Origin of the sequence: Ochrobactrum sp. S1502_03 (assembly GCF_044435015.1) — a bacterium.
Taxonomy (GTDB): domain Bacteria; phylum Pseudomonadota; class Alphaproteobacteria; order Rhizobiales; family Rhizobiaceae; genus Brucella; species Brucella chromiisoli.
Map to the genome: position 1 here is coordinate 1 of NZ_JAYEXN010000007.1, position 115,343 is coordinate 115,343.

Genomic DNA, 115,343 nt, shown 5'->3' on the forward strand with positions numbered 1-115,343 from the left:
ACCGCCGTCTTCATGTTGTCGTAAATGCCGCGACCAGGTACGCCGCCAAACACCCGGAAGCCGTGCCAATGGGCATCGAAGAGCATCTCGTGTGTCTGGAGCAGATACGCCCGCACAAGAAACGCCCGGCTGTGCGATAACTTCATGTGCGCCACCTGCAGCTTCACGCGTTCCCCGCCGATCACGGCATAGTCCTCACTCCAATCGAATTGGAATGCTTCGCCTGGCCGGAAAGACAGCGGAACGAATATGCCTCGTCCAGTTGTCTGCTGCTCGCGTTGTCGCTCCGCTCGCCAATCACGAGCGAAGGCGGCAACCCGGCCATAGGAACCGGTGAAGCCGAGAACAACCAGATCGGCATGAAGTTGCTTCAGCGTTCGCCGCTGCTTGCGTGATTTGTTCGCCTCGGTTCTAAGCCAACTCGACAGTTTATCCGCAAAAGGATCCAGCTTGCTTGGTCGCTCTGCAACCGTAAATGTCGGCTCAATCGTTCCCGCGTTCAGATATTTGGTGATCGTGTTGCGTGAAAGACCGGTACGCCGGCTGATCTCCCGTATCGATTTCCTCTCGCGCAGTGCCATACGGCGGATGATGTTTAAAAGTCCCATGTGGATCACTCCGTTGCTCCCATCGCTCATAGCGGGGGAGTAGGTTCACATGGCTCAATTCTCGATGGAAATTAGTCGCCCAACCGGCTCAGTTCCGCGTGAAAACCAACAGTGGGACACCTAAACCCACCTCCTCCGGGCTTTCAGGAGACTTTTCAAGTCTTCTCGACCGCACCACTCTCTTCCTGAGAAAATTTGATTTGCGCCTGATTGGCAGCAACGATTTATCTTCAAAGACAAAATGAAAAGCCCGCTTGAAGCGGGCTTTTCTTATAAATTATCGCTATGTTCGCCCAGTTTCGGCGAACGTCTGTCGAGTTTTAACTCAGCATCCGAGAATCGGATCGGCGTGCGCAGCCCCGGGATACCATCTGGATCGATTCTCATCTGACGCGCGATAAATTGCGGGTCGGAAAACACATCCTCAACCGTGTTGATCGGCCCGGCGGGCACACCTGTTTTGGCAAGCGCTGACAGAAGATCATCCCGTAGCCATTGCTTCGTACGCTCTTCCAACAAAGCCGTCAGAGCATCGCGATTGGCAACGCGCAGCGAATTGGTGACAAATCGGGAATCACTCGCCAGTTCGCCAACTCCAAGCAGAGCCGTCAGCTTTGCAAACTGACCATCATTGCCGCAGGCGATAATGAAATAGCCATCCGATACAGGCAGCGTTTGATAAGGCGCGATATTGGGATGCGCATTACCCATACGCTTGGGCGAAATGCCGGATGCCAGATAGTTCATGCCCTGATTGGCAAGAACCGCTGTCATACAATCAAACAGCGCCATATCGATATGCTGGCCCCTGCCCGTGCGCTCACGCATGATGAGCGCCGACTGGATAGCGATGACACTATAAAGCCCCGTAAAGATGTCTGCGAAAGCCACACCAATCTTCTGCGGTTGCCCGTCCGGCTCACCGGTCAGGTCCATGATACCGCCCATGCCCTGGATCATGAAATCATAACCCGCACGCTCTGCATAAGGCCCGGTGTGGCCAAACCCCGTGATTGAGCAATAGATCAGGCGTGGATTGATCGCTTTCAGGCTTTCATAATCGAGACCGTATTTATCAAGACCGCCGAGCTTGAAATTCTCAATCACCACATCAGCATCGGCAACGAGCTTACGCACAAGTGCCCTGCCCTCTTCGGTGCGAAAATCAGCGATGATCGACTGTTTGCCACGATTGCAGGCGTGGAAATAGGCGGCCGACTTTTCGCCTTCAACCTCGATAAAGGGCGGCCCCCATGTGCGGGTATCGTCACCTTCAGGGCTTTCGACCTTAATAACATCCGCACCGAGGTCGGACAGTGTCTGTCCGACCCATGGACCGGCCAGAATGCGGGCCAGCTCAATGACTTTCAGACCCGCAAGCGGTGTATTCTGCATTTCTCAAAACCTTTCCGGTGATCAGAAAAAGGCCTGAATGCCGGTCTGCGCACGCCCGAGAATCAGCGCATGAACATCATGCGTGCCTTCATAGGTGTTGACGGTTTCAAGATTTTGCGCGTGGCGCATGACGTGATACTCGATCTGAATACCGTTGCCGCCATGCATGTCACGCGCCTGCCGTGCAATATCGAGCGCCTTGCCGCAATTGTTGCGCTTGACGATAGAAATCATTTCAGGCGCCATTTTGCCTTCGTCAAACAGACGACCAACGCGTAAAGAGGCCTGCAAGCCAAGCGTGATTTCAGTCTGCATATCGGCGAGCTTCTTCTGATAAAGCTGCGTGCCAGCCAGCGGCTTGTCGAACTGTTTGCGATCAAGACCATACTGACGGGCGCGGAACCAGCAATCCTCTGCCGCACCCAGCACACCCCATGAAATGCCATAGCGCGCACGGTTGAGACAGCCGAACGGACCCTTGAGGCCTGACACATTCGGCAGCAATGCATCTTCCGATACTTCCACACCATCCATGACGATTTCGCCAGTGATCGAAGCGCGCAGCGAAAGCTTGCCGCCAATCTTCGGCGCAGAAAGACCCTTCATGCCCTTTTCAAGCACAAAGCCACGGATCGCACCGTCGTGCGCTGTTGACTTGGCCCAGACTACGAACACGTCAGCAATCGGCGAATTGGAAATCCACATTTTGGAACCGCTGATGCGATAGCCGCCATCGATCTTGTCGGCGCGAGTTTTCATGCCCGCAGGATCGGAACCCGCATCAGGCTCAGTGAGACCAAAGCAGCCGATCAATTCGCCGGAAACCAGACCCGGCAGATATTTCTTACGCTGCTCATCTGAGCCATAAGCATAGATCGGATACATGACGAGCGACGACTGAACACTCATCATCGAACGATAGCCGGAATCGATGCGCTCGACTTCACGCGCCACCAGACCATAGGAAACATAACCGGCATTGGCTGCGCCGTATTCTTCGGGAAGCGTTACGCCAAGAAGACCAGCCTGCCCCATAAGGCGGAACAGGTCCGGATCGGTCGTTTCATCCAGATAGGCTTTTTCAATGCGTGGCAGTAGAACATCGCTTGCAAAAGCCTGCGCCGAGTCGCGGATCATCCGCTCGTCTTCGGTCAGCTGCTCATCAAGCAGAAACGGATCTTCCCAGTTAAATGCGGCACGCGACATGAATGGTCTCCTCAGATTTGGTTGGAGAGACTATGGCGCAGCCTATTTCGACATGCAATTTACGTTTACTCATCGATCTATTCCATTTAGTAATAGATCATGATTTCGCTATCGAGACGCCTGCTTCCTTCAACAAGCGCGCTTGCTGCCTTTGATGCAGTGGCGCGGCATGAAAGCTTTTCGAGTGCTGCGGAAGAGCTGTCTCTGACGCAAGGCGCAGTCAGTCGTCAGATCGCTCTGCTGGAAGAACAGCTTGGCGCCGCTCTGTTTGAGCGCACCAGCCGCCACGTTATGCTGACCGATGCCGGGCGCGCTTATCTTCATGCGATCAGCCCTGCCCTTGCCGCCATTCGTGCGGCGTCATTGCAGGTCATGTCGCAAATGCGTGGAACGACGCTTAATCTCGCATTCCTGCCGACATTTGGCACCCGCTGGCTGATCCCACGGATTCCCCGTTTTGTGGCGCAATATCCGGATATTATTCTGAATTTTGCCACCCGTATTGGCCAGTTCGACTTTGAACGTGAGGGCCTTGATGCGGCAATCCATATTGGCCAACCAGACTGGCCCAATGCCGATTGCACATTTTTAATGGAAGAAACGGTTGCGCCTGTGTGCAGCCCGGCTTTTCTGAAACAGCATCCCGTCAATTCGCCTGCGGACCTGTTACGCCTGCCGCTTTTCAACATGGCATCACGCCCCGGCGCATGGAACCACTGGTTTAAAAGCCTCGACATTGCTGCACCTGTAGCAAGCGGAATGCGCTTTGAGCAGTTCTCGAATGTCTCTCAGGCTTGTGTCGCGGGTCTTGGGATTGCGCTTATGCCGCTGTTTCTGATCAGTGCCGAAATTGAAAACGGGCAGCTTGTCGTGGCCTATCAGCACACCGTCAAAAGCCCGAGCAGCTATTACTTTGTAACACCGCAGGCGCGCGCAAACACGCCTGCCGTTAAAGCCTTTCGCGACTGGCTTCTCACCGAGATCAATCGCGAGTTTGATCCTCACGCCATCGAATTGCTGACAATCTCATAAGAACGAAGACGCTTCTGATGGTCATAGATCATGCCTGTGACCATCAGTTCGTCAGCGCCGGTGCGTTTAGCAAATTCGCGAATCCCCTTGTCGACGGTTTCAGGGCCACCCACAACACGACATGACAGCATCTGGCGCACCAGTGCTTGTGCTGAGGGATCAAGTTGCTCCAGATACCCCGCGACAGGTGCTGGCAGCTTGCCCGGACGACCGCTGCGCAAATTCACAAATGCCTGTAATTGCGATGTGAACAGATAATGTGCTTCTTCATCCGTATCCGCCGCAATGACATTCAGCCCAAGCATGACATAAGGCTTTTGCAGATATTCAGATGGCTCAAACCGTTCGCGATAAAGCTCGACGGCGCGCTCCATGTCAGCCGGTGCAAAATGGGAGGCGAAGCTATAAGGCAGCCCCAGCATAGCAGCCAATTGCGCACCAAACAGGCTGGAGCCGAGAATCCAGACAGGAACATTCAGCCCCGCGCCCGGCACTGCCTGTACGCGCTGCCCCGGATCGGCTGGCTTGAAATAATTGAGAAGCTCCACGACATCGCGTGGAAAATCATTGGCGCTGCTTTCCAGATTGCGGCGAAGTGCATGCGCAGTCATCTGATCGGTGCCCGGCGCACGACCAAGCCCCAGATCGATACGCCCCGGAAACAGCGAGGCCAGCGTACCAAATTGTTCTGCGATCACCAGTGGCGAATGGTTCGGCAGCATGATTCCACCCGCACCAACGCGGATGGTGGATGTGCCCGCTGCCACGTGGCCAATCACAACGGAGGTTGCAGCACTGGCAATGCCCGGCATGTTGTGATGCTCGGCCAGCCAATAGCGCGTAAAGCCCAATTTCTCGGCCTGCTGGGCCAGTTCGAGCGTGTTGCGCAGAGACTGCCCTGCATTACTGCCTTCAGGGACGGGTGAAAGATCAAGGACGGATAAAGGTATCATGCTTGCTCATATGGTGTGTAACAGCCGGGATGCAACTTCATCCCAAGAAAAAGGGCGGCCCACATGTGACCGCCCTCAATCCGATTATTCAATACAAGTTTCAGTGATGGGCTGCCGCCGCAGCCTCCTTGCTATCTTCCGACGACGGCACGAATTCGCCTTCAACGTCCTTCTTGGCAATAAATGTATAGAACATTGGCACCACGAACAGCGTGAAGACCGTACCGATTGTGATACCGGTGAAGATCACCAGCCCCATCGAGTAACGCGCGGCCGCACCCGCACCACTTGCCATAATCAGCGGCACAACGCCGAGCGCCATGGCAGCCGTGGTCATCAGAATCGGCCGAAGACGCGTTTCAGCAGAGAGGATGATGGCCTCACGACGCGAATGACCATGCAAGCGACGTTGCTGATTGGCGAACTCCACCATCAGAATGCCGTGCTTGGTTATCAGCCCGACAAGTGTGATGAGACCGACCTGTGTGTAGATGTTGAGCGTTCCAAGGCCAAGGTTCAATGGCACAATCGCACCGAAGATCGAAAGCGGTACTGACATCATGATGATGAACGGATCGCGGAAGCTTTCGAACTGCGCCGCAAGCACCAGATAGATCACGATAACGGCAAGGCCAAAAGCGATGAGGATCGTATTGCCCTGCTCGACTTCCAGTCGTGACTGACCGGAATAGTCGAGGAAAAATCCTTCCGGCATCTTCGAGCGAGCCAGATCAACAAGCGTCTGCAGGCCCTGACCTGTCGTGACACTAGGCATTGGCAGAGCGGAAATGGTAGCGGAATTGAGCTGATTAAACTGCTCAATAGCGGCAGGCGATGCATTTTGCTTGATTTCAATAACCGACGACAACGGAATCATTGCGCCGGAAACACTGCGAACAAAGAATTCGCCGAGCTTTTCCGGGGTCGAGCGATAGGCATCCGGCACCTGCGTGATGATGTCATAGCTATTGGAATCGCGGTCGAACTTGGCAATCGATGCACCGCCGGTCAGAAGACCAAGCGTCGAACCAATATCGCTAACCTGAACGCCAAGCGTTGCAGCGCGATCACGATCAATGGTGATCGTGGTCTGCGGCGCATTATAGGACATCGAGTTCTGGACGATGATGAACTGGCCTGTTGCCTGAGCTTCGTTCTTGATTTCTTCAGCCAGTTCAAAGACCTGACTGGATGGGCCAGTTGATTGAAGCGCAATCGAAATCGGCAAGCCACCGCCAGCACCGGGCAGAGACGGAGGCGCAAAAATAAATGCGTCAACGCCCGCAACCTTGGTCAATCTTGCGGTCAGATCTTCCTGAATTTGCTTTTGCGAACGCGTGCGTTGGGACCAGTCTTTAAGAACCCAGAGCGCAATACCCGATGTTGTTCCGCCATCCATACCAACGATCTGGAAGCGTGTATCCAGTTCCGGCAGATCTTTGGTCAGGCTGTCAATCTGTTCTGCATAGAGGTTGGTATAGGCAGAGGTCGCATATTGCGGAGCCTGGAACATCGAGAACAAAGCGCCGGAATCTTCTTCAGGAGCAAGTTCCGTCGAGGTGTTCACGAAAAGGAAGCCTGTGAGCCCCACCAGAGCAATAACGATCATCAATGTAATCGGACGATAATTAAGCGACCCGGATACCATCCCATGATACCACTTTTCGAGCTTCTTAAAATTCTCGTCGATGATTTTCTGGAACCGGGACGGTTCACCGTGTTTGAGCATACGGGCGCACATCATCGGTGAAATCGTCAGAGCAGCAATACCGGAAATGATAACCGCGCCGGCCAGCGTGAAAGCAAACTCTCTGAACAGCGAACCAGTCAGACCACCGGTAAATCCAAGCGGTGCAAACACCGCGGCCAGCGTAATCGTCATCGCGATAATCGAACCGGTAATTTCCTTCATGCCCTTGAAGGCGGCATCCATCGGACGCAATCCCTCTTCGATATGGCGGTGAATGTTTTCAAGCACCACGATCGCGTCATCGACCACAAGACCAATCGCCAGAACCATCGCAAGCAGCGACAGAAGATTGATCGAGAACCCGAGAACATAGAGAAAGAAGCATACGCCAATCAGCGAAATAGGGATCGTGACAATGGGAATAAGAACCGAGCGGAACGACCCAAGGAAAATGATAATGACCAGAATAACGATCGCGACAGCTTCACCAATGGTGGTGAAAACTTCATTGATGGAAGAGCTGATCTGCTCGGTCGCGTCATAGACGAGATCAAGTGTCATGCCCTCCGGCAGAGATGCTTGAATGGCCGGCAGTTCTTTCTTGAAAGCCGTTGCAACATCAATCGGGTTCGCAGACGGTGTCGGGTAAATTGCTAGGAACGTACCGGCCGAACCGTTGAACGAAACAATCGTATCTGTACTTTTCGCAGCAAGCTCAACTTTCGCCACATCGCGCAGACGCACAATCTGATCGCCGGTTGATTTAATCGGCATTGCGCCAAAAGCTTCCGGTGTCTGCAAGGTCGATTCAAGCGTAATCGATGATGCAACATACTCGTTTTTTGTCTGTCCAGGCGCAGACAGGAAGTTCGACGCTTTAATCGCCGCCAGTACTTCAGCCGCCGTAACCTGACGCGCGGCAAGCTGGATCGGATCAATCCAGACGCGCATCGAATAGACCTGACCACCCAGAATATCAGCCTTCGCCACACCCTGAACGGTGGAGATACGCGGCTGCATGACGCGCTGCAAATATTCAGTGATCTGTTCGCTGGTCATATTGGGGTTCTGCGCAGCCAAATACATGGTTGCGAAGCTCTGCCCCGTTCCCTTGACGATCACGGGATCATCAGATTCAGTCGGCAGATTGCCGCGAACCTGATTAACCTTGGCAATCACTTCCGTGAGTGCCGCATCGGGATTAGCGCCCAGTTTCATCTGAACCGTCACCGTGCTCGACGATGGACGGCTGGATGATGTGACGTAATCAATGTTTTCAGTCGTCGCCACCGACTCTGCAATTGGAGAGGTGATGAAACCCTGAATAAGCTCAGCGCTTGCCCCCGCATAAGCGGTCGATATGGTAATAACTGTCTCATCGACTTTCGGATATTCGCGCACAGAAAGCTGCGCGATACCCTGAAGGCCGAGAAGAATGATCATAAGAGCGACCACGGTAGCAAGTACGGGTCGCCGGATGAAAATATCGGAAAAACTCATCTTGCTCGCCTATTACTTGTCAGCCGCTGGGATCGGATTGACCGTGTTGTCAATCGTTACGGGCGTTCCCGCTGAAAGCCGGTTCTGGCCTGCTGTAATCACGATGTCGCCAGCCTTGAGGCCATCCGTGATCTCAACCACACCACCATAACTCCGGCCGATTTTTACGAAAACCTGCTGGGCAACCAGCTTTTTAGCATCACCTTCAGGCGCTTTTTCGCCCTCTTTTGGCTGTGCCGGACGAACAGCATAGACATAGTCGCCATACAGGCTGCGAATGACAGCAGTCTGTGGCAGCGCCAGCACATTGTCTTCCTTTGGCAGTTCAACACGAACCTGAACAAACTGACCTGGTGTCAGACGAGGTTCGTCATTCTGAACTTCCGCACGCACAGAAACCAGGCGGCTCGCAGGATCGATCTTGGGATCGATACCAACGATCTTGCCATTATAATTGAGCTGTTCCATGCTTGGACCAACCTGCACGGGTTGGCCGAGCCTAAGCTCAGGCAACGACTGTTCCGGCACCGTGAAATCGATGCGCATCTTGTCGGTTTCCTGCAAGGTCCCGATTACGGTGCCCGGTGTCAGATACTGACCGATATCAACCTTCGCAATACCAATAACACCCGTAAACGGTGCTGTTACCGTCTTCTGATCAAGTACAGCCTGCATCTTTGCAACAGCGGCCTTTTTGGCACTCGCCGCAGCTGCCGTCGTATCAACGTCGGAAACCGCACCTACACCGCGCGTGCGCAAGGTTTCAGCACGCTTCAGATTCTGGTCTGCAAGCACGGCCTCGGCCTTCGCAGCAACAAGGTCCGCAGTCTCGATGCTGTTTTCGAGTTGGAGAAGGACCGTCCCCTTTTTTACTTCCTGGTTGGCTTTAAAGTCGATTTTATCGACAATGCCACTAACCTGAACCGTCAGGTCAACACCATTGATTGCATTGGCCGACCCAATCGCTTCGATGCCCGGCGTCCATGTCGTCGGCTCCAGCGTGATCGTGGAAACCGTCTTGGCCGGCTGCTGCATATTGGCGAAGAAGTCCTTAATCGCCTGTGTCCTGAACAGGTTAAAACCGACGAGCCCTCCCACGACGATCACGAGGAAAATAATTGCCAGAATAAGGCGTTTGATCATTGCGGAAGCACTCCAGGGTGTCATTGGCGCGCGTCCTATTTGTTGCTCACAATTTGGTCGCACGTATTTTACTTGAATAACTGTCGAAAATAACTGTACCGTCTGGACGGTATTGTCAACTATTGAACTGTCAGGAGACCACTGGAATTGCATACCAAGAATAAGGTCTCTTCGCGAGAGCGCATTTTGCGCGCAGCAGTGGAACTCGCCCAAGAGGTCGGCCCAGCCCATCTCTCTCTCGACGCGGTTGCCGCTCGCGCGGGCCTCTCAAAGGGCGGATTGCTCTATTCGTTTCCAACAAAAGCAAAATTGCTTGAGGGTGTGGTCGAAGAATATATGAGAGAACACGAACGGGCGATGGAGGTTCAGGAAACCCTTCAACGCGGCGATAAAAATCGGGTTGTACGCGCCTTTTTTGATGTTTTTCGTCTTCAGGCAGATGATGAGCCGCCAGCCAGCGGCATCCTTGCTGCCCTCGTCGAAAATCCGGATTTCATGATCCCGGTCAGGCGTTACCACCGAGCCTTGTTGGATCGAATGTTGAAAGATGCAACCGATAATGATCTTGTTTTAATTACTTATCTGGCGCTGACAGGCTTAGAATGCGGGCGCTTGCTCGACTGCGACATTGTGAACGACGAAGAACGCCATTCCGTCATCTGCCGCTTGGAAAAGCTGCTCGAAGCCGGGTAACTTATTGATTTAACATACATACAAAAAACGCGCCTATGAGGCGCGTTTTTTGTTAAATTAAAGAGCGGGTATATCGCCCCTCTCCCATCCGGCTGTCGTTTCAGCTGCAAAATCTTCAAAACGACCTTCCGCAATCGCTGCACGAATACCCTGCATAAGATACTGGTAATAGGCCAGATTGTTCCATGTGAGAAGCATTCCACCCAGTGCTTCACCCGATTTGACCAAATGATGCAGATAGGCGCGGCTGTAATCGCGTGTTGCCGGGCAGTTTGATTCAGGATCAAGCGGACGATGATCATCGGCATGACGCGCATTGCGCAGGTTCACCTTGCCAAAGCGCGTGAACGCCAGACCGTGACGCCCGGCGCGTGTCGGCATCACGCAATCAAACATGTCGATCCCGCGGGCAACGGATTTCAGAATATCATCCGGCGTGCCGACGCCCATCAGATAGCGTGGCTTTTCTGTTGGCAGGATCGGGCAAACTACTTCGAGCATGTCGAGCATGACGTTCTGAGGCTCACCAACGGCCAGACCACCAACGGAATAGCCCTTGAGGTCCATCGCTTTCAGTGCTTCCGCCGAGCGCTCACGCAGGCGCGCATTGTCACCGCCCTGCACGATGCCGAACATCGCTTTCCCTGGCTGCGTGCCAAATGCCACCTTGCAACGCTCAGCCCACCGCAGCGACAGTTCCATCGCGCGTTCTGTGTTGCTTTCCGGTGATGGCAGCGCCACGCACTCATCGAGCTGCATCTGAATATCGCTGTCGAGCAGCCCCTGAATTTCGATGGAGCGCTCCGGCGTCATTTCATATGGCTTGCCGTCGATATGCGAGCGGAAGGTCACGCCATTTTCATTAAGCTTACGCAACTGTGCGAGCGACATGACCTGAAACCCGCCGGAATCGGTCAGAATTGGGCCTTTCCAGCCGCCAAATTCATGCAGGCCGCCAAGACGGGCCACGCGTTCGGCACCCGGACGCAGCATCAGATGATAGGTATTGCCGAGGATAATATCCGCGCCCAAATCCTTCACCTGATCCATATACATGGCCTTGACGGTTCCGGCTGTGCCAACCGGCATGAAGGCAGGCGTACGTACCACGCCGCGCGGCATGGAGATTTCGCCCTGACGGGCTGCGCCATCACGCGCAAGCACTTTGAATTCAAAATTTTCGCTGGTCATGGCGTGTCTCTAATGAATTATGCCGGAAAAGGAAACAGGTTCATGCACGTTCTAAAAGGGAAGAGTCCCCGTAGGAATAGAAACGATAGCCTGTGTCGATGGCGCGCTTATAAGCTTCATGCATGGTTTCAAAACCGCTGAAGGCCGAAACAAGCATGAAGAGCGTCGAGCGCGGCAGATGAAAATTGGTCATCAGCAGATCGACTGCCCGGAACTTGTAGCCCGGTGTGATGAAAATATCCGTCGGCCCGGCCCATGGGCGAATGATGCCATCTTCACCGGCAGCACTCTCAATAAGACGCAGCGATGTTGTACCAACACAGATCACCCGGCCACCGCGGGCATGAACGGCATTGAGCGCATCGGCAGTCTCCTGCGAAACATAACCGATCTCGGAATGCATCTTGTGGTCCGTCGTATCGTCGGCTTTGACCGGCAGAAATGTGCCCGCCCCGACATGCAGCGTCACGAAATGCTCTTCGATGCCACGCTCGCGGATTTTTTTGAGCAGCTCTGGTGTGAAATGCAGCCCGGCAGTCGGTGCAGCGACAGCGCCTTCTTCGCGCGCGTAAACAGTCTGATAATCGCTGCGGTCGCGCTCGTCTTCAGAGCGCTTGGATGCGATATAGGGCGGCAAAGGAATATGGCCAACGGAAGCAATGGCTTCATCGAGCATGGCACCCGAAAGGTCAAACACCAGCAGCACCTCCCCCGCATCTCCCTTTTCGGCAACGGTCGCGTCGAGAGTTCCAAGGGAACAGCTTGAACCGGAATGACCGAAACGGATGCGATCGCCTTCTTTCACGCGCTTGGCCGGGCGCAGAAATGCTTTCCAGCGATCCGGGCCGGTACGCATGTGAAGCGTCGCACTCACCTGCGAAATATTGCCATCGCGCTCACGCATCCCTTCAAGCTGTGCGGGAATGACTTTTGTATCGTTGAAAACCAGTGCATCACCCGGCTGCAACAGATCAGGCAATTCAAATACCTGTCGATCTTCGAATGGCTGGCCGGGACGCACACGCAACAGCTTGGCGTGATCGCGCGGCTCGGCTGGACGCAGAGCAATACTCTCTTCCGGTAAATCGAAATCGAAAAGATCAACACGCATCATAAACCTCGGCAAAGCAAGAGCGGCCCCGGCAAAACCGGAGCCGCTATATTTCTATAGAAATGACAGAATTAGATGTCGGAAGCGATGCGTGCTGTGACGATCACGTCTGGATCAGTAACAGGTTCGCCACGCTTGATCTTGTCAACATTGTCCATGCCTTCGATAACCTGACCCCATACGGAGTACTGACGGTCAAGCCATGGAGCATCGGTAAAGCAGATAAAGAACTGCGAGTTAGCCGAATTCGGGTTCTGCGAACGAGCCATCGAAGCTGTACCGCGCTTGTGCTGGGTGTTCGAAAATTCAGCCTTGAGGTCAGGCTTATCCGAACCGCCCATGCCAGCGCGTGCGCCGTTGAAATGCGCACCACCCGTCTTGCCGAACTTCACGTCGCCGGTCTGCGCCATAAAGCCGTCGATTACACGGTGGAATACAACGCCGTCATATGCGCCTTCGCGTGCCAGTTCCTTGATGCGTTCGACATGGCCGGGAGCCAGATCAGGGAAGAGTTCGAGAACGACATTGCCCTTGGTGGTTTCAAGAACGAGCGTGTTTTCCGGGTCTTTATAAGCCATCGGGCCTCTCCTATTGAGCGTATCCCCCCAAATTTGATTGGTTTTTGGGACAGGGATACGCGTTGAATTTAAAACTTATTTCTTTTCGATTGTGGCTTTGATGATTTTGTCAGGGTTTTCAACCGAGCCATTGTCGGATTCACTTCCCTTTTTGATCTTATCAACCACATCCATGCCACTGACAACCTTGCCAACCACAGTGTACTGGCCGTTCAGGAAGGCGCCGTCATTGAACATAATGAAGAATTGCGAGTTGGCCGAATTTGGATCCTGGCTGCGTGCCATGCCAACCGTGCCACGCACAAAAGGCTCCTTGGAGAATTCGGCTGGAATGTTTGGCAATTCAGAGCCACCAGTACCCACACGCGATGCATTGAAACCCTTGTCGACATTACCAAACTTCACATCGCCGGTCTGAGCCATGAAGCCCGGAATCACGCGGTGGAAAGCAACGCCATCATAAGCGCCTTCCTTTACCAGCTTCTCAATCTGAGCAACGTGTTTTGGTGCAAGCTTTGGTTCAAGCTCAATTGCAACATTACCATCTTTAAGCTGCAAATTAAGCGTGTCCGCTGCCAAGGCAGCCCCGTGAGATAACGCAACAATGCTGGCTGCGGCGAACGCCGAACGAATAAATGACATAACCGAGAAACTCCCTGAATCAGGATTTGAATTTTGCTTCCAGTGCTTTAGCGACAGCAACCGGAACGAAGGGCTTTATGTCGCCTCCCATTGAGGCAATCTGGCGAACCAATGTGGCAGTAATTGTGCGCACAGCAGGATCGGCTGGCAGAAAGACAGTCTGCAATTCCGGTGCCATTGTCCCATTCATGCCTGCCATCTGCATTTCATAATCAAGATCGGTGCCATCGCGCAGGCCGCGCACCATGAGCTTTGCGCCATGCTTGCGCGCCGCATCAATCACCAGTGCATCGAATGAAATTACCGACACACGCTTTGCATCAGCGCCAAGCAATTCGCTGGAGCTTGCGTTAATAAGCGCAACACGCTCCTCAAAGCTGAAAAGCGGTTTTTTACCCGGATGTACGCCGATAGCAACAATAACCTGATCGGCAAGACGGAGCGCGCCTTTCAGGACATCCATATGGCCATTGGTGATCGGGTCGAATGAACCCGCATAAATCGCGATCGTCATTTCTACCAGCTAGCCTTTTCTCATCAGATTTTCAACAACAACCACAATTGGAAAGAAATCAGAAACCAAGAAAACAAATTGAATGAGCAATGAAGCACGATTTCACGACAAGTTCACAACCGATTTACCATCATGAGCGCACCTTTGCTGCAACCTTTTTGCTTCTCAAGCGTATCTATAATGAAAGGATACCGCGATGATGATATTTCTTCTGGCATTATCCATGATGGTAGCAATGGCTGCATCGGCGATTGTTTTGCTTCTGGAAGAGAATGAAGCAAAGCGCCAACGCATACGTCCCGCCGCTTTTAATCTAAACGCCGTGCGTAAATTGAGTTCGCGTTAAATAAAGTTTCAAAGATCGTCAGTGCCCTCCAGTCCTGACATCTCAAAAAGGCCGATGGCTTCCGCCACCGGCCTTTTCATTTGGATCACAGAGCGCGCTGACACTTGCGTATCAGCGCATTTTTTTACTCTTCGCCACCGGCTGCAGGTGCATCACCTTCAACCGCGATTTCATCAATCTCGGCAGCGCCATTCTCTTCATCGCTTTCCGTTTCCGAAATGCGCTCAACCGAGACGACCTTTTCGCCGTCAGCCGTATTGAAGATCGTGACACCCTTGGTCGAACGTCCAGCGATACGAATGCCGCCGACCGGCACACGGATCAGCTGACCGCCGTCTGAAACCAGCAAGATCTGATCGCTGGCCTCGACCGGGAACAGAGCAACCAGCTTGCCGATTTCATCGGTTTTCGACGTATCGGTTGCGCGAATACCCTTACCACCACGGCCGGAAACGCGGAACTCATAAGACGAAGACCGCTTACCATAACCATACTCACTAACGGTAAGAACGGTCTGCTCACGCGCCTTCAGTTCCTGATAGCGTTCGTCGTTAAGCTCGGTTTCATTTTCGACGTCTTCACCGACAACAACAATATCATCGGCATCGTCCGCACCCTGCGCACGGCGTTCCGCAATCGAACGCTTGAGGTAAGCTGCACGTTCGGCAGCATCCGCATCAACGTGATGCAGAATAGCCATCGAGATGACCTTATCGCCTTCTGCCAGATTGATACCGCGCACGCCAATCGAGTTACGACCAGCAAAGACGCGCACATCAGTGACAGGGAAGCGAATGCACTGGCCACCAGCACAGGTCAGAAGAACGTCATCGAATTCCGTACAGGTATCAACCGAGAGGATTTCATCGCCCTCTTCTTCGAGCTTCATCGCGATCTTACCGTTGCGGTTGACCTGAACGAAGTCGCTGAGCTTGTTACGGCGAACCGTACCACGCGTGGTCGAGAACATGACGTCGAGGTTTGCCCAGGATTCCTCATCCTCCGGCAGCGGCATGATCGTGGTGATGCGCTCGCCCTGCTGCAACGGCAACATGTTGATGAGCGCCTTGCCACGCGACTGCGGATTGCCGACCGGCAGACGCCAGACTTTTTCCTTGTAGACGATACCGCGCGAGGAGAAGAACAGAACCGGCGTATGCGTATTGGCGACGAACAGACGGGTTACGAAATCCTCGTCCTTGGTGGCCATACCGGAGCGGCCCTTGCCGCCACGGCGCTGTGCACGATAAGTGGCCAGCGGCACACGCTTGATATAACCGGCATGGCTGACAGTCACGACCATATCTTCGCGAGCGATCAGGTCTTCATCGTCCATTTCGGCGCCACCAAGACCAAACTCGGTACGGCGCGGCGTGGCAAACTCGTCGCGAACAGCAATCATCTCTTCCTTGACGATTGTCATAACGCGAATGCGCGAGCTGAGAATATCCAGATAATCGCGAATTTCTTCGCCAATCTTGTTCAGCTCATCCGCCACTTCTTCGCGACCGAGCGCTGTCAGGCGCTGCAGGCGAAGATCAAGAATAGCACGCGCCTGCTCTTCCGAGAGGTTATAGGTGTTATCCTCATTGATCCTGTGACGCGGATCATCGATCAAACGAATCAGCGGCGCCACATCAGCAGCAGGCCAGCGACGCTCCATCAACTGCTCACGCGCGGTTGCCGGATCCGGCGCACGACGAATGAGAGCAATGATTTCGTCAATATTGGCAACTGCGATTGCCAGACCAACCAACACATGCGCGCGATCACGCGCTTTGTTGAGCAGGAACTTGGTGCGGCGCGTTACCACTTCTTCGCGGAACGCCACGAAAGCGCGCAGCATATCGAGAAGATTAAGCTGTTCAGGCTTGCCGCCATTCAGCGCCACCATGTTGCAGCCGAAAGAGGTTTGCAGCGGTGTGTAGCGGTAAAGCTGGTTGAGCACGACATCCGCAACAGCATCACGCTTGAGCTCGACCACAACGCGATAACCATCGCGGTCCGATTCATCGCGCAGATCAGAAATGCCCTCGATACGCTTGTCGCGTACCAGTTCGGCCATTTTCTCGATCATCGATGCTTTGTTCACCTGATAGGGAACTTCAGTGATGATGATCGCTTCACGATCACCACGCATCGGTTCAATCGCCACGCGACCACGCATGATGACCGAGCCACGACCCGTCGTATAGGCAGAATTGATGCCAGCACGTCCAAGGATAATACCACCGGTCGGAAAATCCGGGCCGGGAATAATTTCCATGATTTCTTCCAGCTCAATGGCTGGATTTTCAATCAGCGCAACGCAACCATCAATGACTTCGCCCAGATTATGCGGCGGAATGTTGGTTGCCATACCAACCGCAATGCCGCCCGAACCATTGACAAGCAGGTTCGGAAAGCGGGCTGGCAGAACCATTGGTTCCCGCTCACGGCCATCATAGTTGTCCTGAAAATCAACCGTATCCTTGTCGATATCCGACAGAAGGGATTCAGTGACCTTCTCCAGACGGCATTCGGTATAACGCATCGCCGCTGGCGGATCGCCATCGATGGAACCGAAGTTGCCCTGGCCGTCCACGAGTGGATCGCGCAAGGAGAAGTCCTGCGCCATACGCACCAAGGCGTCATAAATAGAAGCGTCACCATGCGGATGGTACTTACCCATCACTTCACCGATCACACCTGCCGACTTTCGGTAGGGGCGATTGTAAGCGAGGTTCATCTCGTTCATGGCATGGAGAATACGACGATGCACTGGTTTCAAGCCATCGCGCACGTCAGGCAGGGCGCGGCTCACGATAACGCTCATTGCGTAATCGAGATAGGAGCGCTGCATCTCCTCAATAATGGAAATCGGTTCGATACCTGTAGGGCCGCTCGGGCCGCCATTCATATCTTCGGAACCGGGTGGAGGCGTTAGATCTGACACTATTCAGATATCTTTCTCAACAGAATCGATAAAGTCACTTTATAGAGCAAAATGGTGCAAAACGCCAATTTCGAGGCCAATTCGAGCAGCTAATTTCGCCCATCTTATCAAGCACTTGAAAGATATTCACATAAACATCGCGTAATGATGTTGCCTGAGCGTGTGCTTTACATCGACCGCGCGGCTTTGATCAGCTACACTCTGCTTCACAAATCAGGCAAAAAATATCAAAAAAAGAGGCGCGTTTAGCATGGGGTTCTACGATACGGTTTTCAGCGCCTTCGTCACCCTGCTTGTCACAATCGATCCGCCCGGTCTGGCTCCTTTGTTTCTTGCATTGACACCCGGCATGGATCGCAACCATCGCGGACAGGTTGCGCTGCGCGCATCCATCATCGGCTTTGGGGTAATGGCGCTGTTTGCAATTGCTGGCGCGCAGATACTCGGCATGTTCGGCATCAGTATCGGCGCTTTTCGCGTCGCAGGCGGTCTGCTTCTGTTCTGGATCGCCTTCGAAATGATTTTCGAAAAGCGAACCGAGCGCAAGGAAAAGAGCGCCGAAGTTGCCATCACCAAGGATCATATCCGCAATATCGCAGCCTTCCCGCTTGCCATACCACTGATAGCCGGTCCGGGTGCAATTTCCGCCATTGTTCTGACGTCCGATTCGTTCACTGGACCGGCAGAACACGCCGTTCTGCTACTGGTCATATTTACCTGCCTGCTCATTACATATCTGGTGCTGTTGCTTGCAGAACGCGTTGACCGCTTCCTCGGAGAAACGGGCCGCTCAATCCTGACGCGCCTGCTAGGCGTCATATTGGCAGCCCTTGCCGTGCAATTCGTTGCAGATGGCGTCAGGTCGCTGATCACAGGATAAGCACATATCCCTCGCCGACACTTCGTTTTCCCTTTAGGCTGCCGATCTGAATTCAATCAGAACCGGAACCGCTCTAAGTGTGCGAGGAAGGCTTCGATGGATGTCGCCACTGCTCCAGAATTATCGATCATCACAACGTCGTCAGCCTGATGATCGAAGCGCACTTCACGCGCCAAACGCTTTTCGATCTGTGCCCGTGTTTCTCGCCCACGTGCTGCCAGTCGCTCAGCCAATACGGACGATTGTGCAGTTATCAGCACGATGGAACGTGATTGATACTGTCTGCGAATATCCGTCAGAACCCGACGCGAAACATTGGCGATAACAACCGCGCCTTCCGCAAGTTTGGTATCCAGCGAACGCGGCAGACCATAGCTCAAACCATGCGCCTGCCATTGAAGCGCATAAGCACCCTCGTCTGCCGCTTTGCGAAAAGCTTCCTCGTCCAGACTGTCGTGATCTTCAGTGCCCGGCATTTGTGGTCGGGTGATAACGCGCCGCACAAAATGAAACCGCGGATCATCTTTCAGTATCTCACGCGCCGCGTCCATAATCGTATCTTTACCGGCACCACTGGGACCGACAACAGCAACAAAACACCCGTTAAGAGTATGATCCGCCCGCATCACAACACACGCGCCCAACAGAAAATCACATCGGAAAAAATAATGCCCAGCGAATGGGGATGCAGCAGATCAGCTCTTCCGCCAAAAGCCATTTCACTTCGTTCATCCAGTCCGATCGCAAAAGTCATCTGTCTACGGCGCATTTTATGGAAATAATCAACGAGACGATAACAGATAATAATAAGCTAAAACAGCAGCTTATATTATTCTTTTTATCAATCAATCCAACTAAAAAAGCGGGCGCTTGTGACGCCCGCTTTTTTATCAGAATGGAATTTCATCATCAAGGTCGCGCGCGAAACCGCCGCCGCTGCCACCACCCTGATTGGATGGGCCGGACGATCCAAAATCGCTTCCGCCGCCGGAATAATCCGACATCTGGTTGCGATTACCACCGCCGCCGAACGACCGCCCCTCGCCACCACCTTCGCCGCGGCTATCAAGCATCTGAAGTTCGCCCCGGAATTTCTGCAACACGATTTCAGTCGAGTAACGATCATTACCGTTCTGATCCTGCCACTTACGCGTCTGCAGCGCGCCCTCGATATAAACCTTGGACCCCTTCTTCAAATACTGCTCTGCCACCTTGGCAAGATTTTCATTGAAGATGACAACACTATGCCACTCGGTACGTTCCTTGCGCTCACCGGACTGACGGTCGCGCCAGCTTTCCGACGTCGCAATACGCAGATTGGCGATCTGATCGCCTGAATTAAGGCGGCGGATTTCTGGATCAGCACCAAGATTGCCGATCAGAATGACTTTGTTGACGCTACCAGCCATTGAAAACTTACTCCGGATCTCTCGCATCCACCCATCCAGCGCGCTTCTCAGCCCTGCCAAACGGCGTCTACTTTTAAAGAATGGTCAAATACCAAAAGGTATTGGCCTAAAATTCAACTATCACCTTACAGCAGCCACTTCCACCGCGCTCATGCTCGCGCGGCGAATTCCGGCAATGTCCACAGAAGTTTATGTTCTTGTTTTGTTCAATTTACAAGCTTGAAATGGATTTTAATGCAGATTTTATACATGGAGAGATAAAGCATGTTGCGGAAAAGTGAGGTCCAACGTCGCGGGGAAATTCGTTCACCGGCCTGATTTCCATTCCCCCTACGATCCGAGAACGGCATGTGTAAAACAAGAAGAAAAAGCAAGCGTATTGGATTCGATTAAACGCGACACGCTATAGAAACCGGAAAATCTTCGCAGAGTTAAGCCCTGCCGCTCACTGTTTCTTAGGCGCGCAGGGCTTGGGGTTGAGCTAAGCTCTTATATCGACAGTAATTCGCCGATAAATTTATTCGGAAATCTGAGCGACGATGCCAGATTGCCGCGCATTTTTTAAATTTTCTGCAACTACCTGTCTCAATCAAAAATGCATCATTCCTTGCAAATGAAGCAGTTAAGACTGCAAGTAATTGTGCTCTCATCATGATGAAAGCTATGCAACGTCGTCAGGTGGACTCATGCTCCTATCTCCCTATTACGTTTACTCAGCCAGTCAGACCTCTTGTCGACATCGTTTCAATTCTGCGATGTCCCTCCATCCGGCGAGCAAATATAGTTTGCTCCTGTCAGGAGTAACAGTCAACGCTCTTGCGTTCACATTTCGTATCGCCTATCAGATGACTGGTTGTTCGATCTTTGTTCCGGCGTTAGAACCCGGAAAGCGACTGAACAGCCCCTTTCCTTTGAAAGGGTTCATCCCCATATTGTGGAGCGGCGCACCATAAATTTTTCGGCGCCAGCCACTCTACGACATGACGAAACAGGCAGGACGCGGAATGAGCGATCAGAAATTCATTTCCATACGTGGCGCGCGTGAACACAATCTGAAAAATGTCGATCTTGATCTGCCACGCGACAAGCTGATCGTGATGACCGGCCTTTCAGGCTCCGGCAAATCATCGCTGGCTTTCGATACGATCTACGCGGAAGGCCAGCGTCGCTATGTCGAAAGCCTTTCAGCCTATGCGCGCCAGTTCCTTGAAATGATGCAGAAGCCGGATGTTGATCAGATCGATGGTCTATCCCCGGCCATTTCCATCGAACAGAAGACAACGAGCCGCAATCCGCGTTCAACTGTCGGCACCGTCACCGAAATCTACGATTACATGCGCCTGCTCTTCGCGCGCGTGGGCGTGCCTTATTCGCCTGCGACCGGCCTGCCGATTGAAAGCCAGACTGTCAGCCAGATGGTTGATCGGGTTCTGGCGTTGGAAGAAGGCACCCGTCTTTATATCCTGGCGCCTATCGTTCGTGGGCGTAAAGGCGAATACAAAAAGGAATTGGCCGAGCTTCAGAAGAAGGGTTTTCAGCGCGTGAAGGTCGATGGCACCTTTTACGAAATTGCTGACGTTCCAGCCCTCGACAAGAAATACAAGCACGATATTGATGTGGTTGTGGACCGCGTTGTGGTGCGCCCTGATCTCGGAACCCGCCTCGCCGACAGCCTTGAAACCTGCCTCAAACTGGCAGAAGGTTTGGCAATCGCAGAATTCGCCGACAAACCATTGCTGGCCGAGGATACATCTGCCGGTGGTAGCGCCAACAAATCGGCAAATGAAACGCATGAACGCGTTATGTTTTCGGAAAAATTTGCCTGTCCGGTGTCCGGTTTCACCATTCCCGAAATCGAACCGCGCCTGTTCTCATTCAACAATCCCTTTGGTGCATGCCCGACCTGTGACGGTCTTGGCACGCAACAGGCGATTGACCCGAACCTGATCATTCCCGATCATTCCGCCTCTCTGAAAGATGGAGCCGTTGCGCCATGGGCCCGTTCGTCTTCACCTTATTACAATCAGACGCTGGAAGCGCTCGGCAAAGCCTATGGCTTCAAGCTGAGTGCCAAATGGTCCGATCTTTCCGATGAAGCGCAGACTGCCATTCTCTATGGCACCAAGGGCAAGGAAATCACCTTCCAGTATGATGATGGCCTGCGCGCCTATCAGACCACCAAGGCTTTTGAGGGTGTGATCCCCAATCTCGAACGCCGCTGGAAAGAAACCGATTCGGCATGGTCGCGTGAGGAAATCGAGCGCTTCATGTCTTCAACGCCCTGCCCGGCTTGTAAAGGCTTTCGCCTGAAGCCGGAAGCGCTGGCCGTCAAAGTTGGCATGAAACACATTGGTGAAATCACCGGCATGTCGATCCGCAATGCCGATGCATGGTTTCGTGATATTGATGGCAGCTTCAATGACAAGCAGCGCGAAATTGCAGCCCGTATCTTGAAGGAAATCCGCGAGCGTCTGGAATTCCTCAATGATGTCGGCCTCGACTATCTGACGCTTGCGCGCAACTCCGGCACACTTTCGGGCGGTGAAAGTCAACGTATTCGCCTCGCTTCTCAGATCGGCTCCGGTCTGACCGGCGTGCTTTACGTGCTTGATGAACCATCCATCGGCCTTCATCAGCGCGACAATGCCCGTCTTCTCGACACGCTTCGTCACTTACGCGATCTCGGCAATACCGTGATCGTCGTCGAGCATGATGAAGATGCGATCCTGACAGCCGATTATGTGGTCGATATTGGCCCGGCGGCTGGTGTTCATGGTGGCAAGATCATCGCGCAGGGCACGCCGAAAGACGTCATGTCCAACCCGAACTCGCTAACCGGCAAATATTTGTCGGGTGCGATGGAGGTGGCAGTTCCGGCTGAGCGCCGCAAACTGACCAAGAACAAGCGCATCCGGGTTGTCGGCGCACGCGGCAACAATCTGAAAAATGTTTCGGCGGATATTCCACTTGGCACATTCACCGCTGTAACCGGGGTGTCTGGCGGCGGTAAATCCACCTTCCTGATCGAAACGCTGTTCAAGGCTGCCTCGCGTCGCATCATGGGCTCACGCGAACATCCGGCGGAACATGACCGTATAGAAGGCCTCGAATTCCTCGATAAAGTCATCGACATTGATCAGTCACCGATTGGCCGCACACCACGTTCCAATCCGGCAACCTATACCGGCGCTTTCACACCGATCCGTGACTGGTTCGCAGGTCTGCCGGAGGCCAAAGCCCGTGGTTATCAGCCCGGACGCTTCTCCTTCAACGTGAAAGGTGGTCGTTGTGAAGCCTGTCAGGGCGATGGCGTCATTAAGATCGAGATGCACTTCCTGCCGGATGTTTACGTCACCTGTGACGTCTGCCACGGCAAACGCTACAATCGTGAAACTCTGGAAGTACAGTTCAAAGGCAAGTCGATTGCCGATGTTCTCGATATGACAGTTGAAGAAGGCGCTGAATTCTTCACAGCCGTTCCAGCTGTGCGCGACAAGCTTGAGACGCTCGTTAAAGTGGGACTTGGTTATGTAAAAGTAGGCCAGCAGGCCACAACCCTTTCTGGCGGTGAAGCGCAGCGCGTGAAACTCGCCAAGGAACTTTCACGCAAAGCCACCGGGCGAACGCTCTATATTCTGGATGAACCGACAACCGGCCTGCACTTTCATGATGTGGCAAAACTTCTCGAAGTGCTGCATGAACTGGTTGAACAGGGCAATACAGTTGTGGTCATTGAGCACAATCTCGAAGTCATCAAGACTGCCGACTGGGTTATCGATCTTGGTCCGGAAGGCGGCGATGGCGGCGGTGAGATTGTCGCTGTTGGGCGCCCCGAAGACATCGTGAAGGAAAAGCGCTCTTACACAGGCCAATTCCTCAAGGAACTGCTGGAGCGCCGTCCGGGGCGCAAAGCAGAAGCTGCTGAATGAATGAAAAAGGCGGGTTTTTAAACCCGCCTTTTTCATGCACTCTATTCAACAAATCCCACAATCGGCCCATATCCGCCATGCCATGAGATGTCATTTCTTCCCATGGCAGGATTATAAATTCCAGCACCGCCGCCGCCGTCGAGGAACAGCGCATTCGGACATTTCAGCCCGTCACGAAACAGCGATGCGAAATCATAGAAATTCACCGCATCTTCGCTAATTGCGAAGCGAATGCTCTCATCATCACAAACACCAACACCGCTTCTGCGGGTCCGGTCCGTCGAGTCTTTGATCAAAATCGGGTTGAGCTTGTTCTCAATGACCAGCATCGGTCCGGACTGCGTCGCAAAGCGCGCCTGCGGTCGGCGCTTTAGAAATCGCTCGGTTGAAACAATACCGGCGCTGTCTTTATCAAAATAGAAAATGCCATTGGGCTTTTTATAGAAGTTTGGAACCGGGCCAGACGCACGCTGAGGCGCTTTTGTATCGGCAGCAACCAGTTCCTGCCCGTCCTCGACATAAAGCCCCATCGGCGAGAAATCGGTCTGATACATTCCTGCATTAAACGCGAATGACAGCGTCTTGCCTTGCGCAGCCACCGCATCTGCAATTTTCGAGAAATTGCGATACGGCTCACCCTCTGCGCCCTTCCAAAACAGACGCAGGTTTTCTTTGGCCTTCACCGTACAGATAATGAATTTTGTATCCTGAAAGACCTGCTCATCACAGGTGTCCGCCTGTGCCGGTTGCATACCGAAAAGCAGCCCCGCGAAACCGAGGGTCGGAAGTGCCACACTCATTTTATAAAATCGCATCGCAAAACCTCCCCTTATAAAGCAAAAAAGCCCGGTTAAACCGGGCCTTCTCGTATAACTGAGCGCGATCATGCCGCGTCAGTTTACTGGATTAGCCGTTAACGGCATCCTTCAGGCCCTTACCAGCCGAGAACTTCGGCACGTTGCGGGCAGGAATAGCAACTTCCATACCAGTCGAAGGGTTGCGGCCAGTCGACGCTGCGCGATGCGATACGGAGAAAACGCCGAAGCCAGGCAGACGTACTTCTTCGCCAGCCTTGAGTGCACCGGTTACAGCTGCGAGAACTGCGTCAACGGCAGTTCCTGCGTCGGCTTTAGTCAAACCGCCCTTTTCCGCTACTGCGGCGACCAATTCGTTCTTGTTCATAGGCATTTCCTTTCTTTATCTACCGGAACGAATAACGCGACCGGATTGCGTGCAGTTTATTCAAATCGGTTGACAAACCAAGCCTGTCAACACGAAAAAACCCCGGAAACCCGGGGTTAAACACAGAAATGCCGGGCTTTTAGCCCGGCATTGTTAGCTTATTAGGCACAGACAATGATTAATGTGCTGTCGAAACACCTGCTTCGTCGTCCACCGGAGCGGATGCGACAGGCGTTTCTGGCTCTGTCCATTCGATCGGCTGCGGCTCCCGAACCAGTGCATGTTTCAGCACTTCGCCGACTCGCGACACTGGAACGATCTCAAGATTATTCTTCACATTGTCCGGAATATCCGCCAGATCCTTGGCGTTTTCTTCCGGGATCAGAACCTTCTTGATGCCGCCACGCAATGCAGCAAGCAGCTTTTCCTTCAACCCACCAATAGGCAGCACACGGCCACGCAGCGTCACTTCGCCAGTCATTGCAATGTCCTTGCGAACCGGAATACCGGTCAGAACAGAGACGATTGCCGTAACCATAGCGATACCAGCCGATGGACCATCCTTAGGCGTTGCGCCTTCCGGCACGTGCACGTGGATGTCACGCTTGTCGAACAGCGGAGGCTCAATGCCGAAATCAACTGCGCGCGAGCGAACATACGATGCCGCCGCAGAAATCGATTCCTTCATCACATCACGGAGGTTACCCGTAACGGTCATGCGGCCCTTACCGGGCATCATGACGCCTTCGATGGTCAGCAATTCGCCGCCCACTTCAGTCCATGCAAGACCTGTGACAACGCCAACCTGATCTTCGCCTTCGGCCTGACCATATCGGAAACGCTCGACACCGAGATAATCGGAGAGATTCTTGTCGGTGATCTTCACCGACTTCTTCTTCGATTTGAGAATCTCAGTCACGGCCTTACGCGCCAAGGTCATCATTTCACGTTCAAGGCTACGAACACCGGCTTCACGCGTGTAAAGACGGATAACGTTGCGCAGCGCATCGTCTGTGACCGAAAACTCCTTCGGCTGCAGCGCATGATCCTTGATGGCCTTTGGCAGCAGGTGCCGCTTGGCAATCTCGAGCTTTTCATCTTCGGTGTAACCGGCAATACGGATGACTTCCATACGGTCCAGAAGCGGACCCGGAATGTTCAGCGTATTGGCAGTCGTCACGAACATGACGTTCGACAGATCATATTCAACCTCAAGGTAGTGATCCATGAAGGTTGAGTTCTGTTCCGGGTCCAGCACCTCAAGCATTGCCGAAGATGGATCACCACGGAAATCCTGGCCCATCTTGTCGATTTCATCGAGCAGGAAGAGCGGGTTGGACTTCTTCGCCTTCTTCATCGACTGGATGACCTTGCCGGGCATCGAACCGATGTAAGTGCGGCGGTGACCACGGATTTCAGCCTCGTCACGCACGCCACCAAGCGACATACGGACATATTCACGACCGGTTGCCTTGGCAATCGAACGGGCAAGCGAAGTCTTACCAACGCCGGGAGGTCCAACGAGGCAGAGGATCGGGCCTTTGATTTTGGTCGAGCGAGCCTGCACGGCCAGATATTCGACAATGCGCTCCTTGACCTTGTCGAGACCGAAATGCTCGTCATCAAGCACTTCCTCGGCAAAGTTCAGGTCCTGCTTGACTTTGGACTTCTTGCCCCAAGGAATAGACAGCAGCCAGTCGAGATAGTTGCGAACAACAGTCGCTTCCGCTGACATCGGACTCATGCTGCGCAGCTTCTTCAGCTCAGCCTGTGCCTTTTCGCGCGCTTCCTTGGAAAGCTTGGTCTTGTTGATACGTTCTTCGAGTTCAGCCGCTTCATCGCGGCCGTCCTCGCCATCACCAAGCTCCTTCTGGATCGCCTTCATCTGCTCGTTGAGGTAATATTCGCGCTGGGTCTTTTCCATCTGGCGCTTGACGCGGCCACGGATGCGCTTTTCAACCTGAAGAACAGAAATTTCAGATTCCATGAAGGCAAGCGCCTTCTCAAGACGCTCACGCACCGAGAGAATCGACAGCATTTCCTGCTTTTCAGGAATCTTGATTGCGAGATGCGAAGCAACCGTATCAGCGAGCTTGGAATAGTCGTCGATCTGGCTTGCAGCGCCAACCACTTCCGGCGAAATCTTCTTGTTCAGCTTCACGTAGTTTTCGAAATCGGAAACCACTGAACGGGCCAGAGCCTCAACCTCAACAGCGTCTTCTTCCGGCTCAGGCAGAGCAGTTGCGTAAGCTTCGTGATAATCCTCACGATCGGTAAACTTGGAAACCTTGGCGCGCGCGGTGCCTTCGACGAGAACCTTAACGGTACCGTCTGGCAGCTTGAGAAGCTGCAGCACATTGGCGATCGTGCCGATCTCATAAATTGCATCCGGTGCCGGATCGTCGTCCGCCGCATTCTTCTGCGTTGCAAGCAAAATCTGCTTATCAACGCCCATCACCTCTTCAAGTGCCTTGATCGACTTTTCGCGTCCAACAAACAGCGGAACGATCATATGCGGGAAAACTACGATATCGCGCAACGGCAGGACGGCATACAGCCCGTCTTCACCATTCGCTCCAGAACCACCCAAAGGAGTCTTCTGTTCAATACCCGTCATTGTAAGTCCTTTCTCAGGTCATTCGACCCGATTGCCACTGGTTATGGCCCCTTTCATAATGAGGCAGTCCATGACCAGTGCTTCGGTCCATAATTGGAGTGTCGAACTCCCAAATTCAAGCTGATTCCAGGGCAGCTTTCATAGAATCGTCATTTATCCTGCGCTGTCACGGAGATTTGTACAATAACAAGCTTTTCCAGTATTCAGCATTTGCCAGGAGATAAACAAAAAAAGGCCGCTTGCGCGGCCTTTTTTCCAAAAGTCCGGCAAATCGTCAAGCCGACGCATTGCCCTTTTCTTCCTGACGCTCAGCGTAGATATAAAGCGGACGAGCGCTTCCATCCACAACATCACCGGAAATGACCACTTCCTGCACGCCTTCCAGCGTTGGAAGCTCAAACATGGTGTCGAGCAGGATCTTTTCCATGATCGAGCGCAGACCACGTGCACCGGTCTTGCGTTCAACAGCCTTATTGGCAATTGCGCGCAAAGCATCGTCGTGGAAGCTCAGTTCAACATTTTCCATGTCGAACAGCCGCTGATACTGCTTCACGAGCGCATTCTTCGGCTCGGTCAGGATCTGTACCAGTGCATCAACATCCAGATCTTCCAGTGTCGCGATTACCGGCAAACGACCAACGAACTCCGGAATAAGACCGAACTTCAGCAGATCTTCCGGTTCCAGCTCTTTAAACACATCACCAATGCGGCGGTCGTCAACCGACTTCACAGTTGCGCTAAAGCCAATCGAAGTCTTCTCACCGCGCGCCGAGATGATTTTGTCGAGACCGGCAAAAGCACCGCCACAGATGAACAAAATATTTGTCGTGTCCACCTGCAGGAATTCCTGCTGTGGATGCTTGCGACCACCCTGCGGTGGAACAGAAGCAACAGTGCCTTCCATGATCTTCAAAAGCGCTTGCTGAACACCTTCGCCCGATACATCACGGGTGATCGAAGGATTATCAGACTTGCGGCTGATTTTGTCGACTTCATCGATATAAACAATGCCGCGCTGCGCGCGTTCAACATTATAATCGGCCGACTGAAGCAGCTTCAGGATAATGTTTTCAACATCCTCACCGACATAACCGGCTTCTGTCAGCGTCGTTGCATCCGCCATGGTAAACGGTACATCAATGATGCGTGCGAGTGTCTGGGCAAGGTAGGTCTTGCCGCAACCCGTTGGGCCGACCAACAGAATGTTCGACTTCGCAAGCTCGATGTCGTTGCTCTTGCTCTGATGTGCAAGACGCTTGTAGTGATTGTGTACCGCAACCGAGAGAACACGCTTGGCGTCTTTCTGGCCGATGACGTAATCGTCAAGAACGTCCTTGATTTCCTGTGGCGTAGGCACGCCTTCACGCGACTTCACCATTGAGGTTTTATTTTCCTCGCGGATGATGTCCATGCAAAGTTCGACGCACTCGTCACAAATAAATACGGTCGGGCCTGCAATCAGCTTACGAACTTCATGCTGGCTTTTGCCACAGAAAGAGCAATAAAGCGTATTCTTTGAATCGCCGCCGCTGTTGCTGACTTTGCTCATTGCAGTTTCCTTTCAATAAACCGAAACGAACAACAACCTCATCGCGTGTTCATTTCGATCGTTTTTTCCGGTTCGGATCCATGAGGGTAAGCAAAACGCCGCTCCCTTCAGGCTCCATCAGCAGCTTTTACGCACTGCTTGTCATTTTGGATCCCAGTCACCGCAGGCTTTCCGACCGAGTAAGCCTTTGATGGAGACTTTTGCAGAACCTCAGGCGGGGAACAAATGAAAAATCATGTTCCCCATAGAGATTCGGCACAATCTGATCAATTTTAGCGCCCTGAACCCCAACAGATGCTTAACACCATGCGTTATCCTTCACGTAGGACCACGAAATAAGCCCCTTTTGTGGCAAAGCGCGCTAAAATACGAAGAGGCAGACTATCTGCCTCCCCAAATTACTTGGTTTCTTCGGCGCTCACTTCGCGCGATTCGATCACTTTATCGATCAAACCAAATTCCAGAGCTTCCTGCGCTGTCATAAAGTGATCACGGTCAAGCGTGCGTTCGATCGTCTCATAATCACGACCAGTATGCTTGACGTAAGTTTCGTTGAGGCGACGCTTCATCTTGATGATGTCCTGCGCATGGCGCTCAATATCAGACGCCTGCCCCTGGAAACCACCCGATGGCTGGTGAACCATGATACGGGCATTTGGAAGCGCATAACGCTGGCCGGTGGCACCAGCTGTCAGCAACAGCGAGCCCATAGAGGCTGCCTGCCCCATACAAAGCGTGGACACTGGCGGCTTGATGAACTGCATCGTGTCATAAATCGCCATGCCGGAGGTCACAACACCGCCGGGCGAATTGATGTACATGTTGATTTCTTTCTTCGGATTTTCCGATTCAAGAAACAGCAACTGCGCACAGATCAGCATCGACATTCCATCTTCGACGGGACCGTTGACGAAGATGATGCGTTCTTTCAACAAGCGCGAAAAGATATCATAGGCCCGCTCGCCACGGTTGGTCTGCTCGACAACCATCGGCACGAGGTTCATGACGGTTTCAATAGGATCTCTCATTATGGGCCTCTGGATAGTGTATGACGAATATGAATCGTATGGATGTTCCATACATAGGGCTTTGCAACCCTGTTCCGCAAGATGCCGATCAATCCCAGTCCGAATCCTGAGGGACAGGCTTAATGCCGCGTTTCTCATCCAGCATTTTTCGTGCTGTTTCTGTAAGGCGGGCCTGAATACGAACAGAGCCATCTTCCAGATCTTCGCGCTTTACATCGCTGCCATGCTGGTAAATCCAGTCAAGAATGCGAAGCTCGGATGGAGAAAGCACAACATCGACAGTTCCAAGCGCCCCTGCAATGCGGGTCTCAATCAAGGAAAGCAACCTGTCAACGCCTTCCCCCGTCCACGCTGAAAGCGGGATCGGACGCCCCTCCTCGCTGCCGGCGGCAGCCAAGCGAAGTGCTGCCTCACGACCCGCTTCATCCAGATTATCGATCTTGTTCCAGATCTGGATCACGCGCTTATGATCATGCGGCTCGACATCGAGCCCGGCGAGAATACTTTCAACGTCCTCAGCCTGTGCTGCATTGTCGGGATCGGAAATGTCACGCACATGCAGGATCAGATCAGCCTCGACAACCTCTTCAAGCGTTGCCCGGAATGCGGCAACGAGATGGTGCGGAAGATTTGAAATAAAACCGACTGTATCGGACAGGATAACCGTCTCACCGTGCGGCAAACGAATGCGACGCAATGTCGGGTCGAGCGTAGCAAACAGCATATCTTCGGCCAGCACGTCAGCGCCGGTCATACGGTTGAACAGCGTTGATTTGCCCGCATTGGTATAGCCAACGAGCGCCACCACCGGATGCGGAACCTTGCGACGCTTCTGCCGATGCAGCGTCCGTGTACGCACAACCGTCTCAAGCTCGCGCTTGATCTTCAGAATCTTATCCTGAAGCATACGCCTGTCGGCTTCGATCTGCGTTTCACCCGGACCGCCAAGGAAGCCGCCACCACCGCGCTGACGCTCAAGGTGGGTCCAGCTTCTGACCAGACGGCCCTTCTGATAGTTCAGATGCGCAAGTTCGACTTGCAACGCACCTTCCTTGGTGCGTGCTCTCTCACCGAAGATTTCAAGGATAAGGCCGGTCCGGTCGATAACCTTGACGTTCCACTCTTTTTCAAGATTGCGCTGCTGCACCGGCGTCAAAGCATGATCGACAATGACAAGTCCGATCGACTTCTCTTCAATGATTTCGGCGATTGCCTCAACCTTACCCGTCCCCAGAAGGGTCGCAGGACGCGGTTGATTGACGATCACACTCTCGGCATGGGCTATTTCGAGATTAATCGCACGTGCAAGACCGACGGCTTCCTCCAGCCGTGCTTCATTGGAGCGCTGAAACTGTGGTCGCTCACCTTCGTCACTTGCCGTGCTTGTTGTGTGTCGTTCGGGTAATATGGGAACGATAACCGCTGCTCTGGTCGGCTCTGGTTCAGACAAACCAAATCCCTTATTTTCATCGGCAGGCGAAACGTTCTTATCCTTGAATTTCGACAAATATACTTACTCCGGGATACGGAAAATAACTATCCATACAGATAGGTATCCGTATTAGCGGTTTCAAATAGAAGACGCCCCGGCATAATATTGGTCAGCATAAAACTGACCAATATTGAACTGATATGCGTCAGGCTTCTTCGCCTTCGAACATCTGCACAGGCTGGCTTGGCATGATGGTCGAGATTGCATGCTTATAGACAAGCTGCGAGTGTCCATCGCGGCGCAGCAATACGCAGAAATTGTCAAAAGACGTCACGATACCCGTGAGTTTCACGCCATTGATAAGGAAGATGGTCAGTGAAATTTTCTGCTTGCGTACAGAATTGAGAAAAAGGTCTTGAAGATTTTGCGATCGTTCAGCCATTGTTTTTATTCCTTTAATCGATCAGCAGTCAGTTCGCTAAATGCCAGACGAACATGCGCGCAAATATAAATCAAGCTCCCGGATCGCGCTAAACCAGTCACTAATCGCAATTGCTGTGGAAAGACAACTGCTTCGCTCTTAAGCTTCGGTTAACAGGATGGGAATCTTTGCGCAACCGCCAAATTTAAAACCTGATATGCAAATCCTTGCAGGTACGAATAAGCAGCCCCTATTTCGGATGATCTGAAAGCGGACCACCCAGCAATGGCTTCACGCGATCAATCGCCCACATATAGAAGCTTCCCGGTTGCATTGAGACAACTTCTTTATGCTTCTTGTGAATGTGAAATCCAATGAAATCAGGGTGTTTCGTGGGTTCCAGCCCATAAGCCGGATCGTAAATCCGCGTCGCTTCCTTGCCCACCCAATAATAGAAATTCTCCTGAGGAGCGGCGTTTCTGAAGATACCGTATTTGCGTGCTAGCCGTGATATGCCGTCATTTCCGAAAATCGTAATCCCGATGGCGGCAGGCGTTACGTCCTTACCAATGAGACGATAGTATAATGGCCGCAACTTCCCACGCCGCAATCCAAGCCAGCGCGGTAATGGATAGCTTGCCGCCACATAGGCTTCGAATTCACGGATAATCGGATGATCATGCGGCAGGTAAAGCGCAGAAACTCCAACGCGGAAACGATTCTCGCGAGCGAGATAGGGTTTCGATGGATCAGGATGAAACTGCTTGAGCAGATACACATCCGTATCGAGCCACACACCCTGCTTATGCTTCATCAGCATGATGCGAAAAATATCGCTGAACTGAACGATAGTCGTTCGGCTTCGTAAACTCGGATAGCCCGGATCAAGTCGCTTAAACACCACCTCAGGTAGAATTTTGCTGGCATCATGCAGCTCGACGCCTACGGGTACATTCTCAATCGGCGCATATGAAAACAGTTTCACACGCTGGCCAGTCATCACCATTGATGCGAGACAGATGCGATCGACATCGCGCAGACGCGGCCCATACCAGAACGTACAAATATCCATTAAAGCCACCGGCCAATAAATTTAGGCATCTATTGGAGCCTAAATCAGAAGAATTCAAGACTAACACGGAACATTTGCTCAACATGCTTGATAGCATCAGCAGAGGCAAAAATCACAACGCGGTCTTTAGGCTTTATGCGGACGTCACCATTCGGTTGAATAACCAGCCCATCGCGATAGATCGCCCCGATACGCAGCCCCTCAGGTAAATCAAGATCACGAAGAGGGCTACCTACCAGCGAAGACGTCTCAAGTGCTTCTGCTTCGATAATTTCGGCCATATCACGATAGACACTATAAACCGCACGGATGCGCCCGCGTCGCACATGCTGCAATATCTTTGATACCGTCACCGCCTTGGGATTGATATAGGCATCTATCCCCACCATGTGGGTGAAGTCCTGATAGGCAACCGTGTTGATCAGCGCCATATTCGCCTTGCAACCGAGGCGCTTCGCCATAATGCTGGAAAGAATATTGACCTGATCCTGATTGGTCAGTGCCACGAACAGATCGGCATCCTCAATATCAGCTTCCTGCAAAAGCGCCTGATCGAGCGCGCTGCCATGCAAAACCATTGTACGGCTAAGCTGATCAGCAATCGTAAAGGCACGCTCATGCTCACTTTCGATCATCTTGATGCGTGTCTGCCATTTACGCTCTTCAATGGCCTTGGCAACATAAAGACCGATATTGCCACCCCCGGCAATGACAATCCGATGTGCTTCCGGCTTTTCATGCCCAAACAAAGAGAGCGTTCTGCGCACCTGCTCGCGCGTTGTGACAACATAGGCCAGATCACCGGCGTGAAGCTGATCGGTCGAACGGGGAATGAACAGACTGCCATTGCGCACAACACCAACCACAGTCGCAGCCAGATCAGGAAACAGGTCTGATAACTGTTTGAGCGGCGTATTGATAACTGGACATTCTTCTAGGCATTCTATTGCAAGACCGATGATCTTATCATCCGCGAATCGCAGCACGTCAGTCGCGCCCTGCAAGGCAATACGCCGCAGAACCACTTCACCAACTTCAAGCTCCGGCGAGATAATCACATCGATCGGCAGGTTTTCGCGCAAAAACAGATCCTGATACTCAGCCTTGAGATAGGATTGCGCACGAATACGAGCGATCTTGGTTGGCACGTTGAAAACCGAATGCGCCACCTGACAAGCCACCATGTTGACTTCGTCAGATAATGTTACCGCAATGATCATATCGGCTTCATTGGCACCGGCTGCGGCAAGAACATCCGGCTGTGAGCCATGACCAACAAAGCCACGCACATCCAGCGTATCGCGCACAATCTCAATGTGGCGCGCAGACGTATCGATAACCGAGACGTCATTTTCTTCAGCAGCAAGACGTTCAGCAATACCATAGCCGACCTGCCCCGCTCCGCACACGATTACCCGCATGATAGCCCCGCCTGTTTACCGTTATACGCCAAGCGACTTGAGCTTGCGATGCAATGCCGAGCGCTCCATGCCAACAAATTCCGCCGTGCGTGAAATATTGCCGCCAAAGCGATTGATCTGCGCAATAAGATATTCCTTCTCGAAACGCTCGCGCGCTTCCCGCAAGGGCAAAGCCATAATGTGCTGATCGGATTCTGTTGGCGCGCGTGGCAGCGTATCACCAATTTCCGCAGGCAGAAGATCGGCTGTAATAGGCGCTTCCGGATCATCGCCACGCGCCAAAATCATCAGACGTTCAACATTGTTGCGTAACTGACGAATATTACCCGGCCAGCTATGCGCCTGCAAAACAGCCATCGCATCAGAGCCGATCTTGCGCGGTTTGATGCCTGCCTGTTCCGCAATCTGCGTCATGAAATATTCGACCAGAGAAGGAATATCCTCTCGACGCGACGCGAGGGGCGGAACATGTACGGGCACCACAGAGAGACGATGAAACAGGTCTTCGCGGAATGTACCTTCAGCAATCATGCCTTCAAGGTTCTGTGCTGTGGAGGAAATGATACGAACATCAACCTTCACGCGCTTGGTTCCGCCAACACGCTCAAACTGCTGATCGACAAGAACACGCAAAATCTTATTTTGCGTTTCACGCGGCATATCCGCGATTTCATCGAGATAGAGAATACCGCCATGCGCTTCTTCCAGCGCACCGACCTTACGCTCACCACCGTCCATTTCGGTGCCGAAAAGCTCAATTTCCATACGTTCCGGCGTAATGGTTGCAGCATTAACGGTCACGAACGGGCCATTGGCGCGACTCGATTGCGCATGAATAGCGCGCGCAGCAAGTTCTTTCCCTGCGCCCGAAGGGCCGGTAATCATGATGCGGCTATTGGTTGGCGCAACGCGCTCAATGGTCTGACGCAACTGGTTGATCGCAAGCGACGCGCCAATGAGCTCCATGCTGTTGCCGCTACGCTTACGCAGGCTGGAAACTTCGCGCTTCAGCTTCGATGTTTCGAGTGCACGTTCGGCAACCAGAATAAGACGGTCGGCCTTGAACGGCTTTTCGATAAAGTCATAAGCGCCGCGACGGATCGCCGACACAGCCGTTTCAATATTGCCGTGACCGGAAATCATCACAACAGGCAGATCAGGGTGTTGCTTCTTGATTTCATCAAGCAGCGCAAGCCCGTCGAGACGGCTTCCCTGCAACCAGATATCCAGAAACACCAGTCGCGGCACACGATCATCAATTGCCGCAAGCGCACTATCAGCATCAAAGGCCGTGCGGGTTTCATGACCTTCATCGCTCAGAATACCGGCAACGAGTTCCCGAATATCCGCTTCGTCATCAACTACAAGAATATCGGCTGCCATATTAGATCACCTGTCCAATTATCTCGTTTCCATGACTTCCCTCTTCCGAACCGGACGAACCAGTGGAAACTTCAGGGAAAATCATCCGTATCATTGCGCCACGACCTTCGTAAAAATCTGCTGGCGCATCATGCAATTCCAGATGTCCGCCGTGGTCTTCCACGATCTTGCGAACAATAGCGAGACCGAGGCCGGTGCCTTTCTCTCGCGTTGTCATATAAGGCTCCAAAAGCTTCTGACGATCATCACGCGGCAAACCTTTGCCATTGTCGATGACATCAACGATGAGCTGTCCATCCGCCTTTTTCGAGCGAACGAGGATATGCCCCTCACCGCGCTCTTCCTTTGGCACGGCGTCAATTGCCTCGCTGGCATTCTTGATAACATTGCCGAATGCTTGGCCAATCAATCGGCTATCAAAAGAACCAATCAGCTTTTCAGAACCATAGTCATTGGTGAATTTTATGTCCTGACGGCTTACCTCGATAAGGAATGATGCCTCGCGCAAAGCCTCGCGCATGTCCATGGCCTTCATTTCAGGCTTCGGCATCCGCGCAAAAGACGAGAACTCATCCACCATGCGACCAATATCACCGACCTGCCGAATGATCGTATCCGTACACTGATCAAAGACTTCACGATCTTCGACAATCACCTTACCATAGCGACGGCGAATACGTTCTGCCGAAAGCTGGATCGGGGTGAGCGGATTTTTGATCTCATGGGCAATTCGACGTGCGACGTCTGCCCATGCAGAAGACCGCTGCGCCTGAACAAGATCCGTAATGTCATCGACGGTCACGACATAGGAATGATCGTCGGAATCTGCATCTTCAACCGTCACCTGCACATTATAGGTGCGTGCAACACCGTTACGGGTCATACTGACCTGCTCACGATGAACCGTACGCCCCGTTGTGCGCGCAACTTCAAAGGCCTGCCCGATTTCGGGCGCGATGCTACTCAGGCTCTTGCCGATGGCATCCTCTGAGCTGACACCAAACATATGCTCGGCAGAGCGGTTGAGGATAGAAATCGAGCCATCCGACTCAATGCCGATAACGCCCGCTGTCACACCAGAAAGCACAGCTTCCGAGAAGCGACGGCGCTCATCAATCTGATCTTTGGCAGACAAGAGTTCATTGCGCTGGCTTTTGAGTTCAGCAACCATGTTGTTGAACGTGCCAGACAGCGCGCCAACGTCACCGTCTGAAGAACGCACGGGCACAGAGCTATCAAGATTGCCGGCAGCCACATCGTCAGCAGCACCGATCAACAACCGGATCGGGCGAACAAGACGGTCGGCAACAGCAATACCAGTCCATATCGCTGACAACAGAACAATGAGCGTCAGACCGAAATAAAGCAGCGCAAAAGCGATCTGCGTTGGAATGCGGTTGGCATCCATCTCCTGATAGCGCGCAGTGTTCGCTTCCATCAGGCGCATGGCTTCAAGAATCTGCTGATCAACCGAGCGCACCGTATAAAGGTAAAGATCTGGAATCTCGCGCATTTTGATAACTGCGCCAACAAAATTACTGTTGCCCGGAGGGATGATCACCGGCTTGCCGTCTACAGCCGTCTTCAAAGCATCTTCGGTTGGTGCTGGAAGGCGTGCTTCAACACCAGTCTCGCTTTTAACAACGACATCCCCATCTTCACGCACCAAAAACGCACCCAGCAGCCCCCGGCCACCCGCTTGCAGGGTCATATATCGAATGAAACCACCTCTATCGAGACTATAGAGTGTGCGTTGCGCATCCAGTTCCTGCAACATTGAAAATGATGTGCTTTGCAGGTTGAGCGCCGTTTCACGAATATAGGCCGTCGTCAGACTCTGCGACGAACTGACAATGTCACGCGTATTGGTATCAAACCAGCGGTCGAGACCGAGATTGAGTGTGACCGATGCAACAATTGCCACCACAATTGCGGGAATTGCCGCAATCAACGAGAACAGCGCCACAATACGGACGTGAAGTCTTGAAGCGGCTTTTCCCAACCTGCGTGCCGAGATGATCCGGTAGATTTCTCGGCAAATCAGCAGGATGAGAAATACAATCAGCGCAACATTAACAATCACCAGCGCAAGCGTCACTGCACGATCCGGCGTGATTGGCGTAATGCCGATCAGGATGGCAAAAGAAATAGACGCTGTGATCAGCGCCAGGACAACGGTGATGATACCAGGCAGCGCAAGAAGTCTGCGCCCCTCACCGCTACGCGATGATTGCTCCGCTTTGTCCATTTCCGTGGTCAGATTCGCTGTGTTCATGTTAACCATGTTACCCAATAGCGTTGCATCTATGCAACGCATTGTGGCGAAAATGCAACGATTGTTTACAGGTTAATAGCATTTCCAGCAAAACTGCGACGCGGCCTTATGCTGGATAATGCACAAACACCAAACAAGAGCGCCGATCTGATAAATCAGATCAAAAGGCGCACTGATCAAATTTCGCGAAATTATCGTGCGTTCACCAACGGCGGCTTATTGCTTGGCGCCGCGATAGATGTTGACGCCAAGTTCTCTGATTTTCTTGCGCAACGTATTGCGATTAAGCCCGAGAATCTCAGCCGCTTTGATCTGGTTGCCGCGCGTTGCCGTAAGACATGCAAGAATCAGCGGGTATTCCAGTTCGGCAAGCACACGATGATAAAGCCCTGGCGGCGGCAGATCCGCACCAAATGATGCGAAGTAGCGTTGCATATTCTGCTCCACCACCTGCGAGATGGTTATGTTTTCCAGATCACCCGAAACAACTGCCGGGGCATCCGGCTTGGCAAGCTCAGACTTAAGCTCGGCTTCAATGATTTCGGGAGATATTTCATCCTGCGGATAAAGCGCGGCGAGCCTGCGCACCAGGTTTTCGAGCTCACGCACATTACCCGGCCAAGGATAACGGCGCATCATATCAAAGCCTGCCGCGGTGATACGCTTTTCTGGCAACCCTTCTTCCGCTGCCCGCTTAAAGAAATGGCGCACGAGATCGGGCACATCTTCGCTGCGCTCACGAAGTGGTGGCAGGCGCAAAGGCACAACATTCAGACGATAATAGAGATCTTCACGGAAAAGCCCCTGCGCGATGAGCTGGCGCAAATCCTTGTTGGTTGCAGCCACGATCCGCACATCGGTCTTGATCGGTGTGCGGCCACCAACCGTCATATATTCGCCCTGCTGTAGCACGCGTAGCAGACGCGTCTGCGCTTCCATCGGCATGTCGCCAATTTCGTCAAGAAACAGTGTGCCGCCATTGGCCTGCTCAAAACGACCGCTGGAGCGGTTTTGCGCCCCGGTAAAGGCACCTTTTTCATGGCCAAACAGTTCAGATTCGATCAGATCGCGCGGAATTGCAGCCATATTAATAGCCACAAATGGCCCTTTGCGACGGCGACCATATTCATGAAGCGCGCGCGCTACCAGTTCCTTGCCCGTACCCGACTCACCTGTCACCATCATGGTGAGATCTGTCTGCATCATGCGCGCCAAGACGCGATAGATTTCCTGCATTGCAGGCGAGCGACCGACCAGTGGCATATGTTCCGACTGCTCATCAGGAACAACCGCAACAGGCTTATGCTTTGGCTCGGAAAGCGCGCGCCCAACAATATTGATCAGTTCCGTCAGATCGAAAGGCTTTGGCAGATATTCATACGCCCCCGCTTCCGAAGCGCGGATCGCAGTCATAAATGTATTCTGCGCGCTCATCACCACAATCGGCAGATCAGGGCGCATTTTCTTGATGCGCGGCAACAGATCAAAGGCATTTTCATCCGGCATATTGACGTCTGTAATCACCAGATCGCCATCGCCAGCCGCGACCCAGCGCCAGAGCGAGGCCGCATTGGACGTAACCCGAACATCAAAACCTGCGCGCGACAATGCCTGATTTAGCACTGTACGAATTGCAGCATCGTCGTCTGCGACGAGTATCGTTCCTGTCGGACGTCCGGCTATCATGCTTTGTCTCCTGTCTTTGCAGACATATTATCGGCAGAACTTTTCCACTGCGGCATAAGAATACGGAATGTGGTGCGCGATGGATGGCTGTCGCATTCAATCACCCCGCCATGATCGCCAATGATTTTGGCAACCAGCGCCAATCCAAGCCCCGATCCATTGGTCTTGGTCGTCACAAACGGATCAAACAGATGCGGCAGCATATCCTCTGGCACGCCCGGACCATTATCCTGCACGCAGAACTCCAGGGGCAAAGCCACCCGATCACTCGCACCCGGCACTTGCAGGCGAATCCCCGGACGATACGCTGTCGAGAGCGTAATTTCCGCACCTTCGCTATCACCCAGTGCCTCCGCAGCATTTTTCACCAAATTGAGAAATACCTGCACCAGCTGGTCGCGATTGGCGTAAACTGGCGGCAATGACGGGTCATATTCCTCAATAAAACGGATATGCCGCGCAAAACCGTTGCGCGCCAATGTCTTCACATGGTCCAGCACCGAATAAATATTGACCGCCGTGCGTTCGATTGGACGTTCGTCGGAAAACACTTCCATGCGATCGACAAGCTTCACAATACGATCCGTTTCGTCGGTAATCAGTCGAGCCAGCGGGCGATCTTCATCGCCAACAACCTGTTCAAGCAATTGCGCTGCGCCACGAATGCCAGAAAGTGGATTCTTGATCTCGTGCGCCAGCATGGAAGCAAGGCCTGTCACCGACCGTGCAGCGCCCCGATGGGTCATCTGGCGGTCGATTTTCTCCGCCATGGTCTTTTCTTTAAACAGAATAACCACTGCCCCCGGCGTTTCGATAACCGGCGCAACATAAAGATCGACAATACGTTCGGCACCCAGTTTGGGCGATGAAATATCGACGCGATATTCATTGACCGGCACTTGCGCTGTGCGCACCTGATCCACCAGAGCCAGCAAAGGGCTCCCGAAAGGCAAAAAGGATTCGAGACGATTGCGCGCCAAAATGGAAGAGCCTGAGCGGAAAAACTGTTCCGCATCCATATTCGCATAGACAATATGATTGTCGGCACCGACCATAATCACAGGCTGATTGATCGCATCCAGAATGATTGCTGGAATACCGTTCATGTCTCCTCGACCACCCATCATGCGACCTTTCTGTCTGCTTCATGCAGAAAAACGCGGGAAAGCGCCGCGATAACCGCTTGAGGATCAGTGAGCGTCATGATTTCAGCCTTATCTGCGTGAGAGAATGCTTCACCCGCATGAGGTTCCAGATACCAACCAAGATGTTTTCTTGAATGGCGAATGCCGGTCTTGCTGCCATAATGGTCGAGCATATCTTCGTAATGTCTTATAATATAAGAAAGAATCTCTTGATCTGATCGCGGTGCAAAGTCGCTGCCCGCAATCAATCCCGCAAGCCATGGCTGGCCATAAGACGCACGCCCGATCATCACCGCATCAGCACCCGAACGGCGCTGCAATTCTTCCGCATCTTCCAATGATGACACATCGCCATTGGCAACCAGTGGGATCTTCACGACATCGCGCACCGCATGAATGGCATCCCAGTCGGCTTTGCCTTCATAGAACTGGCAGCGCGTACGCCCATGCACTGTCACCATCATAACGCCCGCATCCTCGGCGCGCTTTGCAAGTTCCGGCGCATTGATGCTGTTTTCGTCCCAGCCAAGACGCATTTTGAGCGTAACCGGCACTTTCACAGCATTCACGGTTGCCTCAACCAAGGTCATCGCATGGTCCAGATCGCGCATCAGCGCAGAACCGGAATAGCCACCCGTTACCTTTTTGGCAGGGCACCCCATATTGATGTCGATAATATCAGCGCCCTCGCCTTCAGCGATCTTGGCTGCCTCGCCCATCCAATGCGCTTCACGACCAGCAAGCTGCACCACATGCGTGCCAAGCCCCTCACCGGAGAGACGCAACAGGCTTTCCTTATGACGATTGCAGAGTTCAGCGCTTGCAACCATTTCCGAAACAACCATTCCCGCACCGGCTTCGGCGGCACGTTTTCGAAATGGAAGATCAGAAACGCCGGACATAGGCGCCAGAAATATGCGGTTTGGAACAACCACATTGCCTATGCTTAAAGGCTGACCGAGAGGAGTGATCAAGATATGCTCATTTGGTGTGCATGATGCAATTAGCACACACTTTAATCATTTGACGTGTTGAACGCAAGGAAAAGCGCATGCTCATGCGGATAAATCCATTGCGGTGTGGCAATTATTTGCGCAAGGCATTATTCGGCATTGAACGAGATGAATCTTTTGGCAGAGGCGAGCGAGATTTCACGGGCAGCAGCAGTGATCGTAGCCGCAGGACGCGGCGAACGGGCAGGACAAAGCATCGAAGGGCCGAAACAATATCGGCGCATCGGCGGCGAAGCCGTGCTTTCGCGCACACTGCGGGTTTTTGCGCAATGCTCTGCGATTGAGGAGATCATCGTGGTCATTCATGCCGATGATCGCAATCTCTATGAAAATGCCATCACCGGGCACTATTCAAACGTGCGTGTCGTCATTGGCGGCCCAACGCGACAGGAATCAACACGGCTTGGATTGCTGGCACTGAAAAACGATGCACCGCACTATGTGCTTATTCACGATGGTGTGCGCCCCTTCATCAACCAGAGTTTTCTTGAAGGCATATTCGGCACGCTGACACCAACAGAAGGCGTATTGCCAGCACTTGCTGTATCCGACACGCTGAAACAATCGGCCAGTGATGGAACCGTTAAAACAACAGTTCCACGAGCTGGTCTTTTTTCCGCGCAAACCCCGCAGGCTTTTCCTTTTGCGCCAATCCTTGATGCGCATGAAAAGGCATATCTTAGCGGCCGCTCAGACTTTACCGATGATGCATCCATTGCAGAGGCTTTTGGCCTGCCCGTGCGCATCATTGAAGGTTCCCCCGACAATACAAAACTGACATGGGCCAAAGATATTGAAATGGCCGATAAACGTTTGAGGCAAGGTATGACTTCATTTCCAGATATTCGCACCGGCAATGGCTATGATGTTCACAGCTTTGAACCCGGCGATCATGTCACGCTTTGCGGCGTGGCCATTCCGCATAACAGGAAACTGAATGGTCATTCGGACGCCGATGTGGCTCTGCATGCCCTGACTGATGCGCTTCTTGCCACACGCGGCGCAGGCGACATCGGCACGCACTTCCCGCCATCCGATCCGCAATGGAAAGGTGCCGCATCGCACATCTTCGTTGAATATGCGGTCAAGATCGTGCGTGAAGCGGGTGGCCGCATTGCCAATGCCGATGTGACGATCATCGCAGAAGAACCAAAGATCGGCCCCCACCGCCCCGCAATGATGGAATCCATGGCCAACATGCTTGGAATTTCGCAGGATCGTGTATCTGTCAAAGCAACCACCAACGAGAAGATGGGCTTTGTTGGCCGTGGCGAAGGCATTGCCGCTATTGTAACAGCAACTGTGATTTATCCCGGCGAGGTGCCAGAATGACGCTTATTGCGGAAGCTCAAGCCACCGACGTACTCAATGCTTGTCGCAAACACGGCATTATGATTGCGACAGCTGAATCCTGCACCGGCGGGCTGATCGCGGCAGCACTCACCGATATTGCCGGTTCGTCCGATGTGGTGGATCGCGGCTTTGTCACCTATTCCAATGAAGCCAAGAATGAAATGATCGGCGTTCCGATGGAATTGATCAATCGTTTGGGCGCGGTTTCAAAAGAAGTGGCAATCGCCATGGCGGAAGGAGCGCTTCACAACTCCCGCGCAGGCATCAGCATTGCTGTGACAGGCATTGCCGGTCCGGGCGGCGGATCAACTGAAAAGCCAGTCGGCCTCGTGCATATTGCCAGCGCACGCAAAGGCTTTGCCACGTTGCATAAAGAATGCCGCTTTGGTGAAAAATCGCGCGAAGATATTCGTCACGAAACAGTGCTGTCCGCGCTGGGACTGGTTTTAGAAGCGCTTAATTCTTAAGCGTAAATCGCATCGGCGCGCTTCTCAAAGGCTTCCGAAAACTTGCGGAACGCCAGATCGAACATTGACCCCATCAAAAGCCCAAGCGTGCGGCTTTTGAACTCATAATCGATGAAGAACTCGACATCGCATTCCGAACCGTTCCCAACCGGTTTAAAAGTCCAGCGATTGTCGAGATAGCGGAACGGACCATCGACATATTTCACGTCGATGACGTTTTCTTCAGGCTTCAAAAGCACCTGGCTGGTGAACGTCTCGCGGATCAGCTTATAGCCCACCGTCATATCGGCAATCAGAAGCGTCTTGCCGTCTTTCTCTTTACGAGAACGAACGGACAAAGCCTCACACATCGGCAAAAATTGCGGATATTTTTCCACGTCCGAAACCAGGGCAAACATTTCGTCTGCCCTGTGATGAACGCGTCTGACGTTGGTGAATTGCGGCATGCGAATTTAAGCCTGTACTGCAACCTGCGCTTCGCGCGCAGCCTTGAGCTTCGCGAAATCATCACCGGCATGGTGTGATGAACGCGTCAGCGGGCTGGACGCTACCAGCAGGAAGCCCTTGGTACGGCCAATCGTTTCAAAAGACTTGAATTCGTCTGGCGTGACGAAGCGGATCACCGGATGGTGCTTGCGGGTTGGCTGCAGATACTGACCGATGGTCATAAAATCCACGTCAGCCGAACGAAGATCATCCATAAGCTGCAAGATTTCGTTCCGCTCTTCGCCAAGACCGACCATGATCCCGGATTTTGTGAAGATTGTCGGATCGAGTTCCTTCACGCGCTGCAACAGACGGATCGAATGGAAATAACGAGCGCCCGGACGAACCTTGAGATATTTCGACGGAACCGTTTCCAGATTGTGATTGAACACATCGGGGCGGGCCTTGACCACGATTTCAAGCGCGCCTTCCTTGCGAAGAAAGTCAGGTGTGAGAATTTCAATCGTGGTCTTCGGTGTTGCCTCGCGGATCGCGCGAATGACATCGGCAAAATGCTGCGCGCCACCATCGGCCAGATCATCACGATCAACAGAAGTGATCACAACGTGGGTAAGGCCCATCTGCTTGATGGCTCGTGCTACACTTTCCGGCTCATTCGGATCGAGAGCCTTCGGAATGCCGGTTGAAACATTACAGAACGCACAGGCGCGCGTGCAGATTTCACCCATAATCATAAAGGTTGCGTGCTTCTTTTCCCAGCACTCGCCAATATTCGGGCAACCGGCTTCTTCGCAAACGGTCACAAGCTTGTTCGAACGAACAATCTCACGCGTTTCATTATAACCGCGTGAAACAGGAGCCTTAACGCGGATCCATTCCGGCTTTTTCAGGATTTCATTGTCCGGACGATGTGCCTTCTCCGGATGACGAAGACGTCTCTGGTTCACCGTGTCGAGAACTGTAACCATGCTGTTTCCTGCCTATCCGAAGCTATCACAAATCTGAAACGCTTCTAAATTGGGTCCGGTTCGTAATCTCTGGCTTCTACCCTGTCAACTTGGCACGCCCGGAGACATCGTCAATATACTGCGGCTTACCGTCTCGCCGCCATTCCTAATGCTCTGAACACCAGTGCCCAGATCAGGCCAAACAGAAGTCCGCCAAATCCGAGTGCAAAGGCCAGTGTCCAGACGCCGTACCAGCCAGCAATCGCCATTCCATTGACCGATATGGTGTTTCCTCCGATCAGGCTCAAGCTCCCGACAGCAAAGCCAAGCGCAAGACCACCAACGGTACACCATTTAATCATGGGCCATGCGGCGCGCCGCCATGGCCCTCCATTATCAATCAGCGGAATGTGACCACCTCTTCGTTATGCGTTCAGCACACGCCCATAGGCATCCAGAACGCTTTCTTTCATCATTTCAGAAAGGGTTGGATGCGGGAAGACCGAATGCATCAGCTCTTCTTCCGTGGTTTCAAGGTTCATCGCAACGACAAAGCCCTGAATAAGTTCGGTCACTTCCGCGCCAACCATGTGCGCGCCAAGCAGCTGCCCGGTTTTCTTATCAAAAATCGTCTTGACCAGCCCCTGATCTTCACCCAGCGCAATGGCCTTACCATTTGCCGAGAAGGAATAACGACCGACACGAATGTCAAAGCCCTGTTCCTTGGCCTTGGCTTCCGTCAGACCAACCGATGCAACCTGCGGATTGCAATAGATGCAGCCCGGGATCATCAGCTTATCAAGCGAATGAACATTCGGCAGGCCGGCAATCTTTTCAATGCAAATCACACCTTCATGCTCAGCCTTGTGAGCGAGCATCGGAGGACCGGCAACGTCACCAATCGCGTAAATGCCTTCGACATTGGTCTTGCCATAGCCATCAATGACGACGCAACCACGATCTGTCTTCACGCCAAGCGCTTCAAGACCGAGATTTTCAATGTTGCCCTGAACGCCCACAGCTGAAATCAGACGATCAACGGTGAGCTTTTCAACCTTGCCGTCCTTGGTTTCAATGTGAGCGGTCACGGAATCCGTGCCCTTCTCGACCTTGGTCACTTTGGCTTCGGTGATGATCTTGAGACCAAGCTTTTCCAGACGCTTGCGCGCGAAGGTGGAAATTTCCACATCTTCAACTGGCATAATGTTTGGCATCAATTCAACAACCGTCACATCAACGCCCATGGCATTGTAGAAAGATGCAAATTCAATGCCGATAGCACCGGACCCCATCACCACCATCGACTTTGGCAGCGCCTGCGGCACCATCGCTTCAAAATAGGTCCAGATCAGCTTGCCATCCGGCTCAATGCCCGGCAGCGAACGAGGACGTGCGCCGGTTGCAACAATCACGTGCTTGGCCTTGTAGCTGCCCTCGCCCAGCACGCCCTTTGGCACCGGATTTTGCGGCTGCATCCGCTGCTTCGATGATTTACCGACCGAAATCTCTGCTGGCGTGTTGCCGGAAGCACCCTTAACGAGCTTGGCTTCGCCCCAGATCACGTCGATCTTGTTCTTCTTCATCAGATAGGCAACGCCACCATTCAGACGCGCCGACACGCCACGCGAACGCGCAACAACTGCATTCACATCAGCGCTGATCGAGCCTTCAAGCTTGAGGCCGTAATCCTTGGCATGTTCACCCAGATGCAGCACTTCCGCCGAACGCAACAGCGCCTTGGTTGGAATACAACCCCAGTTGAGGCAAATTCCACCCAGATGTTCGCGCTCGACAATCGCGGTCTTAAGACCAAGCTGCGCTGCGCGGATAGCCGTGACATAACCGCCCGGTCCCGATCCAATGATAATAACGTCGTAGATGTCGGCCATTTTATCCTGCCTTTGATCTATCAGAAAACGGGAAGCGGCATCATACGCATATTCTTAGCGGTGCGCATTCCCGGATCGCCGACCTCTGTCGGCTTACAAATAAGCAAACGCCGCATGTCAGACAACACGCGGCGTTCAATCATATCAGACCAGCATACCCATCGGGTTTTCGATGTGACGCTTGAAGGCCTGTGCAAGTTCAGCAGCCAGAGCGCCATCAACCGCACGGTGATCGGTGGAAAGGGTGACGGACATAACCGTCGCAACCTTGATTTCACCGTTCTTGACCACTGCGCGCTGTTCACCGGCACCAATTGCGAAGATCGTCGCATGTGGTGGGTTGATGATCGCGGCAAAGTCCTTCACGCCGAACATGCCGAGGTTGGACACAGAGGTCGAACCACCCTGATATTCATCAGGCTTGAGCTTGCGATCACGCGCACGCTTGGCAAGGTCTTTCATCTCATTGGAGATGGCAGACAGCGTCTTCGATTCTGACTGACGCACGATTGGCGTAATCAGACCGCCTGGAATGGACACAGCAACACCGACATCCGCACGCTTGTGCTTGATCATGCCGCCTTCGGTCCATGAGACGTTGGCTTCAGGAATATCACGCAGTGCAAGAGCAACAGCCTTGATCACCAGATCATTGACAGAAAGCTTGTAGGCCGGAACCTCGCCCTTTTCTGTCTTGATAAGCGGCGCAGCCGAATTGATCTGCGAACGCAGAGCCAGAAGCGCATCGAGTTCGCAATCGATGGTCAGATAGAAATGCGGAACAGTCTGCTTCGATTCGACCAGACGGCGGGCAATAGTCTTGCGCATACCGTCATGAGGAACAATTTCGTATGTGCCTTCTTCAAAGAGCTTGAGGATGGCATCATCCGACTGAGGCTTTGGAGCCGATGCCGCTCCCTGTGGTGCGGCCGATGCAGCTTTCGTGCCGCCGGACTTGATTGCAGCTTCAACGTCACGCTGAACAACACGGCCATGAGGACCAGTGCCTTTTACAGCCGCAACATCAACGCCTGCATCCTTGGCGATGCGACGAGCAAGCGGGGACGCGAAAACGCGCTCACCCTTGTTTTCTACCGGTGCAGCCGCTGGCGCGTCAGCTTTTGCAGGAGCCGAAGCTGCCGCAGGCGCAGCTTCCTTCTTCGGCTCTTCCTTAGGCGTTTCGGCCTTTGGTGCAGGAGCAGAATCGCCGCCTTTCGCAGCTTCAGCAACATCCTCGCCGTCTTCGGCGAGAATTGCGATCAGCGCGTTGACCTTCACGCCCTGCGTACCCGCAGGAACGACCAGCTTGGCAACAGTGCCTTCATCGACAGCTTCGACTTCCATCGTCGCCTTGTCGGTTTCGATCTCGGCGATCACATCGCCGGACGTTACCTTGTCGCCTTCCTTGACCAGCCACTTGGAAAGATTGCCTTCTTCCATGGTTGGCGAAAGCGCTGGCATGGTGATCTTAATCGGCATGTCCAGTACCTCCTCAGGCGGTGTAGGTCACGGTTTTCACCGCTTCCACCACTTCTGCTACAGTTGGCAGAGCCAGCTTTTCGAGATTTGCCGCATATGGCATCGGAACGTCCTTGCCAGCAATCGTCAGGATTGGCGCATCGAGATAATCGAAAGCTTCCTGCATGACGCGGGTGGCAATTTCCGTACCAACGGAAGACTGCGGGAAGCCCTCTTCAACGGTGACGAGACGACCGGTCTTCTTGACCGATTCAACAACCGTTGGAATATCCATTGGACGGATGGTGCGCAGATCAATGACTTCAACGTCAATACCCTGTGCAGCCAGTTCGTCAGCAGCCTTGACCGCATAGGTCATGCCGATGCCGAACGAAACGATGGTCGCGTCCTTGCCCTGCTTATGAATGCGGGCCTTGCCGATTGGCAGCACGAAATCATCCAGCTTCGGTACATCGAAATGATGACCGTAGAGAATTTCGTTTTCAAGGAAGATGACCGGATTTGGATCACGGATTGCAGCCTTGAGAAGACCCTTCGCATCAGCCGCCGAATAAGGCATGACGACCTTGAGGCCCGGAATCTGGCTGTACCATGCGGCATAGCACTGGGAGTGCTGTGCACCAACGCGCGCAGCAGCGCCCGAAGGGCCACGGAACACCATTGGTGCGCCCATCTGACCACCCGACATATAGAGCGTCTTGGCAGCCGAATTGATGATCTGGTCAATCGCCTGCATGGCGAAGTTGAAGGTCATAAATTCGACGATTGGCTTCAAGCCAGCCATAGCAGCACCGACACCGATACCAGCAAAGCCATGCTCAGTGATCGGGGTATCGACAACGCGGCGTGGGCCGAATTCGTCAAGAAGACCCTGCGTAATCTTGTAGGCGCCCTGATATTCAGCGACTTCTTCACCCATGATGAAGACATCGTCGTCACGACGCATTTCTTCGGCCATGGCATCGCGCAGTGCTTCACGCACCGTCATCGAAACCATTTCTGTACCGGCTGGAATATCTGGATCAGATGCAACTTCAACCTTTGGAGCAGCAGGCACGCTATCGGCTTTCTTTTCTTCAGCCTTTGGCGCTTCTTTTGCTTCTTCCTTCGGTGCCTCTGCTTTTGCAGCAGGTGCGGAACCGATGTCGGAGGCGCTTTCACCCTCACCGAGCAGAATAGCAATCGGCGTATTAACCTTCACGCCTTCCGTGCCTTCTTCGATGAGAATCTTGCCGATTGTGCCTTCATCAACAGCTTCGACTTCCATCGTTGCCTTGTCGGTTTCGATTTCGGCAATCACATCACCGGATGTAACTTTGTCGCCTTCCTTTTTCACCCATTTGGAAAGCTTGCCTTCTTCCATGGTTGGAGAAAGGGCGGGCATGAGAATTTCTACGGGCATGTCAACACCTTTCCCGAATTAGAGCAGAATATCCGTGTAGAGCTCGGAAACATCCGGCTCTGGATCGTTTTGAGCGAATTCGGCAGAATCAGCCACGATGTCGCGGACTTCTTTGTCGATTTCTTTCAGCTCTTCTTCAGTGGCCCAGTTCTTTTCGATCAGGCGCTGTTTAACCTGTTCAATCGGATCGTGCTCGGAACGCATCTTCTGCACTTCATCCTTCGAGCGATACTTCGCAGGATCGGACATTGAGTGACCGCGATAACGATAGGTTTCCATTTCAAGGATCAGCGGACCCTTGCCAGCACGTGCCCATTCAGCAGCCGCTTCCGCAGCAGCAGCAACGGCGCGAACATCCATACCGTCAACCTTGATGCCCGGAACGTTGAACGAAACACCGCGCTTTGAGAAATCCGTTTCAGCGGATGAACGCGAAACTGACGTACCCATTGCATAGCGGTTGTTTTCGATCACGTAGATCACCGGAAGCTTCCACAGCGATGCCATGTTGAACGCTTCATAGACCTGGCCCTGATTGGCAGCGCCATCACCGAAATAGGTAACCGAGATATTGTCATTGCCGCGATACTTATTCGCAAAGGCAAGACCTGTTCCAAGAGGAACCTGAGCACCAACGATACCGTGGCCGCCGTAAAAGCCCTTTTCCTTGGAGAACATGTGCATGGAGCCGCCCTTGCCCTTGGAGTAACCCCCACGGCGGCCGGTGAGCTCTGCCATAACGCCACGCGCTTCCATGCCAGTTGCCAGCATATGACCATGGTCACGATAGGAGGTGATAATCTGATCACCTTCCTTAAGTGCTGTCTGCATACCGACGACGACAGCTTCCTGACCAATATAAAGGTGACAGAAGCCACCAATGAAACCCATACCGTAAAGCTGACCGGCCTTTTCTTCGAAACGGCGAATCAACAGCATTTCGCGGTAGGCGTTCAGTTCCTGCTCTTTATTGAAATCAGCCGGTGCTGGTGTCTTGGGAACATTCCCAAAAGACGCCTGCGATTTTCCAGCCGACGCTTTATTAGCCTTCGGTGCCATATCTCGCTCCCTATAGCATGCACCCAAAACCAGCATCGATTTTGAAAGCAACATGCGTCGATTCAAATTATCAGAGCCCTTTCACGCACACAAAGGACGCGCGGCGCTCTACGATTGTCGTTCTATTGTGACGTTATACGGGCAATTTACAAGATACAATATGCACGTAGAGCATAGCTGCTATGCCGCCAAGCCCTTAAAAACATATCACAAAAAGACAATTAACTGGATTTCAGTTAATTTGATCGATCTTCCCGAGAAATGATAATTGTCATTTCATCAGCGTGGGAGAGATTAAGCGCTCTGCGTGCCTGCTCGTCAAGCATGTCCTTTTCAATCGTCCCATCACGAAGAAGCGTGACTCGCTTTTCAAGCGCAGCTCTATCGGCAGTCACCTTTTCAAGCTGCTGCGTCAGAAGGCTTTTCTGTTGTTCGAGCTGAATACGAGAATAGAGACCAAATTCGCCATGATAGGCGTGAAAACCGAAATAGCTCAGAAACGCAGCCGTCAAAACGGGCAGCACAAATCGGCCGCGAATAGATTTACGTTTCTGCTTGGTCCACATTTCGGCTTCCTTCCCGGACGCTCACGACGGTTTTGATTCTGAATTAAAGCCGTCTATCCGATTTCCACTATGAAGCATTATTTTGCTTAACAGAGCTTTACCATCCAAAGGATGACGAGCCATCCAGGTGCATTTTTTCAAAGGGGCGGCTTCAGCGTGCAAGCACGGCCACCACAATTCGACATCAATCCAATTCAGTTTAACGCTGACATTAAATCATCACCTTAAGTAAGAAACAACTTAAATATTAATCATAAATTGCCAATATATTTTATCAGAATTTAAGAAATCGAAAATCGACATAGGGAATTAAATAAGGCAAATATCTTTAACTTAAATGATAAGAGTGATATTTTAACAATTAAAAACAAATATAGAATAATTGTTATTTTATACTCAGATATAGGAAGAAAAAATGGTAACCGAAAAATTGGTAAAGCGCCTTGCATGCATCATCATGGCTCTGTTCCCCGCCTTATGGGGTTTATTCAGCTTTCTGAACAACACCGCCGATTTTTCGGGCACTGCTCAGAATGCCGTTGCGCCGCTCTTATCCATGGCCGACACTTATGGAAATCCGGCTCTGACCTGGCGCTCGATTACCGCCGGTTGGGCACCCTATGTTGGCCTTGCCGGTATTACCGCAATGGAAACACTTGCAGGAATTCTGGCAATGATCGGCGTTCTCAAGATGGGAACAAACCTTGGTAAAGACTATGCAGCTTTCGCCAGAGGCAAAGCATGGGCGATGCTGGGAGCTTTGTGCGCAATCGCAGTTTGGGGCCTTGGCTTTATGGTCGTTGCGGGTGATTGGTTTATGGCATGGCAAGCCAAGGAAAACCCGCTCAACACGCAATTGGGTGCCCTGCTCTATTGTCTTCCCTGCATGATGGCTGTGGTGGTGATGATGCTCCACAAAGAAGAGGCCTAAGGACAGGACAAACAAAAACGGCGGCACATAAGCCGCCGTTTTTTATTAAAGAGAGATCCTTAGAGGAACTTCAGTGCGCTACGGCCTGCATAACGCGCCTGCTTGCCAAGTTCTTCTTCGATGCGGATAAGCTGATTGTACTTTGCAGTACGATCAGAACGCGCCAGCGAACCAGTCTTGATCTGACCGCAGTTGGTTGCGACGGCAAGATCAGCGATGGTCGAATCTTCTGTTTCACCCGAACGGTGCGACATAACCGAGGTGTAACCGGCCTTGTGCGCGGTTTCGACAGCATCCAGCGTTTCGCTCAGCGAACCGATCTGGTTCACCTTCACGAGGATCGAGTTGGCAACGCCCATCTTGATACCATCACGCAGACGAGCGGAGTTGGTTACGAAAAGATCGTCACCAACGAGCTGGCACTTCTTGCCGATCAGGTCGGTGAGGTATTTCCAGCCTTCCCAGTCGTCTTCTGCCATACCGTCTTCAATCGATACGATTGGATAATCGGCAGCAAGCTTGGCAAGATATTCTGCCTGAGCCTTTGGATCGCGGGTCTTGTTTTCACCTTCATAGACGTAGTTGCCGTCCTTGAAGAATTCGGTCGCAGCACAATCGAGACCGATAGCAATATCTTCACCCGGCTTGAAGCCAGCCTTTTCAATCGACTCAACCACGAAATCGAGAGCAGCTTCTGCACTCAACAGATTTGGAGCAAAACCACCTTCATCACCAACATTGGTGTTGTGACCGGCATCTTTCAGACGCTTCTTGAGCGTGTGGAAAACTTCCGCACCATAACGAACAGCTTCGCGAAGCGATGGAGCGCCAACCGGCAGGATCATGAATTCCTGAAAGTCGATCGGATTGTCAGCATGTGCACCGCCATTGATGATGTTCATCATCGGAACAGGCAGGACATGGGCGTTGGCACCACCAACATAACGATAAAGCGGCAGGCCTGTTGACTGTGCAGCAGCCTTGGCAACGGCAAGCGAAACGCCGAGAATTGCGTTTGCACCCAGATTGCCCTTGTTTGGCGAACCATCAAGATCAATCAGCGTCTGATCAACCAGCAGCTGGTTTTCAGCGTCAATACCAGCAACAGCGTCAAAAATCTTACCATTGACGGCTTCAACAGCCTTTTCGACACCCTTGCCAAGATAACGGCTGCCACCGTCACGCAGTTCAACGGCTTCGTGTGCGCCTGTCGATGCGCCTGATGGCACCGCTGCGCGGCCAAAAGCACCATCTTCGAGTACGACGTCTACTTCGACGGTCGGGTTACCACGGCTGTCGAGGATTTCGCGACCAACGATGTCGATGATTGCAGTCATAGGGGCAAGTCCTTCCCTGTAGATAGCCTCGTTTCGTTCGAGGCACATTGAAGAAATTCGATGTGAGACTTCATTACAGAATTAAAAGGCGGAGGAAAATCCCCCGCCTGTGAATTCCTGATGAATTTTTAAATCGATTTAGCAATTCTGTCGAAAGCCATGAGCTTTTCGAGAAGTGCGGACATTTTATCGATCGGCACCATATTTGGACCGTCTGAAGGCGCATGATCCGGGTCCTCGTGTGTCTCAATGAAGACACCCGCGACACCCACTGCAACCGCAGCACTTGCAAGTGTTTGAACAAACTCGCGCTGACCGCCGGAAGAGCCGCCCTGCCCACCCGGCTGCTGTACCGAATGAGTCGCGTCAAAAATCACTGGTGAACCAAAGCCAGCCATGATCGGCAGCGCGCGCATGTCGGAAACAAGCGTATTATAGCCAAAAGATACGCCGCGTTCGGTCGCCATAACATTCGGATTGCCATTCTCGGTGATCTTGGCGAGCACGTTCTTCATGTCCCAGGGCGCCAGAAACTGGCCCTTTTTCACATTGATCACGCGGCCCGTCTTGGCAGCCGCAACCAGAAGATCAGTCTGGCGGCAAAGGAATGCTGGAATCTGTAGGACATCGACAACTTCAGCAACAGTCGCGCATTGCTCTTCGGTGTGGATGTCAGTCAAAACGGGAAAACCGAACTCTTTCTTGAGATCGGCAAAAACTTCGAGCGCCTTTTCCAGACCAATGCCGCGCTGCGCGCTGAGCGATGTGCGGTTCGCTTTATCGAAGCTCGACTTATAAACGAGCCCCATGCCAAGCTTTTGGGTAATCTCCACCAAACGTCCGGCCATATCGAAGGCATGTTCACGACTTTCCATCTGGCAAGGCCCGGCTATCAAAGCGAGTGGCGCAGTGTTGGAGAACGTAACATTGCCGATTTTGACAGTAGGATTAGCGGTCGTCATGATTGGGAACCTTCAATTACAGATGCCTGAAAGGCACTTATCTGGCGTGCAAATCTTACAAAAACAAGACGCACAAATGAAATGCGCCCCCGAAGGGGCGCAAAAGCTTTAAACCAGTCTTCCCTGTTCCATCGCGGCTGCGATGAAAGAGGAAAAGAGTGGATGCGGCTCAAACGGACGTGACTTCAGTTCCGGATGGTACTGAACGCCGATGAACCAAGGATGATCCGCATATTCAACCGTTTCCGGGAGAACACCATCTGGCGACATGCCTGAGAAGACCAGACCGCTTGCTTCCAGACGGTCCTTATAGTCAACGTTCACTTCATAGCGGTGACGATGACGTTCGGAAATTTCGGTCGTACCGTAGATTTCGGCAATACGCGTTCCAGCCTTGAGTATGGAATCATATGCGCCAAGACGCATCGTGCCGCCAAGATCACCAGACTTCGTGCGCTTTTCAAGCATATTGCCCTTGAGCCACTCAGTCATCAGACCAACAACAGGTTCCTTGGTCGGGCCAAACTCAGTCGAAGACGCATCTTCGATTCCTGCAAGGTTACGCGCAGCTTCGAGACATGCCATCTGCATACCAAAGCAAATGCCGAAATAAGGGACCTTGTGCTCGCGTGCAAATTTGGCAGCAAGGATCTTGCCTTCCGCACCACGCTCACCAAAGCCACCCGGCACCAGAATGCCGTGGACTTTTTCAAGGTACGGCGATGGGTCTTCGCTTTCAAAGACTTCCGCTTCGATCCAGTCGAGATTGACCTTCACCTTATTGGCAATGCCGCCATGCTGAAGCGCTTCGATCAGCGACTTATAAGCATCCTTGAGTTCGGTATATTTGCCGACCACGGCAATAGTCACTTCGCCTTCAGGATTGTGCAGAAGATGGGAAATTTCTTCCCAGCGTTCCATACGTGGCTTCGGAGCCGGTTCGATGCCGAATGCCGCCAGCACTTCATTGTCGAGACCTTCCTTATGATAAGCAATCGGCACATCATAAATCGTCGAGACGTCGAGCGCCTGAATAACCGCGCTTTCACGCACATTACAGAACAGCGAAAGCTTGCGGCGTTCAGAAGCCGGAATCTCACGATCCGCACGCACCAGAAGAATATCCGGCGCAATACCAATCGAACGCAGTTCCTTGACCGAATGCTGCGTCGGCTTGGTCTTGAGTTCACCTGCCGCTGGAATGTACGGCATCAAGGTCAGGTGGATATAGACCGCGCTGCCACGCGGCAGTTCGTTGCCAAGCTGACGAATGGCTTCAAGGAACGGCATGGCTTCAATATCGCCAACCGTGCCGCCGATTTCGCACAGCACGAAATCATAATCGTCATTGCCTTCGAGAATGAAGTTTTTGATTTCATCCGTGACGTGAGGAATGACCTGAACCGTCGCACCGAGATAATCGCCGCGGCGTTCCTTTTCGATGATATTGCGGTAAATGCGACCGGTGGTAATGTTATCCCGCTGATTGGCGGGACGACCGGTAAACCGCTCGTAATGACCCAGATCAAGATCTGTTTCCGCACCATCGTCAGTCACAAACACCTCACCATGCTGGTAAGGCGACATCGTGCCGGGATCGACGTTCAGATAAGGGTCGAGTTTACGGATACGCACGCGGTAACCACGTGCCTGAAGGAGTGCAGCCAATGCTGCTGCGGCAATGCCTTTTCCGAGGGAAGAAACCACGCCGCCTGTGATGAATACATATCGCGCCATGGGCTTATGTCGTTAGACCCTTCTTGCTGATTCCGCCACTAAAAAAAGTGCGACCAGCGCTTTTTCCATCAAAATCACATCCGATCGGCCTCCCATATGGGAAAACCGGATGCTTTCACCAAGCTCAATTCTTCTCACACGATGTAGCATTCAATGTTACACGCGCACGAAAAAAGGCCGGGAAATTCCCGGCCTTTCGGGTATTTTAAACCAATATCAGAGAACGACGACTTTTGCGCCCATCCCGACTCGATCATAAAGATCCATGACATCTTCATTGGTCATGCGGAAGCAACCGTTTGAAGCCGGGCTACCGATGGTCCATGGCTGCGTTGTGCCGTGGATACGGATATAGGTATCCTTGTTACCCTGAAACAGGTACATCGCGCGCGAACCAAGCGGATTGCCCGGACCACCATCCATGCCATTCTTGTAACGGCCATATTGCGAAGGATTACGCTCGATCATTTCCTTGGTGGGAATCCAGCGTGGCCATTCGCGCTTGGCGTTAACAGTTGCGGTTCCCTTAAACTCAAGACCGACTTTACCCACAGCAATGCCATAGCGGCGCGCAGTGCCTGAGCTCTCGACGAGATAAAGAAAATACTTCGAAGGGTCGATAACGATCGTACCCGGCTCATAACCGGAGAATGATACGGTCTGCGCCTTATAACGCGGATCAACATTATAGCGATTCAGCCCTACCTTCTTGGCAGCACCAGCATTCGAAGCGCTTTTCTTTTTATTCTTTGCAGGCTTTGCTTTGGTATCGCTGGCCATTGCGACCTGCTGAACATTGCCTGCCGCAGCAGCATCAAGCTCGGCTTCAGCGCCGGCAGCACCAGCTGCAAAGCCCGGAGTGGCAAATCCAATGCAAAGGCTTGCAATGCCCGCCATTAAAATAAAACGTGAAGACATGATCTGTTCCCGAAAACCCAAGCAATGCGGAAAGTGCCTGCCGCACTATCGCGCCCAGGCTTTAGCCCTGCATACTGTAAAGAGCGTCACTACTCAATTAACAGCATCGTGAGTTCATCACGATTCAGAGCACTCTATTGCCTGCTTGCAACACTTTCGGAATGTGCACTCTAACTGCGCGTATCTTATCCAATAAAAAAAGCCGGCCCTGACGGACCGGCTTTCAAATTTTTATATTTCAAACCGCTTACTGCGAATTTGGAACCTGTGGAGCCTGTGGCTGTGTGGTTTCAGGCTGCGCAGGCGCAGGCGTTTGTGTCTCATTGGTCTGCGAAGATTCGCCGCCAAGCTGATTCAGAATGCCGCCGCCTGTATTCGTTCCGCCTGCGGGCTGAGTCTGCGTTCCCGTCGCAGGAATACGATCAAGAATATCAGTCGGACGCTCACCGTAACGAGCCATAATGCCCAGAGCGAGGGAAGTCGCAAAAAAGCCAATCGCCAGAATAGCGGTTGTGCGGGTCAGGGCATTGGCCGCGCCCCGCGCTGTCATAAAGCCCGAACCACCGCCGATGCCAAGGCCACCGCCTTCGGAACGCTGGATGAGCACAACGCCAACAAGCGCCAGAACGATCAACAGATGAATGACAATGACAATGGTCTGCATAGGTTAGGTCTTTATATCTCTGAACTAATGCAGCCACGGGAAACAACCCCGCAGCGCTGTGATACAAATAGATAGAGCGGCTCTTTACACGCTATTGCGTGATAATCCAAGCCCTACATCCTCAATAGATTGTGTTGCACGCCTTACAAATTACGATAGGCTTCGCATATGGCTAGGAAGTCCGAAGCTTTCAAGCTCGCACCACCGACAAGCGCGCCATCCACATCAGCGACGCCCAGCAATTCCGGCGCATTGCCCGGCTTGACCGAACCACCATAAAGCAAACGCAAATGTGCGCCATTCGCACCAAAACGTTCAATGAGCTTTTCGCGCATAAATGCGTGTGCTGTGCGGACATCCTGCACGGTTGGCGTGAGTCCTGTACCAATCGCCCATACTGGCTCATAAGCAATGATCGTGTTTTCAGCATGAACACCATCGGGGAGTGAAACTGCCAACTGGCTGCCAATCACTTCAAGGGTTTGATCTGCTTTACGCTGATCTGCCGTTTCACCGACACAGACGATAGCGACGAGTCCCGCACTCCATGCGGCTTCTGCTTTGCTGCGAACCAGTTCATTCGCTTCACGGTGATCAGTCCGACGCTCGGAGTGACCAAGGATAACATGACTTGCGCCCGCTTCTTTCAACATCAGCGCCGAAACATCCCCTGTATGCGCGCCGGAGGTTTTCTGATGGCAATCCTGTCCGCCCAGTGCAACCGTTTCGCCTTCCAACGTGTCAGCAGCGCGCGACAACAATGTCGCAGGAACACAAATGACAGCATCAAGCTTACGGCCAAGATCTGAACTCAAACCGGCCGCAATTGCGCGGAGTTCTGTCAGAGATTCTCCCGTACCGTTCATTTTCCAATTGCCAGCAACCAGCGGGCGGATTCCCGGAGTCATGTCATTCTCCTCGCCTTTAATGACGTTGAACTGCTCAATAGCCTTACAGCAGCGCAAATTTTTGCCACTGACTAAGCGTATTCGTCGTTCATTGCAATGTTCTTAGTGCTCAAAACCTAATCAGAACTTGCATCTGGGGCTGGCTTGAGGTTATCCCCTGTGACGGCTTTTTATCTTTCGCCAGGCTTTATTTTGTTCTTAAAGGGTTTCCAATGCTCGACAGTATGCGTGATGCCGCCAGATCATGGGTTGCTAAGCTTCTTCTCGGTTTGCTCGTTTTAAGCTTTGCAGTCTGGGGTATTGCAGATGCGTTCAATGGCGAGCTTCAGGTTGATGAAGCGATCAGCGCAGGCGACTCTTCTGTAAGCACGTCCGACTATCGCTTTGCTTACGAGCAGCAACTCATGCGGCTCTCGCAACAGTTCCGTCAGCGTCTGACCCGGGAACAAGCTCAGCAGCTTGGCGTGGACCAGCAGGTTCTGGCGCAGCTTGCAGCCGGCGTCGTGCTCGACGAGCAGGCCCGTAACATGCAGCTTGGCCTCTCCAAGGACGGTATCGCACGCCTCACCGCTGAAGATCCTTCCTTTAAAGATGCAAGCGGCAATTTCAGCCGTGCGCAGTTTGATGCTGTGCTCCGCCAGTCCAATATCCGCCCGCAGGATTATCTTGATAACCGCGCAAAGGTTGCGCGCCGCCAGCAGATCGTTGAAGCATCAACAGATGGCCTGAAAATGCCAAACACCATGCTGAAGGCACTGGCGCTGTATCAGGGCGAAAGCCGCAGTGCTGATTATATTACTGTTCCGGCTGAGAAAGCTGACGCCATTCCTGCACCGTCAGACGAAGCCGTCAAAGCATATTTTGATGAGCACAAGGCTGAATATAAGGCACCGGAATACCGCAAGATCACCTATGTGAAGCTTGAACCTTCCGATATTGCTGATGCATCCGCCGTCACGCAGGATGAAATCAAAGAATATTATGAGAAGAACAAAAGCCGCTTCAGCACCAATGAGACCCGCACCATCGAACAGCTGAATTTTGCCGATGAAGCTGCGGCGAAAGCAGCGCATGAAAAAATCGCTGCCGGTACCAGCTTTGTCGATATCGGCAAGGAACAGGGAAAGAGCGAAGCTGATCTGGTTTTGGGAACTTTCGAGAAAACGGCACTTCCTGATGCGGTTATCGCAGATGCGGCTTTTGCGTTGCCGGAAGGTGGCGTAACTGATGTGGTCAAGGGCGCATTTGGTCCTGTTATTCTGCGCGTTACGAAGGTTAATCCGGCAAATGTAAAGGCGCTGTCAGACGTCGAAAAAGAAATTCGCGATACAGTTGCGACCAATATCGCAATCAGCAGCATCAACGGCATTCATGATGCTTATGAGCAGCAGCGTTCGGAAGGCGGCAGCATGGCTGACGTTGCCAAAGCACTCAATCTCAAATCTGTAACGGTTGATGCGGTTGATGCAGAAGGCAACGATCCGACCGGCAAAAACGTTGATCTGCCAAATTCGCAAGCCCTTATTTCGGCGGCGTTTCAGGCGGATCAGGGCTTTGATAATGATGCGCTGACATTGGGAAACACGGGTTACCTCTGGTATCAGGTCGATGGCATCACCCCTGCCCGTGATCGCACCCTTGATGAAGTCAAAGACAAGGTTATCGCTGAATGGAAAGGCGAAGAAGCTGTAAAGCGCCTTAACGACCGCATGGCAGAGCTGAAGAAGCGCCTTGATGGTGGAGAAACTCTCGATGCGATTGCAGCAGAGCTTGGGCTTGAAAAGCAGACCAAGCGCGGCATTACCCGCAATACGAACGATGCGGATTTTGGTTCGGCTGCAACCGCTCAGGTTTTCCGTGGGCCACTTAACCACACGGGCACCGCTGGCGCGGTTTCAAACGACGGACAAATCCTTTTCAAGGTTACCGAAGTCACCGAACCAACCGCAGCAGGCCCGGAAGCAATTCCTGCGCAACAACAGCAATATCTGGCAAACGCACTGACCGACGATGTTCTTGAGCAACTGGTTGGTGAATTGCAGAAGCAATACCCAGTGAAGATCAATCAAGCAGCGATCAACCGCGCGCTGGCATTCTGATCTTCTGGCACTCTGATAGGCAACGGACATAAATCATGGCTGACTTAAAACCCTATATCGCCAAGGCTGCCTTAGGCACCCCACTGTCGTTTGAGGATTCCAAGGCAGCTTTTGACATCATGATGTCCGGTCAGGCGACACCGTCGCAGATTGGTGGTTTCCTGATGGCGTTGCGTGTGCGTGGCGAAACCGTACCTGAAATTGCAGGTGCTGTTTCATCCATGCGCTCACGTATGCTGCCGGTAAGCGCTTCTGCTGACGCGGTTGACATCGTTGGCACCGGCGGTGACCAGTCTGGTTCTTATAATGTCTCCAGCTGCTCCGCTTTTGTTGTAGCGGGCGCAGGTGTTCCGGTTGCAAAACATGGCAACCGCGCCCTCTCATCCCGCTCTGGTGCAGCCGATGCTTTGGCTGCTTTGGGCGTGAATATCGAAGCTGATGCCAATACCATTGCGCGCAGCATTGATGAAGCTGGTCTCGGCTTCATGTTTGCACCGATGCATCATTCAGCAATGCGTCATGTCGGACCGTCACGTGTCGAACTCGGCACGAGAACAATTTTCAATCTGCTTGGACCACTTTCAAACCCGGCAAGCGTTAAGCGGCAACTGGTTGGCGTCTTTTCCGCTGAATGGGTCGAACCGCTGGCAGAAGTGCTTAAAGAGCTTGGCTCTGAAACGGCATGGGTTGTCTATGGCGATAGCCTTGATGAAATGACCACGGCTGGCACAACAAAGATCGCGGCACTCGAAAACGGAAACATTCGCACTTTTGAGATCACTCCTGAAGAAGTCGGCCTGCGTCGCGTGGACATGTCCGAGCTTAAAGGGGGCGATGCCGAAGTGAATGCCAAAGCCTTGCTTGACGTACTTGAGGGCGCGAAAAATGCTTATCGTGACATCGTGCTGTTGAATTCTGCCGCAGCACTGGTGATTGCAGGCAAAGCAAACGACCTCATGGAAGGCATCACCCTCGCCGCGCAATCAATCGACAGCGGTTCAGCGCTTGAAGTGCTGCAAAAAGTTATCGCTGTGTCTCATGACAAGCCGCTTTGACGGAGAAGAAAAAACATGTCCACTGACATTCTGCGGAAAATCGAAGCCTATAAGCGCGAAGAAATCGCTGCTGCCAAGGCTCGCCTTCCGCTCCAAGAAGTAACGGCACAGGCCAAAGATCAGCCCGCAACGCGCGGCTTTCTAAGAGCACTGGAATCCAAGCGCGCTGCAGACCAATTCGCACTCATTGCCGAAATCAAGAAGGCAAGCCCGTCAAAAGGCCTTATCCGCCCGGATTTTGACCCACCGGCATTGGCAAAAGCCTATGAAGATGGTGGTGCTGCCTGCCTTTCTGTTCTCACAGATACGCCCTCTTTTCAGGGCGCGCCTGAATTTCTGATTGCAGCGCGCAATGCATGCTCGCTGCCCGCCCTGCGCAAAGATTTCCTCTTCGATACCTATCAGGTCTATGAGGCGCGCAGCTGGGGCGCAGATTGCATTCTTATCATTATGGCAAGCGTCGATGATGACCTTGCAAAAGCGCTGGAAGAAACTGCTTTTGATCTCGGCATGGATGCACTGATTGAAGTGCATGACGAGGAAGAAATGGAACGTGCGCTGAAACTTTCATCGCGCCTCGTTGGCGTAAACAATCGCAATCTGCGCACATTTGAAGTCGATCTCGCAGTCTCCGAACGCCTCGCAAAGATGGTGCCTTCGGACCGCCTTCTGGTGGGCGAAAGCGGCATCTTCACCCATGACGACTGCCTGCGTCTCGAAAAATCGAATATCGGCACATTCCTCATCGGCGAAAGCCTGATGCGTAAAGAAGATGTGGCATCAGCCACCCGTGAACTTCTGACCGGTAGGGTGTGAACCATGTCTGCCAAGCTCACCCATATCGACCAGACAGGCGCCGCCCATATGGTCGATGTCGGCGACAAGGCTGAAACTGAACGCGTGGCCACCGCCGAAGGTGCGGTGAGAATGAAGCCGGAAACTCTGGCGCTTATTCTGGAAGGCAATGCCGCAAAAGGCGACGTTATCGGCACTGCCCGTCTTGCAGGCATTATGGCCGCGAAGAAGACCGCTGATCTCATTCCACTTTGCCACCCATTGATGCTGACAAAGGTGTCAGTAGACATTGAACCGGATCTGTCACTTCCCGGCCTTCGCATCTCTGCGACTGCGAAACTAAAAGGCCGAACCGGCGTTGAGATGGAAGCGCTGACTGCCGTATCAGTCACTTGCCTGACCATCTATGATATGGCGAAGGCCGTTGATCGCCACATGGAAATTACCAACATTCGCGTTTCGGCAAAGAGCGGTGGCAAGTCAGGTGACTGGAAAGCCTGATTTTTCTGACGAGAGGAAAACGCATGTCCCTGCTTCCAATCGATGAGGCCCTTGCACGTATTCTCAATAATGCAGAGCCGCATGGCACAGAGACGCTCTCTCTTTCTGAAGCAGGCGGACGTGTTGTTGCAGAACCTGTTCAAGCCAAGCTGAAACAGCCGCCCTTCGATTGCTCGGCCATGGATGGCTATGCATTGATGGCCCCACAAAACATCAACTATCCTCTTGAATTCAGTATCATCGGCGAATCAGCCGCCGGAAAACGCTTCGAAGGCCAACTGAAACAAGGCGAAGCGGTCCGCATCTTCACCGGCGCGCCGATGCCAGTAGGCGCTGATAGTATCGTTATTCAGGAAGACACGGAACGATCCGGCGACAAGCTCACAATCCGTCAGGGATTGGACAAAGGCCGTCACATCCGTCATGCGGGCCTCGATTTTGCCCCTGGTGACACTATTCTGCCAAGTGGGCGGGAACTTGATGCCCCGGCCCTTTCGCTTGCCGCTGCCAGCGGCAATGCCATGATTTCTGTTTTCAAGCAGCCGCGCATTGCCATTCTGGCAACAGGGGATGAACTCGTTCCTCCGGGCACGATTCCAGGTGCCGACCAGATCGTCGCCTCCAACAGCATTGGCGTTGCTGAAATCGTGCGTCGTACAGGTGGAAAACCTGAAGATATGGGCATTATCAGCGACGACCCCGCAAAGATCGAATCCGCAATCAGTCAGGTTCTCGATGATGGTGTCGACATTCTCGTGACCATCGGTGGCGCATCGGTTGGTGATCGCGATTTTGTGCACAGCGCGTTGAAAAATTGTGGTGTCGATCTCGACTTCTGGAAAATCGCCATGCGTCCCGGCAAACCACTGATGTATGGACACAAAACTGTATCCGGCAAAACCGTTCATGTCATCGGCCTGCCGGGCAACCCGGTTTCAAGCCTCGTTTGCAGCTTGGTATTTCTGCGTCCGCTGATCGCGAAATTATCAGGGCGTCATTTGACCGCGGATTTCCGCCCGGCACGTCTTGGCAAGCCAATGAATGCGAACGATCATCGTCGTGATTATGTCCGCGCAACGGTTGAACGGGCGGCGGATGGCACACTCACCGCGACGCCGTATCCACTTCAGGATTCCTCAATGCTGTCAGCGCTGGTGGCTTCCGATGCCCTTTTGATCAGAGAAGAAAATGCACCCGCGGCCGCAGCGGGTGATGCTTGCACGATAATGATGCTATAGTAAAATCCAATAGGGTCGGCCCATATTAATAATTTTAAAACCATTGCGGAACAAGACTGGAACATATAGTGTTTGTTCTGGTTATGTTTTTATTTGATTCTGGTCCGGAGGGTATGCGCATGTTGACCCGTAAACAGCACGAGCTCCTGCTGTTCATTCATGAACGTATGAAAGAAACAGGCATTCCCCCCTCTTTCGATGAGATGAAAGAGGCGCTCGATCTGGCATCCAAATCGGGCATTCATCGGCTGATTACCGCCCTTGAAGAACGTGGCTTCATCCGCAGGCTGCCAAACCGTGCCCGCGCGCTTGAAGTGTTGCGCCTGCCCGATTCGATAGCCCCCGGTCTGAACGCGCAGAAGAAATTCGCGCCCAGCGTTATTGAGGGTAGCCTCGGCAAAACCCCCTCTGCGCCTTCAGCAGCGCGCACCGCCCCGGTTTCAGCCAATAGTGATGCATCGGCAATGGTCTCCATTCCCATGATGGGTCGCATCGCAGCCGGTGTACCAATTTCGGCCATTCAAAATCAGACACATTCCATCAGCCTTCCACCCGAAATGCTTGGTGCGGGTGAGCATTACGCGCTCGAGGTCAAAGGCGATTCGATGATTGAAGCCGGTATTTTTGATGGTGATACGGTCATCATCAAGCGTGGCGATACCGCCAGCCCGGGCGAAATCATCGTGGCTCTCGTCGATGATGAAGAAGCGACACTGAAGCGGTTCCGCCGTAAGGGCGCATCGATTGCGCTGGAAGCCGCCAACCCAGCTTATGAAACACGCATTTTCGGACCTGATCGGGTCCGCGTACAGGGCAAGCTGATCGGTCTGATACGACGGTACTAAAAATCGTTCGAGAAAGGAGAGGCCGACAGCCTCTTTTCTATCGATTATTGCTGGCAAAATGCGTAAAAACAAACAGATAGAGCATTTCCCATAATTCAATCAAAACGGGAAATGCTCTGCATAGACGGAAGGCATAAGTCTTGTCGGATCAAAACAAGGATCGATAGGAGCATGCTTTTAATAGAGTCCTTTAGAGCGTTTCTTCTGTTTCCACCCCGATAGTAAATACTTTCGCTCTCTTCTTATATTCGCGCTCAGGCTGACCGCGTGCGGCGCGCGAATAGAGACGATGAAGCTGCCAGGGGCGCGTTGGCGCACCGACTGAAAAATTTAAATAATCGGCATAGGCTGCATCCTTGCGCTGCTCCGCAACGCTAAAGCGATAAATCTGATGATTGTCGCGGACCGCTGGATCAGGAGAAACCGCCTGATGGCGCTGCATTTCCTCTCCCAGCCTTATTTCGAGCGTTCCTTTCAAGGCCAGTTCCTGTCGGCCAATCACCAGCGTAGACGAACGCGTGCAGCTTAAGTCTTTGCCTGCAATCGCCAGAACCACAACGTCCCCGACATTACAGGCAATCTCGTGCATCTCTTCCTGAGCGGTATAGGCAAATATGCGCCCGTCCCGAAGTGACAGGGTGCAAAGCCCATCCTCACAGATAAAGCCATCCTCGCGCGCGCCAGCACTTCGTTTCATCGCACTCTGCGGTGGGATAAAATCATCAATCAGATAGGCCGTCTGCCAGTTCTGCGCCGTAAATTGCGGAGGTCTGCTGCGGTTGACTGCGAAACTTCCATCGCGCAATCGTACCGTCACGAATTTCGCGTTCTCGCTAATGCAGCAATCAGCCCCGCAGTCGCCGAAAACGACATCTGAAAGCTCGGCCCCAGAATTTCATGCGGAGAAATGGCAATCATCGCCACGGCCGCAATAGCCAGATTTCGCATACTGATCGCCGCACGATCAGCCAACAGCGCACAAAGCATGACGACAATCATCAAGTAGCTGCGCTGTGCCGCAACATCTGCGCCCGACATAGCGAGATAAAAAGTGCAACTCAAAAGCGAGAGAAATGCAGCATATTTCTTGACAGCATAACGTGCGCTGAATGCGGGAAAAAGCGCGAGTAATGCACGAAGAGACATCATGACCACACCGGCTGCCAGCACCATATGCAGGCCAGAAATTGACAGAATATGCGCAAGCCCCGCCTTGCGCAGATCATTGTTGGTTTCATCACTGATCCCTGCCCGCTCGCCTGCGATCAGTGCGGCAGCAACACTGCCATCTTCCCCTGAAAGCACCTCCACAATCCTCTCGGAAACATGGACACGCAATCTGGCAATTTCAGTTGCAATCGTCGCCTTAAGCCCCTTCGGCTCCAAAACATCTGCAATTTTTGGAGTTCCAAGAAAAAAGCCATTCGCTCCAATGCCGGCAAAATAAGCATGGAATGCAAAATCATAATTGCCCGGTCTCACTGGCCCAGAAGGCACGCGCAGACGCGCAAAGCCAGTTAATCCGCTGCCAATTGTCGTGCGTGCCGGAATATCGCGCGCTGTAATGCGGATGCGTTGCGGTGCATAGCGAAGCTTCGGTCTTTGGGTTTCGATCAAATCAAGCGTCACACGCCAACTGCCGTTATCCTTATATTCGAGCGCTGCCACCCTTCCTGTAATGCGCGTCGCGACCTCCGAGCCTAACAATTGCGTGGCTCGCCACTCTGTTTCAAATTTTCCCGCAATCACTCCCAACTGAAGCGCAAGGGCCAGCGTTAGCAACCGCGATGACAGAAAATGCCTGCGTGATAAAACTCGAACACCACCAAGAGCGGTTAGAATTGCCAGAATGGGCAACCAATGAGGTTCAAATGAGAGTGTGAAATAGACAATCGCCCCGATGCCCATGAAGACCGGAAACAGCAGGAAAAACATGCCCCTGCCGATTTCCCTTAGCATTGCAGCACTTAAGTTGAGCCACGCAAGCGAAGTCAGCGCCGACAGTCGCTGTGATGGGGTTCGATGCTGTTGTGGTAAGATGGGAGATAAATCTTCGCTTGCTTTATAAGGTATCCAAGGTTCGGGCAATAAGGCGCGTTCAAGCCCCGCGGACATGTCTTTGACAAATACCCGTTCGCTTATTTCCTGTGTGTCCCTTATGCTCGTCATGCCCCCGCCTGACTGCAAAAGTGTTCCCCGATCGCGCGAAGCCCTTGCGCACTGTGCTGCCTATGCTACATGAACCCCAGTCAAAATCGATAGGGTTCTCACTTAAGAATCCTTGACGCCTGTAGATTATGAACAAACGGGCGCTACATATTCAAAATTCTGCCTCGTCCAGCACATCTGCTGTACCCTGACGCGGCCTTTATAGTGGAGCTGTCATGTCGAAACCGGTCGTAACCCGTTTTGCCCCCTCGCCCACGGGTTTCCTTCATATTGGCGGAGCCCGGACCGCCCTGTTCAATTGGCTTTATGCCAAGCACAGCGGCGGCAAAATGCTGTTGCGCATCGAGGATACCGACCGCGAACGCTCCACGGATGCAGCAACGGCTGCAATTCTCGACGGTCTGACATGGCTTGGCCTTGACTGGGATGGTGACGTCATTTCGCAGTTCGAACGCGCACCGCGTCATCGCGAAGTGGCTGAAGAACTGGTTGCCAAAGGCAAAGCCTACTATTGCTATGCAACGCCGCAAGAGCTGGAAGACATGCGCGAGAAGGCCCGGGCCGAAGGCCGTCCGCCGCGTTATGATGGCCGCTGGCGCGACCGTGATCCATCCGAAGCACCGGCAGGTGTAAAGCCAGTCATCCGAATCAAGGCACCTCGCGAAGGCGAAACACTGGTACGCGATGCCGTACAGGGCGATGTGCGTTTCCCGAACAAGGATCTTGATGATTTCATCATTCTGCGTTCGGACGGCAATCCAACCTATATGCATGCCGTTGTCGTCGACGATCATGATATGGGGGTCACCGATATTATCCGTGGCGATGATCACCTGACCAATGCGGCACGCCAGACCGTGATTTATGATGCGATGGGCTGGGACGTTCCGCAAATGTCACACATCCCGCTGATCCACGGCGCAGACGGTGCAAAACTATCCAAGCGTCACGGCGCACTGGGCGTTGATGCCTATCGCGCCATGGGTTATCTGCCGGAAGCGCTGCGCAACTATCTAGTTCGCCTTGGCTGGAGCCATGGCGACGATGAAATCATGTCAACCGAACAGATGATCGAATGGTTCGACGTGAAAGACATCAATAAAGGCGCGGCACGTTTTGACTTTCAGAAACTGGAAGCCATCAATGGCGTTTATATGCGTAACAGTGATGATAAAGCACTGTTTGATGCTCTCATCGCTGTGCTGCCGGAAATTGAGGGCGGCGAAGAGCTTGCAAAAGCCCTTGATGACAAGGGACGTGCGCAACTTCTCACCGCAATGCCGGGCCTTAAGGATCGCGCAAAAACGCTTGTCGAGCTGGCCGACGGCGCGAAATTCATTTTCGCACAGCGTCCGCTGAAATTCGATGAAAAAGCAGCCTCCCTGCTCAATGATGAAGGCCGTGCAGTTCTCAAAGCTGTGCTCCCGCATCTTGAAGCAGCCACAGACTGGACCGTTGAATCGCTGGATGCAGCCGTTCGCGCGCATGCGGAGGCCGTTGGCCTGAAACTTGGTAAGGTGGCACAACCTCTGCGCGCCGCACTGACAGGCCGAGCAACATCTCCGGGTGTATTCGACGTTCTGTTCGTTCTGGGCCGAGACGAGTCGCTTGCACGTATAAAAGATCAAATCGTTTGAAATCCCAGCTTTCACGCTGACGTGACAAAACGGGCTTAATTAGTACAAATTACGCATTGCATCGCAAAATCATTGGGATAGTTTGGCGAGCGAAATCGTTAGGGTAATGCGTTGAAAAACCGGGTTCCCGCGAAAGCGGGAAACATCCAGAGATTACGAGAGACAAGTTATAACGACGATTAAAATTCAGCCGCCATACGGGCGGCAAAGTGGACACGAAAGGAAACACGATGTCAGATAAGACAGCAAGCTTTACCCTCGACGGCAAAACATTCGATCTGCCTGTACGACAAGGCACTGTCGGGCCAGAGGTCGTCGACATCGGGCCACTTTACAAGAACGCCAACGCTTTCACTTATGATCCAGGTTTCACATCGACGGCTTCGTGTGAATCCAAAATCACTTATATTGATGGCGATAAAGGTGTTCTTCTTTATCGTGGTTATCCGATTGATCAGCTTGCTGAACATGGTGACTTTCTCGAAACCTGCTACCTGCTGCTTTACGGTGAACTGCCAACAGCAACCCAGAAAGCTGATTTCGATTACCGCGTAACACGTCACACGATGATCCATGAGCAGATGACGAAGTTCTTTACGGGCTTCCGTCGTGATGCGCACCCGATGGCAGTGATTGTGGGCTGCGTTGGTGCAATGTCGGCTTTCTACCATGACTCGACCGATATCACCGATCCACATCAGCGCATGGTTGCTTCAATCCGCCTGATCGCCAAGGTGCCAACGCTTGCCGCAATGGCCTATAAGTATCACATTGGCCAGCCGTTCATGTATCCAAAGAACGACCTCGATTTTGCGTCGAACTTCCTGCACATGTGCTTTGGCGTTCCATGTGAAGAATATAAGGTCAATCCGGTTCTGGCGCGCGCTATGGACCGTATTTTCATCCTGCACGCTGATCACGAGCAGAACGCATCGACCTCGACCGTTCGTCTTGCTGGATCGTCGGGTGCCAATCCGTTTGCGTGTATCGCCGCAGGCGTTGCCTGTCTCTGGGGCCCGGCACATGGTGGCGCCAATGAAGCAGCCCTCAACATGCTGGCTGAAATTGGCACGGTAGACCGCATTCCAGAATTCATCGCACGCGCCAAGGACAAGAACGATCCGTTCCGTCTGATGGGCTTTGGCCATCGCGTTTACAAAAACTACGATCCACGCGCGAAGATCATGCAGAAGACCTGCCATGAGGTTCTGGGCGAACTCGGCATCAAGGACGATCCGCTTCTCGACGTTGCTCTGGAACTCGAAAAGATCGCTCTGACCGATGAATATTTTATCGAAAAGAAGCTCTATCCAAACATCGACTTCTATTCCGGCATCACCTTGAAGGCTCTCGGTTTCCCAACCGAAATGTTCACGGTTCTGTTCGCACTCGCCCGCACCGTCGGCTGGGTCGCGCAGTGGAAGGAAATGATCGAAGATCCACAGCAGAAGATCGGCCGTCCGCGCCAGCTCTACACAGGATCTGCGGAACGCGATTACGTACCAGTCGCAAAGCGCAAGTAATCGTCGTTCGATATGCAAAAACCCCGGCAAATCGCCGGGGTTTTTATTTGTCTTGTTTTTCCAGCGTTCAGCGTTTTCTACCGTTCTCTGCAAGATCAAGCAAAACCTGTGCGCCAATCTCGCCCGATGGGCGTTCTGTCGCCATGATCGAGGTAACTTTATCAAAGCCGTCAAGCTGCGCCTGCCGCGAAGCTGTCTTCTGCATCAATTGCTCAATATAGCGCGCAAGATTACCGGGCCTCACCGACTCATTGAAGAATTCCGGCACAACTGGCTGGTCTGCAATAATATTGGGAAGAGCCGCACTCCAGATCGTAATACGGGAGATCAGAAACTGCCGCGCGAACCAGTCAGCTTTATAGGAAAGAACTGTCGGAATATGCGACAGCGCCAGCTCCAGCGAAACAGTACCCGACGCGGCCAATGCCGCATCCGCACGCGAAAAAGCATCCCATTTGGCCTCATCACCAGTCACAATGAGAGGCTTAACGGCCCAGTCCTTTGACATCTCACGCACCGTTTCTTCAATGCGCGGCAAGGTTGGCAGAATAACTTCGAGTTTTTCAACACGTTTCGAAAGTTCCGCAACCGCCTTGCCGAATGGCTCCATAAGCATCTGAAGCTCGCCACGGCGGGAACCGGGAAGCAAAAGCAGGCAACGTGACCCGTCGGGCCAACGTGTCATCTCGGCTTTACGTTGCGCCGCCTGCACTTTCAGAATCGGCGCATAACTGCTCAAACGATGCCCTACATAGGTCGATTGCGGTCCGTTGAGCCGCTTCATCACCTCGACCTCAAACGGCAAGACTGTCAAAACATGATCGACATAGGCCCGCATGGCTTTGGCTCGCTGCGGCCGCCATGCCCAGACACTTGGGGCAATATATTTGACGATAGCAATAGACGGGTCAGCCGCACGTATTTTCTTTGCAACGCGATGGGTAAAATCGGGACTGTCAATCAGCAAAACGCAATCCGGCTTTTCAGCAACGATCCGCTTCGCCGTCTGCCCAATACGCAGAATAAGGCCGGGCAAGTTTTTGAGAATTGCACCAAGCCCCATGAGTGCAATTTCATGAGGATCAAAAAAACTCTTCAAGCCGCGCTCGGTCAGATGCGTGCCGCCGACACCAACAATATCCACAAGTCTGTCGGTCTGGCCACGAAGAGCATCTATCAGATCGGCGCCAAGAAGATCGCCGGATTCTTCTCCGGCCACGATTGCTATTTTCAATGGCCGGCTGGTTTTACTCACCCTTATATGTCCTTTGTGCTTCGACTGATCGTCTCGATAAAAAGGCCTTTTTCATTTGCCGCAGCCAGGGTTTCACCAAGGCCGAGAATGAAGGTGCGCCCCGCTTCAATCGCGATTCCGGAAAGGCCAGCCCGCGCTGCATTTTCCACCGTGGACACACCGATCGCTGGCAAATCAGCGCGCTCATCCTGCCGTGGCTTGGCCATTTTGACAAGCACGCCGCCGCGTTTTGAAATTCTGCCCTCCTGACGCAGCGCAAAAACGCGCTCAATCATCAAGTCGGTGCCTTCAGCCCCCTCAAGCGCAACAACACGCCCCCCAGCCGCAATAGCGCCCTGCCCGACATCAAGTTCACCCAGGCGAAGCGCTGCGTCCATTGCAAGCGCGATATTCCGGCGCTCACGCGAATCTGCTCCCAAACGGGTCAAACAACGCGCAGGTTCGGGGGACAACAAGTCTGGCACAACTTCGTGCGCTCCAACCATTTTAAAGCCGTAGCGCTCCAGCAAGCGCATAAAGGCGCGCAACAGCGCATCATCGCCCTGACTGAGCGCAACCAAAACATACCGCGCAGCCCGGATTGTCGGTAAATTAAGCTTCAAATCGCTCAGATGCGGTCGATTGCGAAGGCCACCGGCCAGAACCACTTGCGAAACGCCAGCAGACCGCATGGCGCGCATCAGCATGCCAAAATCAACAGCCGAAATTTCCTGATGATCATAATCATAAAGTGAAGCATCAGCTTCACCGCGCAACGGAAGCACAAAAGGCGGATTTCCATCCGCCTTCAGAGCCTCGGCAACTTTAATCGGCAAAAGACCATTGCCAGCAATAATGGCCGTGCGCGGGCGCATTATCGCGCTTTTCCCGCTATCAATCACCGTCACCATCATCCATCGCTCCGCCTATGGATGAACCAAGCGGCGGCGTACAATAGGCGCGTTTATTTTCAACAAGAATGAAGGAAATCAGGTCCTTCACACCATCGGAGTCAGGAATTGCCTTGAGAACGTCCTGCGCGCGTTCACGCACAGGCTTGGAGCGATCAAACAGCATATGCACCGCGTGGCGCAGATTATGGATATCCTTGCGCTGCATACCGGAACGCTTCATTCCGATGATATTCAGACCACCAAGATACGCATGGTTGCCGATCGCACTGCCGTAAGGGATGAGATCATGTGCAAGTGCGGCCATCCCGCCAACAAAGGCATGATGTCCAACGCGCGTGAACTGGTGAACAGCCGAACCACCGCCAAGAATCGCATAGTCACCGATCTCGACATGACCGCCGATCATGACGTTATTGGCGAATGTAACGTGATTGCCAACATCGCAATCATGCGCCACATGCGCATAGGCGAGAAACTGGCAATTGTCGCCAACACTTGTGAAGCCGCGACTGCTGTCTGAACCGCGGTGCATGGTGACACCTTCGCGGATAAGGCAATTCGTACCCACTGTCAGTCGGGTCGGTCCGCCTTTATGCTTTCCATTCTGCGGATCGCAACCCAGAACAGCATGCGGATATACCTTTGCGCCAGCGCCGAGCGTTACCGCGTCGCTGACCACAACATGGCTCATCAGTTCCGAGCCATCACCGATGATAGCACCAGACAGCACATGGCAAAAAGGGCCGACAGATACGCCCTGCCCAAGTTCCACACCCGCCTCAACGAGAGCAGTAGGGTGGATAAAAGTTTCCTTCATTGAGGTACTCACGCCTTCTCTTCGGCTACGCCAACCATCGCGGCGACTTCAGCTTCGGCCACCTTTACGCCATCGACCTCTGCTACGCACTCAAATTTAGAGATATTTCCGCGCTGTTTGATCTTTTTCACGTGAAGGTGAAGCTGATCGCCAGGAACAACAGGGCGACGGAACTTGGCTTTGTCGATTGTCATGAAATAGACGAGGCTCGGCTTATCAGCACCATTATGAAGAACTGTGATTGCGCCAGCTGTCTGTGCCATGGCTTCAATGATCAGAACGCCCGGCATAATCGGCTTGTCTGGAAAATGGCCGGTAAAATGCGGCTCATTCATCGAAACATTCTTGATGCCAGTCGCAGACTGATCGCCATCAATATTAATGATACGGTCAATGAGCAAAAACGGATAACGATGCGGAAGCGCACGCAAAATATCCTGAATGTCTGCGGTTTCCAGCTTCAGATTAGCATCACTCATCAGAGGATTGCTCCTTTCTTGGTTTCCCGATGCTTCGGATATTCGCAATATCTCGGAACCATTGCTTGATTGGTCGAGCAGGGACGCCCCCCCAACGCTCACCATCGGGTATGTCATTCATAACGCCGCTTCCCGCAGCAATCTGCACACGCGAACCGATAACGACATGATCGGCAAGGCCGACACTGCCACCGATCATGGTCTGATCACCGATAACAACACTGCCGGAAATGCCACAAAGTGCAGCCACAACGCAAAACCGGCCAAAGCGCACATTATGTGCAATCTGCACAAGATTATCGATCTTGGTGCCTTCACCGATAATCGTGTCGTTCAATGCTCCACGGTCTATCGTGGTATTTGCACCGATTTCCACATCATCCTGAAGAATAACGCGGCCAAGCTGAGGTACCTTTTCAAGCCCGCGCGGACCCGGCACATAGCCAAACCCATCCTGCCCGATGCGAACACCCGGATGCAAAGACACACGATTGCCGACCATCGCAAACTGAATGGCAACACCCGGCGCAATATAGCTATCGCGCCCGATCTGACAGCCCTCACCCACAACAGCCGTGGCTGCAATCAGCGTGCCGGAACCGATGCTGACATTTCTGCCAATCATCGCGCCGGCTTCAATCGTTGCACCCTCTTCAATCTTCGCAGATGGATGAATGAATGCAGAAGGTGAAATGCCGGTCTCGCCCAGCCAGCTTTCAGGCCGCACGGCAACAGGAAACAGCATCCGTCCAACGGACGAAAAATCACGGTGTGGATTGCGGGTAACAAGTGCGGCAATGCCGGGAGGAACGCTGTCTGCGACATCTTCGGAGCATAAAACGCCTGCGGCTTTCATACCGGCAAGCGCTAACGCATTTCTCTTGCCATCAACAAAAACAAGCGCATCGTCACTTGCGTCGCTTAAAGACGCCAAACGCGCAACAGCACGCGGCGCAAGCTTCGGGTTACGAAGGCTTGCACCGGTGAAATCTGCAATATCGCCGATCGTGAGTTCACGGGAAGGCTTGAAAAAAATGGGATCTGCCATCAAAGCACTTTCTTGCCCGGGGCATGTCTGCCCCGGGAAAAGGCAAATCTATTAGAACTTGGTCGAAACACCGAAGTTGAAATTCTGAACCTTATCGGTATCAGCCTTAGCAACTGGGAATGCGTAGTCAAAGCGCAACGGACCAAACGGCGAAGCCCACATCAAGCTGACACCGACCGAAGCGCGGAGCTTCTTGTCATCGCCGAGAACAGGTTGACCACCAAGCGAGGAACTGTTTCCGTAAAGTGTCGCTGCATCAGCAAACAATGCACCGCGAATACCAAGGCTTTCCGGAACAACAGGCATCGGGAACTGAACTTCAGCCGTAGCATTTGCGTAGGTGGTTCCACCAAGCCAGTAGCGGTTGCCGTTTCCAGCGTCCTGATAAGGACCGATACCGTTAAACTTGAAACCGCGGATCATATCCGAATTGTTCTTGAACATATCGAAGATACGAACGCCATCATTGCCGAACTCGTGGATGTAACCACCGCCAACACCCAGCATACCGACAATGTCAGCTTCCTGTGCGAGTGTCTGATAGTAGTTAGCCTTGAACGTGGTCTTGATGTATTTCGCGTCGCCGCCCAGACCTGCAAACTCCTGATTGAAGCGCGCATAAATACCATCATGCGGATTCTTCATATCATCAATGGAGTTATAGGTCAGCGAGTAGCTGATCGAAGAACGAAGCCATGGGCTATGCTGGCCAGCTTCGATGAGCGCTGGGGCATAATAGTTCGGGTCTGGGTTGCCCTGGGCGTCAAGAACGTCAAGCTTATACTTTTCCTGAACGAGATTGTAAGCAAGACCAGCCGAGAAGTTATCCGTAATCGGAAGACCGAAACGAATCGTGCCACCCGTCTGCTCAACGTCGTAACGACCACCGCTGCTCACGCGATATGAGCGGCGGAATACGTCAAACCCGGCCGACATGCGATAGCCAAGGAAATATGGCTCGGTGAACGACAAGGCGTAGTTACGCATCTTGTCCTGACCGGCACCGGCACTGATACGGACGAACTGGCCACGTCCGAGGAAGTTACGCTCGGTAATCGCAGCTTCAACCTGCGCGCCCGGCGAATCACCACCCGTCGTATAACCACCGCCGATCGAGAATTCACCGGTCGACTTTTCGACAACATCGACAATCAGGATCACCTGATCAGGCTCTGCACCCGGCGCGGTCGACACATTAACTGTCTGGAAGAAATCGAGCGCTTCAAGACGACGCTTCGCGCGCTGAACCATAACCTGATTGAAGGCATCGCCTTCATTCATGTCGAACTCACGACGAATAACATAATCACGGGTCTTGTCGTTGCCACGGATCTCAATGCGCTCAACATAAGCGCGCGGACCCTGATCAACACTGTAAACAAGCGAAATCGTGTTGTTTTCGAAATCACGGTCACCACGAGGCTCAACCTTGGCAAACGCATAACCGCTACCGGCGACGTTTTCGGTGATAGCCGTAACCGAATCTTCAACTTCCTTGGCGCTGTAAGGCTTACCCGTACGCGTCTTCACAAGACGATCGAGAGCCTGCGTATCAACACCTTCTACGGTGCTTTCTACGGTTACATTACCGAAATTATAACGCTGACCTTCGTCAACATTGATGGTGATCGTGTATTCGTTGGTCGCCGGATCAAGCACAGCATTCGACGACAACACACGGAAATCCGCATAGCCGCGATTGTAGTAGAAACGACGCAGCGCTTCTTCGTCAGCCTGCAAGCGACCTTCATCGTAAACGTCGTTACGGGTCAACCACGACAGCGGGTTCGAACGCTTTGTGGAGATCACATCGCGCAGACGACGCGCGCTATAGACGTTGTTACCGACAAAATTAATGTCAGCGATCTTTGTGCGACCACCTTCTGTGATCTCATAGACCACATTGACGCGGCCCTGACCAAGATCAACCGTCCGTGCATTCACGATCGCATCGCTGCGGCCGATATGTGCATAGGCACCCTTAATGGCTTCCTTGTCAGCTTCCATCACCGCAGCATCATAAGGCGAGCGCGGCTTAAGCTGGATAGCGCGAGCAAGGTCAGGATCCTTGATCTTCTTGTTGCCCTGGAACAGGACGTTATTGACGACCTTACGTTCATCAACATGGATGACAAGCGTGCTACCGGACTGATTGATGCGAACATCAGAAAACAGCCCCATGGCATAAAGACGCTTTACGGCGTCATCAATATCAGTGCTGTTGAAAGCTTTGCCTGGGCGAATATCGATATTGTCACGGATTGTCTGCGCATCAACGCGCGAATTTCCGCGCACTTCGATGCGATTGACAACAGCAGCCTGAGCAGCATTGACCGACACCAGAGAAAGCGCAGCCGAACCCGAAGCTACAAGAGCAACTGACATGGCGAGCGCTGAAGCGGCACCAAAGAATTTAGAACTTGCCGTCATGGGCTTTCCGAACCTTCGTTTCTTTCTGTCCCCGGGGCGATTTTCCCAGAAATGCACGTATAGATACAACCGTAATAACCGGTTTTTCTATACAAGCAAGCGCCACAGTTAAAATCTGTTTACTTAAGCAATTAGCGTGGCATCCATGCCACGCGATTTAATGTTTATGGTAAACAGATCACTACGCTTTTCCAGTCCTCGCTCCCAATGTTCATTTCTGATTAACACCTCTGCACAGTTTTTAATGTGCGTGGTGCTTCTTGAAAAATGGCAGGCCCCGCCAAAATAACAACGCGACCCGGTTTCTCGTCGACCAATTTGCCCAGTGATCTAGCAGGCAAACAAGTCGTTGAAAAGTACGAACCCCATGAATCCCATAACAACGAGGAATCCAACGCGGTAAAAAATCTCCTGCGCGCCGACAGACACAGGGCTGCCCTTGATCGCTTCCACGGCATAAAAAACCAGATGCCCACCGTCCAAAGGCGGCAACGGAAACAGGTTCAGAAGCCCGATACCGATGGAAAGCATGGCTGTGAGCTGAATCAACCAGTCAAATCCCTGGCTTGCGGCCTTGCCCGCCATATTAGCAATCTTAACAGGACCACCGAGTTGGCACTTATCTTCGCGTCCAACGGCAAAGCGCTGAAAAAATTCTCCGGTCCGGCTGATGATATGGCCGGTTTCCAGAATCGCCTGCCCCACTGATTCGAGTGGACCATATTCAATCCTGCGAAAATTTCCGACTTCCTGCGTGATTTCCACGCCGATTGCACCCATCTTGACTTTATTGCCAAGGGGATCGGTGCGTTCAACGAGCGCTGGCGTGGCTTGCAGATCAACCAGTTTGCCGTCGCGCTCCACTGTGAAGTCTAAAACATCACCCGAGCGACCGGAAACAATCCGCTGCACATCAGCAAACGTCGTAATCTTCTGCCCGTCGACACTCATAAAGCGATCACCCGGCTTAAAGCCAGCCTCAGCAGCCGGTGTGTTCGGCTGAACACCGGCAACAAGCGGATCGGCAATCTGTCGACCATACAGGCCAAAAAATACGCTGAAGATAACAACCGTGAGAATGATGTTGAATGCAGGACCGGCAAACACCGTTGCAGCACGCTTCCAGACCGGTTGGGTATGAAAAGCCCTGCTCTGTTCTTCTGCACTGAGAGTGGAATTATCCACACCGACAGGCGAACTGGTGGCACTCTCATCGCCCAGAAACTTCACATAGCCGCCAAGCGGGATAGCCGAAAGCTTCCAGCGCGTGCCGTGTCGGTCGTTAAAGCCGATCAGTTCTGGTCCAAAACCGATAGAAAAGGCGCTCGCACCAATGCCGCACCATCTGCCAACCAGATAATGTCCCATTTCATGCACAAAAACGACAACAGTCAGCACAAACAGAAATGGAATAATCGTCCCTACGAACAGACTTTCACCACCAATGAAAAAGGCAAGAGCCTCCTGCAAATTACCACTCCTACAAATTCATACGCTGTCAGAAACTAAAAAATATGGCTGATGGCACATCAGGCTCTGCAATAATAGCACCAAATAGGTACAAAATAGCGGCAGCAGCCACAAGTCCATCAACGCGATCAAGAACACCACCATGCCCCGGCAGAAGACGACCAGAATCTTTAGCGCCGAACTGACGCTTCACCCATGATTCTGCGAGATCGCCGATCTGCGAGACAATTGACAACAAAAGCGCCAGCAGCGGGACAATAAAACTTCCCGGAGCAGCAACAAGCGATGCGACCAGAATGCCACCCGCGACAGCGGCGGCAGCACCGCCCAAAGCGCCCGACCATGTTTTGTTGGGCGAAAAGCGCGGCGCAAGTTTCGGCCCACCGAGCGCGCGCCCATTGAAATAGGCAGCGATATCGGTCGACCATACAACTGCAAACAGGAAGCAGATAGCTGTGAACCCGAACGGCTCGTCGCCACGCAACAACGAAAGGGAAATTGCAGAAAAACCCGCATAAAAAAGACCGGCAGCAGGCCAGCCGCGCCCGGTCTTCCACTGCGTTGCCAAAAGAACAATCGAACCTGCCAACAGGAAACCAATCGTCAGCAAGGCCCCACGATCAAGAATCAAAAGCACAAAGGTTACCAGCAACCAACCCCAGCCAAAGAAACGTGAAAATAACGTCTGCTTTGTCGCGCTCAGTTCCGCCCACTCATAAAACATCGCCAGCCCAATCGCGATGGAGAACAGAGTGAACCCCAGCCCGCCTATCCAGGTCAGCCAAAGAGCTGCGGCTCCGAGAACAATGGCGGTCAGAATACGCGTTTGCAGATTTGACATTGATACCTTTCGGCTAACTTAAACTGTGAGAGCGACTATTGTGCGCCCCAACAGGTGCACGGCGCTCTATGCGGTCAGGCCACATCAAACCGCGGCACCTTTTGCTGGCGTGCATTCGATTGCGGGTGAGCACTCTTCGAGCTTGTTGGGCACCTCTACGCCACCAAAACGACGTTCACGCTGACGGAAAGCCTCATAAGCAGCATCAAGATCAGCGGCCTTGAAATCAGGCCAGTGTCCCGGCACGAACAGAAATTCGGAATAGGCAGCCTGCCAGAGCAGAAAATTAGAAAGCCGCATTTCGCCGCTCGTACGGATAATCAGATCCGGATCAGGAATTCCGGCAGTATCAAGATTAGCCGAGATCAGCTCCGGCGAAATAGAAGACGGATCAAGGCGCCCTGCCGCCACATCGGCTGCAAGGCTCTTCACCGCACGCGCGATTTCGTCACGCGACCCATAATTGAACGCGATAATCAGATTAAGGCCGGTATTTTTGCGCGTCAGCGATTCAGCTTCCGTGAGCAAGGCGCAAATATCAGACGCCAACCCGTCCCGCTCGCCAATGATGCGCACACGAACATTGTTGCGATGCAGTTCGGCAAGGTCACGCCGGATGAAAAGCTTGAGCAACCCCATAAGATCGCCGACTTCACCGCTTGGGCGCGACCAGTTTTCAGATGAAAATGCAAAAAGGGTGAGATAGCCAAGCTTGCGATCACCAGCATAGCGCACCGTCTCGCGCAATGCTTCAACGCCGGCCCTGTGGCCAGCGCTTCGCGGAAGCCCTCGCGCCTTCGCCCAACGTCCATTACCGTCCATGATAATAGCTATATGGCGCGGATCGGACATATCGCTGCTCTCCCTCACTGAAAAATCATGCGCGGCCTAAACCTGCATGATCTCCCCTTCTTTGACGGTAACAATCTTGTCCATTTCAGCAATGGTATCGTCAGTCAGCTTCTGGACTTTTTCGGAAAGTCCGCGGCTGTCATCCTGACTGATGTCGCCGTCCTTCTCCAGCTTTTTCAGCGTGTCCATACCATCGCGACGAACATGGCGTGCAGCAATACGGCCCTGTTCGGCATATTGATGCGCAATCTTGACCAGCTCTTTACGACGCTGTTCGTTCAGTTCGGGCAAAGGAATACGCAGCGTCATGCCGTCGGTGATCGGATTGAGACCAAGACCAGAATCACGAATCGCGCGCTCAACCGCACCAACCATGGTCTTGTCCCACACGGAAACCGAAAGCATACGCGATTCTGGCACAGTAATATTGGCGACCTGATTGATCGGCATTGTGGAGCCGTAAGCTTCAATCGTGATCGGTTCGAGCAAGCTTGCTGATGCGCGGCCTGTACGCAGGCCACCAAGGTCATGCTTCAGCGCGTTAACGGCGCCTTCCATGCGGCGCTTCAGGTCGTTGATGTCAAAAACATCGCTCATGCAATTTCTCCTTCAGTGCTTGGGGGCAAGGTCAATGATCAGTTATCGGAAACGATCGTGCAGCGTCCCCTGCCTTGCAGAATTTCGGCCAAGCCGCCGTTTTCATGAATGGAATAGACTATTATCGGAATGTTGTTCTCACGTGCAAGTGCAACTGCTGTGGTATCCATGACAGCCAGTCCGCGATCAAGAACTTCCTTATGGGTGAGATGATCGAAACGGGTGGCTTCCGGGTCTTTTTTAGGATCGGCGGTATAGATACCGTCGACTTGTGTTCCCTTCAAAAGTGCATCCGCACCGATTTCAGCAGCACGCAGGGCCGCCGCAGAATCTGTCGTGAAGAATGGATTGCCGGTGCCGCCCGCAAAAATAACAACCTTGCCCTCATCCATATAAGCAGTTGCCTGCCGCTGGGAGAAGCTCTCGCAGATTTCGGGCATGGCGATTGCCGACAGAACGACAGCATCCACACCGATCTTGTGCAGCGAGGTGCGCAAAGCCAGCGAATTGATGATGGTTGCGAGCATACCCATGTGATCACCGATCACGCGGTCGCCCCCCTTTGAGGCAACAGCCACGCCGCGGAAAATATTACCGCCGCCAATGACAACGCCAACCTCGACGCCAAGAGCACGCGCCTGCTTGATGTCGTTTGCAATGCGATCAGCGACCGAAACATCGATGCCAAACCCCTGACTGCCCATCAGTGCCTCACCAGAGGCTTTCAAAAGAACGCGTTTATAGGCGGGCTTAACGGACATGGAGGTTTCTCCGCAGATGATGAACGACTGTTACTATTGAGGTTGCGATACACGAAGGGCACCGCGTTGTCACGCGATGCCCTTCATAATCAAAAACCTTTTCAGACGAAAAGACTGATTAGCCCTTAACTGCCGCAGCAACTTCAGCAGCAAAATCGCTTTCTTCCTTCTCGATACCTTCGCCAAGCGCAATACGCGCAAATCCGGTGATCTTGGCAGGAGCGCCGATCGACTTTTCAGCTTCCTTGAGTGCTGCTTCAACAGTAAGGTCAGGATTGATAACGAAAGCCTGCGAAAGAAGAACAACTTCTTCGTAGAACTTGCGCATACGGCCTTCGATCATCTTTTCGATGATATTGTCTGGCTTGCCCGATTCACGAGCCTGCTCGATGAAGATCGCCTTTTCGCGCTCAGCAGCAGCCGGATCAACATCAGCAGCAGTCAGAGCAAGCGGGTTGATCGCAGCAACGTGCATGGCAACCTGACGACCGAATGCGCTTGCAGCTTCTGCATTGCCTTCCGTTTCGATTGCAACGAGAACGCCGAGCTTGCCGAGGCCATCTGCAACGCCATTGTGAATATAGGTAGCAACTGCACCCTTGGAGACTTCAAGAGCTGCCGAACGGCGGAAGCTGATGTTTTCACCGATGGTTGCAACAGCATCCTTAGCAGCCTGCGTTACCGACTTGCCTTCGATGTTTGCTTCAGCAACAGCTTCAGACGAACCGTCAGTCGACAGAGCGGTCTGGGCAATCTTGCGAACGAGATCCTGGAAAGCATCGTTGCGGGCAACGAAGTCGGTTTCGGAGTTGACTTCAACAACAACAGCCTTGTTGCCGGAAGCTGCAACGCCAACCAGACCTTCAGCAGCCGTACGGCCAGCCTTCTTGTCAGCCTTAGCGATACCCTTGGCGCGCAGATAATCAACAGCGGCTTCGATGTCGCCATTGGTTTCAGCAAGCGCTGCCTTGCAGTCCATCATGCCAGCGCCGGTCAGTTCGCGGAGTTCTTTAACCTGTGATGCGGAAATGCTCATTGTGTCGCCTTTCACGAAAGCGAAGGCACACCGAATGGGTGTGCCAACTTTTAACCGACGCTGATTGCATCGGAACGAATGAAGTTATCCACCCGTCATATGACGAGTGGATGAAAATCATAAACGCTGATTATGCGCCTGCAGCCGGAGCTTCGAGAGCTGGCTCAACAGGAACTTCAGCCTGTGCACCAATGTCGATGCCCATAGCGCCCTGCTGACGTGCAATACCGTCGAGAGCAGCGCGTGCAATCAGGTCGCAATAAAGCGAAATAGCACGTGCAGCATCGTCGTTGCCCGGGATTGGATAGTCGATCTGATCTGGATTACAGTTCGAATCGATGATCGCAACAACTGGAATACCAAGACGCTTGGCTTCCTGGATAGCAATTGCTTCCTTGTTGGTGTCAACGATGAACATCAGGTCAGGAACCGAACCCATGTCCTTGATGCCACCGAGTGCGCGGTCAAGTTTTTCACGTTCGCGCTCAAGGTTCAGGCGTTCCTTCTTGGTGAAGCCCTGTGCTTCGCCGGAAAGGATTTCGTCAAGCTTGCGCAGACGCTGGATCGAATTCGAGATTGTCTTCCAGTTGGTCATCATGCCGCCGAGCCAGCGCGCGTTGACATAGTACTGAGCCGAACGGGCTGCTGCGTCAGCAATAATGTCCGAAGCCTGACGCTTCGTGCCAACGAACAGAACACGACCGCCGCGAGCAACGGTGTCAGAAACGACCTTCAACGCGTTGTGCAGCAGAGGAACGGTCTGAGACAGATCGAGAATGTGGATATTGTTGCGGTCGCCATAGATGTAAGGAGCCATCTTTGGGTTCCAGCGGTGAGTCTGGTGACCGAAGTGAACACCAGCTTCCAGAAGCTGGCGCATGCTGAATTCAGGCAATGCCATCTGTATTTTCCTTTTCCGGTTTAACCTCCACGGGCTGAGGCGATCACTCGCCACCGGAGGCTGAGGCCGGATTTCTCCCGGCAAAAGCCCAATCCCGTGTGTGGAATAGGCGCGCTGTTAAACCAACGCGCCGATAAATGCAAGCCCTGCCCCTCAAATACGGGAGAGCGTTTGATTTCACCAATCAGATGAAACCAAGCTGTGTGGCTATATAAGCTAGCGGCTCAAGCTATTCAAATTCTCAGCTTAGCAGCTCTCTCACTTTTCAGGCATCAGTGAAGAATGATGGGAGGAAATCAACCATCGCTTATGATCCCAAACATAAGTAAACGTATAGCGGGCCTGCACTTTCTTCCCGTCAGCAAAAGTAAAAGTGTAAACACCTGTGTCAATCGCGTCATTACAACCAACTCGGATTGTGCGGCTATCTATATGCCCGACCGGATGCTCTTTTAAAAAATGTTCAAAGTAATCGATCCGCTCCCCGTCAGTCTTACGCACACGATTGGACATCGTAGGCAGAAGCACCGAGTCACGTGCGTAGTTTGCGGCTACTTTACGCGCATCTCCTGTCCGCAGTGAATTGTTCCAACGATCAAAGAGAGTGGCAATCTGAGCCTTGTCTGTTCGCACACATTGAGGATTGGCTTTTGTCACCGGGTGGTGATGCTTGGCAGCCGCCATAGACGGAGAAGCTGCCAATAAAACAACAGAAGCCAGAAACAATAATTTCTTCATAAAACAATCCACATAAATAATTTTACTATATCACGTCTTTATAACTATAAAAAAACAATAAAATGAAACTTAATCGGCATGCAACCGCAATTAATAGTTATAAAATATACCTCTTACTAAGGGCAGGCTTGTTTAACGGTGCTTTTATCCTCGCCATAAACATCGAGCTTAACCAACTTTCCGTGCATGGAAAAATCTCCATAGTCCATGGTCAGGTCACGGGTGATGCCGTTTCGGTAGAGCTTGAAATTGATACGATAGATTGGAAGACCGTCCTGCTTTTCCTTGTCGTCAAAATAGGAGATCGTCACCGGCCAGACATTGTCCCTCATGAACTTGCCCATGGCTTTGGCTTCATCGCCCTTGGCTTGCTGTTCCTTACCGACAACAACGGTCGTCGAAACAACACGGTCCGCGTCTTCTGATGCATCATAAAGAGACGTCTGGTAAAATTTCTCTCCGGCTACAGCCTTGGCAACAAGTTCTTCCATATGCATGGTTGGAAACTGCGTCGCCTTCAGATCAAGCTTGTTTTCCTTCGGCTTGGTGAGTGCAACCACGGTCTTTCCATCTTCAACCTTGGCATCACCGCGTACTTCCTTGACCAGCTCCTTGTCGACAAAGGTTTTGTTGACGAAATGGAAATCCTTGCCGTTACCACTTTCAAAGGTTGTCGTCTGCTGATCAGTCACGCGTTGCGGCTGCTCGTCCATGTCAATGCGTGTTACAAAACGAAAATTCGTTGTGTAACCTTCGCAAGCAGAACCATTAAACTCGTAAACCATGCGGCCCGTCAGACCAGTGATCCCGGATTTTTCATCGGCACGATCCAATGTAAGATCATACACTGCGCGATGCGGAACCAACGTCACCGTCGAAGCCGCATTGGCAACGCCGCCCCAGATACAAACCGCAGCTCCGGACGCCGCAAATGCCATACTCAAAAAACGCATATATGAATCTCCCGATCTGTTGAGGAGCATGATAAAAAAACTCGTGGCGGAAGCGAGGCAAAAATCGCACCCTCCCCAAAAGCTTCACCGATTCTATGTATAAAGTCGGAAGTAGAAGGCATTAAGTTAGCAAGGATTAATGGAATGACCGACACAATCGACAGCCGTCTTAAAAATCTGGGTATATCTTTGCCGGAGGCAGCAGCGCCAGCCGCAAACTATGTGCCTTTCGCACAGACGGGCTCTTTGCTGCTCACATCCGGTCAGCTTCCACTGGAAAACGGCAAGCTTGTGCACACAGGCCAGATTGGCGATACCTTAACGGTAGCTCACGGTCAGACGGCTGCACGCGCCTGCGCCATCAACATTCTGGCACAGGCAAAGGCAGCGCTTGGCGATCTTAACCGCATTAAGCGAATTGTGAAAATCACCGTATTCGTATCTTCGAGCACAACGTTCGTTGAGCAACACCTGGTTGCCAATGGCGCATCCGATCTGCTCGTCGCAGTCCTTGGTGATGCGGGTAAACACGCGCGCTCCGCTGTCGGTGTGGCAAGCCTGCCGCTGAATGCACCTGTTGAAGTTGAAGCCATCATTGAGGTTGCATAATGTCTTCTCCTGAATGGCTCAAAAAGCAGCCGATTGCGCATCGTGGTCTCCACGACCTCAACAATGCGCGCTGGGAAAACACGCTCTCAGCCTTTGATGCAGCCGCAAAAGCCGGCTTTGCGATTGAATGCGACGTACACCTGACCAAAGATGGCGGCGTCATCGTGTTTCATGATGATGATCTTGAACGCCTTACTGGACGCAAAGGCCGTATCAGCGATCTGACACTTGCCGAAGCCACTGAGTTGCGCATTGGCGACACAGATGATCATGCGCCAACGCTCAAGCAGATGCTTGACCTTGTGGCTGGCCGCGTGCCTATCGTAATCGAGCTGAAGGGCATTGAAGGCCGTGATGACGGCCTTGTGGCCGCCGTCGCCAAGGAATTGGCGGATTATAAGGGCGAAGTTGCAATCATGTCTTTCGACCATCATCTGGTGCGACTGTTTGCAAGCGATGCTCCGGGCATTCCCGGCGGCCTGACGGCTGAAGGCACCAGAATGAAGCATTTCGAGGCACATTTCTCGATGCTCGCGCATCCGATTTCATTCGTATCCTACAATGTGCATCATCTACCCAACCCGTTCGTCAGCTTCGTGCGCGACAAGCTCAACCTTCCGGTCATCAGCTGGACAGTGCGCGATATGGAAATGAAGAAGCACAGCGATCTCAACGTGGACCAGATTACCTTTGAAGGTTTCGATCCCCGATCATTGGTAGCCTAGAGAGAAAATCCATGAGTGACGACGAGAGGCAGACTGAGCAAAGCTTCGCCCTTCGCGTCGTCGAAAGCGTCGGCGATTTTTCGGAAGCCGAATGGAACCGCCTTGCCGGAGCCTCCCGGCAGGGTGACAATTATAACCCCTTTGTTTCACGCGCATTTCTTCTGGCGCTGGAACAATCCGGCTCCGTGTCTCAACAAGCTGGCTGGTTACCCCATTATCTACGCCTCGAAGACAATCAGGGGTTTCTAATTGGAGCCGTCCCCAATTACCTGAAAGGGCATAGCCAGGGCGAATATGTCTTCGACCACGGCTGGGCAGATGCTTTTGAGCGCGCAGGCGGCCGATACTACCCAAAGTTTCAGGCTTCCATTCCTTTCACCCCCGCCACTGGCCCACGATTGCTGCATCATCGGGAGTTTGAACCGGAAGCCATTCAGGTCGCTCTCGCAACCGGACTTCGGCAACTCACTGATCAGACAGGCGCTTCTTCTGCACATGTAACATTTGCGCCTTTAAGCGAAATTTCGGCACTCGAAGCAGCCGGCTTTCTTCATAGAACGGATCAACAGTTTCATTTCATAAACAATGGCTTTTCTAAATATGATGATTTTCTAAATGAACTTGTTTCCAGAAAACGCAAAGCCCTCAAAAAAGAGCGCCGCGATGCGCTTTCCGAAGGCGTAGAAATCGACTGGCTGACTGGCAAGGATCTGACGGAATCTGTATGGGACGACTTTTTTGAGTTCTACGTAGATACGGGTAACCGCAAATGGGGGCGCCCTTACCTCAACCGTCAGTTTTTCTCGCTGATTGGTGAAGCGATGGCCGAAGACATATTGCTGGTAATGGCAAAACGCAGCGGACGTTATATTGCCGGTGCCATCAATTTTATCGGCAGCGATACGCTCTATGGCCGACACTGGGGCTGCATCGAAGATCACCCCTATCTCCATTTCGAAGTCTGTTACCATCAGGCAATCGACTTTGCGATTGAGCGAAAACTGCGCGTTGTCGAAGCGGGTGCGCAAGGTGAACACAAGCTTGCCCGTGGCTATGTGCCGGTCACAACCCATTCCGCGCATTACATTGCACATGAAGGCTTCCGCCGTGCGGTCAGTGACTATCTGGAACATGAACGGCACGAAATCGAACAGATCCACACGGCACTGGAAAAGCACACGCCTTTCAGGCACACATAACCAGCTTGATAATTGAGTGAACTGGAGAAACAAGCATGTCTGCCACCTATGACGGCAACAACATTTTCGCGAAAATCCTGCGCGGCGAAATTCCGTCAACACGCGTTTATGAAACGGATGATGTCGTCGCTTTTATGGATGTCATGCCGCAGGGAACCGGCCACACGCTGGTTGTTCCCAGAGCACCATCGCGCAATCTGCTTGATGCAGAGCCGGAAGCGCTCGCTCAAGCCATCAAGGCCGTTCAAAAGATCGCCAATGCCGTGAAGAAAGCTTTTGATGCCGATGGCGTCACTGTCAGCCAGTTCAATGAACCGGCAGCAGGCCAGACAGTTTATCATCTGCACTTCCACGTCATCCCGCGTTTTGAGGGTGTAGAATTAAAGCCTCATACCGGAAAAATGGAAGATCCAGCCGTTCTTACAGCAAATGCTGAGAAAATCCGCGCAGCACTTTGATAAGAATCATCTTTATAAGCTTAACAAACCCGTTATCAGAAACGCCTCTGTCACCAATATTCCGACAAGCAACCGCTTTCCGGCAATGAGATAAGCAACAAAACCGGCAGCGGCTGATCCAACGCGCAACCACATCGGGGAGTTCGCAAGCTCCCCGTTCGGATAAAGAATAAGCTGGGCGATCACACCCGCGACAAGTGCCGTCGCGACACAGCGCACGAACACCAGAACCTCGGAATCTTCGCGTATCCGACCGCCAACAATGACGCCCATAACACGGAAAAGATAGGTCGGAAGTGCGCCTGCAAGCAGGATGAACATAAGCGGCCACCACCAGTCGGAATAACTGTCCCAGTTCATTGCACAGCCTCCTTCTTTGCCTTGCGCAAACGATGAAAGACAAATGCAATCAATCCGCCAACGACTCCCGTCACCAACAGATCATAGCCCGGTGCGAATTGATGAAAGATCGGAAACAGCACGATGCCGGAAACCATGGCAATCTGCCCTGCCCGTTCCCGCGCTGATCGCCAGAGCGACGTCAGAAAATACATTGGCGTAAGCATGAAAAGCGCTGCAAACACCACCGGCGGAAACGACGCCGATAATGTATAAACCAAGGCCACCACAAGCGCATTCGTTCCGACCAGAACGCTTCCAATGCCTGCAAAATAGCTTGTGCGCATATCGCGCGGCACATTGCGCAGCTCTTCCATCGCCATGACCCAGGCGGTCACTGCCACAAAATGACAAAGCGCTGCCAGCGTCAGCTTGCGCGTCTTTGGGCCTTTCAGCTCCGGTAAAAGTGCCACCACCATCGGCATAAGCCGAACCGACGACAATCCGACCGCCAAAGCTGCGGCAGGGATTGAAGCTCCGGCGCTGATCGCACCAATGAGCACCACCTTAGCAGGCAGTGCCCAGATGGTGAGTGTCATAAACACCGCCTGCCCGACAGTTATGCCGCTTTCAATCGCCAGTCCTGAAAAGCCAATAAACGAACTCATCAGCAAGATAGCAGGCACACTCACAATGCGTCGTGTGCCACGAAAAAACCAGCCAAGATGGCCAGATTGCTCTGCTGAGTGATGGTCGGAACTAGGGAATGGACTCGAAGACATACGGTAATTAGATCATGAGAGAGAGAAAATGCACCCGATATAAAAAGGCCCTTCACGTGAAGGGCCTTTTTACGTTTTTATTTCTTACGCGGCACTTTAGGGACCGATGATTTTGCCGTTGATGCCTTGGCAGAAGGTTTTGACTCGGCATCATCCTTGCCAGCGAGTACCTTTTCCTTCTCAGGCTTCTTTGCCGCAGCCTTCTTGCGAACGGGCTGCTTCTTTTCCGCCGGAATATCCTTTTTAGGCTTCACTGGCTTGTCCGAAGAAAGGGTTTCAAGCACGAGATCGGTTTTACCATCCTCTTTCTTCTTCACATCAACCCGAACCGTACCGCCATTTTTCAAGTTGCCAAAAAGCACTTCATTGGCCAATGGTTTCTTGATGTGCTCCTGAATAACGCGCGCCAGTGGACGCGCGCCCATGCGCTCATCGTAGCCCTTGTCAGCAAGCCATGCGATAGCGGGCTCGGTCAGTTCGAATGTCACACCACGTTCTGCAAGCTGCGCTTCAAGCTGAAGCACGAACTTCTGCACAACTTGATGAATGACGGGAACCGGCAGCGGACCAAACGGAACAATTGCGTCGAGACGGTTGCGGAATTCCGGCGTAAACAACCGGTTGATCGCTTCCATGTCGTCACCTTCACGCCGCGTCGAACCGAAACCAATCGCAGCCTTTGCCATATCGGCGGCACCGGCATTGGTGGTCATGATCAGGATAACATTGCGGAAATCGATCTTCTTGCCGTTGTGATCGGTAAGCGAGCCATGATCCATAACCTGCAACAGAATGTTGTAAAGGTCCGGATGTGCCTTTTCGATTTCATCGAGCAACAGCACGCAATGCGGATGCTGATCCACGCCATCGGTCAAAAGACCGCCCTGATCGAAGCCGACATATCCGGGAGGCGCACCGATCAAACGCGATACAGTGTGACGCTCCATATATTCCGACATGTCGAAACGAAGCAGTTCGACGCCAAGCGACGATGCAAGCTGCTTGGCAACTTCTGTCTTACCAACACCTGTCGGGCCGGAGAACAGATAAGAACCAATGGGCTTATCCGGCTCGCGCAAGCCTGCACGGGCAAGCTTGATTGCAGCCGAAAGCGCCTCAATCGCGAGATCCTGACCATAAACAACGCGCTTGAGCTCTGCATCAAGATGCGAGAGCACAACCTCATCATCCTTGGAAACCGACTTGGGCGGTATCCGCGCCATGGTGGCAATGGTTGCTTCGATTTCCTTGACACCAATGGTCTTCTTGCGCTTGTTTTCCGGCAGAAGCATCTGGCTTGCACCGGTTTCATCGATCACGTCGATGGCTTTATCCGGCAATTTGCGATCCGAGATATAGCGCGCGGAAAGCTCCACAGCCGACTTGATCGCATCAACCGTATATTTAACCTTATGGAAGTCTTCAAAATACGGCTTCAGACCCTTCATGATCTCAATGGCATCAGGGATCGAAGGCTCATTGACGTCGATCTTCTGGAAACGGCGCACAAGTGCACGGTCTTTTTCAAAGAACTGACGATATTCCTTATAGGTCGTCGATCCGATGCAACGGATTGCACCGGAAGACAGAGCAGGCTTCAACAGGTTTGATGCATCCATCGCACCGCCCGAAGTGGCACCCGCACCGATAACGGTGTGAATTTCGTCAATAAAGAGAACCGCACCCGGATAATCTTCAAGCTCTTTCACAACCTGTTTCAAGCGCTCTTCGAAATCACCGCGATAACGTGTACCGGCAAGCAGCGTGCCCATGTCGAGCGAGAAGATTGTTGCATTCGCAAGCGCTTCAGGCACGTCACCTTCAACGATACGCTTCGCAAGACCTTCAGCAATTGCCGTCTTGCCGACACCCGGATCGCCCACATAAAGCGGGTTATTCTTGGAGCGACGGCACAGCACCTGAATGGTGCGGCTGATCTCGCTGTCACGACCGATCAAAGGATCGATGCGACCGGATTTCGCTTTCTCGTTCAGATTGACGCAATAGGCGGTAAGAGCATCCTGCTTTTTCTTCGGACTTTCTTCCGGTTCCACGCTGGTGCGTTCTTCGCTCGGACTTTCCGCGCCACGCGGCGTGCGCGTTTCGCTGCTCTGCGTGCGTTTGGAAATGCCATGCGAGATATAATTGACGGCATCGTAGCGCGTCATCTGCTGCTCCTGAAGGAAATAGGCAGCATGGCTTTCCCGCTCGGCAAAAATGGCAACAAGCACGTTAGCGCCGGTCACTTCTTCGCGATTGGAGGACTGGACGTGAATAACCGCGCGCTGAATAACACGTTGAAAAGCGGCAGTTGGCTTGGAATCTTCATCATAGCCCGTGACGAGATTATCCAGCTCACGATCGATGTAATCGGTCACGATTCTTTTTAGATGCTCCAGATCGACGTTACAGGCGCGCATCACTGCGCCCGCATCCTGATCGTCGATCAGAGCAAGCAGAAGATGTTCGAGCGTTGCATACTCGTGATGCCGCTCGTTTGCGATTGTGAGGGCCTGATGCAGCGCCCTTTCAAGGCTAGATGAAAACGATGGCATATGACCTCACTTTTTCTCCATTACACATTGTAATGGATGCTGGTTTTGGCGGGCAAAATCCATGACCTGACTAACCTTGGTTTCAGCAACTTCGTATGTGAATACGCCGCACTCACCGACACCGTGGTTATGAACATGCAACATGATACGCGTCGCATCGTCCATGTCTTTCTGAAAAAAACGTTGCAGGACATGAATGACAAACTCCATAGGAGTATAGTCATCATTGAGAAGCAGAACGCGATAGAGGCTGGGCTTCTTGGTTTTGGGCTGCGTACGCGTAACCACAACGGTCCCGTTATCCGGTCCGTTCCCGCCGTTCGCCTTGCTTTGCATGACTGGATTTAAATACCGCATGTAACCTATCACCCAATGCCCAACTCTATGCCTGCTTGCCCTTCCTTATGTAGGGCGTCATAAGCTGATTTTAAGCCCTTCGCTGACACTTGCAACCGAGACTTATGACAAGGCTGCGCATTGGCACAGGTCTCTCCCAAAAATATTGCCAAATCTTATGATTTAAGCATCCGCGCAGAGCGTCCGCCGAGCATCGATCGGGCTGAGTTCCATGGGCTTCCCCAAAAACGGCACCACAACTTTTTTTTAAAATGTGTGAATAATCCAGTTACCATAAACGGATTGGTAACGCTGATGACAGTAAGGTTCCTGAATTAGATTGCTGTGTGCCCTTTGTGCCGCAGTCCAAAAAAACCGGAATACAGGCAGGTCATCATCGTGCGTACCGCATTCAGTAAAGTCGCATATGTCATGAAAAGAACAGCGCAAGCTGCGCTTCTTCTTGCTGTTGTAACAGGCTGCTCTACGGCCACAACCACGGTTCCTGCTGCGGCCAATGATCGGTACGCTGCGATCGTGGTCGACGCCAACACAGGTAAAACACTGTTTGCATCCAGCGCCGATGCGAAACGTTACCCGGCGTCGCTGACCAAGATGATGACAATTTATATGCTTCTTGAGGCAATGCAGTCAGGTCGCATCAACAAAGACACGCGAATTCCGGTTTCCGCATATGCCGCAGCACGTCCACCGACAAAAATCGGCTTCAAAAAAGGCCAGTCCATTCGCGTCGAGGATGCAATCCTTGCAATGGTAACAAAGTCAGCGAACGACGTCGCAGCTGCATCCGGTGAATTCCTTGGCGGTTCGGAAGAGCGATTTGCACAGATGATGACGGCAAAAGCGCGTCGTCTTGGCATGAGCAACACCACATTCCGCAATGCTTCCGGCCTGCCAAACATGTCGCAGGTTACAACTGCGCGCGACATGGCAATCCTCAGCATTGCACTTCGCCAGCATTTCCCGCGTGAATTTGCTTATTTTTCGCGCAGTAGTTTCCAATATCGCGGTCAAACCATTCGCGGTCACAACCGTCTGCTTGGCCGTATCGAAGGTGTTGACGGCATCAAGACCGGCTACACCAATGCTTCCGGCTACAACCTTGCCTCATCGGTTAATCTTGATGGACGCCGCATCGTCGCCGTCGTGATGGGTGGCAACACCGGCGCAAGCCGCGATGCCCATATGGCGCAGCTCATCAAAAAATACCTGCCAATGGCAACACGTGGTCGCGCTTCCGAACCTCTCATTGCCATGCGTGGTGACGTTCCTCAGGTTGTCGCATCAGCTCAACTGCCAAAGGCACGCAACGCCCCAGTCCCTGTAGCCCGTCAAGCCGGCATTGAAGACGTCATCAACAATGAATCAGGTGAAGGCGACGTCGATCAGCCGCAGGTTCTGGCTCTTGCTGCACCAACGCCGCGTCCGGCAGCACTCGCCGCAGCGCAGGCAGCTGTCCGTCCAATGCCAAAGGCTGCAATCCCTGCGGCTCCTGCTCAGCATGATATTGATCCCGTAACAACCGCTTCTGCAGCTGCATCAGGCGGATGGGCTATTCAGGTTGGCTCGCTGCCAAGCGAAGGTCAGGCACGCGATATGCTTGCAAAGGTGTCCTCATCTGTTGGCGGACCACTTCGGTCAGCCTCCCCCCATACCGAGACATTCGTAAAAGGCGGTTCGACATTCTACCGCGCCCGCTTTGTCGGATTTTCGTCAAAGAAGGCAGCCTGGGATGCATGTGCATCGCTGAAAAAGAAGAGTTTTGGCTGCTACGCAGTCGCAAATTAATCCCAGCGAGGGGGTAGCCCCTCTCGTAACCGCTTTAGACCCGAAAATAGTATTGCGTAGAGGGTTTCGAGATGTCGAATATGAATGAAACGATCGGACAACATGCTTTGGCACCCAGCCTATGGGCTCTAGAAGCGCCACGGCCTTCAGCCCTCGGGTCCCTGTTTTCGGTGCAGGCACTTAAGCAGGCGGCGATTCGCATTGCAGATGTCCGTCATGGCAAAGGACTCCATACACGTGATCTGGTCGGCCTGCTGGTCAGCCACGCAGCGCGCAATCGCAGAATGGTACAACCGCGCACAATGATGCGCATGACCCTGCCCGTCACATCGGACAAGGTTTCAGTACGCCTCACCATCGAAAGCTGACATACGAAATGAAAAAAGCCTGCCAGAAACGGCAGGCTTTTTTCTTTGTAACCGTCCAACAAGACCTGCGTAACGCCTTTAGCGATCCCGCTTTAACGCAAACGAATCTAAAGCAATCCGAGATCCGCCAGCTCACGTCGCAATTCCGGTGGCAGAGCGGCTCTGCCAGATTTCCCCGCTGCTTCATCGGCAGGAACCTCATTTTCATTCAGATACCGCCACCCCTGAAAAGCGCGGCGCGGCTGCCACTCCGTCGGATGAATCTTGGGTTCGAGCACCAGATGACAGCGGTTGATTCCCTGCTCATCCGTAAACGGGCGTATGTCCAGAAGACGCTGGCGACATTGCACATTGCCCTTGATCACCCAATAGAGCGAACCACCTGCAAGCAATTCATCCACCCGTTTGGGAACCATGCGGGTTGTATGAAACTGCTCGGGCACAACACCGGCAGCACGCTGCTCCGCAAGCCTGAAATCAATCCAGGCTGCGAGGTCTTCAATACTGTCGCAACCGACGCAAAGTTTGACGAGATTAATTGCCATGGGCCTGATTTAGCCAAGCCGTGTGCAGTCTTCAAGTGATAAGAATCTGTCTCAGCAGGCAACCACATTAACAGCCAGTCCACCCTGACTGGTTTCTTTGTAGCGCTCGCTCATATCATGCCCCGTCTGACGCATGGTTTCGATACAGGCATCGAGCGGCACAAAATGCTGACCATCACCCTTCACCGCCAGAGATGCAGCCGTAACGGCTTTCACAGCACCGAGCGCATTGCGCTCAATACATGGCACCTGAACAAGCCCGGCGACTGGGTCGCATGTCATGCCCAGATGATGCTCAAGCGCGATTTCAGCAGCATTCTCAATCTGTTCGGGTGTTCCGCCCATAACGGCAGCAAGACCAGCGGCAGCCATCGCAGAGGCCGAACCAACCTCGCCCTGACAACCAACTTCTGCACCGGAAATAGAGGCATTATGCTTGATCACACCGCCAATGGCGGCCGATGTCAGGAGAAAATCACGAATGCCCTTCGCATCGGCATCATCATGAAAATGCAGATAGTAGCGCAACACTGCCGGAACCACACCCGCAGCGCCATTGGTCGGAGCCGTTACAACGCGCCCGCCGGAAGCATTTTCCTCATTGACCGCCATTGCGTAAACAGACAACCAGTCATTGGCGAGCAGCGGATTAAGCTTGTTATTGCGCCAATCCTCTTCCAGCCGCTCAAAAAGCTGCCGCGCACGACGGCGCACATTCAATCCACCCGGCATAATTCCATCGCGACTTAATCCACGCTCAATGCAGCCACGCATTGCACCCCAAATTCGATCGAGACCTTCGTCGAGATCAAGGCAAGACATATGGCATTCTTCATTGGCACGTTTCATATCGGCAATCGAAAGACCGCTCGTGTTGGCCATTTCAAGCATTTCGGCGGCGTTTTTGAACGGATAAGGCACATCAGCCTTTTCCTCACGCTTGCCGCCACTGGTCTGCACGCGGCTTAACTCTTCCGCAGTGACGACAAAGCCACCGCCAATCGAAAAATATACGCGGCGAAGCAGAAGCCGATCACTCTTGTCATAAGCTTCAAAAGCCATGCCGTTTGCATGCCCCGGCAAGGGCGTTTTGCGATCCAGCACCAGATCGGTTTTTGGATCGAACTGATAGGCAGGATGGCCAGCGGGATGGACGGTTTTCGCGCGCGAAACCTTTTCGACTTCGCTATCCATAATATCAGGATCGATCTTATCAGGTGTATAGCCGCAAAGCCCCAAGACCACAGCGCGATCAGTCGCATGACCAACGCCGGTATAAGCAAGCGAGCCATGCAGAACGGCCTTGAGACGAAAGACTTTGGCATTGGCTGGTTTTGGCCACTCGCCGGCGATCAGCTCGTCGAGAAACATATGGGCGGCGGTCATCGGGCCCATCGTATGTGAACTCGAAGGTCCAATGCCAATCTTGTAAAGATCAAATACCGAAAGAAACATTCTACACCTATCCAGCCCAAATTCAGGCTGTGCAATTCCATGTGCCAAGCCGCATAAAACGGCAGACCAAGATGATATTACACCATTAACAGATAGTGTAGGAGAGCAACAACGCCAACAGAATGCCGGATTGCGGCATCATTTTTCCGCTTTCCGCAGCGCGTTTGGCATTACACCGAGAAAAGATAAGCCATGAGAATGATAGCGGCGAGGCCAACGACTGCCCAGAGCGTTACGCCCCAGCAGGATTTTTGAACGGTTTCGTCCATGGATATTTTTAAAACCTTGTTGTGCAACTCTTGTTAGCAGCGTCCTTCACAACGCTGTTACCGGAGATATAGCCCTGACGCAGATGAAACGCAACGCTGAAAAGTGGCTGAAATGCGGCGCGTTTATTATTCTCACAAAGGTACGTTTCAAAAACCCTCTTTGTTTCAGCATCTTAACAACAAAGGTGCTTAACAAAAGCTTAAAAGTCACGGCGAAATTGCGGCATCAGGGTTGTGGAAGCAGCATATCTGTCTTTCCGGTCAGCCAATAGGCTGTCAAACCCACCCATTCCCGCACCGCAACGCTAAAGCGCGACAACGCCTCATTGGGTGATTCAAAATAAAGCGAAAAGCGCTGTTTTGCGGGTGTCTTATAATCAACAGGCCATGCAACGACATCAAAACCTGCCTTACGAAAACACCCGATGGAACGTGGCATATGATAAGCCGAAGTTACCAAAAGCCACGTCTCTCCAGCCTTCGGCTCTGCCAGAGCCTTGGAAAACACGGCATTTTCAACTGTATTGCGTGACTTATTCTCAAAAATGAAACGATCGCCGGAAAAGCCAAGATCGGCCAGCATGGTGCGCGTGCTGTCGGCCTCCGGCTTTGCTTCCTCAAAAAACGCTCCGTCACCGCCCGACACGATCACCTTTGCATCCGGATAAAGCCGCGCAAGCCGCATCGTCTCAAATATCCGGTCAGCCGCGCTGTTCAATTCGAATCCGGGACGCCCCGCATTGATGTCGCCATTCATATAACCGCCCAAAACCACAATTCCGTCCACATGCTGCGGAAGTTCAGTTATTTTGGCAAAGCGATCTTCCAGAGGCACAAGCATAATGCTGCCAAGCGTTGTATATGCACTGACAAACAAGATCACTGCACCGCTTATCAGCGCGGCGAGCCCCAGTTTCCTTAACCCGGTCCAGATCAACACGAGTGCGAGCAACAGCAGGACGAAGATGATGGTCAGCGGCTGGAAAAACAGCCAGAAAAGCTTGGAAACGCTGAAAAACAAATCGAACTCCGACAAGAACTGCTGATTTCACAACGGCGTAACGAATCCGTTATTCGACATACTATAGCCATGTCAGCGCATGTGATAGAAATCTGCCAGATTCGAATTCGATAGCTCAGGATGCACGATGCAGAGCAATGCTGAAACGACTGTAACGCCCTCAAGCCGTCTGCGCCTGACGCGCATTGATATTGCGCGTGGCGTCGCGCTAATTGCGATGGCGATTTATCATTTCGGCTGGGATCTTGAATTCTTCGGTTATATGGCAGCGGGCACCACCGGGCATGGCGGCTGGAAACTCTTTGCACGCTGCATCGCGTCGAGCTTTCTGTTTCTCGTTGGTTTCAGTCTTGTTCTGGCCCATGGCCGCGCCATTCGCTGGAATGCGGTTGGAAAGCGCCTGCTGCAAATCGTAGCAGCGGCTGCGGCTATTTCTGCAGTGACATATTACATGTCGCCCGACAATTTCATCTTCTTTGGCATCCTGCATCAAATCGCGCTGGCAAGCGTTCTGGGCCTGCTATTTCTGCATCTGCCGCCCGTTTTGACATTGGCCGTAGCCGCCTTTGTCATCAGCGCACCATTTTACGCGCAAGCCGACATTTTCAATCAGATGTGGCTGGCATGGGTTGGGCTGTCGACAATCCCACCGCGCTCGAATGATTATGTTCCGCTGTTTCCGTGGTTTGGTGCCGTGCTGATCGGCATTGCAACGGCGCGCATTTTCGAACGGTTCAACTGGCTGCCGCTGCTCTCGGGCGAGATAAAGCCCCAGTTTCTGCAGAAGCCGCTGACCTTTATCGGTCGTCACAGCCTTGCATTCTATCTGATCCACCAGCCCGTACTGATTGCACTCGTCTATTGCTTCTCGCAAGTCTCGCCGCCCGACCAGCGCGCTGCTTTTACGCAGTCCTGTGTCGCATCATGTCTGCCAAATGGCAGCGAAGCTTTATGCAACCAGTTCTGCGGCTGTGTCGTCAGCGAACTCGACAAAGCCAAACTGTTCGATGAGGTTTTTAGCGGCAAGGCTGACCAGAACAACAATAGCACGGTTCAGCAAATCGTTCAGATGTGCTCACCAGTGCCCGATAATCAGCCATAACAGTTACGTGGAAACGCCAAGCTCGGCCAGACGTTCGATACACGCTTCTTCAACCTGATCAAGTTCGGAAAGGGTTTCGTCAATATCACGGCGCTTCTGACGAAGATCAGCGCGCTTTTCTTCAACGCGCTTCATCAAAAGCTTGAGCTGCCCCGTTTCACCGGGCGGCTCGCGATACATCTGCACGATTTCATGGATTTCCGCGATTGAAAAGCCAAGCCGCTTCCCACGCATGATCTGCTTGAGAAGATGCCGGTCTGAAGGCCTGAACAAGCGCGTGCGACCACGCCGTACAGGCGCGATCAATCCCTCATCCTCGTAGAAACGCAAAGTACGGGTCGATATCCCGAATTCCCGCGTCAGTTCTGTAATCGTATAATATTCACGCACTTTTATATCCCTGCCTTGCAACATGCAGGCAATTGTTGTGCTACCGCATTTACGTAAAAGTCAATATTAAACCGTCACAAATGGTCATAATGATTAAAAATTAGGCTCCATATTTTTAGCTTGACCTTGCCATGATACTGCCGCTCATGCGTTATGAAATCATAACGGGATCAATAACTGACAGCGATTCATGCGACGCTCACTCAAATATACCCTTGTTGGACTGGTCATTGTTGCGCTTTTGGGCGCGGCACCTTTTGCGCTTGAGCCGGTTGTTCAAAAAATCGGCGAAAACTCAATCAGGCAACTCGCCAGAGACGGTAACTTCTGCACAACCGATAAATGCGATGAGGGTATAAATTACGCCATCGGATTTCTTGAAACCAATTACGGCCTGTCACCGGAAAATGTTAAATGGTGCATGGGCGTCGATGTTATTGCGCATTATGAATTGCCGTTTGGTAATGGTCTGAAAAAGTTGGTCACGGACCAGATGTATCAGCGTTGCGGTGATCCAAATCAGGATGAACCTATGGCCAACGGCACCGCAGAATAGAAGGCTTTTCGCTCAATGACGCGACTTTTTCGCATCGCCGCCTGGCTGGTTCTGGTCTCGATCCTGATTGTCACGATCAGCCCGATTCAGTTCAGACCAATCGCCAGCCAATCTGCAGATTTGGAGCGCTTTACAGCTTTCTTCCTCGTCGGGTTCCTGTTTGCTCTCGCCTACCCCCGTCATTGGGTTCAAGTTCTGATATTAACAGTGGGATGCGCGGGCATGTTCGAACTCATGCAACGCCTCGCCCCCGGTCGACATGGTGAATTTATTGATTTTGTCTTCAAAGCAATTGGCGCGATGGCGGGCGTTTGCATTGGGCGCGGACTGAGCCTTCTGCCGGTATTCAGCCCAAAAAATGAATAATAAAAAGAGTGTCTTATTTTCCAACTAAAATGGAACCAAATGTGTTTTAATGCATTGAACAGACATCAATTGTATGGAGACATGAAATGGCTGACAACAAAACCGCTAATGATATTCAGCACGCTCTCGAACAGCAGATTGCAGATCTACGCGGTGAATTAAAGCGTCTTTCCAAGTCACTGGCTTCGCAATCAAGTGAATTCAGAGATCGTGCAGAAGATGCCCTTGATGACGCATCTGGTCGTTTCCGCCACGCAGCACAGGTTGTGCGTGAACGTGGTCACGCTGTCGCAGAGACCGTGAAGGAAAACCCCGGCACCGCGACCACATTGTTTGGCACCGCGGGCCTAATCGGTATCGCGATCGGCGTTGCAATTGGCTGCATCCTTTCTGATCGCCGTTAAGAACGAAATCCTCCCAATGAAAAGCCGCGCTTCTCTGGCGCGGTTTTTTTGCGCTTTACCGGAAACAATATCACTGTTAGTCGAAGCCATTGGCAATTTGCCACCGGTCGCAGCCTACCCGGTAAAAACAAGGACAAGTGTCTGGATATTCCAGCACAGGACTGCGCCGTGGCTTTTTAAAAAGGCACGTAAATGTCTGAAAAAACGATATATTCTGACCTCAAGCAGCTCGGATCAAACACTACTGTTCCCCAATCCCCTGAAGAAGCGGTACTGGAACGGGTTCCAAACCCGCAAGCAGGAACGCCCTATTGCATTCGCTTTACCGCACCTGAATTCACCTCGCTTTGCCCCATGACCGGACAACCGGACTTTGCGCATCTGATGATCGATTACGTGCCCGGAAACTGGCTGGTCGAAAGCAAATCGCTCAAGCTGTTCCTGTTTTCATTCCGCAATCATGGCGCTTTTCACGAAGACTGCACAGTCACGATCGGCAAACGTCTGGTGGAGCTTCTGGAGCCTGAATGGCTGCGTATCGGCGGCTATTGGTATCCACGTGGCGGTATTCCGATTGATGTGTTCTATCAGACTGGAGAAGCCCCGAAAAATGTCTGGATTCCAGAACAGTCTGTACCCAATTATCGTGGTCGCGGCTGATCGCAATTTTCTGTATCTATGTGCGCAGATTTGGCGAACGTTGCCATGTAAACCGGAAGGGCTTCAGATGAAATATTTTGTTCTGTTGATCGTGCTAACAACTCTATCCGGTTGTGGTGCCGGAAAAGCGGCAATGGATGCAGGCAAGGGCTTTGACCGATTCGCCTGCATGTCCCGCAATATAAAGGGCGAGACACCCTGCCCGCAGCCCGATAACCAAAGTCAGACCCCGTAAAGCTGGAAAGAGGCAGCAATGGCCATTCAACCCGAAGACGTCCTCGATTTCTGGTTTTCAGCAAAGATGCGCGAAAACTGGTTCAGCAAAAGCGATGCAATCGATGCGGAAATTCGTGAAAAATTTCTCGCAGGCTACGAAGACGCGCGTGCCGACAAGTTTGAAAACTGGAAACAGCAGCCGGAAAGCGCACTTGCACTGACGATTTTGTTCGATCAGTTTCCGCGCAACATGTTTCGCGGCTCTGCACGCTCGTTTGAAAGCGATGGCCTCGCCCGTGATGTAGCGGCGCAGGCACTCGATCATGATTTTGACCGCAAGCTATCGGCAGAACAACGTCAGTTCTTTTATCTGCCCTTCATGCACAGCGAACATCTCAGCGATCAGAAGCGGTGCATTGATCTATACGAAAAGCTCGGTGATGAATTCTCCTTAGGCTTCGCACGCCAGCACCACGATATTATCGAACGCTTTGGCCGCTTTCCGCATCGAAACAAAGTTCTGGGCCGCGAGACGACACCCGAAGAAGCCGAATTCCTTAAAGAGCATTCCGGTTTCTGATTTCTACAATAGTCTGTAAGGTAAGATTCCACGGCGGTCGTGATCGACCGCCAATTTGCTTTTCAATGGCGGGACAGCACGCTGCACGCATTCGGCCCGCTCACAAATACGGCAGGAAACCCCAATCGGGTCAAATGCGGAGCGCGTGGTAATATCCAAACCATCCGCATAGACAAAATCCTGCGCATGTGTGATTTCACAGCCCAAAGAAATAGCATAACGACGTTGCGGGGCGTGAAATCCGCCCTCGCTCTTGGTCAGTTCGGTCGCGATGCAAAGATAGCGCGCACCGTCTGGTGTCTCAGCTAACTGACGAATGATCCGGCCCGGCGTTTCAAACGCCTGATGCACATTCCACAGCGGACACGCCGCACCATAACGGGCAAATTGCAGCTTGGCTGCACTGTGCCGTTTGGTGATATTTCCCGCCCGGTCAATCCGTGCAAAGAACACAGGAACGCCACGCTGGCCAGATCGCTGCAATGTGCTCAGACGATGCGCGACCTGTTCCAGACTGGCACCAAAGCGCGATGCCAGCAATTCAAGATCGTGCCGCAGTTCTTTGGCGGCTGAAAGAAAAGTCTGATAGGGCAAGACCAGCGCACCGGCGAAATAATTCCGCAGACCGATTTTGCAAATCTCAATCGCTTCCAATGAGCGAAAATCCGCCCGTTTTGCGATAGCGGTGACAAGCTCTTCCATCTCCAGTTCGGCAATCTGAAACGCAATCTGGAAATTGCGAGTCGAAGCTGGCGAATAAGGGTTGAGATACAGAACGCGCGCCACCGGATCAAAGCGGCGTAAAATAGCTTCATCGGGATCCGCACGCGCGACACGAACGCGATAGCGCTCCTCCATATATTGCGGCAAAGCCACACCTATATCACGATACGGAATCCTCAGCTCATCGGCAAGCTTTTCTGCAGCAATATCAAGCTCATGAACATAGTTATCGATAAAATGGAAAAAGTCGCGCACGTCTTCATAAGGCGCGGGCTCGGCAACAGATGGCGCGCGCCCAAGCTGGTTGTCGAGACTTGCAAGCTGCTCGCTATTGCGCCGATAAGCCTGATGACAGGCAATCAGCGCATGCGCTAAACCGGGCGCATTTTGCGTGATCAGCTTCAATTCCTGCAAATTCGGCTTGTAATTGTCAAACACCGGATCGGCCAACGCCTCGGATACAGCCGATAAAAGCCGATCATCATCGCCAAGCGAAATCGCACCAATATCGATCTGATAATTCTCAGCCAGCGCCAAAAGAACCGCGGCTGAAACCGGCCGCTGATTATTCTCGATCTGGTTGAGATAACTCGTTGAAATACCTAAGCGTTCAGCAAAGCCTGACTGTGTTGCCCGGTGCTGTTCACGTATTTCTCTGATCTTTCTGCCGACATAGAGTTTTCTGGGTGCCATGTTTGCAACTTTGCAATTCGCTATTTGCAAATTTATAAATTACACATCAGCACCTTTTCAAGCTTTCAGAATGCGGCATACTGGCGCTAAGCAGTCAATCAAACTCATAGCTTTCCAAGGTCATAGCGAATGCAGGAACTTCTCGAACAGCTTGAATCTCGTCGCGCAGAGGCTCGCCTTGGCGGCGGACAAAGGCGCATTGATGCGCAACACAGCAAAGGTAAGCTGACTGCCCGTGAAAGAATTGAAGTGCTTCTCGACGAAGGTTCGTTCGAAGAGTTCGACATGTATGTCACGCATCGCTGCACCGACTTCGGCATGGAAAAGCAGAAGATCGCAGGCGATGGCGTGGTGACCGGCTGGGGCACGATCAATGGCCGTCAGGTCTATGTGTTCAGTCAGGATTTTACCGTTCTTGGCGGTTCGCTCTCTGAGACCCATGCGCAGAAAATCTGCAAGATCATGGACATGGCCATGCAGAACGGTGCCCCGGTGATTGGATTGAACGATTCTGGCGGGGCGCGAATTCAGGAGGGCGTGGCCTCGCTTGCTGGTTATGCCGATGTTTTCAAGCGCAATGCCGATGCTTCGGGCGTCATTCCGCAGATTTCTGTCATCATGGGGCCGTGCGCGGGTGGTGCGGTTTACTCCCCGGCGATGACCGATTTTATCTTCATGGTCCGCGATAGTTCCTACATGTTTGTGACAGGCCCCGATGTGGTCAAGACAGTCACCAACGAAATCGTCACGGCGGAAGAACTCGGCGGCGCGTCAACGCACACCAGAAAGTCGTCGGTTGCCGATGGCGCATACGAAAACGACATTGAAACGCTGGAACAGGTCCGCATCCTGTTTGACTTCCTGCCGCTCAACAATCGTGAAAAGCCACCTGTTCGTCCTGTCTTCGATGATCCTGCCCGCCTCGAAATGCGGCTGGACACACTCATCCCTGATAACGCCAACAAGCCTTACGACATGAAGGAGCTGATTCTCGCTCTTGCGGACGAAGGCGATTTCTTTGAAATTCAGGAAGCTTTCGCCAAAAATATCATCACCGGCTTTATTCGCATGGACGGCCAGACTATTGGCGTAGTCGCAAATCAGCCCATGGTGCTGGCTGGCTGCCTTGATATTGATTCCTCACGCAAGGCTGCACGCTTCGTGCGCTTCTGCGATGCTTTTAGCATTCCAATCCTGACACTGGTCGATGTTCCGGGGTTCCTTCCCGGCACAGCGCAGGAATATGGTGGCGTGATCAAGCATGGCGCGAAACTGCTGTTTGCTTATAGCCAGGCAACCGTGCCGATGGTCACACTGATCACCCGCAAAGCCTATGGCGGCGCTTATGACGTGATGGCATCTAAGCACATCGGTGCCGACATTAATTATGCTTGGCCAACCGCCGAGATCGCCGTTATGGGCGCCAAGGGGGCTACCGAAATTCTCTACCGCTCAGAACTGGGCGACCCTGAAAAGATCGCCGCCCGCACGAAAGAGTATGAAGAACGCTTCGCCAATCCTTTCGTTGCTGCCGAACGCGGTTTCATTGATGAAGTGATCATGCCGCATTCATCCCGCCGCCGTATCGCCCGTGCGTTCTCTGCGCTTCGCAACAAGAGCCAGAACACGCCATGGAAGAAACACGACACCATTCCGCTGTAAGATTGCTACGGGTACGATACAGATGATCAAGAAAATCCTCATTGCCAATCGCGGCGAAATTGCCTGCCGGGTTATCAAAACCGCAAAGAAAATGGGCATTGCCACGGTTGCCGTCTATTCCGACGCTGACCGCAATGCGCTGCATGTCAAAATGGCCGACGAGGCCGTGCATATCGGACCAGCGCCCTCAAACCAGTCCTATATCGTGATCGATAAGATTCTGGCAGCAATCAAAGAAACGGGGGCCGACGCCGTCCATCCCGGCTATGGCTTCCTGTCGGAAAACCCGCGCTTTGCAGAGGCACTTAAAGCCGCCAATGTCACCTTCATCGGCCCTCCGGTAAACGCCATTGAGGCCATGGGCGACAAGATCACCTCAAAAAAGCTCGCATCCGAGGCTGGGGTCTCCACCGTTCCCGGCCATATGGGGCTCATCGAAGACGCAGAAGAAGCGGTTCGTATTTCAACATCCATCGGCTATCCGGTGATGATCAAGGCGTCCGCCGGTGGCGGCGGCAAGGGAATGCGCATCGCATGGAATGATGATGAAGCGCGCGAAGGTTTCCAGCTCTCACGCAACGAAGCAAAATCTTCTTTCGGTGATGATCGCATCTTCATTGAGAAATTCGTGACCCAGCCGCGCCATATCGAAATTCAGGTTCTTGGCGATCAACACGGCAATGTCATCTATCTGGGCGAACGCGAATGCTCCATTCAGCGCCGCAATCAGAAAGTGATCGAAGAAGCGCCCTCACCGTTTTTGGATGAAGCCACCCGCAAAGCTATGGGTGAACAGGCCGTAGCCCTCGCCAAGGCTGTTGGCTATTATTCCGCAGGCACGGTTGAATTCATCGTCGATGGCGAGCGCAATTTCTATTTCCTTGAGATGAACACCCGCTTGCAGGTCGAGCACCCGGTGACAGAACTCATCACCGGCATTGATCTGGTTGAGGAAATGATCCGCGTTGCATCCGGCGAGAAGCTTCGCATCACGCAGGCCGATGTCAAGCTCAACGGCTGGGCCATCGAAAGCCGCCTTTATGCAGAAGACCCCTATCGCAACTTCCTGCCTTCGATTGGCAGGCTGACGCGCTATCGTCCACCTGTCGAAGGCAAAACCGCAAGTGGCGCAATCATCCGCAACGATACGGGCGTCTTTGAGGGTGGCGAAATTTCGATGTATTATGACCCCATGATTGCAAAACTTTGCAGCTGGGGCGCTGATCGCACCAGTGCAATTGATGCCATGAGCAATGCGCTGGATGCTTTTGAAGTGGAAGGCATTGGCCACAACCTGCCCTTCTTGTCAGCGGTTATGGAGCATCCGCGGTTTCGCGCTGGCGCGCTGACCACGGCCTTTATTGCTGAGGAATATCCAGACGGCTTTGCTGGCGTTTCCGTATCGGAAGAAGATGCGCATGTACTGGCCGCTGTTGCTGCACAGATCAATATGGCGGTCGAACAACGCAACAGCCAGATTTCAGGCCGTTTATCGTCACAGGCACAATCTGTGGCAACCGAATGGGTCGTAACGCTTGGTGACTTCAGCTTGACCTTGAGGATCGCTGAGGGCGAAGGTGGGACAACAATCTACTTTGCTGACGCTCGCAGCTTACCGGTTGCCAGCGACTGGCATCCGGGCAATCAGCTTGGCTCTTTCACGGTTGACGGCAGATCCGTCGCCGTCAAGGTTCTGCGCTCCGGCACAGGCTGGCGTCTGCGCTGGCGGGGCATTGATGTGATCGCCCATGTGCGCAAGCCGCGGGTTGCAGAATTGGCAAAGCTGATGCCAGTCAAACTGCCGCCGGATACGTCCAAGATGCTGCTCTGCCCGATGCCCGGCGTTATCACCTCGGTTCTTGTCAAAGACGGTGATACCGTCGAGGCAGGCCAGCCATTGGCAACGGTTGAAGCCATGAAGATGGAAAACGTGCTGCGTGCTGAACGTCGCGCCACCGTCAAACGGATTGCGGCAGAAGAAGGCGCAAGCCTTGCCGTTGATGAACTCATTATGGAATTCGAGTGAGCACCAATATGAGCGAGCGCCCCACAAAACAGGATTGGTCGAAGCTGGCCGAAAAGGAACTGAAGCGGCCAGCCGATAGCCTCGTCTGGCATACGCCGGAAGGCATTGATGTGAAGCCGCTTTATACGGCTGACGATCTTAATGGAATCGGCCACCTTGATTCGTTTCCCGGTTTTGAGCCATTCCTGCGCGGTCCGCGTGCGACCATGTATGCGGGGCGTCCCTGGACCATCCGCCAATATGCCGGCTTCTCCACAGCCGAAGAGTCCAACAACTTCTACCGCAAGGCACTGGCCGCTGGCCAGCAAGGCGTATCGGTCGCCTTCGACCTTGCCACCCATCGCGGTTATGATAGCGATCACCCACGCGTAGAAGGCGATGTCGGCAAGGCGGGCGTGGCAATTGACTCCGTCGAGGACATGAAAATCCTTTTCGACGGCATACCACTCGAAAAAGTCTCCGTTTCCATGACCATGAATGGCGCCGTGATCCCGATCCTCGCCAATTTCATTGTGGCTGGCGAGGAGCAAGGCGTGTCGCGCGATCTGCTATCCGGCACCATTCAGAATGATATTCTGAAAGAATTTATGGTCCGCAATACCTATATCTATCCGCCAGAACCATCCATGCGGATTATTGCAGATATTATTGCTTATACCGCAGCGGAAATGCCGAAATTCAATTCGATTTCCATTTCCGGCTACCACATGCAGGAAGCGGGCGCCACGCTGGTGCAGGAACTGGCTTTCACATTGGCCGATGGGCGCGAATATGTCCGTGCGGCACTCAATAAAGGCCTGAATGTCGATGAATTTGCGGGGCGACTGTCATTCTTCTTCGCCATCGGCATGAACTTCTTCATGGAGATTGCCAAGCTCAGAGCAGCCCGGCTGCTCTGGACACGCATCATGAAGGAATTCGATCCGAAAAAGCCCGGCTCGCTGATGCTGCGCACCCATTGCCAGACATCGGGCGTCTCATTGCAGGAGCAAGACCCGTATAACAATATCGTCCGCACAGCTTTTGAAGCCATGTCGGCAGCCCTTGGCGGCACACAATCGCTGCACACCAATTCTTTTGACGAAGCCATCGCTTTGCCAACTGAATTCTCCGCCCGCATCGCGCGAAACACGCAGCTTATTCTGCAAAATGAAACAGGTGTTACTAAAGTCGTCGATCCGCTGGCAGGCTCTTATTACATCGAAAGCCTGACCAATGAACTTGCAGAAAAAGCATGGGCGCTGATCGAAGAAGTCGAAAGCCTTGGCGGCATGACCAAAGCCGTCGAAAGCGGTCTGCCAAAACGTCTGATCGAAGAAGCAGCCACCCGCAGACAGGCAGCGGTCGATAAGGGCGAAGAGGTAATCGTTGGTGTCAACAAGTTCCGTCTGGAGCAGGAAGACAGCATCGACATTCTCGAAATCGATAATACTGCGGTCAGAAAATCGCAGATCGACCGTTTGAACCGCATCAAACAAACGCGCGATAAAGCCAAAGTTGAGGCAGCGCTTGCCGAGTTGGAAAAGGTCGCAACAACCGGTGAAGGCAACATTCTGGCCGCCGCCGTTGAAGCATCGCGCGCGCGCGCAACGGTCGGCGAAATATCCGATGCAATGCGCCATGCCTTTGGCGACCACGCGGCAGTGCCGAAGGTCGTAAAACACGTCTACGGCAAGGCTTATGAGAACGAGCCTGAGTTCCAGACGCTTGTTGAACGCCTTGAAGAGTTCTCAAAGCATACCGGCGAAAAACCTCGCATCATGGTGGCAAAGCTCGGTCAGGATGGACATGACCGCGGCGCAAAAATCATCGCGTCTGCCTTTGGCGATATTGGCTTTGAAGTGCTTGCCGGACCGCTATTCCAGACGCCGGACGAAGCCGCCGATATGGCGATCAAGGCTAAAGTGCATGTGCTCGGCGTATCTTCCCTTGCGGCCGGACACAAAACCCTGCTGCCGCAGCTTGTCGATACACTTCGTAAAAAAGGTGCAGAAAACATTATCGTTGTCTGTGGCGGAGTCGTGCCGCGCCAGGACTACCAATATTTGTTTGACCATGGTGTCTCGGCGGTCTTCGGCCCCGGAACGAATGTTCTTGATTGCGCGCGCGCAGTGCTCGACCTGATGGAAGGAAAACGCAGAAACCTATAAAGATTTCATGCGCTTGAGATAATCATCGGACTCATTTTATGAGACACTTAAAGCACCGGGGCAATGTGCCCCGGACTTATACTATTGCGGCAACGTGCCCCGAGCTTATGATTTGGGGTCCGCCGATGCTGGTATCGCAGAGCTTGTGACTGAAACCGGATCGCTTGCCGGGAAGCTGTCTTCCAAGCCTTCATCCAACTGACGCTCCAGCTCTGCGCGATCACCGGATCTGCGCGCGCTGGGGCGCGTGAGCAGATTTTGCGGCTCAATTCCACATTCAACACATGCAATGTTAAAAGCCTCACCCAGTTTAAGCGCTGCGAGGCGCGTCACCTCATCGCGGCTGAGTTCCGCATCGGTCTCATTTTCAACTTTGACAGAAACGCGCTCCTCACCTTGTGTGACGAACTCAACCAAATAGACCTTGAAACCACCAAGCGAACTAATTCGTGTTTCAACGATATCCATCGCGTGAACCTCTTTACCATCTCCAAAGATAATAAACGACAGCGCAACGCGTTGGTTCCAACGCCATAGGCCGCACCCTTTTCTCATGCGATCACCGACCTATATGCAAACAGGATAAGCACACGGAAGGAGATTTTCATGGCTATCACACGCAAGGAAGAAGCCCGTGCGTTGAACGCGGAAGAACGAGAGCTGGTTGAAAAATCGCATCATCCACTTCTTCAGGATGTCCCCGACTCTGAGCTTACTCAACTGGCAAAACTGTTGCGTGATCGTCGCAGCAAGGCGCGCGATCAGGCACACCAGCGCCGCCGCGAAATGCGCGGAAAAGCAGCAGCACGTGGCGCTTCGACGTCGAAGGCAGATGAAGGCTCGCATCTGAAGGTTTCCGTTCTGGCTATGGCCATGCGCCGCATCAATGCGGAAATTGATCGCCGCCGCAGCATGTCAGCCAGCAACAATCTGGTTGAAAACGCTCAAAAAGCACTGGCAACCAAGAAAGCAAATGAGAAAAACGAGCCAGCCTTCAACACCCGCCACGCACGTCATGGCATGCGCAACATCCCCAATGAGAAAGCCGACAGTCTCGTCCGCCCTATGGAACGTGGGCGCCTGAAAAAGGCCGCCAGTGTGGCGCAAGCAAAGCGCGATTCCAAACAAAAAGCGGCTGGATAAGCCCAACATTATCTGCAATACCCGGAAAAATTTTTCCGGGTATTTTAATAAAATCAATAGGTTGAATTACATTCCTGGATCTTCGAATGAGAACATTCTTGTTGCTCAGGAAAACGGCAACCCGAAGCCCTGCATCAATCGGCGAATGGCATAATCAGGTTTCTGCGATGTAAAGACCGCCAGATCGTCGTGATGATGCAGTTCGTCATCAATATGTCTTGGCGGCAACAGCGATAAAGTGCGACGCGCAATGGCTTCGGCAGGATCAAGCCAGTCGACTGGCCATGGCGCCAGCCTGCGAAACACATTGGCGAGAAATGGGTAATGCGTGCAGGCCAGCACAACAATATCCGTGCGGTTTCCATCCTTCTCGACAAAACACGGCGTGATCTGCTCAACCACCAGCGCTTCATCAATCTGCTCACCGCGAATATGCGCCTCGGCAATGCTTGCAAGGCGATCCGCACCAACTAGGCGCACATGGCATTGCGTTGCAAATGACTGGATCAGATCGCGCGTATAGGCACGCTTGACTGTACCCGGCGTTGCAAGAACTGACACAAGCCCCGACGAGGTGCGCTCAGCAGCAGGCTTGATAGCGGGAACGGTGCCAACAAACGGCACCGAAGGATAAGCGCGACGCAGATCGTCAAGCACCAGCGTCGAAGCCGTGTTACAGGCGATCACCGCGATTTCAGGGTCATGCTCAGTGATAAACTGACCGAAGAGTTCGACAATGCGCAAGCGCAACGCTTCTTCTTCCCAATCGCCGTAAGGAAAACCGGCATCGTCTGCGATATAAATAAATCGCCGATCCGGCATCATCACTCGCGCCTCGCGCAAAACTGTCAGCCCGCCGATACCACTGTCAAAGACCAAAATTGGTCTTTCTGTCGCGGTTGAAGACTTGCCGGAAAGCTCTGCTGCAGGCGGGTGTTTCATTCAGCCTTGTCCTCTTTTGCGGGTTTGCGTGCACGACCTTCCGGGGCACCAGAGCCGCGTGGCTTCTTGGGTGTGAAAGCATCAAGCGATGTGATGACGCCGCGCAAAAGCTTAAGTTCTGCCGATGCAAAACCTGCGCGAGTCAAAACAGAACGCAGATTATTGACCATTATTTCTTTCTTCGCCTCGGGACGGAAATAACCCCGAATATCAAGCGCCTCTTCCAGATGGTTGAAAAGACTCTGCAATTCCAGCTTCGGCGCAGCTTCCATTTCTGGCCCACGGAAAACCGTGTCCGTTTCGGTTGCAAGGCCAGATTTCATCCACTCGTAAGACATGAGCAGCACAGCCTGCGCAATATTAAGCGATGCAAAAGCCGGATTAACCGGAAATGTCACCAGCTCATCAGCAAGACCAACTTCCTCATTGCTGAGACCAAAGCGCTCACGCCCGAAAAGAATGCCGATCTTCTCACCACGCACAAAACGACGACGCAACTCATTGTTTGCTTCCACAGGGCTACGCACCTGCTTGAAACCATCACGTTCACGCGCGGTGGTCGCATAGACAAAGTTGAGATCGGCAATCGCCGAAGGCAGATCATCATAAACAACCGCATTGTCGATGATATGATCGGCCTTGCTTGCCGCAGCACGCGCTTTTTCACTTGGAAATTCCTCGCGCGGCTGCACCAATCGCAGTTCCGCGAGGCCAAAATTTGCCATGGCACGCGCCACCATGCCGATATTTTCCGGCAATTGCGGATTAACCAGAATGATGGCTGGTCCTTCCGTGATCATTGGGCGCTGCTTGTCTGTTCCTGCCATGATATTTTCCGCTTATTCCTTAAAATCGTGGCGCTTCCCTGACATAAATGACAGAAAATCGCAAAGATTCCCCTTACATTCGATATCGAAAAACACGTGTAGTAGCGGAATAACACCAGCTCTGCGCCCATCCATGTCAGACTGCCCTGACCGACATCGACGTTACAGGGAGGAAAATCATGTCCGGCAAAAAAATTCTCATGATCTGCGGCGACTTCTGTGAAGACTACGAAACAATGGTTCCGTTTCAGACGCTGCTCGCGGTTGGTCACAAGGTTCATGCCGTATGTCCCGGAAAGAAAGCGGGAGACGCCATAGCGACCGCTATTCACGATTTTGAAGGCCATCAGACATACACCGAAAAACCCGGCCACAATTTCAAGCTCAATGCAACATTTGCCGATGTTAAGGCTGAAAACTATGATGCGCTTGTTATTCCCGGCGGTCGCGGGCCGGAATATCTGCGCCTTGATGACAAGGTCATCGCAATCGTCAGAAAATTCTTTGAAGCAGACAAACCAGTCGCCGCCGTTTGCCATGGCGCGCAGCTTCTCGCCGCAGCGCGCGTTCTTGATGGGCGCACCTGCTCGGCCTATCCGGCCTGCCGCCCGGAAGTTGAGCTGGCCGGCGGCACTTATGCCGATATTCCTGTCGATGAGGCGGTCACGGACGGCAATCTGGTGACAGCACCTGCATGGCCTGCCCATCCGGCGTGGCTTTCGCAATTCCTTGCTGTGCTCGGCACCAAAATCACGCATGGTTAGACGCAAGCATTTGCTTTCATCCTGCACCGCATTTCGATAAAAATGCCAAATCAGAGCCTTTCCGCAAATTCTGTCGGAAAGGCTTTCTTGCAATGACATGGAAGACCAGATGAAAACTGCCAGATCCCTTGCTCTCTCGTTAGCCATCAGCATGAGCGCCATTTTTGCAGGCGCATCAAATATCGCCCATGCGCAGGATGCGGCTGAAGCAGAGGTGGCCGTTACATCAGAGCAATATCCGGCTCCCTCGCCGGAAACATTCGGCCAAACACAATTTGTCTTGTCGGGCAATCCGATTGTTCCTCCGCGCGATTACAGTAAAGGAACCATGCTTCCATCGAAAAACGACTATTCGTCCAATGAAAGCGGACGCATCTATGATATTGTTTTTGTTGGTTTAGAAGCCGATAAAATGCAGTTTGATATCAGAGCCTACTCGATTGACAGTCTGGAATTTCCAGCATCAGGCCAGACGGTAGAATTTCCCGCTGATCAGCAAAAAGTGGAAATCCGCGATCTCACATTGAACATTAATGAGGCAACCGCCGGAAGCATCACTTATAGCGTTCAACCCCTGAACTAAGTTGCAGGCGAAGGCAAACTGCGCGACACTATCCCGGGACATATTTTGGGAGGAAATCATGTGCAGATTGTTCATCGGGGCTGACGCGTTACTCTGGCAAAGTGTAACCCGCTCACTGCGTATTGACGGGGTGGTCACAAGTGTCAGACTGGAGAACTTCTTCTGGTCAGCGCTGGAAGAGATTGCCGGACGTGACGAGATGTCAGTCAGCCGTCTCCTGGGCAAACTCTATGGAGAATCGCGCACGGAAGGTCACGATCTCGATAATTTCGCATCGTTTCTTCGGGTTTGCTGCGGACGCTATCTGGCACTTCAGGTCAATGGCCTTGTGCCGATAGACAAATCAGCTGCAATCTCGACATTGGACGCAGACGCTATTTTGTTGCGCGAACAGCAAACTTATCGCGATCAGCGCTCAGAATGGCGAAAGTCTGCCCATCACGCCGCCTGAAAATGTGCCTATAGGCCAAAGAATGAGTCTCTGACGCTTTGCCTTCGCGTTTACCGATGCTATACGAGCGCGACGCATTCAATGAGAGGCATTATCAATGGCAAAAATCAAGGTTGCAAACCCGGTCGTTGAACTCGACGGCGATGAGATGACACGCATCATCTGGCAGTTCATCAAGGACAAGCTGATCCATCCATACCTCGACATCGATCTGAAATATTACGATCTGTCGGTAGAGCACCGCGATGCGACCAACGATCAGGTTACCATTGATGCTGCAAACGCCATCAAGGAACACGGCGTTGGCGTAAAATGCGCAACCATCACGCCGGATGAAGCCCGCGTTGAAGAATTCAAGCTCAAGAAGATGTGGAAGTCGCCAAACGGCACCATCCGTAACATCCTCGGCGGCGTTATCTTCCGCGAACCAATCATCTGCAAAAACGTCCCTCGCCTGGTTCCAGGCTGGACACAGCCAATCATCGTTGGCCGTCACGCTTTTGGTGACCAGTACCGCGCGACCGACTTCAAGTTCCCGGGCAAGGGCACGCTGTCGATCAAGTTCGTCGGTGAAGATGGCGAAACCATCGAACACGAAGTCTATCAGGCACCGAGCGCTGGCGTGGCAATGGCCATGTACAACCTCGACGAATCGAT

General features: G+C 52.7%; 106 protein-coding genes and 1 pseudogene (1 of these 107 running past the window's edge). 37 read left to right on the forward strand and 70 right to left on the reverse strand.

Annotated elements, in window-relative coordinates; genetic code table 11:
- From istA to VBH83_RS07250, 3 genes are all read right to left on the reverse strand, one after another.
- Positions 1-608: IS21 family transposase (gene istA / locus VBH83_RS07240; protein WP_396996966.1), on the reverse strand; the 608-nt coding region annotated here is incomplete at its 3' end.
- Between the two features lie 270 nt (positions 609-878).
- Positions 879-2,003 (reverse strand): CaiB/BaiF CoA-transferase family protein, encoded by a 1,125-nt coding sequence (locus VBH83_RS07245; protein WP_265984667.1) that lies wholly within the window; start codon positions 2,001-2,003, stop codon positions 879-881.
- A 21-nt stretch (positions 2,004-2,024) separates the two neighbouring features.
- On the reverse strand, positions 2,025-3,209 hold the full coding sequence (locus tag VBH83_RS07250) for an acyl-CoA dehydrogenase (protein ID WP_265984666.1): 1,185 nt from the start codon (positions 3,207-3,209) through the stop codon (positions 2,025-2,027).
- A gap of 99 nt (positions 3,210-3,308) precedes the next feature.
- On the opposite strand from VBH83_RS07250, the gene VBH83_RS07255 reads away from it, so the two are divergent.
- Complete coding sequence (locus VBH83_RS07255) at positions 3,309-4,241, forward strand: LysR family transcriptional regulator (protein ID WP_265984665.1); 933 nt, start codon at positions 3,309-3,311, stop codon at positions 4,239-4,241.
- Here VBH83_RS07255 and VBH83_RS07260 read toward each other — a convergent pair.
- The 3 genes from VBH83_RS07260 to VBH83_RS07270 form a co-directional block, all read right to left on the reverse strand.
- On the reverse strand, positions 4,211-5,194 hold the full coding sequence (locus tag VBH83_RS07260; protein ID WP_396996970.1) for an LLM class flavin-dependent oxidoreductase: 984 nt from the start codon (positions 5,192-5,194) through the stop codon (positions 4,211-4,213). The genes VBH83_RS07255 and VBH83_RS07260 overlap by 31 nt on opposite strands.
- Positions 5,195-5,294: 100 nt before the next feature.
- A complete protein-coding gene (locus VBH83_RS07265) occupies positions 5,295-8,384 on the reverse strand; it encodes an efflux RND transporter permease subunit (RefSeq protein ID WP_265984663.1) in 3,090 nt (1,029 codons plus the stop codon).
- A 12-nt stretch (positions 8,385-8,396) separates the two neighbouring features.
- Positions 8,397-9,527, reverse strand: a complete 1,131-nt coding sequence (locus VBH83_RS07270; protein WP_396996972.1) for an efflux RND transporter periplasmic adaptor subunit — start codon at positions 9,525-9,527, stop codon at positions 8,397-8,399.
- A gap of 147 nt (positions 9,528-9,674) precedes the next feature.
- Here VBH83_RS07270 and VBH83_RS07275 point away from each other — a divergent pair, with 147 nt between their 5' ends.
- A complete protein-coding gene (locus VBH83_RS07275) occupies positions 9,675-10,220 on the forward strand; it encodes a TetR/AcrR family transcriptional regulator (RefSeq protein WP_265984661.1) in 546 nt (181 codons plus the stop codon).
- Positions 10,221-10,277: 57 nt separating this feature from the next.
- Here the strand turns inward: VBH83_RS07275 and tgt are convergent, their stop codons facing one another.
- The 5 genes from tgt to coaD form a co-directional block, all read right to left on the reverse strand.
- Complete coding sequence (gene tgt / locus VBH83_RS07280; protein ID WP_265984660.1) at positions 10,278-11,411, reverse strand: tRNA guanosine(34) transglycosylase Tgt; 1,134 nt, start codon at positions 11,409-11,411, stop codon at positions 10,278-10,280.
- A 40-nt stretch (positions 11,412-11,451) separates the two neighbouring features.
- Positions 11,452-12,522, reverse strand: coding sequence for a tRNA preQ1(34) S-adenosylmethionine ribosyltransferase-isomerase QueA (gene queA, locus VBH83_RS07285; protein WP_265984746.1), 1,071 nt, complete (start codon positions 12,520-12,522; stop codon positions 11,452-11,454).
- 71 nt (positions 12,523-12,593) lie between these two features.
- Entirely contained in the window at positions 12,594-13,100 is a 507-nt protein-coding gene (locus tag VBH83_RS07290) for a peptidylprolyl isomerase (RefSeq protein ID WP_265984659.1), read from the reverse strand.
- Positions 13,101-13,175: 75 nt separating this feature from the next.
- On the reverse strand, positions 13,176-13,742 hold the full coding sequence (locus tag VBH83_RS07295) for a peptidylprolyl isomerase (protein ID WP_265984658.1): 567 nt from the start codon (positions 13,740-13,742) through the stop codon (positions 13,176-13,178).
- A 19-nt stretch (positions 13,743-13,761) separates the two neighbouring features.
- Positions 13,762-14,256: a pantetheine-phosphate adenylyltransferase gene (gene coaD / locus VBH83_RS07300; RefSeq protein ID WP_265984657.1), complete on the reverse strand. Its 495-nt coding sequence runs from the start codon at positions 14,254-14,256 to the stop codon at positions 13,762-13,764.
- Between the two features lie 196 nt (positions 14,257-14,452).
- Here coaD and VBH83_RS07305 point away from each other — a divergent pair, with 196 nt between their 5' ends.
- Positions 14,453-14,602, forward strand: coding sequence for a hypothetical protein (locus VBH83_RS07305; protein ID WP_265984656.1), 150 nt, complete (start codon positions 14,453-14,455; stop codon positions 14,600-14,602).
- Positions 14,603-14,726: 124 nt separating this feature from the next.
- On the opposite strand, the gene gyrA is transcribed toward VBH83_RS07305, so the two are convergent.
- On the reverse strand, positions 14,727-17,501 hold the full coding sequence (gene gyrA / locus VBH83_RS07310; RefSeq protein ID WP_265984745.1) for a DNA gyrase subunit A: 2,775 nt from the start codon (positions 17,499-17,501) through the stop codon (positions 14,727-14,729).
- A gap of 286 nt (positions 17,502-17,787) precedes the next feature.
- Between gyrA and VBH83_RS07315 the strand changes: the two genes are divergently transcribed.
- Positions 17,788-18,417, forward strand: coding sequence for a MarC family protein (locus tag VBH83_RS07315; protein WP_265984655.1), 630 nt, complete (start codon positions 17,788-17,790; stop codon positions 18,415-18,417).
- Between the two features lie 56 nt (positions 18,418-18,473).
- Here the strand turns inward: VBH83_RS07315 and phnN are convergent, their stop codons facing one another.
- Positions 18,474-19,043, reverse strand: a complete 570-nt coding sequence (gene phnN, locus VBH83_RS07320; RefSeq protein ID WP_265984654.1) for a phosphonate metabolism protein/1,5-bisphosphokinase (PRPP-forming) PhnN — start codon at positions 19,041-19,043, stop codon at positions 18,474-18,476.
- Between the two features lie 264 nt (positions 19,044-19,307).
- Positions 19,308-19,826 carry a single-stranded DNA-binding protein gene (gene ssb, locus VBH83_RS07325; protein ID WP_265984653.1) on the reverse strand — a complete coding sequence of 173 codons (519 nt, stop codon included), beginning with the start codon at positions 19,824-19,826 and terminating at the stop codon, positions 19,308-19,310.
- Between the two features lie 1,004 nt (positions 19,827-20,830).
- Between ssb and uvrA the strand changes: the two genes are divergently transcribed.
- Positions 20,831-23,755 (forward strand): excinuclease ABC subunit UvrA, encoded by a 2,925-nt coding sequence (gene uvrA, locus VBH83_RS07330; RefSeq protein WP_265984652.1) that lies wholly within the window; start codon positions 20,831-20,833, stop codon positions 23,753-23,755.
- 41 nt (positions 23,756-23,796) lie between these two features.
- On the opposite strand, the gene VBH83_RS07335 is transcribed toward uvrA, so the two are convergent.
- The 14 genes from VBH83_RS07335 to dusB all read right to left on the reverse strand — a co-directional run bounded on the left by VBH83_RS07335 (position 23,797) and on the right by dusB (position 41,937).
- Positions 23,797-24,570 carry a phosphodiester glycosidase family protein gene (locus tag VBH83_RS07335; RefSeq protein WP_396996979.1) on the reverse strand — a complete coding sequence of 258 codons (774 nt, stop codon included), beginning with the start codon at positions 24,568-24,570 and terminating at the stop codon, positions 23,797-23,799.
- A 91-nt stretch (positions 24,571-24,661) separates the two neighbouring features.
- Positions 24,662-24,937: an HU family DNA-binding protein gene (locus VBH83_RS07340; protein WP_007875106.1), complete on the reverse strand. Its 276-nt coding sequence runs from the start codon at positions 24,935-24,937 to the stop codon at positions 24,662-24,664.
- 178 nt (positions 24,938-25,115) lie between these two features.
- Positions 25,116-27,554 carry an endopeptidase La gene (lon, locus tag VBH83_RS07345; protein WP_265984651.1) on the reverse strand — a complete coding sequence of 813 codons (2,439 nt, stop codon included), beginning with the start codon at positions 27,552-27,554 and terminating at the stop codon, positions 25,116-25,118.
- 274 nt (positions 27,555-27,828) lie between these two features.
- Positions 27,829-29,103: an ATP-dependent Clp protease ATP-binding subunit ClpX gene (gene clpX / locus VBH83_RS07350; protein WP_265984650.1), complete on the reverse strand. Its 1,275-nt coding sequence runs from the start codon at positions 29,101-29,103 to the stop codon at positions 27,829-27,831.
- Between the two features lie 398 nt (positions 29,104-29,501).
- A complete protein-coding gene (gene clpP, locus VBH83_RS07355; protein WP_265984649.1) occupies positions 29,502-30,131 on the reverse strand; it encodes an ATP-dependent Clp endopeptidase proteolytic subunit ClpP in 630 nt (209 codons plus the stop codon).
- An 88-nt stretch (positions 30,132-30,219) separates the two neighbouring features.
- Positions 30,220-31,638, reverse strand: coding sequence for a GTPase HflX (gene hflX, locus VBH83_RS07360; protein WP_265984648.1), 1,419 nt, complete (start codon positions 31,636-31,638; stop codon positions 30,220-30,222).
- A gap of 130 nt (positions 31,639-31,768) precedes the next feature.
- Positions 31,769-32,005 (reverse strand): RNA chaperone Hfq, encoded by a 237-nt coding sequence (hfq, locus tag VBH83_RS07365; protein WP_002964239.1) that lies wholly within the window; start codon positions 32,003-32,005, stop codon positions 31,769-31,771.
- Between the two features lie 229 nt (positions 32,006-32,234).
- The gene (locus VBH83_RS07370) at positions 32,235-33,056 is read right to left on the reverse strand and encodes a glycosyltransferase (protein ID WP_265984647.1); all 822 of its coding nucleotides are present in this window, start codon (positions 33,054-33,056) and stop codon (positions 32,235-32,237) included.
- A gap of 44 nt (positions 33,057-33,100) precedes the next feature.
- Positions 33,101-34,477, reverse strand: coding sequence for a Trk system potassium transporter TrkA (trkA, locus tag VBH83_RS07375; RefSeq protein WP_265984646.1), 1,377 nt, complete (start codon positions 34,475-34,477; stop codon positions 33,101-33,103).
- Positions 34,478-34,498: 21 nt separating this feature from the next.
- Positions 34,499-35,860, reverse strand: coding sequence for a sigma-54 dependent transcriptional regulator (locus VBH83_RS07380; RefSeq protein ID WP_265984645.1), 1,362 nt, complete (start codon positions 35,858-35,860; stop codon positions 34,499-34,501).
- A gap of 1 nt (position 35,861) precedes the next feature.
- A complete protein-coding gene (locus tag VBH83_RS07385) occupies positions 35,862-38,177 on the reverse strand; it encodes a PAS domain-containing sensor histidine kinase (RefSeq protein WP_265984644.1) in 2,316 nt (771 codons plus the stop codon).
- 174 nt (positions 38,178-38,351) lie between these two features.
- Positions 38,352-39,821 carry a nitrogen regulation protein NR(I) gene (gene ntrC / locus VBH83_RS07390; RefSeq protein ID WP_265984643.1) on the reverse strand — a complete coding sequence of 490 codons (1,470 nt, stop codon included), beginning with the start codon at positions 39,819-39,821 and terminating at the stop codon, positions 38,352-38,354.
- On the reverse strand, positions 39,818-40,945 hold the full coding sequence (locus tag VBH83_RS07395; protein ID WP_265984743.1) for a nitrogen regulation protein NR(II): 1,128 nt from the start codon (positions 40,943-40,945) through the stop codon (positions 39,818-39,820). Before VBH83_RS07395 ends, ntrC begins: the two co-directional genes overlap by 4 nt.
- Positions 40,945-41,937 (reverse strand): tRNA dihydrouridine synthase DusB, encoded by a 993-nt coding sequence (dusB, locus tag VBH83_RS07400; protein WP_265984742.1) that lies wholly within the window; start codon positions 41,935-41,937, stop codon positions 40,945-40,947. Before dusB ends, VBH83_RS07395 begins: the two co-directional genes overlap by 1 nt.
- Positions 41,938-42,087: 150 nt before the next feature.
- Between dusB and VBH83_RS07405 the strand changes: the two genes are divergently transcribed.
- Together VBH83_RS07405 and VBH83_RS07410 are read left to right on the forward strand one after the other, a co-directional pair.
- Positions 42,088-43,311, forward strand: coding sequence for a bifunctional 2-C-methyl-D-erythritol 4-phosphate cytidylyltransferase/2-C-methyl-D-erythritol 2,4-cyclodiphosphate synthase (locus VBH83_RS07405; protein WP_265984642.1), 1,224 nt, complete (start codon positions 42,088-42,090; stop codon positions 43,309-43,311).
- Positions 43,308-43,799: a CinA family protein gene (locus VBH83_RS07410; protein WP_265984641.1), complete on the forward strand. Its 492-nt coding sequence runs from the start codon at positions 43,308-43,310 to the stop codon at positions 43,797-43,799. The genes VBH83_RS07405 and VBH83_RS07410 overlap by 4 nt, the downstream gene beginning before the upstream one ends.
- On the opposite strand, the gene VBH83_RS07415 is transcribed toward VBH83_RS07410, so the two are convergent.
- The 8 genes from VBH83_RS07415 to VBH83_RS07450 form a co-directional block, all read right to left on the reverse strand.
- Positions 43,796-44,245 (reverse strand): type II toxin-antitoxin system RatA family toxin, encoded by a 450-nt coding sequence (locus VBH83_RS07415; protein ID WP_265984640.1) that lies wholly within the window; start codon positions 44,243-44,245, stop codon positions 43,796-43,798. The genes VBH83_RS07410 and VBH83_RS07415 overlap by 4 nt on opposite strands.
- 6 nt (positions 44,246-44,251) lie before the next feature.
- Positions 44,252-45,214 carry a lipoyl synthase gene (gene lipA / locus VBH83_RS07420; RefSeq protein ID WP_265984639.1) on the reverse strand — a complete coding sequence of 321 codons (963 nt, stop codon included), beginning with the start codon at positions 45,212-45,214 and terminating at the stop codon, positions 44,252-44,254.
- A 125-nt stretch (positions 45,215-45,339) separates the two neighbouring features.
- Complete coding sequence (locus VBH83_RS07425) at positions 45,340-45,555, reverse strand: hypothetical protein (protein ID WP_265984752.1); 216 nt, start codon at positions 45,553-45,555, stop codon at positions 45,340-45,342.
- Between the two features lie 63 nt (positions 45,556-45,618).
- Positions 45,619-47,082, reverse strand: coding sequence for a dihydrolipoyl dehydrogenase (lpdA, locus tag VBH83_RS07430; protein ID WP_396997006.1), 1,464 nt, complete (start codon positions 47,080-47,082; stop codon positions 45,619-45,621).
- Between the two features lie 144 nt (positions 47,083-47,226).
- Positions 47,227-48,561: a pyruvate dehydrogenase complex dihydrolipoamide acetyltransferase gene (locus tag VBH83_RS07435; protein WP_265984636.1), complete on the reverse strand. Its 1,335-nt coding sequence runs from the start codon at positions 48,559-48,561 to the stop codon at positions 47,227-47,229.
- Positions 48,562-48,574: 13 nt separating this feature from the next.
- A complete protein-coding gene (locus VBH83_RS07440; protein WP_265984635.1) occupies positions 48,575-49,963 on the reverse strand; it encodes a pyruvate dehydrogenase complex E1 component subunit beta in 1,389 nt (462 codons plus the stop codon).
- An 18-nt stretch (positions 49,964-49,981) separates the two neighbouring features.
- Positions 49,982-51,022 (reverse strand): pyruvate dehydrogenase (acetyl-transferring) E1 component subunit alpha, encoded by a 1,041-nt coding sequence (pdhA, locus tag VBH83_RS07445; RefSeq protein WP_265984634.1) that lies wholly within the window; start codon positions 51,020-51,022, stop codon positions 49,982-49,984.
- Between the two features lie 236 nt (positions 51,023-51,258).
- A complete protein-coding gene (locus VBH83_RS07450) occupies positions 51,259-51,588 on the reverse strand; it encodes a septum formation initiator family protein (RefSeq protein WP_396997009.1) in 330 nt (109 codons plus the stop codon).
- Positions 51,589-52,003: 415 nt separating this feature from the next.
- Here VBH83_RS07450 and VBH83_RS07455 point away from each other — a divergent pair, with 415 nt between their 5' ends.
- Entirely contained in the window at positions 52,004-52,519 is a 516-nt protein-coding gene (locus VBH83_RS07455) for a DUF2165 family protein (RefSeq protein WP_396997011.1), read from the forward strand.
- Between the two features lie 59 nt (positions 52,520-52,578).
- Here the strand turns inward: VBH83_RS07455 and eno are convergent, their stop codons facing one another.
- The 6 genes from eno to tpiA all read right to left on the reverse strand — a co-directional run bounded on the left by eno (position 52,579) and on the right by tpiA (position 59,045).
- Positions 52,579-53,856 (reverse strand): phosphopyruvate hydratase, encoded by a 1,278-nt coding sequence (gene eno, locus VBH83_RS07460; protein ID WP_265984631.1) that lies wholly within the window; start codon positions 53,854-53,856, stop codon positions 52,579-52,581.
- 128 nt (positions 53,857-53,984) lie between these two features.
- Positions 53,985-54,818, reverse strand: coding sequence for a 3-deoxy-8-phosphooctulonate synthase (gene kdsA, locus VBH83_RS07465; RefSeq protein ID WP_265984630.1), 834 nt, complete (start codon positions 54,816-54,818; stop codon positions 53,985-53,987).
- 108 nt (positions 54,819-54,926) lie between these two features.
- Positions 54,927-56,555 (reverse strand): CTP synthase, encoded by a 1,629-nt coding sequence (locus VBH83_RS07470; protein ID WP_265984629.1) that lies wholly within the window; start codon positions 56,553-56,555, stop codon positions 54,927-54,929.
- A gap of 216 nt (positions 56,556-56,771) precedes the next feature.
- Positions 56,772-57,473 (reverse strand): L,D-transpeptidase, encoded by a 702-nt coding sequence (locus VBH83_RS07475; RefSeq protein WP_265984628.1) that lies wholly within the window; start codon positions 57,471-57,473, stop codon positions 56,772-56,774.
- Positions 57,474-57,720: 247 nt separating this feature from the next.
- A complete protein-coding gene (secG, locus tag VBH83_RS07480) occupies positions 57,721-58,137 on the reverse strand; it encodes a preprotein translocase subunit SecG (RefSeq protein WP_265984627.1) in 417 nt (138 codons plus the stop codon).
- Positions 58,138-58,280: 143 nt separating this feature from the next.
- Complete coding sequence (gene tpiA, locus VBH83_RS07485; protein ID WP_265984626.1) at positions 58,281-59,045, reverse strand: triose-phosphate isomerase; 765 nt, start codon at positions 59,043-59,045, stop codon at positions 58,281-58,283.
- 212 nt (positions 59,046-59,257) lie between these two features.
- Here tpiA and VBH83_RS07490 point away from each other — a divergent pair, with 212 nt between their 5' ends.
- From VBH83_RS07490 to lexA, 6 genes are all read left to right on the forward strand, one after another.
- Entirely contained in the window at positions 59,258-61,144 is a 1,887-nt protein-coding gene (locus tag VBH83_RS07490) for a peptidyl-prolyl cis-trans isomerase (protein WP_265984625.1), read from the forward strand.
- Between the two features lie 35 nt (positions 61,145-61,179).
- Positions 61,180-62,199, forward strand: coding sequence for an anthranilate phosphoribosyltransferase (gene trpD, locus VBH83_RS07495; RefSeq protein ID WP_396997016.1), 1,020 nt, complete (start codon positions 61,180-61,182; stop codon positions 62,197-62,199).
- A 15-nt stretch (positions 62,200-62,214) separates the two neighbouring features.
- Positions 62,215-63,015: an indole-3-glycerol phosphate synthase TrpC gene (trpC, locus tag VBH83_RS07500; RefSeq protein WP_265984623.1), complete on the forward strand. Its 801-nt coding sequence runs from the start codon at positions 62,215-62,217 to the stop codon at positions 63,013-63,015.
- A gap of 3 nt (positions 63,016-63,018) precedes the next feature.
- On the forward strand, positions 63,019-63,495 hold the full coding sequence (gene moaC / locus VBH83_RS07505) for a cyclic pyranopterin monophosphate synthase MoaC (RefSeq protein ID WP_265984622.1): 477 nt from the start codon (positions 63,019-63,021) through the stop codon (positions 63,493-63,495).
- Positions 63,496-63,518: 23 nt separating this feature from the next.
- Complete coding sequence (gene glp, locus VBH83_RS07510; RefSeq protein ID WP_265984621.1) at positions 63,519-64,733, forward strand: gephyrin-like molybdotransferase Glp; 1,215 nt, start codon at positions 63,519-63,521, stop codon at positions 64,731-64,733.
- A gap of 119 nt (positions 64,734-64,852) precedes the next feature.
- Entirely contained in the window at positions 64,853-65,578 is a 726-nt protein-coding gene (gene lexA, locus VBH83_RS07515) for a transcriptional repressor LexA (RefSeq protein WP_265984620.1), read from the forward strand.
- A 439-nt stretch (positions 65,579-66,017) separates the two neighbouring features.
- Here lexA and VBH83_RS07520 read toward each other — a convergent pair.
- A pseudogene (locus VBH83_RS07520) lies at positions 66,018-67,747 on the reverse strand (ComEC/Rec2 family competence protein); the annotation flags it as partial.
- A 215-nt stretch (positions 67,748-67,962) separates the two neighbouring features.
- Here VBH83_RS07520 and gltX point away from each other — a divergent pair.
- Complete coding sequence (gene gltX / locus VBH83_RS07525; protein ID WP_265984577.1) at positions 67,963-69,384, forward strand: glutamate--tRNA ligase; 1,422 nt, start codon at positions 67,963-67,965, stop codon at positions 69,382-69,384.
- Between the two features lie 230 nt (positions 69,385-69,614).
- On the forward strand, positions 69,615-70,907 hold the full coding sequence (gltA, locus tag VBH83_RS07530; RefSeq protein WP_265984576.1) for a citrate synthase: 1,293 nt from the start codon (positions 69,615-69,617) through the stop codon (positions 70,905-70,907).
- A gap of 67 nt (positions 70,908-70,974) precedes the next feature.
- Here the strand turns inward: gltA and lpxB are convergent, their stop codons facing one another.
- The 15 genes from lpxB to eipB form a co-directional block, all read right to left on the reverse strand.
- On the reverse strand, positions 70,975-72,162 hold the full coding sequence (gene lpxB, locus VBH83_RS07535; protein ID WP_396997021.1) for a lipid-A-disaccharide synthase: 1,188 nt from the start codon (positions 72,160-72,162) through the stop codon (positions 70,975-70,977).
- Positions 72,163-72,164: 2 nt separating this feature from the next.
- The gene (locus VBH83_RS07540; protein WP_265984574.1) at positions 72,165-73,055 is read right to left on the reverse strand and encodes an LpxI family protein; all 891 of its coding nucleotides are present in this window, start codon (positions 73,053-73,055) and stop codon (positions 72,165-72,167) included.
- On the reverse strand, positions 73,036-73,872 hold the full coding sequence (gene lpxA, locus VBH83_RS07545) for an acyl-ACP--UDP-N-acetylglucosamine O-acyltransferase (protein WP_265984573.1): 837 nt from the start codon (positions 73,870-73,872) through the stop codon (positions 73,036-73,038). Before lpxA ends, VBH83_RS07540 begins: the two co-directional genes overlap by 20 nt.
- Before the next feature lie 8 nt (positions 73,873-73,880).
- Entirely contained in the window at positions 73,881-74,351 is a 471-nt protein-coding gene (gene fabZ, locus VBH83_RS07550) for a 3-hydroxyacyl-ACP dehydratase FabZ (RefSeq protein ID WP_265984571.1), read from the reverse strand.
- Positions 74,344-75,399, reverse strand: a complete 1,056-nt coding sequence (gene lpxD, locus VBH83_RS07555) for a UDP-3-O-(3-hydroxymyristoyl)glucosamine N-acyltransferase (protein ID WP_265984570.1) — start codon at positions 75,397-75,399, stop codon at positions 74,344-74,346. Before lpxD ends, fabZ begins: the two co-directional genes overlap by 8 nt.
- A gap of 51 nt (positions 75,400-75,450) precedes the next feature.
- Positions 75,451-77,829: an outer membrane protein assembly factor BamA gene (gene bamA / locus VBH83_RS07560; RefSeq protein ID WP_265984569.1), complete on the reverse strand. Its 2,379-nt coding sequence runs from the start codon at positions 77,827-77,829 to the stop codon at positions 75,451-75,453.
- Between the two features lie 330 nt (positions 77,830-78,159).
- Entirely contained in the window at positions 78,160-79,299 is a 1,140-nt protein-coding gene (rseP, locus tag VBH83_RS07565; RefSeq protein WP_396997025.1) for an RIP metalloprotease RseP, read from the reverse strand.
- Between the two features lie 28 nt (positions 79,300-79,327).
- Positions 79,328-80,140 (reverse strand): phosphatidate cytidylyltransferase, encoded by an 813-nt coding sequence (locus VBH83_RS07570; protein ID WP_265984567.1) that lies wholly within the window; start codon positions 80,138-80,140, stop codon positions 79,328-79,330.
- A gap of 84 nt (positions 80,141-80,224) precedes the next feature.
- A complete protein-coding gene (locus VBH83_RS07575; protein ID WP_265984566.1) occupies positions 80,225-81,010 on the reverse strand; it encodes an isoprenyl transferase in 786 nt (261 codons plus the stop codon).
- An 18-nt stretch (positions 81,011-81,028) separates the two neighbouring features.
- Positions 81,029-81,589, reverse strand: a complete 561-nt coding sequence (frr, locus tag VBH83_RS07580) for a ribosome recycling factor (protein WP_265984565.1) — start codon at positions 81,587-81,589, stop codon at positions 81,029-81,031.
- 38 nt (positions 81,590-81,627) lie between these two features.
- Positions 81,628-82,350 (reverse strand): UMP kinase, encoded by a 723-nt coding sequence (gene pyrH / locus VBH83_RS07585; protein ID WP_265984564.1) that lies wholly within the window; start codon positions 82,348-82,350, stop codon positions 81,628-81,630.
- Positions 82,351-82,468: 118 nt separating this feature from the next.
- Entirely contained in the window at positions 82,469-83,386 is a 918-nt protein-coding gene (gene tsf / locus VBH83_RS07590; RefSeq protein WP_265984563.1) for a translation elongation factor Ts, read from the reverse strand.
- A gap of 130 nt (positions 83,387-83,516) precedes the next feature.
- Positions 83,517-84,287: a 30S ribosomal protein S2 gene (gene rpsB / locus VBH83_RS07595; RefSeq protein ID WP_265984562.1), complete on the reverse strand. Its 771-nt coding sequence runs from the start codon at positions 84,285-84,287 to the stop codon at positions 83,517-83,519.
- 258 nt (positions 84,288-84,545) lie between these two features.
- Positions 84,546-85,025 carry an SgcJ/EcaC family oxidoreductase gene (locus VBH83_RS07600; RefSeq protein WP_396997030.1) on the reverse strand — a complete coding sequence of 160 codons (480 nt, stop codon included), beginning with the start codon at positions 85,023-85,025 and terminating at the stop codon, positions 84,546-84,548.
- Between the two features lie 116 nt (positions 85,026-85,141).
- Complete coding sequence (gene eipB, locus VBH83_RS07605; protein ID WP_396997032.1) at positions 85,142-85,978, reverse strand: cell envelope integrity protein EipB; 837 nt, start codon at positions 85,976-85,978, stop codon at positions 85,142-85,144.
- Between the two features lie 144 nt (positions 85,979-86,122).
- On the opposite strand from eipB, the gene VBH83_RS07610 reads away from it, so the two are divergent.
- The 4 genes from VBH83_RS07610 to VBH83_RS07625 are packed head-to-tail and all read left to right on the forward strand — an operon-like array spanning position 86,123 to position 88,969.
- Positions 86,123-86,587, forward strand: coding sequence for a RidA family protein (locus VBH83_RS07610; protein WP_265984559.1), 465 nt, complete (start codon positions 86,123-86,125; stop codon positions 86,585-86,587).
- Entirely contained in the window at positions 86,587-87,312 is a 726-nt protein-coding gene (locus VBH83_RS07615; protein WP_265984558.1) for a glycerophosphodiester phosphodiesterase, read from the forward strand. Before VBH83_RS07610 ends, VBH83_RS07615 begins: the two co-directional genes overlap by 1 nt.
- Positions 87,313-87,323: 11 nt before the next feature.
- Positions 87,324-88,511: a GNAT family N-acetyltransferase gene (locus VBH83_RS07620; RefSeq protein ID WP_396997035.1), complete on the forward strand. Its 1,188-nt coding sequence runs from the start codon at positions 87,324-87,326 to the stop codon at positions 88,509-88,511.
- A 35-nt stretch (positions 88,512-88,546) separates the two neighbouring features.
- Positions 88,547-88,969 carry an HIT family protein gene (locus VBH83_RS07625; protein ID WP_265984556.1) on the forward strand — a complete coding sequence of 141 codons (423 nt, stop codon included), beginning with the start codon at positions 88,547-88,549 and terminating at the stop codon, positions 88,967-88,969.
- Positions 88,970-88,981: 12 nt separating this feature from the next.
- On the opposite strand, the gene VBH83_RS07630 is transcribed toward VBH83_RS07625, so the two are convergent.
- From VBH83_RS07630 to clpS, 4 genes are all read right to left on the reverse strand, one after another.
- Entirely contained in the window at positions 88,982-89,329 is a 348-nt protein-coding gene (locus VBH83_RS07630) for an AzlD domain-containing protein (protein ID WP_265984555.1), read from the reverse strand.
- The gene (locus VBH83_RS07635; protein ID WP_265984554.1) at positions 89,326-89,976 is read right to left on the reverse strand and encodes an AzlC family ABC transporter permease; all 651 of its coding nucleotides are present in this window, start codon (positions 89,974-89,976) and stop codon (positions 89,326-89,328) included. Before VBH83_RS07635 ends, VBH83_RS07630 begins: the two co-directional genes overlap by 4 nt.
- 191 nt (positions 89,977-90,167) lie before the next feature.
- Positions 90,168-92,645 (reverse strand): ATP-dependent Clp protease ATP-binding subunit ClpA, encoded by a 2,478-nt coding sequence (clpA, locus tag VBH83_RS07640; RefSeq protein WP_265984553.1) that lies wholly within the window; start codon positions 92,643-92,645, stop codon positions 90,168-90,170.
- Between the two features lie 6 nt (positions 92,646-92,651).
- A complete protein-coding gene (gene clpS / locus VBH83_RS07645) occupies positions 92,652-93,002 on the reverse strand; it encodes an ATP-dependent Clp protease adapter ClpS (protein ID WP_265984552.1) in 351 nt (116 codons plus the stop codon).
- Positions 93,003-93,380: 378 nt separating this feature from the next.
- On the opposite strand from clpS, the gene VBH83_RS07650 reads away from it, so the two are divergent.
- Together VBH83_RS07650 and VBH83_RS07655 are read left to right on the forward strand one after the other, a co-directional pair.
- A complete protein-coding gene (locus VBH83_RS07650; protein ID WP_265984551.1) occupies positions 93,381-94,790 on the forward strand; it encodes a D-alanyl-D-alanine carboxypeptidase in 1,410 nt (469 codons plus the stop codon).
- Between the two features lie 71 nt (positions 94,791-94,861).
- Complete coding sequence (locus tag VBH83_RS07655) at positions 94,862-95,158, forward strand: hypothetical protein (RefSeq protein ID WP_265984550.1); 297 nt, start codon at positions 94,862-94,864, stop codon at positions 95,156-95,158.
- Between the two features lie 107 nt (positions 95,159-95,265).
- On the opposite strand, the gene VBH83_RS07660 is transcribed toward VBH83_RS07655, so the two are convergent.
- From VBH83_RS07660 to VBH83_RS07670, 3 genes are all read right to left on the reverse strand, one after another.
- The gene (locus VBH83_RS07660) at positions 95,266-95,703 is read right to left on the reverse strand and encodes a DUF1489 family protein (RefSeq protein WP_265984549.1); all 438 of its coding nucleotides are present in this window, start codon (positions 95,701-95,703) and stop codon (positions 95,266-95,268) included.
- A gap of 51 nt (positions 95,704-95,754) precedes the next feature.
- On the reverse strand, positions 95,755-97,158 hold the full coding sequence (locus VBH83_RS07665) for an L-serine ammonia-lyase (protein WP_265984548.1): 1,404 nt from the start codon (positions 97,156-97,158) through the stop codon (positions 95,755-95,757).
- Between the two features lie 495 nt (positions 97,159-97,653).
- Positions 97,654-98,448 carry a YdcF family protein gene (locus VBH83_RS07670; RefSeq protein WP_265984547.1) on the reverse strand — a complete coding sequence of 265 codons (795 nt, stop codon included), beginning with the start codon at positions 98,446-98,448 and terminating at the stop codon, positions 97,654-97,656.
- Between the two features lie 127 nt (positions 98,449-98,575).
- Here VBH83_RS07670 and VBH83_RS07675 point away from each other — a divergent pair, with 127 nt between their 5' ends.
- The gene (locus tag VBH83_RS07675; protein ID WP_265984546.1) at positions 98,576-99,550 is read left to right on the forward strand and encodes a DUF1624 domain-containing protein; all 975 of its coding nucleotides are present in this window, start codon (positions 98,576-98,578) and stop codon (positions 99,548-99,550) included.
- Between the two features lie 3 nt (positions 99,551-99,553).
- On the opposite strand, the gene VBH83_RS07680 is transcribed toward VBH83_RS07675, so the two are convergent.
- The gene (locus tag VBH83_RS07680) at positions 99,554-99,940 is read right to left on the reverse strand and encodes a MerR family DNA-binding transcriptional regulator (RefSeq protein ID WP_094577492.1); all 387 of its coding nucleotides are present in this window, start codon (positions 99,938-99,940) and stop codon (positions 99,554-99,556) included.
- A gap of 190 nt (positions 99,941-100,130) precedes the next feature.
- On the opposite strand from VBH83_RS07680, the gene VBH83_RS07685 reads away from it, so the two are divergent.
- The 6 genes from VBH83_RS07685 (at position 100,131) to VBH83_RS07710 (ending at position 102,722) form a co-directional block, all read left to right on the forward strand.
- Positions 100,131-100,496, forward strand: a complete 366-nt coding sequence (locus VBH83_RS07685; RefSeq protein WP_265984545.1) for a hypothetical protein — start codon at positions 100,131-100,133, stop codon at positions 100,494-100,496.
- 15 nt (positions 100,497-100,511) lie between these two features.
- The gene (locus tag VBH83_RS07690) at positions 100,512-100,862 is read left to right on the forward strand and encodes a VanZ family protein (protein WP_265984544.1); all 351 of its coding nucleotides are present in this window, start codon (positions 100,512-100,514) and stop codon (positions 100,860-100,862) included.
- A gap of 86 nt (positions 100,863-100,948) precedes the next feature.
- Positions 100,949-101,266 carry a YqjD family protein gene (locus VBH83_RS07695; RefSeq protein ID WP_265984543.1) on the forward strand — a complete coding sequence of 106 codons (318 nt, stop codon included), beginning with the start codon at positions 100,949-100,951 and terminating at the stop codon, positions 101,264-101,266.
- Between the two features lie 192 nt (positions 101,267-101,458).
- Positions 101,459-101,926, forward strand: a complete 468-nt coding sequence (gene queF / locus VBH83_RS07700) for a preQ(1) synthase (RefSeq protein WP_265984542.1) — start codon at positions 101,459-101,461, stop codon at positions 101,924-101,926.
- Between the two features lie 67 nt (positions 101,927-101,993).
- A complete protein-coding gene (locus VBH83_RS07705; RefSeq protein ID WP_265984541.1) occupies positions 101,994-102,161 on the forward strand; it encodes a hypothetical protein in 168 nt (55 codons plus the stop codon).
- Positions 102,162-102,179: 18 nt separating this feature from the next.
- Complete coding sequence (locus VBH83_RS07710; protein ID WP_265984540.1) at positions 102,180-102,722, forward strand: DUF924 family protein; 543 nt, start codon at positions 102,180-102,182, stop codon at positions 102,720-102,722.
- A 3-nt stretch (positions 102,723-102,725) separates the two neighbouring features.
- On the opposite strand, the gene VBH83_RS07715 is transcribed toward VBH83_RS07710, so the two are convergent.
- Positions 102,726-104,138, reverse strand: coding sequence for an XRE family transcriptional regulator (locus VBH83_RS07715; protein WP_265984539.1), 1,413 nt, complete (start codon positions 104,136-104,138; stop codon positions 102,726-102,728).
- Positions 104,139-104,267: 129 nt separating this feature from the next.
- Here VBH83_RS07715 and VBH83_RS07720 point away from each other — a divergent pair, with 129 nt between their 5' ends.
- Genes VBH83_RS07720 through scpA form a run of 3 tightly spaced genes read left to right on the forward strand, consistent with a single transcriptional unit; the run spans position 104,268 to position 109,976 of the window.
- Positions 104,268-105,800, forward strand: a complete 1,533-nt coding sequence (locus VBH83_RS07720) for an acyl-CoA carboxylase subunit beta (RefSeq protein ID WP_265984538.1) — start codon at positions 104,268-104,270, stop codon at positions 105,798-105,800.
- Positions 105,801-105,822: 22 nt separating this feature from the next.
- Positions 105,823-107,826 carry an acetyl/propionyl/methylcrotonyl-CoA carboxylase subunit alpha gene (locus tag VBH83_RS07725; RefSeq protein ID WP_265984537.1) on the forward strand — a complete coding sequence of 668 codons (2,004 nt, stop codon included), beginning with the start codon at positions 105,823-105,825 and terminating at the stop codon, positions 107,824-107,826.
- 8 nt (positions 107,827-107,834) lie between these two features.
- A complete protein-coding gene (gene scpA / locus VBH83_RS07730; protein WP_265984536.1) occupies positions 107,835-109,976 on the forward strand; it encodes a methylmalonyl-CoA mutase in 2,142 nt (713 codons plus the stop codon).
- Between the two features lie 105 nt (positions 109,977-110,081).
- Here the strand turns inward: scpA and VBH83_RS07735 are convergent, their stop codons facing one another.
- Positions 110,082-110,444: a hypothetical protein gene (locus tag VBH83_RS07735; RefSeq protein WP_265984741.1), complete on the reverse strand. Its 363-nt coding sequence runs from the start codon at positions 110,442-110,444 to the stop codon at positions 110,082-110,084.
- A gap of 138 nt (positions 110,445-110,582) precedes the next feature.
- Here VBH83_RS07735 and VBH83_RS07740 point away from each other — a divergent pair, with 138 nt between their 5' ends.
- Positions 110,583-111,119, forward strand: coding sequence for a hypothetical protein (locus VBH83_RS07740; protein ID WP_265984535.1), 537 nt, complete (start codon positions 110,583-110,585; stop codon positions 111,117-111,119).
- Positions 111,120-111,224: 105 nt separating this feature from the next.
- On the opposite strand, the gene murI is transcribed toward VBH83_RS07740, so the two are convergent.
- Entirely contained in the window at positions 111,225-112,061 is an 837-nt protein-coding gene (gene murI / locus VBH83_RS07745) for a glutamate racemase (protein WP_265984534.1), read from the reverse strand.
- Complete coding sequence (locus VBH83_RS07750; RefSeq protein ID WP_265984533.1) at positions 112,058-112,888, reverse strand: RNA methyltransferase; 831 nt, start codon at positions 112,886-112,888, stop codon at positions 112,058-112,060. Before VBH83_RS07750 ends, murI begins: the two co-directional genes overlap by 4 nt.
- 179 nt (positions 112,889-113,067) lie before the next feature.
- Between VBH83_RS07750 and VBH83_RS07755 the strand changes: the two genes are divergently transcribed.
- The 4 genes from VBH83_RS07755 to VBH83_RS07770 all read left to right on the forward strand — a co-directional run.
- Positions 113,068-113,652, forward strand: a complete 585-nt coding sequence (locus VBH83_RS07755; protein WP_265984532.1) for a DJ-1/PfpI family protein — start codon at positions 113,068-113,070, stop codon at positions 113,650-113,652.
- A 97-nt stretch (positions 113,653-113,749) separates the two neighbouring features.
- Positions 113,750-114,235 (forward strand): hypothetical protein, encoded by a 486-nt coding sequence (locus tag VBH83_RS07760; protein ID WP_396997047.1) that lies wholly within the window; start codon positions 113,750-113,752, stop codon positions 114,233-114,235.
- Between the two features lie 58 nt (positions 114,236-114,293).
- A complete protein-coding gene (locus tag VBH83_RS07765; RefSeq protein ID WP_396997049.1) occupies positions 114,294-114,686 on the forward strand; it encodes a ribbon-helix-helix domain-containing protein in 393 nt (130 codons plus the stop codon).
- 97 nt (positions 114,687-114,783) lie between these two features.
- Positions 114,784-115,343, forward strand: the 5' end (the start) of a protein-coding gene (locus VBH83_RS07770; RefSeq protein ID WP_396997051.1) for an NADP-dependent isocitrate dehydrogenase. It continues 655 nt past the right edge of the window; only the first 560 of its 1,215 coding nucleotides appear in the window; it begins with the start codon at positions 114,784-114,786; the stop codon falls past the right edge of the window.

Bases quoted from the DNA above. Each gene is read 5' to 3' on its own strand.
- VBH83_RS07245 (WP_265984667.1), bottom strand. From the start codon at position 2,003: ATGCAGAATACACCGCTTGCGGGTCTGAAAGTCATTGAGCTGGCCCGC.
- VBH83_RS07250 (WP_265984666.1), bottom strand. From the start codon at position 3,209: ATGTCGCGTGCCGCATTTAACTGGGAAGATCCGTTTCTGCTTGATGAG.
- VBH83_RS07255 (WP_265984665.1), top strand. From the start codon at position 3,309: ATGATTTCGCTATCGAGACGCCTGCTTCCTTCAACAAGCGCGCTTGCT.
- VBH83_RS07260 (WP_396996970.1), bottom strand. From the start codon at position 5,194: ATGATACCTTTATCCGTCCTTGATCTTTCACCCGTCCCTGAAGGCAGT.
- VBH83_RS07265 (WP_265984663.1), bottom strand. From the start codon at position 8,384: ATGAGTTTTTCCGATATTTTCATCCGGCGACCCGTACTTGCTACCGTG.
- VBH83_RS07270 (WP_396996972.1), bottom strand. From the start codon at position 9,527: ATGATCAAACGCCTTATTCTGGCAATTATTTTCCTCGTGATCGTCGTG.
- tgt (WP_265984660.1), bottom strand. From the start codon at position 11,411: ATGACCAGCGAAAATTTTGAATTCAAAGTGCTTGCGCGTGATGGCGCA.
- queA (WP_265984746.1), bottom strand. From the start codon at position 12,522: ATGCGTGTTGATCTTTTCGATTTCGATTTACCGGAAGAGAGTATTGCT.
- VBH83_RS07290 (WP_265984659.1), bottom strand. From the start codon at position 13,100: ATGGCTTATAAAGACCCGGAAAACACGCTCGTTCTTGAAACCACCAAG.
- VBH83_RS07295 (WP_265984658.1), bottom strand. From the start codon at position 13,742: ATGTCATTTATTCGTTCGGCGTTCGCCGCAGCCAGCATTGTTGCGTTA.
- coaD (WP_265984657.1), bottom strand. From the start codon at position 14,256: ATGACGATCGCGATTTATGCGGGTTCATTCGACCCGATCACCAATGGC.
- VBH83_RS07305 (WP_265984656.1), top strand. From the start codon at position 14,453: ATGATGATATTTCTTCTGGCATTATCCATGATGGTAGCAATGGCTGCA.
- gyrA (WP_265984745.1), bottom strand. From the start codon at position 17,501: ATGAATGGCGGCCCGAGCGGCCCTACAGGTATCGAACCGATTTCCATT.
- VBH83_RS07315 (WP_265984655.1), top strand. From the start codon at position 17,788: ATGGGGTTCTACGATACGGTTTTCAGCGCCTTCGTCACCCTGCTTGTC.
- phnN (WP_265984654.1), bottom strand. From the start codon at position 19,043: ATGCGGGCGGATCATACTCTTAACGGGTGTTTTGTTGCTGTTGTCGGT.
- ssb (WP_265984653.1), bottom strand. From the start codon at position 19,826: ATGGCTGGTAGCGTCAACAAAGTCATTCTGATCGGCAATCTTGGTGCT.
- uvrA (WP_265984652.1), top strand. From the start codon at position 20,831: ATGAGCGATCAGAAATTCATTTCCATACGTGGCGCGCGTGAACACAAT.
- VBH83_RS07335 (WP_396996979.1), bottom strand. From the start codon at position 24,570: ATGCGATTTTATAAAATGAGTGTGGCACTTCCGACCCTCGGTTTCGCG.
- VBH83_RS07340 (WP_007875106.1), bottom strand. From the start codon at position 24,937: ATGAACAAGAACGAATTGGTCGCCGCAGTAGCGGAAAAGGGCGGTTTG.
- lon (WP_265984651.1), bottom strand. From the start codon at position 27,554: ATGACGGGTATTGAACAGAAGACTCCTTTGGGTGGTTCTGGAGCGAAT.
- clpX (WP_265984650.1), bottom strand. From the start codon at position 29,103: ATGAGCAAAGTCAGCAACAGCGGCGGCGATTCAAAGAATACGCTTTAT.
- clpP (WP_265984649.1), bottom strand. From the start codon at position 30,131: ATGAGAGATCCTATTGAAACCGTCATGAACCTCGTGCCGATGGTTGTC.
- hfq (WP_002964239.1), bottom strand. From the start codon at position 32,005: ATGGCTGAACGATCGCAAAATCTTCAAGACCTTTTTCTCAATTCTGTA.
- VBH83_RS07370 (WP_265984647.1), bottom strand. From the start codon at position 33,056: ATGGATATTTGTACGTTCTGGTATGGGCCGCGTCTGCGCGATGTCGAT.
- trkA (WP_265984646.1), bottom strand. From the start codon at position 34,477: ATGCGGGTAATCGTGTGCGGAGCGGGGCAGGTCGGCTATGGTATTGCT.
- VBH83_RS07380 (WP_265984645.1), bottom strand. From the start codon at position 35,860: ATGGCAGCCGATATTCTTGTAGTTGATGACGAAGCGGATATTCGGGAA.
- VBH83_RS07385 (WP_265984644.1), bottom strand. From the start codon at position 38,177: ATGCGTTGCATAGATGCAACGCTATTGGGTAACATGGTTAACATGAAC.
- ntrC (WP_265984643.1), bottom strand. From the start codon at position 39,821: ATGATAGCCGGACGTCCGACAGGAACGATACTCGTCGCAGACGACGAT.
- VBH83_RS07395 (WP_265984743.1), bottom strand. From the start codon at position 40,945: ATGGGTGGTCGAGGAGACATGAACGGTATTCCAGCAATCATTCTGGAT.
- VBH83_RS07405 (WP_265984642.1), top strand. From the start codon at position 42,088: ATGAATCTTTTGGCAGAGGCGAGCGAGATTTCACGGGCAGCAGCAGTG.
- VBH83_RS07410 (WP_265984641.1), top strand. From the start codon at position 43,308: ATGACGCTTATTGCGGAAGCTCAAGCCACCGACGTACTCAATGCTTGT.
- VBH83_RS07415 (WP_265984640.1), bottom strand. From the start codon at position 44,245: ATGCCGCAATTCACCAACGTCAGACGCGTTCATCACAGGGCAGACGAA.
- lipA (WP_265984639.1), bottom strand. From the start codon at position 45,214: ATGGTTACAGTTCTCGACACGGTGAACCAGAGACGTCTTCGTCATCCG.
- VBH83_RS07425 (WP_265984752.1), bottom strand. From the start codon at position 45,555: ATGATTAAATGGTGTACCGTTGGTGGTCTTGCGCTTGGCTTTGCTGTC.
- lpdA (WP_396997006.1), bottom strand. From the start codon at position 47,082: ATGGCCGACATCTACGACGTTATTATCATTGGATCGGGACCGGGCGGT.
- VBH83_RS07435 (WP_265984636.1), bottom strand. From the start codon at position 48,561: ATGCCGATTAAGATCACCATGCCAGCGCTTTCGCCAACCATGGAAGAA.
- VBH83_RS07440 (WP_265984635.1), bottom strand. From the start codon at position 49,963: ATGCCCGTAGAAATTCTCATGCCCGCCCTTTCTCCAACCATGGAAGAA.
- pdhA (WP_265984634.1), bottom strand. From the start codon at position 51,022: ATGGCACCGAAGGCTAATAAAGCGTCGGCTGGAAAATCGCAGGCGTCT.
- VBH83_RS07450 (WP_396997009.1), bottom strand. From the start codon at position 51,588: ATGTGGACCAAGCAGAAACGTAAATCTATTCGCGGCCGATTTGTGCTG.
- VBH83_RS07455 (WP_396997011.1), top strand. From the start codon at position 52,004: ATGGTAACCGAAAAATTGGTAAAGCGCCTTGCATGCATCATCATGGCT.
- eno (WP_265984631.1), bottom strand. From the start codon at position 53,856: ATGACTGCAATCATCGACATCGTTGGTCGCGAAATCCTCGACAGCCGT.
- kdsA (WP_265984630.1), bottom strand. From the start codon at position 54,818: ATGACGACCGCTAATCCTACTGTCAAAATCGGCAATGTTACGTTCTCC.
- VBH83_RS07470 (WP_265984629.1), bottom strand. From the start codon at position 56,555: ATGGCGCGATATGTATTCATCACAGGCGGCGTGGTTTCTTCCCTCGGA.
- VBH83_RS07475 (WP_265984628.1), bottom strand. From the start codon at position 57,473: ATGTCTTCACGTTTTATTTTAATGGCGGGCATTGCAAGCCTTTGCATT.
- secG (WP_265984627.1), bottom strand. From the start codon at position 58,137: ATGCAGACCATTGTCATTGTCATTCATCTGTTGATCGTTCTGGCGCTT.
- tpiA (WP_265984626.1), bottom strand. From the start codon at position 59,045: ATGACTCCGGGAATCCGCCCGCTGGTTGCTGGCAATTGGAAAATGAAC.
- VBH83_RS07490 (WP_265984625.1), top strand. From the start codon at position 59,258: ATGCTCGACAGTATGCGTGATGCCGCCAGATCATGGGTTGCTAAGCTT.
- trpD (WP_396997016.1), top strand. From the start codon at position 61,180: ATGGCTGACTTAAAACCCTATATCGCCAAGGCTGCCTTAGGCACCCCA.
- trpC (WP_265984623.1), top strand. From the start codon at position 62,215: ATGTCCACTGACATTCTGCGGAAAATCGAAGCCTATAAGCGCGAAGAA.
- moaC (WP_265984622.1), top strand. From the start codon at position 63,019: ATGTCTGCCAAGCTCACCCATATCGACCAGACAGGCGCCGCCCATATG.
- glp (WP_265984621.1), top strand. From the start codon at position 63,519: ATGTCCCTGCTTCCAATCGATGAGGCCCTTGCACGTATTCTCAATAAT.
- lexA (WP_265984620.1), top strand. From the start codon at position 64,853: ATGTTGACCCGTAAACAGCACGAGCTCCTGCTGTTCATTCATGAACGT.
- gltX (WP_265984577.1), top strand. From the start codon at position 67,963: ATGTCGAAACCGGTCGTAACCCGTTTTGCCCCCTCGCCCACGGGTTTC.
- gltA (WP_265984576.1), top strand. From the start codon at position 69,615: ATGTCAGATAAGACAGCAAGCTTTACCCTCGACGGCAAAACATTCGAT.
- VBH83_RS07540 (WP_265984574.1), bottom strand. From the start codon at position 73,055: ATGATGGTGACGGTGATTGATAGCGGGAAAAGCGCGATAATGCGCCCG.
- lpxA (WP_265984573.1), bottom strand. From the start codon at position 73,872: ATGAAGGAAACTTTTATCCACCCTACTGCTCTCGTTGAGGCGGGTGTG.
- fabZ (WP_265984571.1), bottom strand. From the start codon at position 74,351: ATGAGTGATGCTAATCTGAAGCTGGAAACCGCAGACATTCAGGATATT.
- lpxD (WP_265984570.1), bottom strand. From the start codon at position 75,399: ATGGCAGATCCCATTTTTTTCAAGCCTTCCCGTGAACTCACGATCGGC.
- bamA (WP_265984569.1), bottom strand. From the start codon at position 77,829: ATGACGGCAAGTTCTAAATTCTTTGGTGCCGCTTCAGCGCTCGCCATG.
- VBH83_RS07570 (WP_265984567.1), bottom strand. From the start codon at position 80,140: ATGTCAAATCTGCAAACGCGTATTCTGACCGCCATTGTTCTCGGAGCC.
- frr (WP_265984565.1), bottom strand. From the start codon at position 81,589: ATGAGCGATGTTTTTGACATCAACGACCTGAAGCGCCGCATGGAAGGC.
- pyrH (WP_265984564.1), bottom strand. From the start codon at position 82,350: ATGTCCGTTAAGCCCGCCTATAAACGCGTTCTTTTGAAAGCCTCTGGT.
- tsf (WP_265984563.1), bottom strand. From the start codon at position 83,386: ATGAGCATTTCCGCATCACAGGTTAAAGAACTCCGCGAACTGACCGGC.
- rpsB (WP_265984562.1), bottom strand. From the start codon at position 84,287: ATGGCATTGCCTGAATTCAGCATGCGCCAGCTTCTGGAAGCTGGTGTT.
- VBH83_RS07600 (WP_396997030.1), bottom strand. From the start codon at position 85,025: ATGAAGAAATTATTGTTTCTGGCTTCTGTTGTTTTATTGGCAGCTTCT.
- eipB (WP_396997032.1), bottom strand. From the start codon at position 85,978: ATGCGTTTTTTGAGTATGGCATTTGCGGCGTCCGGAGCTGCGGTTTGT.
- VBH83_RS07610 (WP_265984559.1), top strand. From the start codon at position 86,123: ATGACCGACACAATCGACAGCCGTCTTAAAAATCTGGGTATATCTTTG.
- VBH83_RS07615 (WP_265984558.1), top strand. From the start codon at position 86,587: ATGTCTTCTCCTGAATGGCTCAAAAAGCAGCCGATTGCGCATCGTGGT.
- VBH83_RS07620 (WP_396997035.1), top strand. From the start codon at position 87,324: ATGAGTGACGACGAGAGGCAGACTGAGCAAAGCTTCGCCCTTCGCGTC.
- VBH83_RS07625 (WP_265984556.1), top strand. From the start codon at position 88,547: ATGTCTGCCACCTATGACGGCAACAACATTTTCGCGAAAATCCTGCGC.
- VBH83_RS07630 (WP_265984555.1), bottom strand. From the start codon at position 89,329: ATGAACTGGGACAGTTATTCCGACTGGTGGTGGCCGCTTATGTTCATC.
- VBH83_RS07635 (WP_265984554.1), bottom strand. From the start codon at position 89,976: ATGAGTTCGTTTATTGGCTTTTCAGGACTGGCGATTGAAAGCGGCATA.
- clpA (WP_265984553.1), bottom strand. From the start codon at position 92,645: ATGCCATCGTTTTCATCTAGCCTTGAAAGGGCGCTGCATCAGGCCCTC.
- clpS (WP_265984552.1), bottom strand. From the start codon at position 93,002: ATGCGGTATTTAAATCCAGTCATGCAAAGCAAGGCGAACGGCGGGAAC.
- VBH83_RS07655 (WP_265984550.1), top strand. From the start codon at position 94,862: ATGTCGAATATGAATGAAACGATCGGACAACATGCTTTGGCACCCAGC.
- VBH83_RS07660 (WP_265984549.1), bottom strand. From the start codon at position 95,703: ATGGCAATTAATCTCGTCAAACTTTGCGTCGGTTGCGACAGTATTGAA.
- VBH83_RS07665 (WP_265984548.1), bottom strand. From the start codon at position 97,158: ATGTTTCTTTCGGTATTTGATCTTTACAAGATTGGCATTGGACCTTCG.
- VBH83_RS07675 (WP_265984546.1), top strand. From the start codon at position 98,576: ATGCAGAGCAATGCTGAAACGACTGTAACGCCCTCAAGCCGTCTGCGC.
- VBH83_RS07685 (WP_265984545.1), top strand. From the start codon at position 100,131: ATGCGACGCTCACTCAAATATACCCTTGTTGGACTGGTCATTGTTGCG.
- VBH83_RS07690 (WP_265984544.1), top strand. From the start codon at position 100,512: ATGACGCGACTTTTTCGCATCGCCGCCTGGCTGGTTCTGGTCTCGATC.
- VBH83_RS07695 (WP_265984543.1), top strand. From the start codon at position 100,949: ATGGCTGACAACAAAACCGCTAATGATATTCAGCACGCTCTCGAACAG.
- queF (WP_265984542.1), top strand. From the start codon at position 101,459: ATGTCTGAAAAAACGATATATTCTGACCTCAAGCAGCTCGGATCAAAC.
- VBH83_RS07705 (WP_265984541.1), top strand. From the start codon at position 101,994: ATGAAATATTTTGTTCTGTTGATCGTGCTAACAACTCTATCCGGTTGT.
- VBH83_RS07710 (WP_265984540.1), top strand. From the start codon at position 102,180: ATGGCCATTCAACCCGAAGACGTCCTCGATTTCTGGTTTTCAGCAAAG.
- VBH83_RS07715 (WP_265984539.1), bottom strand. From the start codon at position 104,138: ATGGCACCCAGAAAACTCTATGTCGGCAGAAAGATCAGAGAAATACGT.
- VBH83_RS07720 (WP_265984538.1), top strand. From the start codon at position 104,268: ATGCAGGAACTTCTCGAACAGCTTGAATCTCGTCGCGCAGAGGCTCGC.
- VBH83_RS07725 (WP_265984537.1), top strand. From the start codon at position 105,823: ATGATCAAGAAAATCCTCATTGCCAATCGCGGCGAAATTGCCTGCCGG.
- scpA (WP_265984536.1), top strand. From the start codon at position 107,835: ATGAGCGAGCGCCCCACAAAACAGGATTGGTCGAAGCTGGCCGAAAAG.
- VBH83_RS07735 (WP_265984741.1), bottom strand. From the start codon at position 110,444: ATGGATATCGTTGAAACACGAATTAGTTCGCTTGGTGGTTTCAAGGTC.
- VBH83_RS07740 (WP_265984535.1), top strand. From the start codon at position 110,583: ATGGCTATCACACGCAAGGAAGAAGCCCGTGCGTTGAACGCGGAAGAA.
- murI (WP_265984534.1), bottom strand. From the start codon at position 112,061: ATGAAACACCCGCCTGCAGCAGAGCTTTCCGGCAAGTCTTCAACCGCG.
- VBH83_RS07750 (WP_265984533.1), bottom strand. From the start codon at position 112,888: ATGGCAGGAACAGACAAGCAGCGCCCAATGATCACGGAAGGACCAGCC.
- VBH83_RS07755 (WP_265984532.1), top strand. From the start codon at position 113,068: ATGTCCGGCAAAAAAATTCTCATGATCTGCGGCGACTTCTGTGAAGAC.
- VBH83_RS07760 (WP_396997047.1), top strand. From the start codon at position 113,750: ATGGAAGACCAGATGAAAACTGCCAGATCCCTTGCTCTCTCGTTAGCC.
- VBH83_RS07765 (WP_396997049.1), top strand. From the start codon at position 114,294: ATGTGCAGATTGTTCATCGGGGCTGACGCGTTACTCTGGCAAAGTGTA.